General features: G+C 57.5%; 85 protein-coding genes, 1 tRNA gene and 3 pseudogenes (1 of these 89 only partly in view). 50 read left to right on the forward strand and 39 right to left on the reverse strand.

Translation table 11 applies throughout. The annotated features are described in order from the left end of the window. The 3 genes in view from M5R41_06565 to M5R41_06575 are tightly spaced (each overlapping or abutting the next) and all read right to left on the reverse strand, a layout consistent with a single transcriptional unit that may run on beyond the window. Positions 1–16, reverse strand: the start of a protein-coding gene (locus M5R41_06565; GenBank protein MCZ7556048.1) for an ATP-binding protein. It extends 866 nt beyond the left edge of the window; only the first 16 of its 882 coding nucleotides appear in the window; the start codon lies at positions 14–16; its stop codon lies off the left edge, out of view. Beyond that, positions 13–912: an ATP-binding protein gene (locus M5R41_06570; GenBank protein MCZ7556049.1), complete on the reverse strand. Its 900-nt coding sequence runs from the start codon at positions 910–912 to the stop codon at positions 13–15. Before M5R41_06570 ends, M5R41_06565 begins: the two co-directional genes overlap by 4 nt. Next, positions 909–1,406, reverse strand: coding sequence for a DUF134 domain-containing protein (locus tag M5R41_06575; GenBank protein ID MCZ7556050.1), 498 nt, complete (start codon positions 1,404–1,406; stop codon positions 909–911). The genes M5R41_06570 and M5R41_06575 overlap by 4 nt, the downstream gene beginning before the upstream one ends. 352 nt (positions 1,407–1,758) lie before the next feature. Here M5R41_06575 and M5R41_06580 point away from each other — a divergent pair. Next, positions 1,759–1,832 (forward strand) — tRNA-Pro (locus tag M5R41_06580). A gap of 526 nt (positions 1,833–2,358) precedes the next feature. On the opposite strand, the pseudogene M5R41_06585 reads toward M5R41_06580, so the two are convergent. Continuing rightward, a pseudogene (locus tag M5R41_06585) lies at positions 2,359–3,547 on the reverse strand (ATP-binding protein). A 148-nt stretch (positions 3,548–3,695) separates the two neighbouring features. Then, complete coding sequence (locus M5R41_06590) at positions 3,696–3,947, reverse strand: hypothetical protein (GenBank protein ID MCZ7556051.1); 252 nt, start codon at positions 3,945–3,947, stop codon at positions 3,696–3,698. 203 nt (positions 3,948–4,150) lie between these two features. Here M5R41_06590 and M5R41_06595 point away from each other — a divergent pair, with 203 nt between their 5' ends. From M5R41_06595 to M5R41_06610, 4 genes are all read left to right on the forward strand, one after another. Further along, positions 4,151–5,239 carry an MBL fold metallo-hydrolase gene (locus M5R41_06595; protein ID MCZ7556052.1) on the forward strand — a complete coding sequence of 363 codons (1,089 nt, stop codon included), beginning with the start codon at positions 4,151–4,153 and terminating at the stop codon, positions 5,237–5,239. A 262-nt stretch (positions 5,240–5,501) separates the two neighbouring features. After that, positions 5,502–5,795, forward strand: a complete 294-nt coding sequence (locus M5R41_06600; GenBank protein MCZ7556053.1) for a DUF4258 domain-containing protein — start codon at positions 5,502–5,504, stop codon at positions 5,793–5,795. Beyond that, complete coding sequence (locus M5R41_06605) at positions 5,779–6,066, forward strand: DUF2283 domain-containing protein (protein MCZ7556054.1); 288 nt, start codon at positions 5,779–5,781, stop codon at positions 6,064–6,066. The genes M5R41_06600 and M5R41_06605 overlap by 17 nt, the downstream gene beginning before the upstream one ends. A 150-nt stretch (positions 6,067–6,216) precedes the next feature. Continuing rightward, complete coding sequence (locus tag M5R41_06610) at positions 6,217–6,750, forward strand: MBL fold metallo-hydrolase (GenBank protein ID MCZ7556055.1); 534 nt, start codon at positions 6,217–6,219, stop codon at positions 6,748–6,750. A gap of 191 nt (positions 6,751–6,941) precedes the next feature. On the opposite strand, the gene M5R41_06615 is transcribed toward M5R41_06610, so the two are convergent. After that, complete coding sequence (locus tag M5R41_06615; protein ID MCZ7556056.1) at positions 6,942–7,865, reverse strand: oxidoreductase; 924 nt, start codon at positions 7,863–7,865, stop codon at positions 6,942–6,944. A gap of 193 nt (positions 7,866–8,058) precedes the next feature. After that, positions 8,059–10,287 (reverse strand): hypothetical protein, encoded by a 2,229-nt coding sequence (locus M5R41_06620; GenBank protein MCZ7556057.1) that lies wholly within the window; start codon positions 10,285–10,287, stop codon positions 8,059–8,061. Between the two features lie 267 nt (positions 10,288–10,554). Between M5R41_06620 and M5R41_06625 the strand changes: the two genes are divergently transcribed. Next, on the forward strand, positions 10,555–11,076 hold the full coding sequence (locus tag M5R41_06625) for a hypothetical protein (protein MCZ7556058.1): 522 nt from the start codon (positions 10,555–10,557) through the stop codon (positions 11,074–11,076). A 182-nt stretch (positions 11,077–11,258) separates the two neighbouring features. On the opposite strand, the gene M5R41_06630 is transcribed toward M5R41_06625, so the two are convergent. From M5R41_06630 to M5R41_06645, 4 genes are all read right to left on the reverse strand, one after another. Next, complete coding sequence (locus tag M5R41_06630; GenBank protein ID MCZ7556059.1) at positions 11,259–11,513, reverse strand: type II toxin-antitoxin system mRNA interferase toxin, RelE/StbE family; 255 nt, start codon at positions 11,511–11,513, stop codon at positions 11,259–11,261. Next, positions 11,503–11,721 (reverse strand): ribbon-helix-helix domain-containing protein, encoded by a 219-nt coding sequence (locus M5R41_06635; protein MCZ7556060.1) that lies wholly within the window; start codon positions 11,719–11,721, stop codon positions 11,503–11,505. The genes M5R41_06630 and M5R41_06635 overlap by 11 nt, the downstream gene beginning before the upstream one ends. A 165-nt stretch (positions 11,722–11,886) precedes the next feature. Continuing rightward, complete coding sequence (locus M5R41_06640; protein ID MCZ7556061.1) at positions 11,887–12,843, reverse strand: hypothetical protein; 957 nt, start codon at positions 12,841–12,843, stop codon at positions 11,887–11,889. A 122-nt stretch (positions 12,844–12,965) separates the two neighbouring features. After that, on the reverse strand, positions 12,966–14,114 hold the full coding sequence (locus tag M5R41_06645) for a hypothetical protein (protein ID MCZ7556062.1): 1,149 nt from the start codon (positions 14,112–14,114) through the stop codon (positions 12,966–12,968). A 376-nt stretch (positions 14,115–14,490) separates the two neighbouring features. Between M5R41_06645 and M5R41_06650 the strand changes: the two genes are divergently transcribed. After that, on the forward strand, positions 14,491–14,727 hold the full coding sequence (locus M5R41_06650) for a type II toxin-antitoxin system RelB/DinJ family antitoxin (GenBank protein ID MCZ7556063.1): 237 nt from the start codon (positions 14,491–14,493) through the stop codon (positions 14,725–14,727). Continuing rightward, on the forward strand, positions 14,717–15,070 hold the full coding sequence (locus tag M5R41_06655; protein ID MCZ7556064.1) for a type II toxin-antitoxin system PemK/MazF family toxin: 354 nt from the start codon (positions 14,717–14,719) through the stop codon (positions 15,068–15,070). Before M5R41_06650 ends, M5R41_06655 begins: the two co-directional genes overlap by 11 nt. Positions 15,071–15,145: 75 nt before the next feature. Here the strand turns inward: M5R41_06655 and M5R41_06660 are convergent, their stop codons facing one another. Continuing rightward, positions 15,146–15,517, reverse strand: a complete 372-nt coding sequence (locus tag M5R41_06660; GenBank protein ID MCZ7556065.1) for a GIY-YIG nuclease family protein — start codon at positions 15,515–15,517, stop codon at positions 15,146–15,148. A gap of 359 nt (positions 15,518–15,876) precedes the next feature. Between M5R41_06660 and M5R41_06665 the strand changes: the two genes are divergently transcribed. The 4 genes from M5R41_06665 to M5R41_06680 all read left to right on the forward strand — a co-directional run bounded on the left by M5R41_06665 (position 15,877) and on the right by M5R41_06680 (position 21,505). Then, the gene (locus M5R41_06665) at positions 15,877–17,340 is read left to right on the forward strand and encodes an SDR family oxidoreductase (GenBank protein ID MCZ7556066.1); all 1,464 of its coding nucleotides are present in this window, start codon (positions 15,877–15,879) and stop codon (positions 17,338–17,340) included. A gap of 646 nt (positions 17,341–17,986) precedes the next feature. Further along, positions 17,987–20,275 carry a glycosyltransferase family 4 protein gene (locus M5R41_06670; GenBank protein ID MCZ7556067.1) on the forward strand — a complete coding sequence of 763 codons (2,289 nt, stop codon included), beginning with the start codon at positions 17,987–17,989 and terminating at the stop codon, positions 20,273–20,275. Next, the gene (locus M5R41_06675) at positions 20,272–21,276 is read left to right on the forward strand and encodes a glycosidase (protein ID MCZ7556068.1); all 1,005 of its coding nucleotides are present in this window, start codon (positions 20,272–20,274) and stop codon (positions 21,274–21,276) included. Before M5R41_06670 ends, M5R41_06675 begins: the two co-directional genes overlap by 4 nt. A gap of 100 nt (positions 21,277–21,376) precedes the next feature. Beyond that, a complete protein-coding gene (locus M5R41_06680; GenBank protein MCZ7556069.1) occupies positions 21,377–21,505 on the forward strand; it encodes a hypothetical protein in 129 nt (42 codons plus the stop codon). Between the two features lie 276 nt (positions 21,506–21,781). On the opposite strand, the gene M5R41_06685 is transcribed toward M5R41_06680, so the two are convergent. Next, positions 21,782–26,323, reverse strand: a complete 4,542-nt coding sequence (locus M5R41_06685) for an AMP-binding protein (GenBank protein ID MCZ7556070.1) — start codon at positions 26,321–26,323, stop codon at positions 21,782–21,784. Positions 26,324–26,718: 395 nt separating this feature from the next. Here M5R41_06685 and M5R41_06690 point away from each other — a divergent pair, with 395 nt between their 5' ends. From M5R41_06690 to M5R41_06700, 3 genes are all read left to right on the forward strand, one after another. Continuing rightward, on the forward strand, positions 26,719–26,991 hold the full coding sequence (locus tag M5R41_06690; protein MCZ7556071.1) for a hypothetical protein: 273 nt from the start codon (positions 26,719–26,721) through the stop codon (positions 26,989–26,991). Positions 26,992–27,098: 107 nt separating this feature from the next. Continuing rightward, complete coding sequence (locus M5R41_06695) at positions 27,099–27,776, forward strand: hypothetical protein (protein ID MCZ7556072.1); 678 nt, start codon at positions 27,099–27,101, stop codon at positions 27,774–27,776. A gap of 216 nt (positions 27,777–27,992) precedes the next feature. Beyond that, positions 27,993–28,631: a leucine-rich repeat domain-containing protein gene (locus M5R41_06700; GenBank protein ID MCZ7556073.1), complete on the forward strand. Its 639-nt coding sequence runs from the start codon at positions 27,993–27,995 to the stop codon at positions 28,629–28,631. 197 nt (positions 28,632–28,828) lie between these two features. On the opposite strand, the gene M5R41_06705 is transcribed toward M5R41_06700, so the two are convergent. Continuing rightward, positions 28,829–29,104 carry a hypothetical protein gene (locus tag M5R41_06705; GenBank protein ID MCZ7556074.1) on the reverse strand — a complete coding sequence of 92 codons (276 nt, stop codon included), beginning with the start codon at positions 29,102–29,104 and terminating at the stop codon, positions 28,829–28,831. A 209-nt stretch (positions 29,105–29,313) separates the two neighbouring features. Between M5R41_06705 and M5R41_06710 the strand changes: the two genes are divergently transcribed. Next, entirely contained in the window at positions 29,314–29,883 is a 570-nt protein-coding gene (locus tag M5R41_06710) for a hypothetical protein (protein ID MCZ7556075.1), read from the forward strand. Between the two features lie 445 nt (positions 29,884–30,328). Beyond that, positions 30,329–31,774 (forward strand): T9SS type A sorting domain-containing protein, encoded by a 1,446-nt coding sequence (locus M5R41_06715; GenBank protein MCZ7556076.1) that lies wholly within the window; start codon positions 30,329–30,331, stop codon positions 31,772–31,774. A gap of 118 nt (positions 31,775–31,892) precedes the next feature. On the opposite strand, the gene M5R41_06720 is transcribed toward M5R41_06715, so the two are convergent. Further along, positions 31,893–32,273: an HsmA family protein gene (locus M5R41_06720; protein ID MCZ7556077.1), complete on the reverse strand. Its 381-nt coding sequence runs from the start codon at positions 32,271–32,273 to the stop codon at positions 31,893–31,895. A 334-nt stretch (positions 32,274–32,607) separates the two neighbouring features. Between M5R41_06720 and M5R41_06725 the strand changes: the two genes are divergently transcribed. The 9 genes from M5R41_06725 to M5R41_06765 all read left to right on the forward strand — a co-directional run bounded on the left by M5R41_06725 (position 32,608) and on the right by M5R41_06765 (position 44,055). After that, positions 32,608–32,970 carry a hypothetical protein gene (locus M5R41_06725; protein MCZ7556078.1) on the forward strand — a complete coding sequence of 121 codons (363 nt, stop codon included), beginning with the start codon at positions 32,608–32,610 and terminating at the stop codon, positions 32,968–32,970. Positions 32,971–33,381: 411 nt separating this feature from the next. Further along, entirely contained in the window at positions 33,382–35,487 is a 2,106-nt protein-coding gene (locus M5R41_06730; protein MCZ7556079.1) for a YCF48-related protein, read from the forward strand. Positions 35,488–35,689: 202 nt separating this feature from the next. Continuing rightward, on the forward strand, positions 35,690–37,810 hold the full coding sequence (locus tag M5R41_06735; protein ID MCZ7556080.1) for a YCF48-related protein: 2,121 nt from the start codon (positions 35,690–35,692) through the stop codon (positions 37,808–37,810). Between the two features lie 91 nt (positions 37,811–37,901). Further along, positions 37,902–40,016 carry a YCF48-related protein gene (locus tag M5R41_06740; protein MCZ7556081.1) on the forward strand — a complete coding sequence of 705 codons (2,115 nt, stop codon included), beginning with the start codon at positions 37,902–37,904 and terminating at the stop codon, positions 40,014–40,016. An 87-nt stretch (positions 40,017–40,103) separates the two neighbouring features. After that, positions 40,104–42,218, forward strand: coding sequence for a YCF48-related protein (locus M5R41_06745; GenBank protein MCZ7556082.1), 2,115 nt, complete (start codon positions 40,104–40,106; stop codon positions 42,216–42,218). Between the two features lie 167 nt (positions 42,219–42,385). Continuing rightward, positions 42,386–42,646 (forward strand): toxin HicA, encoded by a 261-nt coding sequence (locus tag M5R41_06750; protein ID MCZ7556083.1) that lies wholly within the window; start codon positions 42,386–42,388, stop codon positions 42,644–42,646. Then, positions 42,636–42,983 (forward strand): type II toxin-antitoxin system HicB family antitoxin, encoded by a 348-nt coding sequence (locus tag M5R41_06755; protein ID MCZ7556084.1) that lies wholly within the window; start codon positions 42,636–42,638, stop codon positions 42,981–42,983. The genes M5R41_06750 and M5R41_06755 overlap by 11 nt, the downstream gene beginning before the upstream one ends. Before the next feature lie 695 nt (positions 42,984–43,678). Continuing rightward, positions 43,679–43,843, forward strand: a complete 165-nt coding sequence (locus M5R41_06760) for a type II toxin-antitoxin system HicA family toxin (GenBank protein MCZ7556085.1) — start codon at positions 43,679–43,681, stop codon at positions 43,841–43,843. Continuing rightward, positions 43,840–44,055: a type II toxin-antitoxin system HicB family antitoxin gene (locus M5R41_06765; protein MCZ7556086.1), complete on the forward strand. Its 216-nt coding sequence runs from the start codon at positions 43,840–43,842 to the stop codon at positions 44,053–44,055. Before M5R41_06760 ends, M5R41_06765 begins: the two co-directional genes overlap by 4 nt. A gap of 432 nt (positions 44,056–44,487) precedes the next feature. Here M5R41_06765 and M5R41_06770 read toward each other — a convergent pair whose 3' ends face one another. The 5 genes from M5R41_06770 to M5R41_06790 all read right to left on the reverse strand — a co-directional run bounded on the left by M5R41_06770 (position 44,488) and on the right by M5R41_06790 (position 49,358). Further along, complete coding sequence (locus M5R41_06770) at positions 44,488–45,126, reverse strand: TetR family transcriptional regulator (GenBank protein MCZ7556087.1); 639 nt, start codon at positions 45,124–45,126, stop codon at positions 44,488–44,490. Positions 45,127–45,156: 30 nt separating this feature from the next. Then, entirely contained in the window at positions 45,157–46,272 is a 1,116-nt protein-coding gene (locus M5R41_06775) for a hypothetical protein (protein ID MCZ7556088.1), read from the reverse strand. Between the two features lie 162 nt (positions 46,273–46,434). Then, entirely contained in the window at positions 46,435–47,031 is a 597-nt protein-coding gene (locus M5R41_06780; GenBank protein ID MCZ7556089.1) for a mobile mystery protein B, read from the reverse strand. Further along, a complete protein-coding gene (locus M5R41_06785; protein ID MCZ7556090.1) occupies positions 47,016–47,486 on the reverse strand; it encodes a mobile mystery protein A in 471 nt (156 codons plus the stop codon). Before M5R41_06785 ends, M5R41_06780 begins: the two co-directional genes overlap by 16 nt. 711 nt (positions 47,487–48,197) lie before the next feature. Then, the gene (locus M5R41_06790; protein ID MCZ7556091.1) at positions 48,198–49,358 is read right to left on the reverse strand and encodes an ATP-binding protein; all 1,161 of its coding nucleotides are present in this window, start codon (positions 49,356–49,358) and stop codon (positions 48,198–48,200) included. Between the two features lie 634 nt (positions 49,359–49,992). Between M5R41_06790 and M5R41_06795 the strand changes: the two genes are divergently transcribed. The 15 genes and pseudogenes from M5R41_06795 to M5R41_06865 all read left to right on the forward strand — a co-directional run bounded on the left by M5R41_06795 (position 49,993) and on the right by M5R41_06865 (position 65,751). After that, the gene (locus M5R41_06795) at positions 49,993–50,604 is read left to right on the forward strand and encodes a hypothetical protein (protein MCZ7556092.1); all 612 of its coding nucleotides are present in this window, start codon (positions 49,993–49,995) and stop codon (positions 50,602–50,604) included. A 73-nt stretch (positions 50,605–50,677) separates the two neighbouring features. Next, positions 50,678–50,986: pseudogene (locus M5R41_06800) on the forward strand (transcriptional regulator). A 775-nt stretch (positions 50,987–51,761) separates the two neighbouring features. After that, on the forward strand, positions 51,762–52,046 hold the full coding sequence (locus M5R41_06805) for a hypothetical protein (GenBank protein ID MCZ7556093.1): 285 nt from the start codon (positions 51,762–51,764) through the stop codon (positions 52,044–52,046). A 273-nt stretch (positions 52,047–52,319) separates the two neighbouring features. Further along, positions 52,320–52,979, forward strand: coding sequence for a hypothetical protein (locus M5R41_06810; protein MCZ7556094.1), 660 nt, complete (start codon positions 52,320–52,322; stop codon positions 52,977–52,979). Between the two features lie 123 nt (positions 52,980–53,102). Beyond that, a complete protein-coding gene (locus tag M5R41_06815) occupies positions 53,103–54,335 on the forward strand; it encodes a hypothetical protein (GenBank protein MCZ7556095.1) in 1,233 nt (410 codons plus the stop codon). Then, entirely contained in the window at positions 54,332–55,675 is a 1,344-nt protein-coding gene (locus tag M5R41_06820; protein MCZ7556096.1) for a DUF4041 domain-containing protein, read from the forward strand. Before M5R41_06815 ends, M5R41_06820 begins: the two co-directional genes overlap by 4 nt. A 142-nt stretch (positions 55,676–55,817) precedes the next feature. Next, positions 55,818–56,789, forward strand: a complete 972-nt coding sequence (locus M5R41_06825) for a hypothetical protein (GenBank protein ID MCZ7556097.1) — start codon at positions 55,818–55,820, stop codon at positions 56,787–56,789. Positions 56,790–57,035: 246 nt separating this feature from the next. Further along, positions 57,036–57,812, forward strand: a complete 777-nt coding sequence (locus tag M5R41_06830; protein ID MCZ7556098.1) for a hypothetical protein — start codon at positions 57,036–57,038, stop codon at positions 57,810–57,812. Positions 57,813–58,408: 596 nt separating this feature from the next. After that, positions 58,409–59,062: an SAM-dependent methyltransferase gene (locus tag M5R41_06835; protein MCZ7556099.1), complete on the forward strand. Its 654-nt coding sequence runs from the start codon at positions 58,409–58,411 to the stop codon at positions 59,060–59,062. Further along, positions 59,059–59,259: a hypothetical protein gene (locus M5R41_06840; protein MCZ7556100.1), complete on the forward strand. Its 201-nt coding sequence runs from the start codon at positions 59,059–59,061 to the stop codon at positions 59,257–59,259. Before M5R41_06835 ends, M5R41_06840 begins: the two co-directional genes overlap by 4 nt. Next, a complete protein-coding gene (locus M5R41_06845) occupies positions 59,256–60,389 on the forward strand; it encodes a PDDEXK nuclease domain-containing protein (GenBank protein ID MCZ7556101.1) in 1,134 nt (377 codons plus the stop codon). Before M5R41_06840 ends, M5R41_06845 begins: the two co-directional genes overlap by 4 nt. 77 nt (positions 60,390–60,466) lie before the next feature. Next, a pseudogene (locus M5R41_06850) lies at positions 60,467–60,808 on the forward strand (SAM-dependent DNA methyltransferase). Next, positions 60,805–62,412, forward strand: a complete 1,608-nt coding sequence (locus M5R41_06855) for an Eco57I restriction-modification methylase domain-containing protein (GenBank protein ID MCZ7556102.1) — start codon at positions 60,805–60,807, stop codon at positions 62,410–62,412. Before M5R41_06850 ends, M5R41_06855 begins: the two are co-directional and overlap by 4 nt. After that, positions 62,405–64,945 (forward strand): GIY-YIG nuclease family protein, encoded by a 2,541-nt coding sequence (locus M5R41_06860; protein ID MCZ7556103.1) that lies wholly within the window; start codon positions 62,405–62,407, stop codon positions 64,943–64,945. The genes M5R41_06855 and M5R41_06860 overlap by 8 nt, the downstream gene beginning before the upstream one ends. A 77-nt stretch (positions 64,946–65,022) precedes the next feature. After that, entirely contained in the window at positions 65,023–65,751 is a 729-nt protein-coding gene (locus M5R41_06865) for a phage Gp37/Gp68 family protein (protein ID MCZ7556104.1), read from the forward strand. Positions 65,752–65,857: 106 nt separating this feature from the next. Here the strand turns inward: M5R41_06865 and glnA are convergent, their stop codons facing one another. Next, a complete protein-coding gene (gene glnA, locus M5R41_06870; protein ID MCZ7556105.1) occupies positions 65,858–67,228 on the reverse strand; it encodes a type I glutamate--ammonia ligase in 1,371 nt (456 codons plus the stop codon). Positions 67,229–70,529: 3,301 nt separating this feature from the next. Here glnA and M5R41_06875 point away from each other — a divergent pair. From M5R41_06875 to M5R41_06885, 3 genes are all read left to right on the forward strand, one after another. Further along, on the forward strand, positions 70,530–70,874 hold the full coding sequence (locus tag M5R41_06875) for a hypothetical protein (protein ID MCZ7556106.1): 345 nt from the start codon (positions 70,530–70,532) through the stop codon (positions 70,872–70,874). Between the two features lie 165 nt (positions 70,875–71,039). After that, positions 71,040–71,975 (forward strand): lipoyl synthase, encoded by a 936-nt coding sequence (lipA, locus tag M5R41_06880; protein MCZ7556107.1) that lies wholly within the window; start codon positions 71,040–71,042, stop codon positions 71,973–71,975. A gap of 1,361 nt (positions 71,976–73,336) precedes the next feature. Further along, positions 73,337–73,831 carry a C40 family peptidase gene (locus tag M5R41_06885; GenBank protein ID MCZ7556108.1) on the forward strand — a complete coding sequence of 165 codons (495 nt, stop codon included), beginning with the start codon at positions 73,337–73,339 and terminating at the stop codon, positions 73,829–73,831. A 662-nt stretch (positions 73,832–74,493) separates the two neighbouring features. Here M5R41_06885 and citF read toward each other — a convergent pair. Beyond that, positions 74,494–76,059, reverse strand: coding sequence for a citrate lyase subunit alpha (citF, locus tag M5R41_06890; protein MCZ7556109.1), 1,566 nt, complete (start codon positions 76,057–76,059; stop codon positions 74,494–74,496). Continuing rightward, positions 76,049–77,269 (reverse strand): aldolase/citrate lyase family protein, encoded by a 1,221-nt coding sequence (locus M5R41_06895; GenBank protein MCZ7556110.1) that lies wholly within the window; start codon positions 77,267–77,269, stop codon positions 76,049–76,051. The genes citF and M5R41_06895 overlap by 11 nt, the downstream gene beginning before the upstream one ends. Before the next feature lie 300 nt (positions 77,270–77,569). Between M5R41_06895 and M5R41_06900 the strand changes: the two genes are divergently transcribed. Together M5R41_06900 and M5R41_06905 are read left to right on the forward strand one after the other, a co-directional pair. Beyond that, on the forward strand, positions 77,570–80,506 hold the full coding sequence (locus M5R41_06900) for a hypothetical protein (GenBank protein MCZ7556111.1): 2,937 nt from the start codon (positions 77,570–77,572) through the stop codon (positions 80,504–80,506). A 58-nt stretch (positions 80,507–80,564) separates the two neighbouring features. Further along, the gene (locus M5R41_06905; protein MCZ7556112.1) at positions 80,565–81,029 is read left to right on the forward strand and encodes a universal stress protein; all 465 of its coding nucleotides are present in this window, start codon (positions 80,565–80,567) and stop codon (positions 81,027–81,029) included. A 9-nt stretch (positions 81,030–81,038) separates the two neighbouring features. On the opposite strand, the gene M5R41_06910 is transcribed toward M5R41_06905, so the two are convergent. Further along, complete coding sequence (locus M5R41_06910; GenBank protein ID MCZ7556113.1) at positions 81,039–81,401, reverse strand: hypothetical protein; 363 nt, start codon at positions 81,399–81,401, stop codon at positions 81,039–81,041. Between the two features lie 96 nt (positions 81,402–81,497). Between M5R41_06910 and M5R41_06915 the strand changes: the two genes are divergently transcribed. Both M5R41_06915 and M5R41_06920 read left to right on the forward strand, forming a co-directional pair. Next, positions 81,498–82,094: a sigma-70 family RNA polymerase sigma factor gene (locus M5R41_06915; GenBank protein MCZ7556114.1), complete on the forward strand. Its 597-nt coding sequence runs from the start codon at positions 81,498–81,500 to the stop codon at positions 82,092–82,094. After that, on the forward strand, positions 82,091–82,669 hold the full coding sequence (locus tag M5R41_06920; protein MCZ7556115.1) for a zf-HC2 domain-containing protein: 579 nt from the start codon (positions 82,091–82,093) through the stop codon (positions 82,667–82,669). Before M5R41_06915 ends, M5R41_06920 begins: the two co-directional genes overlap by 4 nt. Here the strand turns inward: M5R41_06920 and pbpC are convergent. After that, entirely contained in the window at positions 82,663–85,059 is a 2,397-nt protein-coding gene (gene pbpC / locus M5R41_06925) for a penicillin-binding protein 1C (GenBank protein MCZ7556116.1), read from the reverse strand. The genes M5R41_06920 and pbpC overlap by 7 nt on opposite strands. Then, the gene (locus M5R41_06930) at positions 84,989–90,388 is read right to left on the reverse strand and encodes an MG2 domain-containing protein (protein ID MCZ7556117.1); all 5,400 of its coding nucleotides are present in this window, start codon (positions 90,386–90,388) and stop codon (positions 84,989–84,991) included. The genes pbpC and M5R41_06930 overlap by 71 nt, the downstream gene beginning before the upstream one ends. Positions 90,389–90,719: 331 nt before the next feature. Between M5R41_06930 and M5R41_06935 the strand changes: the two genes are divergently transcribed. Both M5R41_06935 and M5R41_06940 read left to right on the forward strand, forming a co-directional pair. After that, a complete protein-coding gene (locus tag M5R41_06935) occupies positions 90,720–91,148 on the forward strand; it encodes a hypothetical protein (GenBank protein ID MCZ7556118.1) in 429 nt (142 codons plus the stop codon). Beyond that, positions 91,148–91,780 carry a cobalamin-dependent protein gene (locus tag M5R41_06940; GenBank protein ID MCZ7556119.1) on the forward strand — a complete coding sequence of 211 codons (633 nt, stop codon included), beginning with the start codon at positions 91,148–91,150 and terminating at the stop codon, positions 91,778–91,780. The genes M5R41_06935 and M5R41_06940 overlap by 1 nt, the downstream gene beginning before the upstream one ends. A gap of 300 nt (positions 91,781–92,080) precedes the next feature. Here M5R41_06940 and M5R41_06945 read toward each other — a convergent pair whose 3' ends face one another. The 13 genes from M5R41_06945 to M5R41_07005 form a co-directional block, all read right to left on the reverse strand. Beyond that, positions 92,081–92,323 (reverse strand): hypothetical protein, encoded by a 243-nt coding sequence (locus M5R41_06945; GenBank protein ID MCZ7556120.1) that lies wholly within the window; start codon positions 92,321–92,323, stop codon positions 92,081–92,083. 303 nt (positions 92,324–92,626) lie between these two features. Further along, the gene (locus tag M5R41_06950; GenBank protein ID MCZ7556121.1) at positions 92,627–93,811 is read right to left on the reverse strand and encodes an isocitrate/isopropylmalate family dehydrogenase; all 1,185 of its coding nucleotides are present in this window, start codon (positions 93,809–93,811) and stop codon (positions 92,627–92,629) included. A gap of 290 nt (positions 93,812–94,101) precedes the next feature. Next, complete coding sequence (locus M5R41_06955) at positions 94,102–94,812, reverse strand: NAD(P)H-binding protein (protein ID MCZ7556122.1); 711 nt, start codon at positions 94,810–94,812, stop codon at positions 94,102–94,104. Positions 94,813–95,084: 272 nt separating this feature from the next. Beyond that, positions 95,085–95,672 carry an OsmC family protein gene (locus M5R41_06960; protein MCZ7556123.1) on the reverse strand — a complete coding sequence of 196 codons (588 nt, stop codon included), beginning with the start codon at positions 95,670–95,672 and terminating at the stop codon, positions 95,085–95,087. Between the two features lie 885 nt (positions 95,673–96,557). Then, a complete protein-coding gene (locus M5R41_06965; protein ID MCZ7556124.1) occupies positions 96,558–98,495 on the reverse strand; it encodes a sigma 54-interacting transcriptional regulator in 1,938 nt (645 codons plus the stop codon). A 906-nt stretch (positions 98,496–99,401) separates the two neighbouring features. Continuing rightward, a complete protein-coding gene (locus M5R41_06970) occupies positions 99,402–100,055 on the reverse strand; it encodes a T9SS type A sorting domain-containing protein (GenBank protein ID MCZ7556125.1) in 654 nt (217 codons plus the stop codon). Between the two features lie 55 nt (positions 100,056–100,110). Next, positions 100,111–103,692 (reverse strand): hypothetical protein, encoded by a 3,582-nt coding sequence (locus M5R41_06975; protein ID MCZ7556126.1) that lies wholly within the window; start codon positions 103,690–103,692, stop codon positions 100,111–100,113. Between the two features lie 355 nt (positions 103,693–104,047). Next, the gene (locus tag M5R41_06980; GenBank protein MCZ7556127.1) at positions 104,048–104,734 is read right to left on the reverse strand and encodes a toxin-antitoxin system YwqK family antitoxin; all 687 of its coding nucleotides are present in this window, start codon (positions 104,732–104,734) and stop codon (positions 104,048–104,050) included. Between the two features lie 141 nt (positions 104,735–104,875). Further along, entirely contained in the window at positions 104,876–105,442 is a 567-nt protein-coding gene (locus M5R41_06985) for a hypothetical protein (GenBank protein MCZ7556128.1), read from the reverse strand. Between the two features lie 172 nt (positions 105,443–105,614). Then, positions 105,615–106,991, reverse strand: coding sequence for a T9SS C-terminal target domain-containing protein (locus M5R41_06990; GenBank protein ID MCZ7556129.1), 1,377 nt, complete (start codon positions 106,989–106,991; stop codon positions 105,615–105,617). A 134-nt stretch (positions 106,992–107,125) separates the two neighbouring features. Beyond that, positions 107,126–109,930: a TonB-dependent receptor gene (locus tag M5R41_06995; protein ID MCZ7556130.1), complete on the reverse strand. Its 2,805-nt coding sequence runs from the start codon at positions 109,928–109,930 to the stop codon at positions 107,126–107,128. 1,272 nt (positions 109,931–111,202) lie between these two features. Continuing rightward, the gene (locus M5R41_07000) at positions 111,203–112,495 is read right to left on the reverse strand and encodes an alkaline phosphatase (protein ID MCZ7556131.1); all 1,293 of its coding nucleotides are present in this window, start codon (positions 112,493–112,495) and stop codon (positions 111,203–111,205) included. Positions 112,496–112,924: 429 nt separating this feature from the next. Continuing rightward, positions 112,925–115,135 (reverse strand): hypothetical protein, encoded by a 2,211-nt coding sequence (locus M5R41_07005; GenBank protein MCZ7556132.1) that lies wholly within the window; start codon positions 115,133–115,135, stop codon positions 112,925–112,927. Positions 115,136–115,343: the final 208 nt, after the last annotated feature.

Below are 115,343 nucleotides of genomic sequence, written 5' to 3' on the forward strand. Positions count from 1 at the left end.
CCACGACGTTTCTCATGCGTGTACCTCTCCGAAGGCGCCCGTACGTTCCAGAATGTCGAGAAACAAAGGCGCCGACCACGGCACGGCGCGTGGAAGCAGCCATCCGTGGGCGCAGGCCCGCGCGATGTCCTCGCTCTGCGGAATACTCGCCAGCAGCGGAATGTTTTCCGCCCGGCAATAGCGCTGCACCGAATCGTCGTGCGGCACCGCTTTGTTGAGCACCACGGCAACCTGCTGCCGGAATTCGCGAAGGGTACGCACCGTGAGGTCCAGGTCGTGCAACCCGAAGGGGGTGGGTTCGGTCACCAGTATGGTACAATCCGCGCCGCGCACCGCTTCCACCGCGGCACAGCCGCACCCCGGAGGCGCGTCGATGACGGTGACATCCGCAGCCATTGCCGCAGCGGCCGAAGCGGCGGTATCGACAGGAGCGGAGAGCGTTCCCGCTCGCGACTTCACCTCGCGGATGAGCGCCGGCGCTTCCGTGGCTCCCACATCGAGCCGGCCGGTGAGCACGGTCAGCTGCCGGAGAGCGCGCTGTTCCACCACACCGATGCGCTTTGCATCGTCCACCACGGCGCCCATCGGACAGAGCACGACACAACCGCGACAGCTTTTACACAATTCCGGGAATACGACGACCTGATCGGGAAGCACCAGGAGCGCATGGAACGCACAGATCTTCTGACAGAGTCCGCAGTGATTGCAGAATTCTTCCTCGATCCGCGGCTGCATCACCGTCACTTCCCCGATTGTGGTACACGGTGCATCGAGGAAAAGATGGGCGTTGGGTTCCTCCACATCGAGATCGAGCAGCAGCGTCGGATGTTCACGCGCCAGCGTGACGGCGAGCGAAGTCGCCAACATCGTCTTCCCCACGCCGCCTTTTCCGCTCGCCACCGCTATGGTCATGCCCGCCTCCCTCTTCCCCGCCCCTGAGCGCCGATGGAAGTCGCGGCGCCGCGACGCCGACCATGCAGCACCACATGCGAGAGGTCCACCACGCGCCCGGAGCCGCACACCCGGCAGGAATTCTCCTGACTGTCCGTGCCCGCGCTTTCCTCGACTTCCTGCACGACTTCGTCGCCACAGTCCGTACAGCGTTGCAGCGATTGCACGAAATCGACGTCCCCCCCTTCGATGCGCAATTCGCGGCCTTCGATAATGCAGGCCGCCACTTTCGCGTGCGCCGCTTCGATCAACCGTGAGAACGTGGGACGCGAGATGCCCATGCGCGCGGCGGCGGCCAGATGGTCCATGCCTTCATGATCGGCGAGCCGTATGGCCTCGAACTCATCCACGGTAAGAATGACCTGTTGCAGCAGATGACGCGGCACGCCCATCGGCTTGAAGGTGAGGTAACGCGGCGGTAGCAGGATACGGCGAGGGATACGGGGACGTGGCACGAAATCTCCGGATTGTTTGCATTGTTGTCGCGCGGCTGCCGACTCGTCATCCACCGGCGAGAGAGGCTGTAGCATTTTCAGTGCAACAGGTCGGGATGACGTGTCGTTATGCACGTATGTTCATAACGACAACGGCAATATAATGCACATATGTTCATAATGCAAGAGCGTGCTCCATGTATCCGCGCCCTTGTTCGCACGTGCCTGTTCCATCGGGCGGACCTCAGGCGAAGCGCCGGATTCCGCGATGTCGCCCACGGCGTCAAGCACTTCGAGTGGAGCGCGAATGCGCGGCATATGGCGCGAGAAATCGCCTTGTCTCTCAACGATACGCACGCTATATTGATAGATTCGGGGTGTAGCGTAGCCCGGTATCGCGCCTGCTTTGGGAGCAGGAGGTCGTCGGTTCAAATCCGGCCACCCCGACGAAGTACTTGATTTACAACACCTTAGTAAAAATCACGGTACGTTTACGCGACGTTTATTGCAGCCCGCACCCTCACCCTGTGCGGGCTGTTGCTTTACCTTGTCATGGGTTTGCAGGGATTGTGGGGGTATTTTTTGCAGTTCGTCGGGTGCAGGGCGGGATTGTCGCAGTACCCGGGACATATTTCGTGAGGGCGCAATCAGCGTCAGGATTCGTCATACGAAAATTGATACGCAATCGGTGAGTTAGAACTATGAATATGGAGCGCATACCAGACCGAGGTCGTCTCGTCCTTTTTTGTGTTGTCCCCAGAACAATAAGCTGGGAGACTCAAAGCGGAGCTTCGCTCCCGGTACATGGGATCGCGGTTCATATCCTGAGCGGATCTACCAAGCCCGCTCATTGATCAAATCCATCAATATCCCGGTCATACCGGTATAGCCAAGGCGAAATAGTCTGATCATCCCATTGCGCATTGACGCATGCCCGGTTTTGTAAACGGTGCCCTACGCTACAATCCCTCGTTCATTTGGGTTGGAAATGTGGCATGGCCCGTCGCATGAATTCATCAAATAGCGGCACAGTAAATGCCATATCGCCATGCTCGGGGCTGTATATCATTCCTTTCTTAATAAGATTGGCGCGCACCGGCCCCAAAGTTGTGATCTTCGCACCCAGCGTGCCGGCGATATCAGCCGTGCGATACGGCCCGGCTCCAAGCTCGGCCATAGCACGCAGATAATCTTTCTCGCGTGGTGTCAGGCGGTCAAAGCGGACACGGAAGAAATTCTGATCCAACCGTTCCCTTACCGTGCCGCTTGCTTCCTGCGCGACCTGCAGGGTGATCGGAGAAGTCGTCGCATGATTCCACACCTGATACCCCCACTCTTGAATGAAATATGGATAACCTCTGGTCATATTGAGTATTTCTTTCAACGCGTCGACTTCAAACTCCACACCTTCGGCTTTCACCGGATCCTGTAACGCTTTGATGGCATCGACGTCGGACAATGCCCCGATTTCGGGAAAACTAAAAAGTCGCTCGGCATACGATTTTGACTCACCAGCCAGTCCAGGTAGAATCGGCAAGCCGGCACCGATCAGGACCACTGGCAGGCGTTGTTGCTGCATTCTATGCATCGCCATAATCAAAGCGCTCAATTCCGCTTTGGTGAAGTACTGGATTTCGTCTATCAGGACAGCCACCGCAACACCGCGTTCCTCTGCAGCCTCACCAACAGCCACAAATAGATTGGGAAGATCAACTTCCAGATCCCCACTGTCTGCCACTCCCCTTTCCGGGTCGATATCAATGCTGAATTCAAAGTCGCCATACGAGACTTTGATTGCTCCGAGAAAGCTCTTCAGCACCCCGATTCCCCGCCGCACCTTGTCACCCACGGCTTTGATCCGGTCAAGTTCCAACAGCAGTCGGCGCAGGTAGGGCGCGAGGAGTATAGCCAGACGCTTGTCTTCGTGAGCCTCGATCAGTATCGTGTGGAACTCCCTGTCCTTCGCGAGACGATCTATTTCAAGCAGTAAAACCGTCTTGCCTACCCCTCGCAATCCGGTCAACAGGATGCTCTTTTCCGGGCGCTTCAGTCTGATCCGACCTAGCAAGACCACGGCCTGCTCCAACACAGAGTCACGACCTGCCAACTCAGGCGGGGGGTGATCCCGCTCCCGGCGAAAATGGATTCCTGATTTTGTCCATGAGCGTTTTCTGGATTATAACAATTTATTCGTGATTATACGGTCTGGGCCGTATAAATTAATAAACTTCAAAAAACCATCCTCGTCCTTCCAGTGAGAATTATCAACACCGGGGCTTGCTTGAGTACGCGGGTCGTGTCCCTCGGTTGCTACAAGCTGGCCGGTGTAGTGCAGGTCACCATCAGCATGTTGACCCTGGTGATATGTTCGGGGGGGGGATCAAGCTGTCTACCGAACTCAAAGTCGGGCAAGCTCTCGTTCTTGATGGAAGCAGGAGGAGAGAAAGGAACTGATTTGACTGCCGCTGTGACGTACAGATTTGCCTCGCTCCACGTCGGCACAATGGTACTCAATTGCGGGAACGTGGTCACGTTGCCGTCGCTTATACAGATGCGTTTCATGTGCAAGAGTCGAAATTTAATTCCGGCCACCCCGACAGTGAAAGATCCAGTGATGGGCCTTTTTTCATTGCGGTTCTTGCGATGCCGGCGCCGAGCCGGGCATCATTCGCACGTCGCCGGTGTTAAGCATCATTGTGGCATCTGCGCGGACCGTGCGAATGGTTCTCCTCGATGCGTTTTCCGTGAATCTCTCAGGTACATTCATGCTGACCTTCGGAATTGTGATCACCATCATCGCGGGAGTTGTGACCTTCATGCATACAGTGGACGACTTTGGAGCCCCGCCTTCGCTGGAGGAGCTGAAGCGCTACGCGGGATCGGCGCAGTTGCGCAACGGCCGCTTCGCGAATCCGGGCGGCGCGGATGTGCAAATGGATCTCAACAAGGGTCTGCAGGCACTGCGGGAAATGCTGACCGCCAAGGATACACGCCCCTCGCAACCCCTTCCTACGGGCTTCGACGTGGAAAGCGATATCGCGGTACCCGGCTCCGGCGAATTCGCCGTCACCTGGTTCGGACACTCGGCGGTGTTGCTGGAGCTGGACGGCCGCCGCCTGCTCATCGATCCGATGCTCGGTCCCGCCGCCTCACCCGTTCCGATGTTTTTCGGCAAGCGCTTCGCTCTCGAGCAGCCGATCAACATCGACCGCATCCCGTCCGTAGACGCCGTGCTTATTTCCCACGATCATTATGACCATCTGGACAAATACAGCATACTCGCGCTGGCGTCGCGGGTGGGACATTTCTATGTACCTCTAGGCGTGGGCGCTCACCTGCTGCTGTGGGGTGTGCCGCAAGAGAAGATCACGGAAATGGACTGGTGGGATGAAGCCGAGGTCAAAGGTCTGCGCATCGCGGCAACGCCGGCGCAGCATTTTTCGGGACGTGGAATGACGGACCGCAACCGCACCTTATGGGTATCCTGGGTGATTCAGGGCGGCGCAAGCATCTACTTCAGCGGCGACAGCGGGTACGGAGAACATTTCGCCCGCATCGGCGAGCGCTATGGTCCCTTCGACTTCACGATGATGGAATGCGGGCAGTACAACGAAAAATGGCAACCCATACACTGCCTGCCCGAGGAGAGCGTACAGGCGCACCTGGATCTTCGCGGCGCGGTAATGATGCCCATTCATTGGGGCGCCTTTACGCTGGCGCCGCATCGCTGGACGGAGCCGCTTGAGCGCGTCCGTATCGCCGCGGCGACGCAGTCCGTGCGTCTGGCGGTGCCCATGATCGGCGAGCGATTCATTCCGTCGCGCGCCGTGCCGTTTTGGGATCCTGCGCGGTAATGTTGGCGAGTACACGGTTACGGAGCAATTAGATTGCTGAACTGTCGCATCACTCGCGCGGGTGATGCAACGGCATTTCGACTACCCGCTATTTGAACGAGTCAATGTAGAAGGTACGTCGACGTGTGTATCCCGTAGAAGAATACGGGTCCGCCCATATGGACAACAGACGAGGAGAGACGATTGTGTGTCAAGTAATGGAACACTAATGGGGCATTTCAGTGTGCCTTGTGAACCGAGGCAAGGATTCGTACGTTTGTGAATGGAAATGGAAATAGATGGAACCATTATTCGCTTCGAAGACGGCACTGAAATCAAGATCCATTCCCATGCCGCATCGAGAATGCGCGAACGGCGCATTTGTGCAGAAGAAGTCGCAGAGGTTTTCCTTTCTTTTCAGTCCAAATATCCAGATGCCGATCATCCGGACAGATTCAGCCTGATTGGTACGACAGTTGGCAATCGAGTCATCAGGCTTGTATTCAAGGAATCCAACCCGCTTCTTCTCATCACAGTAATCGACGTGAGAGGACAATACAATGAAACAACACACTAACTTCCCGGAATTCACCATCGATACAGAACTGAGCATCGCGTATCTACGTCTTTCAGACCGGCGCGTGGTCCGACAGGAAGTTCTCGAAGCCGAAACGGTGATTGCGGACATTGATGACAACGGCGGTATTGTTGGTGTGGAAATATTGAGTCTTACGCGGTTCAGCCGTCTTATGCACAACGCTGGGTATCGATTCCCGAAGCAATACAACGCGCAAATCCTCTCCGCAACCTTGCTTCCATTGTTGTGGCGTTCGCGCACAACAGCATGAAAAGGTCTGAACGAAGGAAGAGGTAGGTCGATCATCTAAGATGGGAGTATCATGGTGATTCAGTCACAAACCGCGTCATCCAACGCACCCATTAATCAAATAGCATATACACCTTTTCACATCTGCATCCCGTATCCGTAGCCGCTCGGGGTGGCCTCGCACCTGCTGCTGTGGGGTGTGCCGCAAGAGAAGATCACGGAAATGGACTGGTGGGATGAAGCCGAGGTCAAAGGTCTGCGCATCGCGGCAACGCCGGCGCAGCATTTTTCGGGACGTGGAATGACGGACCGCAACCGCACGCTGTGGGCGTCCTCGGTGATTCAGGGCGGAGGCGCGAGCATATACTTCAGCGGCGACAGCGGGTATGGGGAGCATTTCGCCCGCATCGGCGAGCGCTATGGTCCCTTCGATTTCACCATGATGGAATGCGGTCAGTATAACGAAAAATGGCAACCCATACACTGCCTGTCCGAGGAGAGCGTTCAGGCGCATCGGGATCTTCGCGGCGCGGTAATGATGCCCATTCACTGGGGCGCCTTTACGCTGGCGCCGCATCGCTGGACGGAGCCCGTGGAGCGCGTGCGCACTGCCGCTGCGGCACAATCCGTGCGTCTGGCGGTGCCCATGATCGGACAACGTTTTATTCCCGCGCACTCGCTGCCTGCCTGGGACCCGGCCCGATAACAGAGTTGCACACAATCGAAGCAGCGAGGATGTCGGCGAAAACAACTGCCTCGCCTCTTCCCTCTTCTCTCACGCGGGCATTCCGCCAAGCAGTGCCTGATGTTCCGACAATAATCTTTTGTTATTCCGGCAGAACACGAATGGGACAGGGTACCTCAACGCCACCCGGCCCCTGTCGTGGCGCAGCATCGTTATGCAGCGTGCTTGCCGCTTCTCGGATGCAACCTTGCGCCGGTGAGTTGCTCGGAAAGCGTCCATAATCGCTGTGCGCTGTCGGTATCCTTGGTGCGGCGCACGGGCTGTACGATCACCGGAGCGCCTTTGAGTTCGAACAGCTTTCCTGGGCCGTAATAGTCGCCCCCACGCACGTCCGGATCGGTCGCGGCACGGAGTGTGGGCAGCGTCGCCTCTTCCACGCTGTGCGCGATGGGCAGGCTGCTCGCGGCGAGAAGACGCGAATGACGCTGCAATTCCGTCATCGCCACGCCGGGGTGCGCTGCGACGGCGAGGGTGCTACTGCCCGTTTCCGCGAGGCGGCGTTGCAATTCGACGGTGAAGAGCAGGTTCGCGAATTTACTGTCCGCGTACGCCTGCAAGGCGCGGTATTTGCGGCGCTCCCAGTTGAGATCGTCGAGATCCGGTCGTCCAATTTTGTGCGCACCGCTGCTGATCGTGACCACCCTGGCTCCGGGAGCGGTATCGAGCAGGTCCAGCAACTGCATGGTAAGTGCAAAATGACCCAGATGATTCACACCGATCTGCAACTCGAAACCATCCGCGGTCCGCGTCAGAGGCGGTATCATCACACCCGCATTATTGATGAGCAGATCCAGTTTGTTCTGTGTCTGCCGAAGCTCATCGGCGGCGTCCCCGACGGAGCGGAGATCTGAGAGATCGAGATGCAGGAGCCGCGTCTCGGCGTCGGGCAGTTCCGCGCGAATACGGCGCTGCGCTTTCTCACCCTTAGCAAGATCGCGCACGCCCAGCAGTACGGTCGCGCCGCGGCGAGCGAGTTCACGTGCGGTGATAAAGCCGATACCTGCGCTGGCTCCGGTGACAACGGCAAGACGGCCCGAAAGGTGGGGGATATCCGAAAGGTTCCAGTCGTTACGCATGTGCAATCTCCTATTTACAGGTGCCTTGTGTACTATCATCTGTTCCATCGCGCTCTGCGATATGTCCGATTACAACACCATGCGCGCGGGGGTGAGTTCCTGGAAAGGCGACACGGAGGAGGATTGCAATTTTCCTCCCCTCGTTACGGCAAGGAGAGAACAATAACGATCAGCGCCGGAGAGTGCCGCGCCGTCACCGATCCGTCTTATCCAGTTCCTTCAGCTTTCGTTCGGCCCACTGAAGTATTTGCCGCTGCTCTTCCTCCGTGCCCGTGAGAAGACCATCCGGGAAAGCGAGCAGGGCGCGGAGGTGACGCCGGGCGTCCCCGACACGCGGCGGCTGGAGTTTGAGTTCCGTTTCGGCAAGATAGAATGCGAGCAATACGGTTTCGGGATTGCGGGTAAAGGAACGCTGCAAGACATCAATAGCCATTTCGTTCTCTCCGCCGACCACGAGCTGCGAAGCGAGACCGATGGCGATGGTGGGACTTTGATACAACGTCCGTGCTCCCGCTACGATCATTGAAAGCGGTATCTGCTCGGTTCCCTGCAGGACCAGATGCTCGAGCATGATGAACAGCGGATCACCCGCGACGCGCGGCCGCAGCCAGTCCAGATGATCGCGCGTCCAGGCGCTGGTGAAGCCGCTGCTTCCGACGCGGTGGTGTCCCTCCAGAATGATTTCGTAATACCGCTCCAGGAAATCCTGTTTATGACCCGCATATACGGTATCCACGCCACGGTCGTTCATGTCCTGCAAGGCTGCACGCAATCGTCCCGTCGCAAAATCAAATCCACGACGAACACGTGCAGGATCTGTGAGCTGCATGACGGTACTGAGATAGGCCGAGTAGTCCGAACGATATCCCACCATGTCGATCTTTTTCTCCACAGCCCACAGCACGCCGTCGGTGTCCTCGATGGTGCGATAGTGCTTGCGCAAATGCTCATAGCCGTTCAGGGCGAAATCGCCGGTGACATGCCTGTCGTCCAGCGCCATGACGTCGCGAAAACGCGCCACGGCGCTGTCCGTCGTGAGGTTGACGGCCAGCCAGGGCAGTACGGCGGCGAAGGCCGCTCCAGACGCGAGATAGAATCTGTATCGCAGCTCCGCAACCCGCGTATCGCGAAAGCCCGCCACCACGGTGAAGATCAACGTCAACGACCACAGCGCGTTCACATCCCAGTCGCGCGCCATGCCGAAACAGGTGTATCCCGCGAAGAGCAGCGCCGAAAACAAGGCAAGATTCACCGTGGCAATTAGCACTTCGGCATCCCGCAGCCGGTCGCGCCAGCAAATGGCGGGCAAGAGCAGCAACACCGGACCGCCGAGCAGCAGCACTTCATTGAGCACGTCGATCAGATGCCAGGACGACAACAGTGTGTAACGCTGCACAGCACCTTCCTGTCCGAAATCCGTCAGAGCCAGCAGTACGCGGCTGCCTTCGAAAGCCGCGCCGGACAGCAGGTATAACGCGATTCCCGCCGCAAAGAACACGCCCAGCAAGACCGCGATGTTGCGGGGAGTAAGCAAACGCCGTCCGCCTTCGCCGCCGTAGCGATGCACGATAAGCAGAAGCAGCGAGGGCAGCGCCAGCAGCGCCATCAGATGCAAGGCGCTCATCAGCACGAACAGTGCTACAGGCCAGAGGATGCCGATGCGTCCGCGCATGGCGAGCGCCAACGTGCTGAAATAGGCGAGGCCCGCCGTGAAGACCAGAGTGTAGTATTCCACATACCCGAAGAAAAAAAGCACCGCCGGCGTGAAGAGGAACAGAAACAGCAACGCGAAGCGCGCTTCCGCCGCGCGAAACAGAGCACGCGCCGCCGCGACGCTCACGCCGACATACAGCATGCCCGCCAGCACCCCGCTGATCCAGAATGCGGATTGTGAGTACACCGTGCTCTGACCGCTTTCGCTGACGAAGCGGTGTGCCACCGTCGCGAACAACGCCATGAGACGTCCCGTCAGCGGCGCCGAACCGTTCGAGTACAGCACGTCCTCCGCGAAAGTTGCGCCGTTCATGTAGCGGAAGATTTCCGCGAGATACACGGCGCCGTCGCCAAGGAAAAACGTCTCCATGCGCAAAAACCAGAACAGCGCTCCCCCGCCGACGACGGGCAGCAGCAGCCACAGCGCACGCGTGACCGGTGGCGCGTCGGCCCGCATGCTCTTCGCGGCGGCGAGAAATGCGGAGTAGAACATCGGCGTCGCCGCGAATATCCCGAGCGCGGCGAAGAGGACGGTGGTCCAGAGCGGCAGATACGCCAACGCGTGCAGACCCCAGACGCGTTCGTGCGGAATGAAAGCCGCTCCGATGCGCAGCAACGCGAGGAGGAGAAAAGGCCAGGCCAGCGTGAAGGAGGCCTCTCTCACCGGGGATGGCGCGGGAGGTACGTTCGATGGTTTCTGTTTGGACATGCGGAGCTACGATTGGTGACGATGGTGCCGGCACGAACGGTGCATTACGGATTTCAATGTAGGGAGAATCCGCTTCATCACCACAACCGCAACAGTATCGGTATGCGCATGCGCAGCGCGGAGTAATATTTCCGGCGCAGGGATGGGGCAAGTTCCTTCAAATCACCGCATGCGAACATGACGGAAACCGCAACCGATATCGCTGTGCGTTCATCTCCGGAATGATGAGGAGGTGTGTATATTACGGCATCACAGTCAGGATACACCATGCAATCCATCATTCAACGCAGCGACCGCACCCTGACCTGGACGCAGCCCAGAGCGCTGAAACAGGAGTATAATCTCCTGGACGAAGATACCCTTGTCGGGACTCTGCGCTTCCGCAGCAGCTTCGGCACGCTGGCCACAGGCGAAAGCGCCGACGGGAGCTGGACGTTCAAGCGCGTCGGTTTCTGGAAAACCCGCGTCAGCATTCGGGAGACGGGGAGCGATGCCGACATTGCTTCATTTGCCAACAACACCTGGAGCAACGGCGGCACGCTGGAATTCCCCGACGGACGCCGTTACAAGGCGGACTCGAATTTCTGGATGACGCGATACACATTCAGCACCGAACAGGATTTACCGCTCGTCGGCTTCGAGAAGATCGGCGGCATACTGCATCTCTCCTCGAATGTGACGGTACACGAAGCCGCCCGTCGCTTGACGGAACTCCCGGTCATGGTCATGCTGGGATGGTATCTCACCATCATGATGCATCAGGATTCGGCGGCGGCGGCGGCGGGATAACGGATACGTCCATCAGGCGCGAAGGAGGCTATTCCGCGCACACCTCGGTTCACAGGCGTAGTATCAAAGAATTCGGGCAGCGCTTGCCCCATTTTCGCATACCTCGCGACTGCAGTGGCTCTATAATGCTATGGGTACGTTCGTCGGAAAACGATGGCAGGTCCACGTTGGCCACACTGTGCTCATCGCCTGTAGACTTCGCTGCGATGAGCGATGCGCAGAATGATTATTTCGTCCGCTTTCAGGGCGTAAATAATTCTGTAGTCACCAATCCGGTATTTTCGCAGGCCGGCGAACTTTCCCTTCAGAACTGGATTCGAAGCCGCCTTATGAATCAGTTCCTGCTCAATCCTGTCGAGGATGCGCGAAATCTCCGGGATTGCCAATTTCCCGAGATCATGCCGCACGGATTGTTTGTACACGATGCTATACGCCAAGAGATGCTCTCAGCTCCTCGCCAGTGATAAGCGCGTCACCTGTATCGTGCAAACGGTCAAGTGCGATTTGCAGGTCGGCAAATTCCTCAATGTACGACTCCAGAGCCTTTTGTATAATGAAGGAGCGGGACCTCTCCGTTTCCCGGGCGATAGTCTCGAGTTGCTCGGCCAACGCCTGCGGTAGTCTTACAGAAATTGGTGTATTCAATTGTCACCTCTTGTCGCAGTTGTATGACAATGTAGTCACCATGCGTGTTCTATGCAACATCATTAGAACACGCGCCGCAGGAATGGCGTATCCATACTGCGAAGCGGCACTGTTGCTATCCGATAGCGCCGATGGTCGTCTGTTTCGTGATCACGCTCCCCGCAGTTACCCGATATGTATCGACACACCGAGCAGTGGCAGCACAAGCGGAATTTTTTTACCTGAAATCGTGATGTCGCCGTTGGGGACGACGATAAGCCCGAGGTCGAAGGCCGCCCTGCCGGAAAAATAGCGGAAGCCCAAGGTGTGCAAGGTGCCCGCTGTAAGCACGCTGGAGAGATGCTCGGTCATGAGTTTCCAGTTCGGCGAGAGCTGTGTTTCGTAACCGAGTCCGAGACCGACAAGCAGCCCCTCGTCGAAGCCCAGTCCGTACCCCCCCGCCATATCCGCGAAACCCATGCCGATGGTGAAGGCGCTCTCCTCCCCTCCGATGGTGGTGACGGCAAAGACGCCCGGCACGGTGACGCGGTCCCAGTTGGTCCTGCCGCCCAGCCGGAATTCCTGTCCCCAGAACAACAGCGCCCCGCCGACGGCGATGCTGGTGTTTTTGTCTTCATACAGCGCATTCTTGAGAATGAGGTAGGAATAGTAGGCCCGGTCACTTCCCGCGTCACTTTCGAAAATGTACACGCCTCCCGCGCTCAGCTGCAGTCCGGGAAGTACGCTGAGCGCCACATAGGGAATGTACGGCGCGGCCAGTCCCAGCGTGCCGCTCACAGCGGGAAGAGTGTTTCCGGTGGGAATCAGGAACAACGACGAAGACGCGGGGTCGCGGGACTTTTCGCTATCGGCACCGCGTACTTCCGTTGGTAACGGAGACAGCCGCGGCACGGCGGAGTGCGTTCCGAATCCCTCCGAAGAGCTTCGGTAACGCTCCGCGTCGGGATTGATTGAGGCGGGCGCGCTCCCAACATGCGTTCGCGCATCGTACGTGCGCAAATGCGGAATGCGCGTCGCCTGACCGTGCTCCGTCGGTTGCGCCGTGGCCGCGGCCGTGGACAGACAAAAGCCGACAATGCAAAAGACAACCGCACTGTACGAGGCACACAATGAAGTACGCATAGAACGCTCTCCGGAGGGTGAAACCGCGCCACCCCTTTTTGTATACGTGTCGTATAGGGTGTGACAGGTGGAGCGCATTTCCGCAGCTCCACCCGTTTCTTTTATCCTTCCGGCGGCGTGAATCACACCACCCAGAGACCGTCGCGCATAATGGTCTCGCTGCGGCCATCGGCGTAGGTCAGCACGGCCTCACGCACAACAATGTCCGGCTGCAGCGACGGTACGTACACGCGGTCGATGTGAATCACGTTTTTCGGATCGTTGAAGGATGCGGGCGACACGATGCCGCCGAAATGTTCGCTGCGTCCGAAGGCCACGTGCATGCCGAGTTTTTCGTCCATCAGCAGACTGCCGACGGCGGTGCAGCCGAATTCGCCGAGCACGCCGTGCCCGAGCTCCGCGATGTTGCCGTAGGCGGGTTCGGCGGCGAGCTTCGCGCGTTCGATGTCGCTCTGCTTGCCCTGCGTCAGCACTTCCACGGCGCGGTTTTCCGACACCTTGTACAACACGATTTCATTGCCGAACTGCACCGGCAGCGTGCCGCTGGTGAGACTGGCTTCGCCTTCGCGTTCGCCTTCGTAGGGAACGATGTAGGTCTCGCCGGAGGGAAGATTTCCGACAATCATATCCTGATGAAACATGCCGCTGCTCGGCGTCGCGGTGCGGTAGCGGAGGTCGCAGTCCAGTACGTATTCCGTTCCCTTCGCGTCGAACACCAGTTTCTCCGCCACCGCTTCGTCCAACCGCACTTTCAGACTCATGATGCGCTCGTGCACTTTACCGTAGTCGAGACTGAGCGAGGGCAGCATGTCGAGCTGGAAGCCGGGCATGGTGGTGCCGCGGAAGTTGTACTGTTTCGCGAGCATTTTGCAGGGCGCGGTGGCGGAGAATTCCGTCGGGGCGATGATGAGATCGGTGGCGGTCAACACGTCCGCGATCGGAACAGCGAGGCCTTCGGCGCGCAGCACGTCGGCGGTCAGTTCCGAAGGATTGCCGCCCCAGTGGTACAGCGTGTCGGGAAGATCGTTGTTGTTGCTCCCCACATTCGGGTAATAATAGATTTCCAGTCTGTCCAGCCCCATGTCATGCTTGAAGGCGATGGCGCGCATCCACCAGTTGTAGCCCATAACCCTGCGCTCGCGCCAATGCGTATTGTCGGGAACCGCATCGTCCGGGACATCGACGATAATGGTGAGTACGTGATCCGTTTCGCGGGGCTGGAACAAGGTCATGAACAATTGTTTCAATTCTTCGGTGGTGAGTTCATGCATAATGGCATCGGAGTCGTTGTGGAAAGTGCAGAGTGTTGAAAGATGCGAGAAATCGGCGGAAGGAGCAAGGGAGTGACGATTTACGATTTACGATTTACGAGTTGAGGATTGCGGATTGCGGAAATCGACCATTTCATCGATTCCGTAGGGGCACGGCGGGCCGTGACCGGCATTTTCGATTGGGGATTGCGGAATTCGGATTGAACAAAAACATCTTCGGAGTTCTATCCAGACATGCATCGACGATGTGAACAGTTTCGTAATGGTTATGGAGATATCCCCTGACGAAAGAGCAGCTGCTTTGGAGCCGCGTTTCCAGAAATTATTTCAGGGAGCCGCGCGTTGAATTTGTAGCACGATTTGACTACATTACGACATGAATACAAAAGAGACATACGTCAGGGCACGGGTTGACAGGCAGCTGAAATCCGACACCGAGCAGATATTGCGGGAACTGGGTCTGACCACAGCAGAGGCGATCCGCTTGCTCATGCACCAGATCAGACTGCAGCGGGGTCTCCCCTTCGACCTCAGGCTGAAGGAGGATAATACCGATATTTTGCTCCCGAATGCAATGAGGCAATCCGCAATCGATGCCGTATATGAAGACTGAAGCCGGGGAAGTGTATCTCGTGGACCTGGGTATGTCCGCGAAGGTCAGGCCTATGGTGGTGATTTCGCGACGAGACGACGACGCGCCGAGGGCATTGAGTATTTGCGCACCAATAACAACCTCCTTTCGTGGAAGTCGATACGAGATCGCGATCGGAAAGCCCACATTTCTCAATGAAGCAAGCTACGTAAATGTGCAGGGTCTACAAGCAATTCAACATCATGAATTGGGACGCCGCATCGGTCATTTGCCCGCATCCGCTCTGTTGTTGATTCGGGAGTGTCTTGCCTGGCTGTTCGAAATTGACAGCAGCAACAGCAGCGACGACCACGTGCTTCGTTGAGCCATCTCCAATCCATCGCCCTTCGAGCGTTCCGGTCTTAGCACCCGGACCGATCCGGACAGAGGCGGCCGATGATCACACCTGCCGAATCTTCTCGCCGGGGATGTTGTAGCCGCGGTCGCCGTATGGTTCGAGCTTTTCCAGCCAGATCTGTTCGAGGAGGGTGAGCTCGTCCTTAAGATCGAAATTCGGATCATCCGTCTCCGCGATGACTTCGAGAATTTCGAACTCGAACGCCGCCTCGCCGAAAATCTTCCAGTCCGCCTGCAAGGCGCTGTTGCGGTGCGAGCCGGTGAACAAACGGAATTTCTGTCCGTTCAACACACCGTCCAGATTCAAACTGCCGCCGATGTACACCTTCCCGTTTGCGGTGTTCCTTACCTGAAATATTCCCGACGGTTTTTTCCGCTCCTTGTACTCGCGGATGATGTCCTTTCTTGAAGTCATGTCTCGTGCCGCCTGTGTTATGACCGTGCAATAAATCAATTGAAGTGATTCCGCAGCCAATGGGAACAGAGTATCGCAGCAGCAGATCGCAACGGCAATATACGCAATGGGACGGTATTTTCATCCGGATAATATTATCATGAAAAAAAAATTCAGTCCTTGAGCAGACGGCGGCGACCGACAGCCGTGTTGTTCGGGAGAAGCTGCCCAGGCAATGAATCCTTCGGGGGACAGCAGTGCAGGAGTGCGGTACGCATGGATTCACGGCTCGTGGGAAGGAACGGTAAGCACCGTCCCCGCGGTTGTACCAGAACAATGTGTTCTCTCACTCCCGTCACGGCCTCCATTCGAACAATGCCATGAACAACTCCTCCCCTGCTGATGCACCAATCCTCGTGACCGGAGCGACCGGATATGTCGGCGGAAGGCTTGTCCCCCGCCTGCTCGAATCCGGCCGCCGCGTGCGCTGTATGGTTCGCGATCATGCCCGACTTCAGGGACGAGGGTGGCTTCAGGATGTGGAGGTGACGGAAGGCGATGTGTTCCGGCCGGAGACGCTCGCTACAGCGATGCAGGGAGTACGCACGGCGTACTACCTTATTCACAGCATGGGCGGAGGCACGGATTTCCACGACAAGGATCTGACAGCCGCGCGAAATTTCTCCGCTGCAGCCAGGGACGCCGGCGTCGAACGCATCATCTATCTGGGGGGGCTTGCCGGCGATGCGGATCGGCTCTCCGAACATCTTCAGTCAAGACAACAGACGGGCGAGGCGCTCCGCGAAGCCGGAGTACCCGTCACGGAGTTCCGTGCCGCCGTGATTGTCGGATCAGGAAGTCTTTCCTTCGAGATTATCCGCTACCTGACCGAACGCGTGCCCATTATGATCAGTCCCCGTTGGGTCTACACACGCACGCAACCCATCGGCATACGCGACGTGCTCGAGTATCTCGTCGCGGCGCTGGACGTTCCAGCAAGCGCCGGCCGCATCATCGAGATCGGCGGCGCGGACGTGATCACCTACGGCGAGATGATGATGACCTATGCCCGCGTGCGCGGTCTCCGCCGGATGATGTTGCCGGTGCCCGTACTCACTCCGCGCCTGTCGTCGTGGTGGGTGGATCTCGTTACACCGATTCCGGCGGTCATTGCGCGGCCTTTGATCGACGGACTGCGCAACGAGAATATCGTCCGGGATTTCAGCGCGCGGGAGCTGTTCCCGCACATCCTACCCGCAGACTACCGCACCTCGGTACAGCGCGCGCTCGCGCGTCTTCAGGCCAGCTCGATTGAAACCGCATGGAGCGATGCGCTGTGCAGCAGTGCCGGCGACAGAATGCCGCTAGTGCTCACGACGCACGAGGGGATGATTATCGAGCAACGACAGCGCCTTGTACATGCGACATCGGAGAAGGTGTTTCGCGTATTCACCGGGCTGGGCGGGAAGCGGGGATGGCTGTATATGAACTGGGCGTGGGTCGCCCGCGGCTTTACGGATCGCCTTATCGGCGGCGTCGGTTTGCGCCGCGGCCGGCGTGACCCCGAAGCGCTGCGGGCAGGCGACGCGCTCGATTTCTGGCGCGTGGAAGCTGTGGAACAGGACCACCTTTTGCGTCTGCGCGCGGAGATGATTGTTCCCGGAAAAGCATGGCTGCAATTCCGCATCCTGACAGACGATGAAGGCAGCACGCAACTCACACAGACGGCCTTTTTCGCATCAAAGGGACTGGCGGGATGGCTGTACTGGTATGCGCTGTATCCCATCCATGCCCTCATTTTCAGCGGAATGATCAGAAGCATTGCTGCGGAAGCAGAGCGATGATCCTTCGCCGCGGGTGATGTCGCAGATTCCTGCGGAGCAGCAGAGCGCAACGCCCGCTCAGAGCCGCGTCGCGACAATGCGTGACATATATTTTTTTATAAGGGATATTTTTCCATGATACATCCCTAATATTTTTGTATCTTACAGGGTCATTCATGGCAACGCATCCCGATATGATGTGAGCACCCCGGCGAAAACCAGGCAGATGTCAGCACGTGTTCGTTGATGCTTTGAGCAGCGTGCCTCCGGCCTAGCCCGCGCGGAAGCGCTGCATGCCCCATACAGCCGCACTGTTGAAAAGGAACACGCTGCTGCGCCATATCCCGTTCCGGGCACAAACGCATTGGAGTTGCGGGGTGCGGCCGACATACGCACTGTTCATGGTACGCCCGATACTCCGCAACCCCGCACGATTTCATTCCCGGCCATCATCCGACTCGGAACAGCACAGCTACCGACAGAACCCGGAATAGCGGAGCGGCCCGTCAAGTTTACGCCTGGAGCGCCCTGCGCAGCAAGGGCTGGAGGACGACCGGCTGAAACACCGATTTCCCGACCACCTTCTTGACAGAATCCCCGGAACCTCGCCGCTGTCATCACTCTGAACCAGCATTCCCGCCGTGCTAGGCGGTAAGGAGCACTTCTCATGAACAGTAGCGTGGGCACACCGACCCTCAACCGCATCGCCTTCGTCGGTAATTATCTGCCTCGTCTTTGCGGCATCGCCACGTTCACCACGCATATTTGCGAGGCCGTCGCGGGCACCTACCCCGACACAACATGCATTGCATTGCCGGTCAATGATACAGACGACGGCTACGCCTATCCGCCGCGTGTGCGATTTGAATTGAAAGAGAAAGACATCGATTCCTATCTGCGCGCCGCAGATTTTTTGAACATCAACAACGTCGATCTTGTCAGTCTGCAATTCGAATACGGGATATTCGGCGGGCGTACGGGCAGCCATGTGCTGTCGCTGTTGCGCGAATTACGCATGCCCATCGTGACAACCCTGCACACCATTCTGCGTGAACCGGACCATGATCAGCGGCGCGTGCTGTTGGAGGTCGCCGCCCTGTCGGATCGTCTGGTGGTCATGAGCGAGCGTGGCTCTGTGTTCCTGCAGGAGATTTACCAGGTCGCCTCGGAGAAAATCGACATTATCCCGCACGGCATCCCCGATGTGCCGTTCGTCGATCCGAGTTTCAACAAGGACCTCTTTGGAGTGGAGGGCAAAATCGTCCTGCTCAGTTTCGGCTTGCTGTCTGCGAACAAGGGCATCGAAACCGTCATCTCCGCACTGCCTGCTATCGTTGAACGTTATCCGAATGTCGTGTACCTCATTCTCGGTGCGACACATCCACACGTGGTTCTGAACGAAGGCGAGTCATACCGTTTGTCGCTGCAGTGGTTGGCGCAGGAGAAGGGTGTCGAGAGTAATGTGATTTTCTATAATCGTTTTGTCAGCCAGGAAGAGTTGATACAATTCATCGGGGCTGCTGATATTTACATCACACCGTACAATAACGAACAACAAATCGTTTCCGGAACACTCGCCTACACTGTGGGTGCAGGGAAAGCGGTGATATCCACGCCGTACTGGTACGCTGAGGAAATGCTCGCGGATGGACGGGGAGTGCTGACGCCGTTCCGCGACCCGGAAGCCATGGCCCGCGAGGTCATCGAGCTTCTGGATCACGAAGCGATACGGCATTCCATGCGCAAGCGTGCGTACATGTTTGGCCGCGCGATGATTTGGTCGGAAGTCGCCCATCGCTATATGGAAAGCTTTGACAGGGCGCGCTCGGAACGCCGACTCTTCGTTCCGCCCGGTTTCACGGCACGATCACTCGATCAGCACCCGGGTGAATTGCCTCCGCTCAAGCTGGACCATTTGCACCACATGACCGACGCAACCGGTATGCTGCAGCATGCGATATTCACGGTACCGAACTACAGCGAGGGATACACCACCGATGACAATGCGCGCGCCTTGATGGTCAGCGCTCTGCTCGAAGCGTTGGGGAACAGCGAGGCGCTGGAGATGGCATCACGCTATCTCGCATTTACCTGGTACGCCCTCAATACCGAGACAGGGCGCTTCCGCAATTTCATGGATTTCCAGCGCAACTGGCTCGAGGATGGGGGGTCCGACGACAGCCACGGCCGCGCCCTTTGGGCACTCGGCACTGTGCTGGGCAGGTCCAACACCGCGGCGCTGAAGAGCATGGCCGGGCATGTTTTCGAACGGGCGCTGCCGGCCATACTCGAAACCACGAGTCCGCGAGCATGGGCATTCGCTCTGCTGGGGATACATGAGTATGTTCAGCGTTTCGCTGGTGACCGCCGGGCCGGACAGGTGCGCGAGGAACTGGCCACACGTCTTATGACGCTGTACCAGCTCAACCGCGCCGATGACTGGATGTGGTTCGAGCCCGGCCTGACCTACTGCAACGCCGCGCTGCCGCACGCGCTCATTCTGTGCGGTCAATCGATTCCAAACGCCGAAATGACCAAGGCGGGACTCGAGTCGCTGACATGGCTGTCTGAAATACAGCACGCTGATACCGATACCCGGCATTTTGTGCCGATTGGCTCCAACGGTTTCCACACGCGCGGAGGCGAGCGTGCACGATTCGATCAGCAGCCGGTGGAGGCCCAGGCAATGGTGTCGGCCTGTCTGGAAGCATACCGGATCACCGGCAATACATACTGGCGCAAGGAAGCACGGCGGGCCTTCGAATGGTTCCTTGGCCGCAACGATCTGAATCTGCCAATATACGACCCGACCACCGGCGGCTGCCGCGATGGTCTGCATCCCGAGCGCGCCAATGAGAATCAGGGCGCCGAATCGACACTGGCATTTCTCCAGGCGTTGCTGGAGTTGCGCATAGCGGAAAATTCTCCGCAACCTCCTGAGGGCCAAACACTGTGAACACCAAGCATTCCTCTCTCTTCCATCGCAACGGAAACAATCCGATACTGACCGCCGCCGATTGGCCGTACCCCATCAACAGCGTATTCAATCCGGGCGCAACACTGCTGCAGGATGGCACAACATTGCTCTTGTGCCGCGTCGAGGACCGCCGCGGACTCTCGCACCTCTGCGCCGCTCGTTCCGCGAACGGTGTTGACGGCTGGATCATCGACGCGGAACCGACCATGCCCGCCGATCCCGAACGCTATCCCGAAGAACTGTGGGGCATAGAAGATCCGCGAATCACTTTCATTCCGGAACTGAGCAAATATGCTGTGGTCTACACGGCGTACGCCCGGGGCGGCCCGGGTGTTGCGCTGGCGTTTACCGAAGACTTCCACGTATTCGAGCGCTACGGCGTCATCATGTCGCCAGAGGATAAGGACGCGGCACTGCTGCCGCATCGCATCGGTGACAACTGGGCGCTTATCCACCGACCAGTGAGCTCACCGGGTGCGCATATCTGGATTTCCTACTCGGCCGATCTGCGGCATTGGGGAAGTCACAAGCTCATGCTTGAAGCGCGTCATGGAGGCTGGTGGGATGCGAACAAAATCGGCCTCTCTCCCCCGCCCATCGAGACTCCGCACGGCTGGCTGATGATGTACCATGGTGTGAAGCAAAACTCCGCCGGCTGCCAATACCGTCTCGGACTCGCATTGTTCGATCTTCAAACCCCCGAGCGTTGCCTCAAACGCGGCAGCGAGTGGGTCTTCCGTCCCGAAGAACCGTACGAGCAATTCGGCGACGTCGGCTATGTTGTCTTCCCCTGCGGCTACACCATCGCGCCCGACGGAGACACGGTCAACATGTACTATGGTGCGGCAGACAGCACCATCGCTCTGGCCACCGTCAGCATCCGCGAAATGCTCGATTGGCTGGATGCGCAGCCATGCGTGCCTGACAAACAACAGCATCTCGACTCGTCCTGGGATCGCAGTACCACAGGCATCGGTTAACAGGATCCGAATATTTACCGCGATACAGGAAGCACAACGACACACGGTCGGCGAAAGCCACTATACCATACGCTACTCCATTTTTCTACAAGGTACTACCATGAGCAAAGGCCAGAACACAAAAAAAAAGGGATCCAAAAAAGAACCCGCCAAGACCGCGAAAGAAAAGAAAGCCGCAAAACGCGACAAGAAAAACGAGAAGGACAATCCGCCTCTCGTCGTCAAGTAAGTGTATATTCTATCTTGACTTGTATCCGCGATGCCATTGACTTGCTTCCAGCGATAACGGACAAAGGCATGCTATACGCAGCAACCCGCGGATAGGACATCTCCATCGGTGGGGGTCACGGTGAACGTCGCCACGTTGGTCGGGCATGCATGCAATACACGACATTCCATTGGCAGGAACCTTGCTGTTCACTCCAACGGATGTCTGCATTGTATGTGTGTCCGGCCGTTATATGGTATCCTCATCATTGCAGCGCCGCGGGAACGATGAGGAGTCTCAGAGGGTCACTGTGTTCCCGGGCTGCGGAGCGACGGCCCGCCGGAGATCTCCATTGCCCGCATCGTCCGCGAATCCCATGCGGAGGCAGAATTTCCGCAGATAGTACGGAGCACGCAGCTGCAGAGCTCCCATGTCGGACGCCCGGCGACCGAGTTCGTCGATAATTGCCGCACCGAGTCCCTTGCCGCGCACTGCGGGATCGATGATGAGCAGCTCGACGGACAGCGATCCATCCGCCTCAAATGCATAGCCCGCTCCTCCTTCGATGCGGTGCCATTCGTCAACGAGCACGAGATATTGCATACCCTCGCCGATCACCACGGGAAACTGCTCGCGCAAAAACAGATCATAGAGCATGCCGATTTCCGCAGCGGTGACTGCGTCGCGGAGGATAAAGGTTTCGCCGGTGCGTCCGGGTATGCGACGCTGCAGCACCTGCACGCCCTCGACGGTCATGAGTGCATACCGGGAGGCGTCGGCGGAGGGTGAGACCATGCGCAGCAGCGCATGACGCTCGTCTTCGGCCTGCAAAGAATCCTGCAGCGCAGTCATTGCCGGCAAACGGGTCGGCGGTACGGCCGGGTAGCGATGCATATCATCGAGCAGTGAGTCGAAGGCGCGCAGCGTCTCGTCCCGCGCGTCGGCGAACGCCGTCCGCCTGTACAGCGTGTAGCGTCCGATCTCGCCGAGACGGCCAATGTCGAACAGGCGCGCGAGATCCCGCGTATAGCGTTCGCGCAGTGCGAACGGCGGTGTGGCATGCGACGAGTTCCACTCGCAGAAGCATGCCACGGCGGAGTCCAGGGAAAGCGGGGCTATCCATCCCGCGCGCATTGCATCGAGCCATCGGGACGCCGCGGAGCGCAAATCTTCATCAACTTCATTTCCTTCCGCCAGCATGGCCTCGATCATCGACATTCCTTCCGCGTCTCCCAGCGCCTCGCGCGCAGCTTCGCAAATCCAGACGGCATCGAGACTGCCACGCAACTCCGGTATATGCGCCGACGTCATTGCGTAAAAATGATGCCGCAGAGACTGCAAGAGCGACGCGGGACCGTCGCAGGGCTTCCATCCGTCGATGCTGTGAATCATCGCTCCGCCGCGTACGCATTCGTCCGGCACGGACACATTGGCGGGATGCGCCGCACCGGGAATAATCGAACCGCTGCTCTGTCGCCACGCCGTGATGAACGCCGCCATGCCGCGGACGAACAGCGATCGCAGTTTTCTCGTCGCTTCCGCAGGATGGTCGCGGCGCGAAGCGAGCCTGAGAATGTCGTCCCATACCGTCGTTCCGCGGACGTACTGCATCGACACCGCTCCCGCATCCGGCATGAAGCTTCCGAAACGCGGCAACACACGCGCGCCCGAAGCCGCTCCCGCAAGCGCAATAAACGCGTGCATGCTCCCGAGAACGTCCGGATCGGAGAATTCCGGATGCAGCAATATCTGCATCTGGTAATGCCGCCCGTCGCGCGTACTGATGCTTGCCAAGAAACGCGGAGCACCCCCGAAACCCGGAAGCATGGAAATCCACACTCCGTCCGCCGCCACGCGCTCACAGGAAAACGAAGGGATTTCATACAACATCAAGAGGCTGAGCGGCAGGAATGGCGTGGACGTGAACAGCGCTTCGAGACGCAGCCTGGAATCGTCGGGTATGCTCTGATCGTAGCGCAGCGCCGAGCGCAGACAGTCGCCGCTGCTCCCGCCCTGCAGCCAGGCGGCGTAGCGGGATACGTACTGCGCCTTGAGCCGCTGAAACAGAGTATCCGATCCGTATTGCCGTAACCCGCGTTCGAACTCATGCCGCATCCAGTGACAGAGTTCGGCACGGACTTCATAGACATACACCGGATCGGTTTCCGCAAGATGCGTGAGCAATTCGAGCACGGCTCTCACCACGACGGTCCCCTCCGGGCCGTCGAACACCTTCTCATCGCGATACCGCTGCAGCCTGGCTCGCAGCGCCGCGAGGCGTCCGTGACGGAGATCGCGTCCGGCGATGCCGCGAATGGATTCGCTGCTCAGAAACGGCAATCCCGATCGCACGAATTCGGCATACGCCGCGCTTTCCTCCGGCATGGGATCGTACAGCAGCAAAGCCGCGTAGGCGGAGCAGCGCACCCCGGCATCCGGATGCCACGCGAGCGACGCAAGTCTTGCCCGTATCACCCCGCCGAGATGCCTCCCGCCGTGGTCGAGCTCCACAGCAACGTCGTCGATCAGCGTCATGGCTGTGGCCGCATCGCCCAGCAGCACCGCCGAGAGCAGCGCATGTATGCGGTGCAGGCGGATGGATACACCTGACGGCGCCGCACCGCCGGATGCAGCGAGCGTCCGCGACGCACCGTTGGCGGAGGCGCGGACGGACATCCCTGCGGGAAGCGAAGCGTCCCATCCCTCGCGGCACGGAAACATCGCGACGAGGGCGGGGTTTGCAATCCATCCGAGCGGCTGCCGGCACAGCACACCGAGGTCCAGTACTCCTCCGGGGATGCAATATTCAAGATCGCCGACTATCCACGACTGTGCATCGCGTCCGCGGGCAACATTGAGCAACGTACCCTCCGCCCTGTTGCCGAGTCCGTCGCCGCCCGAAGTGATGTCGTGTTCCGTCACACCCAATTCCCGCAGCAGCCAGTGCGGGAGCCGCAGCGTCAGTCCATCGTGAACGAAGTCGAGGCTGCGCGACTTGTACAGCGAGGCAATGACGCCGGCGAAGGACCGAGCGACGGCGCCGCGGTTGAACGACCCCTTGGGAGTGAGTTCCCCCAGTTCCGCGTCGAAATCGCGGTCGAGCAATGCGTAGCGCACGATGCGCTCGAACGGAGCGAGCTGCGCGTTGACCGTGCGGATGATTTCGCGGATATACGCATCTCTTTCTTCCTCCGTATGCCCTGCGGAAAACAGGTGATGTGCGGTATCCGGAACGACAAGCAACACGTTGTACTCGCGGCCATCGCCGACGACGAACACCCGGCGGAAACCCGGAATGCCCCGAAGCCGCGTTTCAATGCCGAGCGGAGAAACCGTCTGCCCCCTGCTGTTCTTGTAAATGTCCTTCAGTCGGTCCACGATTTCGTAGTTTCCCGACGCATGCCGTACGAATACATCGCCGGTGGCAAACCACGGATGATCTCCGGGATGAGCCATCGGCAGATCGCCCCCCTCCCCAAGAATGCGCGCAACGTAGGGACCGCGGATAAGCAGCTCCCCTTCATCCGATATGCGGGCGTCCACGCAGGGCAGCGGCACACCGACCGTTCCCGCTTCATACGCGCCCGGGGGACTCATGAGTATGCCGCCCGTGGCCTCGGTCATGCCGAAGCCGCTGCACAGCTCCACGCCGAGGTCCTGGAAAAAGCGGAACACGTTCGCATCGAGGTGGCCGGCTGCCGACAAACCCCAGCGCAGAGATTGGCCGCATACCTCGCGAAAAGCATCCCGCGCTTCGCTGCCGCCGAGTCCGTTCATATTCGCGACCGCGGCATCGCGCAACTGCGACCAGCGCAGCGGAATTCCGATCAATCCCGTGGGCTGCACGGCGCGCAGACCCGAGAGCAGGGCCTCGCGGGAGCCGTCCTGCGCAAACACGTAGCGTCCGCGCCAGAACAGCATTCCCTGCAGTTCGAGGAAGCGGCCGAAGGTATGGAACAGCGGAAGATAGGCCAGCAGCGTTTCCCTTCGTCCGACCGAAGGCAGCGCAGCCGCGCGCGCGAAGCGCTTCGCGACCATGGCATGCTGCGAAAAACACACCGCCTTGGGCCTGCCCGTGGAACCCGACGTGAACATCACCGTCGCGGTGCTGAACGGATCGACGGGATGCTCCGGCAGCGGACGATGGCCGAACTCCGCGATGATATCGTCCAGCAGCAGAATGTCGCGATGTTTGTCCTCGATATCCTTTTGCGTGACGATGATGCTCGGAGGTCGCTTCATTGTGGCGGCGGCGGAGGCGAGCATGGTGAGGCGCTCCGGCGCATCGGTGACGGCGATGTTGATGCCGAGGCGTGCCATCATCCACGCCAGTTCCTGGACGTCGGTGTGCACACTCACCGGGGCCACGAGCATGCCGCGGCAGAGGCAGGCGAGATCGCACAGCGCCGTCTCGATACTGTTGGCGGCAAAAATGAGCACGCGCGGTGTGCTGTGCACAGCGTGAAGCGCCGAGGCGATGCGCCGTATCCGCTGGCGGGCTTCATCAAAGGTGAGCTTGCGGCCCTCAGCCAGCGACTCGAGATACACGGCGTCACCGCATTCTTCGGCCCTGTCCGCAAGCAAATCGCCCAGCGAATATCGCAGATGCGCAAGAAGAGCCACCGCATCGACCGCCCACTGATACCTGGTCGCAACATCGAGCGACTCGAGCACCTCCGGGCGCGCGCTCCAGCGGAGATAGTGCCTCCACACTGTGTCCGGGACAGCGGCTGCTCCCTGGGTTGCCAGAGTTTCATGCACCGCCGCTACCGCCCGGCGGTTGTGTTCGGGATCGTTGCTCTGCGATGCAAAAATCTCACTGTGTATCTTCACGGCCATGGTGGAGTGTGCTTTGGTATGGTCGATTGCTTAAAATCGTCTCACGAGGCAAAACCGCATCGCCCTGCGCTTCCTTCAGGTGCTGTAATCTACGAAATCCGGGAGCGGGTGCTAATGCTCCGGATACACCCTTCACGGGTGGGCACTGAAGCGAGGGATGTGCGCGAGGTCCGGTATGTAGGCAGCGTCCTCGCTTTTATTCATAGTATGCCCACCTCTTCGGGCTCGGGTACAAGCCATGAACGTACATCCTGCCCCGGAAGAGCGAGAGTTCAGCCACGTCCCTCACCACCAGACGCCTGCGCTAAAGGTACCGTCTTTTTACCCTGCGGTAATCTTGCATTTCATTTTTTTTTCTTTTCGATGCGGTACATTTATGCAATCAGGAGGAAGCTATGATCTCAACCTTGCCGGCGCACCCGTGCGAACCCGCGATGATCACGAGTTGGATTGATTATCAACGGATGTGTCCATCGGATCCCCGCGAATTGATCGCCCATGCTACAATTGACTCCGTGGTCGGGCAGTACGACAACAGCGCGGACTTCATCGAACCCGGTACGTGGAGCGCCTCACCGCTCGCGATATCGAGCAAACCGGTTGTGTCAGTTCTCGAGTCGGACAACTATCTACGGCCGAGCCGTCAACCAGAGCGAAGATCCGTATGACAACGAAACGTCAGCCATGGCAAGTTCTAAGGTCGTCTATCTATTACGCTAAACACCACGCCCGCACAACCCTGACTTATGCAAATATCCTGCCTAGAGGTTGAAGAATGATGCGATCTTATCTGATCGAACTGGATCTAATTCAGCATCTGCGCCTGATCAGATTGGCATTTTTGGGAGCTCTGCTCGTTTGTCCCGCATGCGGCGAAGGTCCTAACACCAGGCCGAATATTCCAACATTCTATCGTACACTCGATCATGTTCTCGCGGACTCTTCAACGCTCCGCCAACTCTACATGACTGAAATTGGAGACAGTCTGGATCCAAGAATCGGAGCTTTCAGTCAACTTGAGTATCTTGAAATAAGAAATAGTGATTTACAATACCTGCCCGATGAATTTGCGAAGCTCAAGAGGCTATGGACACTGAAGTTGATTCATAACAATTTCAAGAGCATTCCTCCACAGATTTTCGAACTATCCAGGTTGTCAGGATTGCTAATAGACGGAAACAAGATTGATTCCATTTCATTCGGACTTCAACGATTAACCAATCTCGATTTTCTCTCCCTGGATGATAACAGGTTACGGCATATCGCAATAGCAAACATCAATCCCCGTATGATGGTTTCAATGCATTTTTCAAGCAATCGACTTGATGACTTCCCCGCGGACAGTAGCGATTTTCCAAAGCTTCAATTTTTGGTGTTGGCTGGCAATCCTATTCCGGATTCAACTAGGAAAGCAATTCGACGCAGGCTCCCGAACGTTGAGGTATCATTTTAGCGGCTCAACCCTTTCATGATCTCGTACTGATTTGCTATGGCAAGCTGCCACCGGCTCAGGTTCTCTCGAGTAAGGCAGAGTCGCGCCCGACAGACAGCGACCGGTACCGGGAAGAGTTGAAGATGGCGAGAAATGTACAATGACGGTGTACATACGCCCTCCATGCAGCGGCGCTATACGGTTCAGTACTTTCTCAGGTGATAGAGGTAGAGAGGCATGAAGTTGACAAATAGAATTCTTCTGATCATCGTGCTCCTCTGCGGGATAGCGTGTGAAGAGGATGTCATAGACACCACGAATCCATACAGACCTTACTACAGTCTTGAAGAAGCGCTGAGGGATTCGTTGGCCGCAACCGACCTCATTCTCGAAAACATTGGGGATACCCTATCTCCTGAGGTTGGCAGGCTGAGAAACCTGCGTGGATTATTTATCAGACGCTCAAATATTCGATATTTACCCGAGGAGATAAAGTATCTACAATCTCTCACCATTCTCGTCCTCTCGAATAATCGGTTCGCGAGTGCTCCATATCAAATCAGGCAACTTGATAGGTTAGTGTCGTTGTGGATAGATCACAATGAGTTCACGAAATTTCCGTCCGAGGTTGCGCAGTCAAGCAGGCTCTCTGAAATCAATGTAAAATCTAATCATATTACAATTTTTCCGGAAAACCATCTGAACTTGCGGCAAGTGGAATTTCTGAATCTCGATTCCAACAGGATTTCGGTGATCAACGTGGACTCCCTCGAAGCACCTCATCTCAGGATACTATCACTGCGAGGGAACCCCATCCCTGCGAACATGAAGGAGCAACTCCGGCAGCGCTTGCCCGGAGTAGAACTACGGTTCTGAGCTGAGATTTTCTATCTCCCCACAACGTACGCACTATGAGTAATCCGGCGTCCGTTGTACTTCGCTTTCCTTTCCTTCATACTCAAATACGTAAGCCCGCTACCGCATCGACATACGGGAGGTACGCGCTCATCGCTTCACCTGACGTGTACTTGCATTCTCGACAACGAAGCATGATGTCCGGCATAGCCGCATTCTTAAACCCTGTCCGCAAGCAAATCGCCCAGCGAATATCGCAGATGCGCAAGAAGAGCCACCGCATCGGCCGCCCACTGATACCTGGTCGCTACATCGAGTGACCCGAGCACTTCCGGGTGCGTGCTCCAGCGGAGGTAGTGCCTCCACAGCTCGTCCGGTATCGCGATGGCTCCATCCGTTGCCAGAACTTCATGCGCCGCCGCTACCGCCCGGCGGTTGTGTTCGGGATCGTTGGCTACCTCCGTGAAAATTTCTGTATTTATCTTCAACGTCATATCTGCGCCTGTGAAGGATTGGTCGACGGGATGTTTCCGACGGTCGCGGTCGGGCTCATTGTCCATGCCAAACCGCGAGCACTTCAATCGATGCAATCCGGCGGCCATGTTTCTCCTCGGCCGGCTCTTGACATTCCGTCCGATTTTCGACATTTTCGGCAATTCATCGCAATTCATTTTCATTACATTATATCTGCGGAGGTACCGTCATGAAACGCATTCTGCTTGCAACGCTCGCGGGAGGAGTCATCATTTTCGTCTGGGGAGCCGTTTCGCACATGCTGCTCGGCGCGGGTATGCTCGGCGTGTCCGTCATGAGCAACGAAGATCCCGTGCTGGAAGCATTGAGCACGAATCTCCCCGAAGCGGGATTGTACATGTTTCCGGGCTGGGATCTGGAGGCTTCCGCTTTCGACGAACCGGACGAGGCCTGGATGAACAAGTATCGCGACGGTCCCGCCGGCATGCTCATCTACCGGCCCAAAGGTGGTGAAGTCATGCCTCCGTCCACGATGGTATCGGAATTCGTCAGCAATCTGCTCGCTGCGCTTCTCTTCACGTTGCTGGCTTCCGCGCTCGCGGGTTCGTATGGAAAACGCGTCGCCTTGCTGTCGCTGCTCGGGCTGTTCTCCTGGCTGTCGATCAGCGTGAGTTACTGGATCTGGTATCACTTCCCGCTGGCTTACATCGCCGGCGAGGGCATCGATGTCGTGTTCGCCTGCGTGCTCGCCGCGATCGCCATAGCGAAAATCGTGCCGGCGCCCGCTGCTAAAAACTAGCCTCGTCTACATCGGAGGTCAGACTCAGCGTTCTTGCATGGCAGAGAACTTCCACCCCTGCATCGCTGAAGTGTGCCCACCAGTCCGCCTCAGGCGGATACACCGGTCCATTTCGTAAGTGACATCATCGCACCAGTGCGTGCCAGCAAACCTTGTCATGCTGAGGGCTGCGACGGCACGGATATTGCTTAAAAATCCGATATCAGCAGAGCAGCGTCTCGAAGCATGATTCTTTCCGTAACGTAATCAGAGCCCCACTTCCATGAGATGTCATTAACAGGATTTTTTATCGGCGCGTACACTCAGGGTGACGATCCGTGCTGAACTCAGGATGAACACGGATACTTGCGCTCCCCAGTCTGGAGCGACGGTTACATCACCATGACATCTGCAATCGAATTTCTTCCTACATTAGCAGTACTTCAATATTGTGGAGAGCACTGTAATGAAGAAATGCGCATCTTTTCTGCTTTTTCTCATGACCACCACGTACTGCGCCAAAGCCCAGACAGCCTGGCCTCCGGCACCGTTTCTCCTCTCCACGCCTGCCGTACAAAATCCCACCCTCTTCCGCATGGATCACGTTGCCGGCTGCCCCGGCAACGGCCTGGAGCAGGACAAACTGCATCTGCAATGGCAGCGCTCGGTCTGGCTCCCGCCCTTCGAAGACAGAAACGACAGCACGGATACGGTGCGCTATGAAATCAATTTCATCGTCGAAAGTCACAGCGGCCCGGGTACGATCACCGTTCCCTTCCCCTCGGCCAACGGGGCTGTGGATTGGGACGACGTTCTGAGCGGCGATGAGCTGTACGAGCGATTGTTTCGTCCCCCTGTCCCGCATCCGGTGGAGCCGGATACCATAGTGATTCGCGTGCCGTGGTTTGTCCGGGCATGGAACAGCGTGGGTTCTACATACTCCGACACTGCCGGCATCACAATACGAAACAACCCCTTGCCAACACCCGCGCTGGTGATGTCGTACAACCGGCCGCCTTCCCCCTACCCACCAACAATGGTACAACCCCGGAACGGCGAAGTAGTCACCGGCATCAGTGCCGCCTCACCGCCTCTGCCCTTCCTCTGGTCTCCGTCTTATGATCGCAACATTGCGAAAGGTGAGACGAACGCTGTATTCAGGCCTTATAATCCCGTCACCCGGCAATGGGAGATCGATTATGATCAAACGGTCGATACGCTCAGCTATCAGTGGGTCGGCACCGTCGTCCACACCGCACCGCCGGGAAAAGGAGCACCGATCGGGACGGTGCTGGCACGACATACCCGAACGAGCACAGGTTTTCAGATGATGACGGCGGATTTTGATTTGCTCTTCGGGGGACTCACACCACCACCTACGGCGATGACCGCCGATACGGTGGTTCTTGATTATAACATCTTCGTCAAGGACTTCAATTACACTGATTTCACTTCACTTCTGGCACCGCGGGCTGAAGTCACGTTCCGCTACAGAGAAGACGGAACTCTGTACCCCGACACCTCGAAGTGGGTCCGCTCCGGCTGCAGGCCGCATGAACAGGTCAGCTCGGTGTACAGAATCACCCTGGTCAGGGACGGCATTGTCGGTGTGGAAGCAAACACCCCGTTGCCATCAGCGCCAACGTTGCGTGCGCTGTATCCGAATCCCGCGATCACCGGCTTCACCGTGGAGTATGCCTTGCCGGGAAGCTCAGCCGCAGCGCTTGAAGTGCTGGATATACTCGGACGCAGTGTCAAAACGCTGTCGCAAGCCGCACCCGGCGCGGGGACGCATCGGGCCGTGTGGGATGGCAACGACATGAGCGGACGACGCGCCGGGCCGGGCACCTACATACTGCGCCTCACATATGGCACCGAAGTGCTGACGCGCGCCGTTATCGTGCTGCGCTAGCAAGGATGACGCGGATCTGCACGGATGAAAACGCGGAAAGGGGACGCGGATTAAGGCGGATGGAGAGGACGCGGATGTACGCGGAAGAATCACTCGCAGGAGTATCGCAATTGCGTCGCTACCCCTTCATCCCGATATACATCCCGCCGAAATACGGGATCAACCAGACGAGCCACACGAACAGGCTGTAACGATGGAAGTTGCCGCGTGTCGTCTCGCTGCCGCGCAGGACTACAGCAGTGGCCCAGGATGCATGCAGCAGCATGAGCCAGAGGGCGATCTGTCCCGTCAGCGTGTGGGGCTCGAGGATATCGAACGGCCCTTGTGCGAGGGCGTGCATCGCAAGCGTTCCCGACACGTCGAACACAAAGCCCAGCCAGAATGCGGCGACATGCCAGGGCTTGAGATAGCGTGCGATGCGCTCTGCCCAGACGCCGAGCGAATAGAACAGCAGTGCGAGAGTAATGAGTGTGGCAGAGAGAGCGACGGTGACGTGCATGGCAACCTGCTGTGCTTCATTGGAAACGGTACGAGCACGCGGCCATCCGCGGCGGACTCGTGGAAACAACGAGCTTCGGCGCACCTGACTGATCAGACCGAAAAAGCACGCAATGTCCGAATAGCAATATACCACTCCGTCGGCGCCCGACCCATTCCCGCATCCCCGAATACGGATGAAGACGGAGCAACGAAAATACTCCATCGGTACACGAACATCATTGATATTCTCCGTCAGGGCGCGACAGATCCCTCAAAATTGCGTATCATTGTTGACCCGGTCCCACTACCGGACCACCTCATCAGAAACCAACGGCGTTGAGCCAGGAGTTCGTATGTATCGGTTTTATCGTTTGGACAAAGACGAACATGACAATGATGTCCTCACCCCCGTGGACACCTGCGCCATTCAGGGCGACCGTATTCCGGATATTCCGGTGAAATTCCAGAATGTCCTCTTTCATCTGGGTATTGGCCCGGACGATCGCATGTACGTTCGTCGCGAATATCTCTCCGGAGTACCGGATTCCATTATCACCGCGGTGGAGGAGTTTGTCAACAACGCTCCCGAGAAGCTCGCGTTACCGACCTACTTCTACTCACACATCCTTCTCAATGACGTCGAGCGCATACCGCATCTGCATCTCGTGTACTACGCAAAGAATGAAGAAACCGTCCGGGCTTTCCTGAACGGCTGATTCGACGCGGCTACCCCATGAAAGCAATTTCGTGCGCGCACGGGATTGCTTTTTCTTTTCAGGGACCGTCTGCTCCCCACTCCGCCCCTTCCGCAGTGCGGGCACGCCAACGCGCAGTACGGTCCATCTCGTCTGCTTCACTGATCCGACTTCTGGTATGCAGCCACGGTCGCCGGTACGGGGTCCGTGCTGGAGATGAATGTCCATCAGCATCTCCCTTGATACCCTCCTGACAGTATCCTTTTTCGGAATCCTTTTCAGAAATCCCGGTGATCTTGCGTGTACCATCATTTTTCGACACATTTGTCGTAGAATATCTTTTACCATCGCGGCCTGTACTATCGGACAGGCGCCGCAACGGTGCGCCAATGTGATGTCGTATACGGAAGCACTCATCCAGAAGGTATGAACATGAGCACAAACCGGTTATTTTTCGGCCTAACCGTTACTTTTCTTTTTATCGCTTCTTCCAGTGCCAACGCCCAGCACGGCTGGACCTGGCAAAATCCACGCCCTCAGGGGAATGCCCTGTACGACGTCACGCATCTCACGGGCAGCGAATGGCTGGCGTGCGGCGAGCATGGAAGCCTCATCCGCAGCAGCGACAACGGCGCAACATGGACGCCTCAATCCTTCGGCAGGCGAACCCGCATCCTCCGCATGCACTTTCCATACCCCGACCAGGGCTACCTGACCGTCGAAGGCAGTGTGTTCCACAGCAGCGATGGCGGCCGGACGTGGCTTGAGCAGATCAACACCGAATACACACTATGGGACATAGATTTCGCCGACGCGCAGCACGGAATAGCCGTCGGCAGCTTCGGCATCATACTGCACACGAGCGATGCCGGAGTGACGTGGAATTATCTTGACGCGGAAATACAAGACGATCTGCACGCCGTCGTGTACACCGACGCGGCCAACGCTGTGATCACCGGCGCCAATGGAATCCTCCTGCGGACGAGTACGGGCGGTCTCTCCTGGCAAAAAAGCACCATCGGCACCAATCGCAGAATCATGGATATCACCGCCATCCCCGGCGGTGGCGGCTCGCTGATCGCGGTGGGCGACAACGGGACGCTGCTGCGGTCCACCGACGGCGGAGAGAGCTGGACGAACGCCATACACAGCTCCACCAGCAACCTGACACGCGTACATTTCACCGATGGAAACAACGGCATCATAACCGGCGGTGGCGGAACACTTCTCCGTTCCGCGGACGGCGGAAAAAACTGGAGCAACGTCCTCCCGGGCGGAGGCGCCGATCTCCGCGGCATCGCCACGCATGGTATGACAGCGCTCATCGTCGCGGCGAACGGCACCGTGCTTCGCAGCAGCAATGGCGGCATGAACTGGGGCGGCGAGGGTCCGGTCACCATAAACCATCTGAAATGTCTGTCCTTTTCCGACGCTTCGACGGGCATCACGGCGGGGTTGGGCGTATCGCCTCTCTGGACGACAAACGGAGGGCAGGTCTGGAACAGGCAAGCCATTTCGAGCGGAAGCGATATTCTCGACATCTGCCTGATCGGCGGCACTGTCCATGCAGTCAGCAAAGGCGGCTACATCCTCCGTTCGCGGCTTGACGGAAGCGCGAACACCCGGCACACCGTCAACACTGCGATACAATTGCGGGGTGTGTCCTTTATCGACGCGAACAACGGTATCGTCGTCGGCACGAACGGCACCATCCTCCACACCGACGACGGCGGGGATACCTGGGTCAAGCGCACAAACGAACAGTATCTGCATCTCAATGATGTGCTGCTCATCGACACAGAGACCGCTTTGGCTGTCGGGGAGCGCGGCACCTGCATTCGCACATCCGACGGCGGCATCACCTGGTCGTACATGCTTGTCGGTGTGCAGGAAGAGTTGAAGTCCATCAGCTCCCTGACCGATGGCTATATCTCGATCGCCGGGACCCAGGGTCTCATCCTGCGCAGTGGTACACTGGGGATGAACTGGGATATTCAAAGGATTGAGACGCGACCCATGCTTAATGGCATCAGCTTCGGAAACGCCTCTGTCTGTGTAGCGGTCGGTGAGTTGGGCGCCCTGTTCGTCACCACCGACGGCGGGAGCACCTGGACGTCGCAGCCCGAAGTGACGCGTTACGGTCTGAACGCGGTTCAGATGCACGATGCGCGCAGCGGCACCATCGTCGGTAACAGCGGCATCATACTTCGCACCACCTCCGGTGGAGTCTCCTGGCTCGCGGACACGCGGAGAGCGCCCGCACAGGCCATGCTCGGCCGGCATTACCCGAATCCCGTGAGCGACCACGCCGTCATTCCGTTCACCCTGCACGAGGCGGGTCATACGACAGTCAGCGTACACGACATGCTGGGGCGGCGCGTCGCGCTCCTTCTCGATACATTTCTCGATTCGGGAGCACACAGCGCCCATTTCGATGCCGCGGCGCTGCCGGCCGGTATGTACATCTGTGTGTTACGCACGGCGCACGGAGCGGTGTCTTCCATGCTTCCGGTATTTGGCCCCGGCGCTGTCCGGTGAAGCCAATCGTCGCCTCACGACAGGTTCTTGTCCGCAACGAGGCGGCGAATAAGGAGCGGAATTTCTTCATTGACTTCTACGGGACATTCCCGTATTTTCCTGACTGAAGTTGCCTTTTTGCATCGCGCATGATCGCCTCCCGGACAGTCAGCGTATCGACTTGTCAGGCATGCGCGCCACAACCCGAGTGAGCGGAGTTTTCGTGCAATATCGCGTGGCGTGTGTTCTCCTGCTTTCTGTGTTTGTCATCGTCCTGCATGGCCGCTGCCATGCGCAAATCGGCTGGTACTGGCAGAATCCCTTCCCGCAGGGCAATCACCTTCAATCCGTTGCCTTTACCGATGCGCGTACCGGAACCGCCGTGGGCTGGTGGGGTACCATACTGCGCACCACCGACGGAGGACAGACCTGGGTCCCGCAGGCAGGCGATATCTATTCGCTCTATGGCGTGTGCTTTACCGACGCCACTACGGGTAGCGCCGTCGGTCAGCGCGGGACGATACTGCGCACCACGGACGGCGGCAATCAGTGGACGCTGCAACAAAGCGGCACCAGGGAATTACTGACGCGGGTGACCTTCCTCGATGCCAACATCGGAATTGCCGTGGGACGCGCGGGCGTCATTCTGCGCACAAGCAATGGCGGGAGTACCTGGACGCCACAGATCAGCGGCTACATTGTCGACCTCTGGGGTGTGGCGCTTGCTGACGCTGATAATGCGCTCGCGGTGGGGCTGGAGGGGATGATACTCCGGACCAGCGACGGCGGCGAGAGCTGGTGGCGCATCATGAGCGGTGTGTCTACCTCCCTCTATGGCATTGATCAAATAGATGCGAACACCTTCGTGGTCGTGGGAAACGACGGCGTCATACTCCGCAGCAGCGACGCGGGTCAGAACTGGATACGGCAGGGCGTCGGTGTCACGAACGAGCACCTCATCGCTGTCTCCTTCGCCGATGCGAACCACGGACTTGTCGTCGGACAGAACGGCACCATACTGCGCACCACCGATGCCGGTGCGCATTGGGTACAGCAAACGGTATGGCACCGGAAGCCGTTGTACGGCGTCACGCTCATCGATGCGCTCACCGGTGTGGCCGTCGGAGAGTCCGGCATCATCATGTACACCACCGACGGCGGAGTGTCGTGGACGGATCGCGCACCGGGCGAACGAGCGTCTTTCCACGGCATCGCCTTCTCGGATGCGGAACACGGCATAGCCGTCGGCGAGGCCGGAACGATTCTGCGCACCGCCGATGAAGGCGACACCTGGCGGCGCACCGTCGGTGTTTCGGAACAAACACTCTACGATATAACCTTCGTCGATGGCACTCAGGGAAGCACAGCGGTGGCGGTGGGCGCCGGCGGAAGTATATTGCGCAGCACCGACGGCGGCGAGCGTTGGGCGGCCATTGAAAGCGGCACTGCGAATGATCTCACCTCGGTCGCTTTCGTTCCGAACGGAGCGGGTATCGCTGTCGGGATGCGCGGCAGCATTCTGGCAACGAGCGATCAGGGCGAGACCTGGTTCGCGCGAAACAGCGGTACGACAACGGATCTCTACGGCGTGGATTTCGCGGATGAGGACCACTGCGTTGCGGTGGGCGTCAACGGAAGCATATTGCGCAGCACGGATGGCGGGCAAGCCTGGTCGCTGCAGAATTCCGGCACCATTGCCACACTATACGGCGTGGATTTCGTCGATGCGCAGCACGGCACCGCCGTCGCCTGGGATGGCGGGATACACCGAAGCAACGACGGCGGAGTCACCTGGCGCAGGCAATTCAGCGGACTGACATCCATTCTCGAAGATGTGGCTTTTATCGATGCGAACAACGGCTACGTGGTCGGCAGCGGAGGGACCATACTCCGCACGACGGACGGCGGCGCCTCGTGGTCGAAGCAGGACGTCGGGACCGCCAACTGGCTCAACGCAATCAGCGTCACAAGTTCACAGAAGGCCACCGTTGCCGGCTGGGGCGGGACCATACTCCACACCCGTAACGGAGGACTGACCAGCATCGCCGCGTCGGCAATCGCCACGAACGCCGCGCTCCTCGGCAATAATTACCCCAATCCCGTCAGCGCCTCCACCACCATCCCATTCTCTCTCACGTCACCGGAGCACGTGCGGCTCAGCATCTATGACATGCTCGGACGCGAAGTAGCGGTGTTGGTGAACGGACGGCTGGATGCGGGATTGCACAGTGCGTGTTTTAATGCTGCGGGTCTGCGGGCGGGGATGTATTTCTCTGTTCTGAGAAGCGGATCGGTGGTAGAGACCAGGAAGCTGCTGTTGACGAATACGAGCGCGGACTACTGAAGTTTTATTTTCCTGACGGGGAATGAATCACCCCGCTGAATTGTCTATCCTTGGTAACTGTGAACCTTGGTATTTGATGAGAGTTTGAACCATGATTAAACGAGCCGGACTGTCTTGCCTTTATGTCGCTATCCTTCTCCTCAACAGCAGCCTCCTCGAAGCGCAGTCCGGCTGGTTCTGGCAGAATCCGTTGCCGCAGGGGAATACTCTTTACGGAGTACATTTTGCTGATGAGCACATTGGATACGCTGTGGGGAACTACGGGAGTTTCTTACGTTCAACTGATGGTGGGGAGACATGGACACAGTTGAATACACCCACCAAACGGGATTTGCGCGATGTATTCTTTACCGATTCCATGAAGGGGACGATAGTCGGCGAGTTTGGAAGGATATTCAAAACAACTGATGGCGGTAACAATTGGGAAGATCGATCAATATCTACAACAAACGTTTTGTTGAACGTTGATTTTACAGATGAAAAGCACGGATGGATACTTGTAAGTAACAGCACCTTGCTCCGCACAGAGGATGGTGGGAATAACTGGGCTGGTTCCAGCTTGAGCAATTTTGGAAGCGTACTTGGAATGCACTTCACAGATCATGAGGTTGGGACTCTCGTTGGAGCAGGTGGATTGATAATCCATACGACCGACGGAGGAACCACCTGGCAAAATCAGGAAAGCGGGACGAAGCAGAGGCTCTATGATGTTTGCTTCCGAAATAGTGATTATGGGATCGCTGTAGGAGACGGTGGGACTATACTACGAACGACAAACGGCGGCGCAGTATGGACTAAACAAAGCACCACAACATATAATCGTCTTGAGTCTTTACAGTACTCTGATAGCCTCAATATCACAACTGTTGGTGACCACGGGTGCGTACTTCATTCCACAAATGGAGGAATCGAGTGGATGGAGGTATCAAGTGGCTTAGTCCAATGGCTATACGATCTTTGTTATGCTGACAATCAAATCGGCATTGCAGTCGGCGCGAATGGCTGTATAGTAAAAACTACGAACGGAGGGACAGATTGGGAAAAGCGATGGTCAGGACAATACGGGTTGATGACTGAAGTGGTCTTTACCGATCACAACCATGGGTACGTGACCTGCGGTGGGGGATGGACAATTCGAACCGAAGATGGCGGAGCAACGTGGATCGGGTATTTTCTTGGATCAATCTGGGATCAACAGCATGGGCTCTCTTTCTATGATCACAATCACGGCATTTCTGTAGGTCCTACAGGAAGAATTTTTACGACTACAAATGGAGGGGACTCTTGGAACAGACAATTAAGCTGGGTAACGGAACATCTCAACGGGATTTCTTACTCTGACTCAATGCACGCAACAGCAGTTGGTGAGCTGGGGAGAATTATTACAACATCAGATCGAGGGATCACGTGGTTACCGCAAAACAGCGGGTGTTCAGATTACCTTTCGGAGGTGTCGTTCTGTGATAGCGATCACGGCCATATCGTAGGATTTGAAGGTACCATCCTCTACACGTCAAACCGAGGATTGGATTGGATACGTCAAAATAGTGGCGTAACGAACGACCTCTGGGATATTACATGCAGAGACTCACTCTGTTGTACAGCTGTTGGGGCAAAAGGAATCATACTTAAGACCACCAACAGTGGGATGAGTTGGGAGGAGCAAGATAATCCAACCCGGTTCAATCTTTATGGCGTTGATTACGCAGATTCGTTATTTGGAGTCGCTGTAGGGGAATTTGGTGTCATCTTATGGACATTGGATGGAGGGAAGTGTTGGTTTATACAAGAAAGTCCCACTGATAAAATCCTTGTGGATGTAGATATGATTGACAGACAAACTGGAACCATAATCGGAGAGGGCGGCACCATCCTCCGCACCACCACCGGCGGCGTGACCTGGGTCGAAGATGAAAAGCCCTCCCCCTCCCTCCTCCACCTCGGCCAGAACTATCCCAATCCGGTCACCGCATCAACCACCATACCCTTCTCGCTCACCAATTCGGAGCATGTAAAACTGCGCGTTTACGACATGCTGGGACGTGAGGTGGCTGTGTTGATCGATGAGCGGCGCGAAGCTGGTGCGCACACTGTGCGTTTCGATGGCGCGGGATTGCGGGCGGGTGTGTATTTTTCTGTTCTGAAAATTGGATCGGTGATCGAGACACGGAAACTGATTCTGATGACCGCAAGCACGGCCTATTGAATACATTTTCGGGCGGAGAAAGTGATCCTCTCACCCGACAGCGGCAATGACCATACACATTTTCCAAACCAGTTGTGAGGATGAACCATGACCCGGTATGCTGCACCTTCTTGCCTGTTTCTCTTCGCGTTTCTTCTGATCAGCAGACCTTGTCAGGCCCAGTCCGGCTGGTTCTGGCAAAATCCGTTGCCGACGGGAAATGACCTTCTCGATGTGGCATTTTTCAGCGCGGAGACCGGCATCGCGGTGGGCGGACGAGGCACAATACTTCGTACCACCGATGCCGGCGCACAGTGGCTGTCGCAGTGGGTCGGCAACTCGCGGGATTTACGGGGTGTGGCATGCGCGACTCCGCTGATCGCCGTCGCTGTTGGCATAGATGGCATCATTCTCAGAACCACGGACGCCGGCGCGAGGTGGTCGGAGCAAAACACCAATACCGCCTACGCGCTCAACGCCGTCGCTTTCGCCGATGCGGCCACCGGTGTGGCCGTCGGCACATCCGGAACGATACTCCGCACGACGGACGGAGGACTCACCTGGACTCCGCGACAGGGAGGAGCAAACTCCTTCCTGCACGACGTCGTCTTCATTGACGGGGCGACGGGTTTCGCCGTGGGGCGTGATGGTATCGTTCTTCACACCACCGACGGCGGCGACACCTGGACTGCGCAGACACTGGCAAGCGGAAAGCACTTCCGCTCGGTGTCCTTTGCCGGCAGCACGCATGGGTGTATCGTCGGCGAGATGGGCGTCCTGTACCGCACGAGCGATGGTGGACAACAATGGAGCGCGGGCAGCACCGGCAGCACACAGTGGCTTCATGAAATTCTCCTGACCAGCGCGGATGCGGGTATCACCGTGGGAATGAACGGGACCCTTATCGCAACCACGGACGGCGGAGCGAACTGGGCCCGCTCCGATGTGATTCAGTGGTCATCGGGCACACATTCGATGGGTTTGCAATACAACGGCATCTGTCATGCCGGCAGCAACGATCTCTGCATCGTGGGCAATGCGGGCACCATTTTACGGAGCAGCAATGGCGGCGTCAACTGGATCGAGCAATCCATGGGCGTGCACAACCATTTCACCGGAATCGATTTCCACGGCAGAGACACCGGCCTTGGTCGTGGGGACATCATTCTCCGCACCACCGACGCGGGCGACCATTGGGTACGGCAGCAAACGGATACCAGCTTTCATGCGAACGCGGTGACACTGCTGAACAGCAGCATCGCGGTCGTCGTGGGAGACGACGGCCTGATCATCCGCAGTACGGACGCGGGCGTGACGTGGACGGAGCATCGCCGCGAAGCGGATATCGATCTCCACGGCGTCAGCTTCTGCGATGATGTGCACGGCATGGCAGTCGGGCGCAGCTCTACCGTTCTTCGCAGCAGCGACGGCGGTGTGCACTGGACAAGACTCTCCATGCCCGGACCAGCGGAGGATTATTTCAGCGTATCCTGCGCAAGTCCGCTCACCGCGTTCATCCACGGAGGTAGCACGGTGTTGCGCACGACGGATGGAGGCGCAAACTGGACGGACATTTCGCCTACGAAGCTGGCCCCGCTGTACTGTATGACCTTCGTCGACAGTCTCCATGGCTTCATCGCAGGGTACACGGTTCTTTACCGAAGCACCGACGGAGGAAACAGTTGGGAATCCGTCTCGCCGGTGGCGTTCATCGCTCCCGACGCCCTGTCGTTCACGGACAACCTGAACGGGCTGGCGGTCGGCTCCGTTGGTGAAATATCGCGCACCACCGACGGCGGCCGGACCTGGAAAAAGGAGGACAGCCGCACCACCTCCGGACTTACCTGTGTGTGTATGATAGATACGGAGACGGCGAGCACAGCCGGATGGTTCGGCACCATCCTCCGCACCACCACCGGCGGCGTGACCTGGGTCGAGGATGCAAAGCCTTCCCCAACCCTCCTCCACCTCGGCCAGAATTATCCTAATCCCGTCACGACCGTGACCACCATCCCTTTCTCTCTCACATCGCCGGAGCACGTGCGGCTCAGCATCTATGACATGCTCGGACGCGAGGTGGCTGTGTTGATCGATGAGCGGCGGGAGGCGGGGTCGCACAGTGTGCGTTTCGATGCTGCGGGACTGCGGGCGGGTGTGTATTTCTCTGTGTTGAGAAACAACAGAGGTACGGTGACGACAAAGATGGCCGTGGTGCCTCGCTGACAGCACACGGCGTAAGAGCAGCGGGCCGGACTGCCCAAATCAGTGTCCGGGGCACGTCATCAAGTCCCGGCATACCGGCTCGATTCACCCTTTGATAGCTGTCGTATCCCGATTCTGAGCACGTCTGAATATCTTGACTCATGATATCATTATTGGTATCTTTATACATGGGATCGTTGGAACATATTCTTGCCGCGATGCGGCGAAATCCGTGCGGTGTGCGCTTCCCGGAATTGAAGCACGTGTGCGACCATTACTTCGGAGCGCCCCGCGCTGCGGATGGCAGTCACAGAGTGTATCGGACTCCGTGGAAAGGAGACCCGAGAATCAACATCCAGAATGATAAAGGTTTTGCCAAGGCATATCAGGTGCGGCAAGTTCTGAAGGCAATAACGCGACTGGAGAAAGGTGACAGCGATGAAAAATGAAAAATACACGTACCGGGTGACCTGGTCCGAAGAAGACGGCGAGTACGTCGGACAGTGTCTCGAATTTCCGGCCTTGAGCTGGCTCGCCCGTACTCAGGAAGCTGCATTGAGAGGCATACGCGCTGTTGTGGCGGAGTCGGTGGACGACATGCTCGCCCAGGGCGAAGCTATTCCGGAACCGATTGCGACGCGAAGCTACAGCGGGCGCTTTCTCGTGCGCGTCCCTCCCGAAATCCATCGCATGCTTGTCATGGAAGCTGCGGAATCCGGAGTAAGCCTCAATCGCCTGGTAAGCGCACGACTGGGGAGATACAACCAGGGTACGGCCGATCGCTGAGCCGTCTCAATAACGGACACAAGACAGAGCTGCGTGCACATAAACAGCACGCTGTACATCGCTACTCCCTTGTCTGAAACGAAGCAGTGGCATATCGATCAATACGCAGCGCGATGTGCGCCGTCGGAATTCCGTGACGGCGCACCATCGGCCTGAAAATACGAGAGTGAATACGCGAACGGGTTGCTGATTATTATCATCCCATCCAATGCTGCTTACCGCGCCTTTGCGCCTTGGCGATACATTACCCATGCTCCGCGCCCCGGCTTTGAGAAGTCTTGCCGAATTCAGCGACATCAGACCCTGTGAAAATCCCGCCGCGTCTTTCCGCAATGGAAGGAGGAGAATACGTCGACAAGGCGCGAACAGGACTTTCTCCAGGTCCCCGGTGAATCCGCCGGCTTCGCCGTCTCTCCCCATCATAGAAAAACGGACTTCCCCATACCAAACCGGGAAATAGACCTTTGCGTCACTGCGAGGCTGCGTCTCTGCGTCAAGATTCGAGCGAAGAAACACGGGGGGAGGGGAATGAACGCAAAGACGCCCCTTCGACGGTGGCTGAGCGACGCCAAAACCACTTTCAAAGAGGCGACTCTGCGTTTATTTCCCCTCCCCTCTGCGCCTTTGATGCATAGGTTGAAGAGTATTCGGGAAAAGCCTACGTTGCGCTTACGAAAGTTCGCGAGATTGTGAAAATGATAGAGAAGGACGATTGGTACCGGGTGAGGACGAGAGGAAGTCATCACCAATACAAACACTCTGGCACAGCGGGCCTGGTCACGATTCCTGGAAATCCCGGTGAAGAAATGGCGATCGGCACCTACCTGAATGTCCTCAAACAAGCAGGAATGAAGCCATGAAAAAATATCTCATTGTCGTTGAAAAGACGGAATCAGGATACTCGGCGTTTGCTCCCGATATTCCAGGATGTGCTTCCACCGGCAAAACCAAAACGGAGGTTGAGAAAAACATACAGGCGGCAATAGCGTTTCATCTTGAAGGCTTGCGAGAAGAAGGTTTCGCTATTCCTGAGCCATCGAGCTATTCCTCCTACATCCAATTCGCCGCCTGACGCACATGTGCAAACGGGATTTCCGTTTATTCGTCTCCCTCCGGACCGATTGCCGCTCGGAGCACCCGATCGAAGCTCATGCTCACTCGGTGTCTTGATGATCGCAATCGCTGCCGCGTCCATGACAATCGTCCGCTTATCGCGCGGAAACTATGCGATGTTGGAAATATACCCCGCGTCGACAGTCCACGAGTACATCCTGTTGCGTCTCTGCGGACCACAGAACACACAGACTACACAGAAGCCGCTGAGAGGATGAATAGAGACCAAGAGGTCGCCTCCTACATTCCATCAGCGTTCATTTCTCCTCCCCATTCCCAGCTCCGCTGCATCTCGGCGTCTCCTGAGCGAGGTTTCGGCTTCGCGATCCCTGAGCGAAGTCGAAGGGCAACCACCGTCGAAGGGGCGTTCCCGCGATTTCTTCTTCGAGCGCTATGCAATATCCTTCGCGCTTTCCCCACGAAATGCTTTCTCCCCGATGATGTCGAGCAGCGAGGCGATCGCGTTTTCCAGACGCTTCCATCCCCGCTTGCCGGTGAGCGGAATGCCGTTGTACTCATCCACGGTCTGCGCGCGCAACGCGAGATAGTTGATGCCCGCCGAAAGCAGCGTGACCATGGCCCGCACATCCACGGAAGCATCGTCCACAGCGCGCTCGAACACCTTCGTAATGGCGGAGCCCTGCGCTTCCCGTCGCCGCGCAATCTCGTCCGTGACCGCATTACGTGTGCCAAGTTCCCAGCGAAACACCTCCAGCAGTTCCCGATTGCCCACCACCGACCGGAGTTGACCGATGAGCACGCGTTGCGCTATCCCGAGCACGGCGTCCCTGCTCCTGGCGTCGGAGCCCTCCCCTATCAGTTCCTGTAATCGGGAGAAATAATCCTGTCGCGCCACCCACGCCGCGAGCAGGCCGTTGATGTCGCCGAAGTAGCGGTAGATCAGCACTTTGTCCACACCGGCCTCGCGCGCCACGGAATTGATACCGACCGCGTCGATGCCGGCCTCCCGAACGATGGCGCCGACCGCGTCGATCAACAGCTGTTCCGTCTGTTCCCTGTCACGTTTCATGCAGCAGTTCTCCTTGTCGAGTTGATTGTCTCATGCCGGAATGGCGAAGTCCCGTACCGGCCGTCGGAGACTTACGGGTTCGGGGTACTTTTCAACATAGCCCACGCGCAGGAGAAAATGCAGTGCGTTTCCGCCCAAGGCCGTCGTAAGTTCGGACGACCAGGGTTCTTCCTCCAGCGGCTGACTCATCGGATGCACGGCGATACCGAGACGGCAGGCGCGCAGGGCGAGGCGCTCGAAGCGTCTGCCCGCATCGAGTGTGTCCGCGAGAGAATCGGGAGCGATTGCCGCGACGAGCAGCCAGCCGCCGCCCTGCCCGACCTGTTCCCGCACCATCGCATTACCCTTGCGGGCAAAAGACGGAGAAGTGACGGACTCTTTGGAAAAGAACGTCCGTACCACCAGACCACCGACACCCGTAATGTCCATACTCGCGGGCGTCAGGCCATCGCGACGGGCAGCGGCCTCGCGGTTGGACCAATGTATCCATTCCGAGAGCTCGCGCATGGCATCGCGCCTGGCATTCTGCTGCTCCGTGCTCGCCGCCACCGCCTCAGCGATACGCGCGGCATCGGGACTGCCCGCCGCGACGAAGCGCGCGCCATCGATACCGTCGAGCAGTGCGTGCACGTGCGCGGTGGTAAGCGCGGTATTCAGCAGTCCTTTGCGCACAGTACGCCGCGCGCGCAGCACAGCGTCGGGCATGCCGGGCTGCACGCTGTCTTTCGCGAGGTCGAGCAGCACCTTGCCGTCTGCGAGCGAGCCCCCGCACCGTGTGTGCAGACGCAGGCCGCGGTTGCGTGCCGCATTGTCGAGGTTTTCCAGAAATGCACCCAGGGATAGCCACATTTCCCTGCCATCCGGATCAACTACGGGCAGTCGCCGCCGGGCATCGGTTTCGAGTGACCAGTGACGCGCATCAGGATAGCGGATCAACCAGGGCTGCACGTTGTGACTGCTCGGCGCCAGGGACGCGAGCTCCAGCATCGCCAGAGCGACCGCGTCGAGGCCCGGGGGCGTATCGTTCTGAGAGGTCGTGGTGAAATCACCGCGCACGACGGACGCGCAGGCGGGAAAGAGAGATGCCGCGCCGGCCAAAGCGAGGAGACCGGTGCTGTGAACGAGAAAGGTGCGGCGGGTAGTCATGAGTTGCTCCTGAAGAAACTATTATGTCACCATACAGTGACAAATATATGTCACCGCTCGGTGACTGTCAAGAGGCATGACCTCGTTTTTTTTCCCAGACGTCCCGATCACGAAACCCAAATGCACAAGGCCGCCGCCGTGGGCGGCATGCGTGTCGGCAGCTCAGCTGCGGGCGAAACGCAGCAGTGGTTGAATGTCGCCGTTATCGGCGGCCCGCAGCGCGGCGATGTAGGCGGAGCGCGCGGCGCCGGTTTCGCGCAGTGTGCTGCTTCCCCAGGTAAACACACGTTCTCCGAGCACACGCGCGGCCAGAATATCCGCCATGAGACGCGCATGCCTGCCGTTACCATTGTGGAAGCAGTGAATAAAGACCAGGCGATGCTTGAAGCGCACGGCGATCTCGTCGGGCGGGTAGGTCCCGGCATTGACCCAGAACAGACAGTCGTCCAGCAGCAGCCGCAGTTCGACTCCGATCTGGTGCTTGTCTATGCCGATGTTCTTGTTCGTGCGCCGGAAGCTGCCCGCCCAACGCCACACATTGCCGAACATGCGCTGATGCAGATTCCGGACAAAGGACTCCGTGAGCACATCCTCCGCGCGGAAGCTTCGCGTGAACGTCCACTGCACGGCGGCTTCGATATTCTGCTGTTCGAATTCGTCGAGTTCGCCGCGTGTCGCGATGGTAGGGATGAGCAGCCCCTCCTTCTGATCTTCTTCCAGCGGAAGCATCGCGCTGAAGTGTCTTATCGCTGATCCCATAGGTACCTCGGCATTTCACGAATGAGTTCTTCCGTTTTCGCGCGCACGGCCGAGGCGATGCGTTCCTCCGACACTCCCTGCTCTTCGAGTTCCATACTGGTGGCGGTGCGTAGCACGATGCTGCGCGCCAGTGATTCCGCCTGCTTCGAAATCATGCGACCCAGCGACTGTTCTTTCGGGATGACGAAATACACCAGGTACAGATCCATGGCTTCCGCCGCTTCCCGCAGCCGTTTCAACGTGATGCTGCCCTCCGCTTCGCGGTCCTCCATTTCTTTCACGCTTTGCGGTGAGATGTCCATACGCACCGCGAGTTGCCGCAGCGACATGCCGAGCGCTCGTCGTATCGCGTGTATCCACCCCCTATCGGGCATGGGCGTCTGCAGGAGCGGACGCAGTCCCCCGAGTTTGCGGTCCAGTTGTTCCGCCGCCAGTTTTCGGTATTCTTTTTTCATCTTCCAAGCTCCTACCGCCGCCGAGGGCGTCGCTGCGTGACACACGGCAGTATTTTTCAGGTCATAGAATGAAACTCTGCACAGCATTATACGGTTTTACTTTGATTTATACAAGTATTTCATCAAGCTATGGGCTAAAATATCATCGCAGAGACGCGGGGGGAATAAAACGCAAAGGCGCACAGCTGCAGAGGCGCAGAGGAATTTATGTCGGGGTCTGTTGTCGCCGGATTTATTGGAAATTTCCTTTGGCTTGAGCGTGAAGGCCTTGAGGCGCAGGGGGAAGCACACGCAAAGGCGTAAAGCTGCAAAGGCGCAGAGGGAATATGAAAGGTGACCTCATGGTATCTATCCTTCATTTCTGCGATTTCTGTTTATTCTGCGTGTTCTGTGGTCCGCAGAGGCGCCTCTTCGACTACGCTCAGGAGCTGCAGAGGCGCAGAGGAATTTATGTCGGGGTCTGTTGTCGCCGGATTTATTGGAAATTTCCTTTGGCTTGAGCGTGAAGGCGTTGAGGCGCAGGGGGAAGCACACGCAAAGGCGCAAAGCTGCGGAGGCGCAGAGGGAATATGAAAGGTGACCTCATGGTCCCTCTCCTTCATTTCTGCGATTTCTGTTTATTCTGCGTGTTCTGTGGTCCGCAGAGACGCACCTTCGACTACGCTCAGGAACTGCGGAGGCGCAGAGGACCGAGCCGCGCCCCGGATCTGTTTATGTGAGCGGTTCGATATCTTGCAGAAGGCGGTTCGAGGCTACTGCGCGGATGTTTTCCGAGAGGGGAAAAGTGCCGTCACCGGAATGGATGACGTCGAGATGCTGCAACTTCAGATCCTTGAGGGCGATATGCATGGATCTTGTGGTTCCGGGCGCACTGCTTCTTTTAATTTCGAAACCTCTTCGCTGCCGTCCGCGGACCAACAGCAAATCCAGTTCGGCTCCTGCATGCGTTGCCCAGAAAAAACACTCGTCCGCTTCAGCGCCTGTATGCCGGATTATCTGATCGATGATGAAGCCTTCCCAGGACGTGCCGAGCACCGGGTGTACTTCGACATCCTCCCTGTTCCGGATTCCGAGCAGCGTGTGCAGCATCCCGCTGTCGGAGAGAAACACCTTTGGAGATTTGACTTGCCGCTTGGACAGGTTCTCATGCCATGGGCGGAGTTGGCTGACAACGAGAGCCGCGGTGAGCGTATCGAGATAGCCTCGTACCGTGGTATCCGCAACACCGAACGATCTGGCGAAGTCCGAAGAATTCCAGAGTTGTCCGTGCCGATGCGCAAGCATGGTCCAGAACCTGCGCAGCGTCTCGGCGGAGATGGTTACACCGAGCTGCGGAAGATCCCGTTCAAGAAACGTACGAATGAAGGCGCGCCGCCAGGCCACACTGTCTTCTTCCGATGCGGCGAGAAATGAACGTGGAAAGCCGCCGCGGAGCCACAACTGGTCCTGCATAGCAATGCCTGTGTCGGAAAGAGAGAAGCCCCTGAGCTCATGAAAGAAAACGCGGCCGGCAAGACTTTCCGAACCCTGGCGCAGCAGTTCGGGCGAGGCACTGCCCAGAACGAGGAAGCGCGTGGAGTTACCTGACCTGTCGGCAAGGACACGAAGCACCGAAAACAAATCCGGCATTCGCTGCACTTCATCAAGAATCACCAAACCGCTCAGGCCTTTCAGCGCCGGCATTGCTTCCCGCAGCCGTGCCAGATCTTCAGGATTTTCGAGGTCAAAATGTGTAACAGACTCATGCCCAAGCTCACCAACGCTCTGCGCCAGCGTCGTTTTTCCAACCTGCCTCGCGCCAACAATACCGACAACAGGAAATAACCTGAGTGCCCGCTTGACCGCTTCGATGTCTGTTGTTCTTTCTAACATATCACATTTTCCTTGAAATCTCGGTGCATGATGCTGATTTTTCAAGGAAAATATCTATTCGAACATTCAGTCGCAAATCAACAACGGACTACATGCAGACATTTTCCTTGAAATTCCTGCGTACTACACCGATTTTTCAAGGTAGGTGTCCAATCGAACCAGCAGGCGCAAGTCAGCTACGGACTTCGTCCACACCTTCCCGTTCAGCTTCGCTGGGGAATGAAACGCAAAGACGCCGAGGTGCGGAGGTGCAGGGGAATTGTTTTTGGCTTTGCTGCAAATGGATTTGAGGCGACGTTCTCGGCCAAGGGATGCCATCGTTATTTCCATTTCAGCCTCTACACGAATCATATACCGTGCAAGGCTCAGTACTTCGCGTATTCCGTTGCACCGTCGGTGAACTGCTTCCCCGTGTCGAAAGCTGGTTATTGGACAGTGATCGGGCGGGGCATGGACCGGAGTTGGAGAGTACAGTATCCGCAACACTTGCATTACTCACCGATGTCCCCTATACTTGTGGCATTCCCTCTGTACGGTGTACACACACGCAGCAGGTCATATCATGTTCAGGCGTATGCATCTCAGCGGCCTGTTGCCGCGCGTCAGCGGGGGGACTCTATTTCAAGGAGGACTCATGCCATTTACGAAACACATCGTCGTACTCGCCGGACTCGTTCTCGTCACTGCGTTTCTGGCATGCGAGAAACAGGGAAAATCCGAACTCGAGAAGGAGATGGATCTGGTGGTCAAAGCCGGAAAGGGGGAACTGAGTTCGGATGACAAGGAAATGTTACGGAAGGACGGTCACCCGCTTCTGATGCAGTTGAGCGACACGAACACCGCTACACTCATTGCGTTGTTTGCGAAGCTGCCGACGGAAGCTCACCGGACCCTGCTGGATAGCGGGTATCTCAAATGGAAATTCGCGCAGTTGGATCTCCAGCGACAGCAGGTGTGGAGGGATATCGTTCAGCTCAATATCGACATGGCGTCAAGGCAGGGAGCGACACCCAGTCCCCTTTTCTCGCAAGCAGCCCTGCAACACAGCGAAGTTGGCTTTGCCGTTATCGATATACCTGAGGCGCAAGCAAAGGTTATAAGCTGGTACATCCTCTGGACGGAAGGGCAACCAACCTGGGTTACCGTCGTTGGCGCGAAAGCTGCCGGAACACAACCGTACTTCTCTGCGCATCTGCGTCAGCTCCCGTTGCTCACAGAAAAACCGGAGAGCCGGTTGCCATCCTGAGTGCGCCCGCGATACCGCCAGGGCGTATGCTGATGTGTATCGAATGTGACATTGGAGAAAACGGAAATCGAAAATGGCTACGCGTACCCCAGGCCGCAAACGCGTCTCTTCGGGCGAGGCCCTCGGCAAGAAGCTGCTCCCATCCGTGCGCGAAATGAAGGCCTCGCAGGCCGCACGTGTCACGAACATCGAGTCCAATGGCGTTGTGCAGGCACGCCATAATACCGGCTTGTCTTAAGCGCAATTTGCGATGGCACTGAGCATTTCCATGCGTACGCTCCGGGAGTGGGAACAAGGTCGCCGCACCCCTTCCGGCCCCGCCCGGGCGCCTATCCGTATCCCAAATCGGCATCCCGAAGTCGTGCGTGCGGTACCGGTTTGACACAGTGCGACGCTGCCGGTCCACACCGGTGCGGGAAGGCCGCGCTTGCAGCGGGATACTGTGGAGCGATACTTCCGGAGACGGGCAGCGTATTAACCTACCTCTACTTCTCCACGGTTCCTGTGCGAGGTTTCGGCTTCGCGGCCCCTGAGCGTAGTCGAAGGGCAACCACCGTCGAAGGGGCGCCTTTGCGTTGACTCCCCCTCCCCTGTGTCTTTCCGATGAAAATATATTTTGTTCACCTCTTGACTATTAGCGATCATTCTCCGATTTTTGTGGAATACTAGGAAGCGCGGCGCAAGCCGGACCACAAAACAGTGGGAGGAAACCGAGAGAATCGCTACGATCCGTATTCCATCATTCTCATGACATCCCCCGCACGCCTCGCGATCATGCAAGCGTCTATGATCGCCGTGCGATGCGCCACCGCGACCTGAGCAGTGTTACCCTATGATCTCAACTCCACATCCGCACCGGCCATCACATGGGACCGAATTGGCGGAGCTTGGGCGGGGGGGCGGAAGTCGCACTCCTTGATACTTGGAAACACGGGGGGCCTCGTCGATTTCAAGTGTTAGCGAGAGTAAACCGTCTTGCTCCATATAACACGAAAGATCGAGCGCTGCTGAGATTGCTTGAGTCTGGAGAATAATCACGAGATGAAGCATTGTGAAAGCCATTTTCAGTGCAGGATAACCGGCGGTCAGATAGTAATCGATACTCCGGATTATCGGGACAACCATTCAATGACGGTCGACAAAAAAGGAGCATAGGCATGCGTATTTGTGACGCTATCAAGAACATGCAGACGCTGAGTTTCACTTACAATGGGTATAGACGTGTCGTTGAGCCGCATACGTATGGCACAGACACAAAAGGCCACGAAGCATTGCGCGCGTATCAGACAAGCGGTAGCAGCGAGTCTGGAGAACTTGGCTGGAAGCTCTTCCATGTCGGAGATATCCGCGGCTTATCCGTGCTGGAAGCCACCTTCCCGAAGCCTCGTCCCGGATACAAACGCGGAGATAAAGGCTTCTCCTCTATCCGCTGCCAGCTCTAACCGAACAGCATCCGCATAGTTTCGCTGGCGTTCAAGCTGATAGTTCAAAGCATTGGTAGACACTCTAGATTATTAAATTTTGTGAGCGGTTTGCAAATATTGAAGAATCAGCTTGACCAAATGAGCACGAAAAGTGAAACCATGGATATCGAAGCCGACGAAAAAGAAGCAATGGATTGCGGTAACTCAGGGAGCACGGGGTGTGGGGTGCTACTCGGACAGTATCCACCTGGGCTTTGTATGATAAGGAAACTAATAATTCATGTGTAATCTATGAAAAACGGAACCCCACACACAAAGCCAGAAGTTTTCATTCTGGAGTCATTAACACTCGATGACGAAGGCAAAGACCAGAAAGATGGGTTGATGCTATCACAGGCACTGCACCTTTATAACAAAAAGCCGAAGTATTTTTACTTTCGGACTGAGCGCGAGCTGATCAATCTGATCGCCTTATTCAAGGAATCCAACTATCGATACCTCCATCTTTCCTGCCACGGCTCTGCAGCATCGCTCAGCACTACTTTCGACGAACTTGACTATGGTAGCGTCGGACGAATACTAGGCGGCACACTCAACAACAAGAGATTATTCGTATCCGCCTGCGAGGCAGGCAACGACCTCTTCTCAGCAGCAATTTGCGGCAGCAACCCCGGCGTATACTCGGTCCTCGCGCCATCAACTGCCATCCACTTCAATCGAAGCGCGGCTTTTTGGTCCGCTTTCTATTTCCTCATGTTCGACTTCGACAGTACGTCCATGAAACGGAAGACACTGCGCAATCGCCTTTTAGCCACGGTAACACTTTTCGATGTTCAGCTTCATTTCACTTGGAATAGCGCACATGAGGGGAGATTTAAAAGTGAGTTGCTCGTGCCTGACATCACTAAATGGCCTGTGAGTGACAACGCTATGACAAAAACGTGCGTTTAGATAACGCATTTGAAAACACAAAGCGAAATCCGCACTTGGCTCACACACAGGACGTCCGGTTAGCGAAAGAGCCAGTGACTAATACATAAGTTTCATGCGAAAAAAACGAACTAGGAGTTAAGAATGGCAAAAGGTCGAAGTTTCCTCGCTGCAATGCAGCGACAAGCAGCAGCGAGCGCACGAGAGCACGCTCGCAATGTACGCGAAGCTGAACGAGCACAGAAGGCTCGAGAACGCTTGGCTGCACAGATGGCCCGGGCCAGCGCTGCGGATCAAAAACGGCTTGAAAAGGAAGCACGGGAGGAACACATTGCTGAAATGGAGGAAGAAGCTGAAATACGGAACTCGGAATTGGCAGAAGTATATGAGGCGATTGACTCGATGCTGAAGTCGACCTTGACTGTTGATCACGTTGTTGACATTCTCGCACTTCGCTCTAGTGCTGAACACCCAATGTTTGACCGGACTGATCTCGAGACACCGATTCCGTCACCAAAACCAATCCCTGACCCTTTGGAACCGATATTCACCCCGCCTGCACCGCCGTCGGGCTTGCTTAAAATGTTTGGCAAAAAAAAACATGAAACGGCGGTATCGGCGGCTGAAGTTGCTCATCAACAGGCGGTCATTCAATGGCGGCAAGACCTGATTCAGGCCGAAGCTTCAAGAAAGGCCGCAGAGGCGCGACACGCTGGACAGGAAGCAGCGCGCATCGAAGCACTTGGGGTAGAACGGGCCCGATACGAAGCAGAGTGCGCAGCGCGGGAACAAGCCGCGATCGATAGGAACAACGCACTCGAGACACTGCATGCAAATCTTGCGTATGGCACCAAAGATGCTGTCGAGGAATATCTTTCCATCGTATTTTCCAACACATTGTATCCCGAATACTTTCCTGTCGAGCACGATTTTGAATTTGACGGGACATCAGCGGAGCTGCGACTGCGAGTACTTGTACCGGGTCCGGACAAAGTGCCAACGACGAATGCGTACAAGTATATGAAGTCCTCAGACGAAATTACATCTACAACACTTTCACAGAAGGCTTGCAAAGACCGCTATGCTGGAGCTGTCCATCAGGTTGCTCTTCGATCATTATATGAAGTGTTTACAGCCGATCGTCGTGGTCTTATCAAAACAATTTCGTTGGAGGTAGGGACGGAAGCTATCGAACCGGCCACTGGTCTTGAAGCCTATATTCCGTTCGTAGCGGCAGGAGCGGAGAGAAGTGCATTTCTAGCTTTGGATCTCGCGAATGTCGTCCCCTCTGCGACTCTCAGTCACTTGGGCGCAGCCGTATCGAAGAACCCGTACGAACTCGTTGCTGCAGTTGTTTCAGGAGTCAGGCGCACATGACAGACGGCAATCCTATCTTCAACCCGCCACCCGGTTGGCCGAAACCACCTGATGGTTGGGTGCCGCCAAAGGGATGGAGCCCCGATCCTGCGTGGCCTGATCCACCTGAGGGATGGCAATTATGGCTGACCACAACCGTAAATTCCGAAGCTGATAGCCAGCATGATAACAGAAATCCTGCCGAAGTAGGACCGTCGTCGTCCGAAAATCCAGAAATCGACATTGACGAAAGGATCGCGCGACTAGAGGAGGAAAATCGCGGACTGCGAGCCCAGCTTGAGGCTTCAGCGACAACAATCGGCACTGTGGTATTGAATGACGAACAGATTCTGCAGGAAGCTGGAATCTACCGCTACCACCATCCTCTTGAAAACGCGACAGCCTATACCGCCCGCCTCGACGCTTTGGCCATTCGTGTCGCAGACCTTGTCCGTTCTGGTGGAGCGATAGTAATGTCAAACACATTCACGTTCGATAATTCGCTGGCAAAAGGTCAAAAGATGTCCAGCGATCTCGCGAAGCTGATGCTTCGTGCATACAATGCCGAGGTCGACAATAGTGTGCGTGCATTACGCTCCGGGAACGTAGTCACAGCCAAAAAGCGGGTAGATTCTTCGCGAGATGCGATCAAGAAGCTTGGCAGCATGATGCAGATGCATATTAGCGATGCGTTTCACGCTTTACGTATTGAAGAAATCGAGTTGACTTCTGACTATCTGATGAAGAAGCAGGAAGAACGTGAGGCTGCAATAGAAGAGCGCGCGCGTTTGCGTGAGGAGCGCAAGGTTGCTGCCGAATTAGAAGAGGAACGAGAAAAGCTCAACAAGGAGCGCAGTCACCTGTTGAACGCTCTCGCAGCTCTTCGGGCTAGTGGTACATCAGACGCGGACCTGGAACGGAAGCTCGAAGAAGTTGATGAGGCAATTCTCCAGAATGATTTCCGCGCTGCCAACATTAGAGCAGGATATGTCTATGTGATTTCGAATCGCGGTGCTTTCGGTCACGATGTGGTGAAGATCGGTCTTACTCGCAGGCTCGAGCCACTCGACCGAGTGAATGAACTTGGTGGGGCATCTGTTCCTTTTCGTTTCGATGTGCACTGCCTCTTCTTCTCCGAAGATGCCGTCACCCTCGAATCCGAACTGCACCGTCACTTTGCTGATAGGCGACTTAACTATGCGAACGACCGTAAGGAATTCTTCTTCGCCAGTCCTGCCGAAGTTCGCGACGTACTCGTCTCCAAGCTAGGCAATCTCCTCGAGTTTACGGAGAATCCCGAATCCACGGAGTATCTGCAAAGCGTAGGCTATTGGCCAGACATACATAAAGTGGCAGGTTGATGGAGAGCTTAGTGCTCGCCGTTTGTGAGTGGCACGCAGGGCCTTTGTTTAAAAAACGGATGGATCAAAGCTACGATTATAATCTCATAGTTCTGTCTGCGCGTGGGTTCGCGTAGGACGTTACATATTACAAGATAGGAAGATGAAAAAACCGCCTCCCCTTACCGAAGCGCAGAAACGCCGCCTTGGTCTGCTTGAGCCGCAGCTGCGCAACGCAGCGCGCACCGGCAATTTTACTGATGCCAAGATTCTTGCAGCGGAACTACAAAGCATACTACGGCCTACTGGTCATCACATGCGGCTTTTCCAGAGCAAGAACTGGCTTTTCGAGGCTGCTCTCGAAGCTGGAGAAGTGGTATTTGCTAGGCAGGGTTTCGAGGGAATCCGAAGCTCCGTACAACCAAAAACTCGTCTTTATCTTGAGGCAACTGCATTACTTGCCGTTTGCTATCTTAGAAGCGGTAACATCGAAGAAGCTAAACCTTTCATGGCCGAAGTTCTAGTAAATACCAATGTCATACAGTCTGATGTTCAACGGCGGGTTTTCAAACGTCGATTAATCGACCGATTCGATGAAGAGGCCGTCTTGGCATCTCTTCGAGACTGTGGAACTGAAGACCTCAGTCCAGAGGATCTAGAAGAGGAGGCAGGAAAAATTATTCAGACAAGAACAGAAGATGAGATGTTCCTAATGCTGGGGGAACGGACACCCGAGCATTCGGTTGATATCCTCCTCCGTATCAATGAGTTCGCGTTGAAACAACTACCAAAAGCAGACCTCAAGTTTCTGCCTGGGCCGAAAGAACGAACAGAACGTAGAGAGGTCGGAAAAATCGTTTTTGCTTCGTTTAAAAGAATTCTGTGGCGTTCTCTTTGCGATCCGGAGAGCGAAATATATCAAGCCTGGTTTAATCAAGGTATGTCTTTAGTCCTAAACAAAAAGTACATTGGCGGTGCGGTTGTTGCCACGTTCTCAGGTCTAGGGATTGGCCTCACTGCTCTTGCAGTCCCTGCTGTTGCACTTCTGATCAAGTTCGGTTTGGAGGTCTTCTGCGATGTTTACCACCCTGAGCCTTTGATGGAAGCGCGGACCGTGCGTAAGAACAAAAATTAAGCTGAGAGGTACTGCGCTTGGATAAATGAAATGGATAATAAACAACAATTTTGACAGCAGTGGTACTTATCTATGCTAACCGATAACCAGATATTATTGATTTTTGCTGCCATCGGTGCTCTTTCAGCAATCATTTCCATTATTAGGGCTTGCATAAAGATAGTACGATGGTTGTCGACGAATCGTGGCAACACTTCTATTTCCATAGAATATTGGCGATTATTTGGACCATCTGTTGTTAGAATCATGGAATTCTTTGAGCACGAACCAGAAATTATCGAACATTCTAATCCACACCTTAAAATAAGAATAAATAGCGAGGATGAGACAATCGAGCAAGACGTCTGGAAATCATATTGCTATTTGTCGCGAAAAAGAAAAGTTGTTGTGTGTGGAAGACTGCTTTGGCCGAAATATTCAGCAAATAGAAAAAAGGTACAGCGCTTAGATTATCTGGCGAAGCCTGAGGGCGATAGGGAGATTGTTAGATGGATAAACAATAACTACATTGATCCTGGTTTGGATATCGATATACCAGACCTCGGATTTGAGATATATACAAAACCTGATGATTACTCAAATGAAATCGGATTTTTATTCTTATGTCTAAAAAACGAAGGAAAGAGGAATCTTTTCAATTACTCTGTAACCTTCAAAGTGGCACGACTAGAGGCGAACGTACCTACTTTTGATGACCCTGGATGGCGACCATTCGAGAAACTACGTGAGATATTCAAGCAAAAAGGTTCCCCGGGAGATTATTTGACGACCGGCCAGATAGAATATGGCGAAACCGAAGAGTTCATAATTCCGACATGGGAACCTGGAGTCAGTTTCCTATTTCTGTTGTCAGTATACCGATCCGATCATGAAGGTTCTGAAAATGGCTACTTGGATGACGTCTATATACTCAATACAATCACAAGAAAGACATTTCTTGGAACTTCTTCAATTACAGTCAGACAGCCTTCAAGAGAAAGGGCTCTTCGCGAGAAAGTTCCATATGGATGGTTCCGGCAATAATTATGGCCTAACGTGCGCATTGAGATCATGCGACTAAATGCAGTGAAGCGCCTTTCAGACTTCGCAACCAATTCACAGACCGTTAGCTTTACCATTGGGCCATAGCCTCCGAGTTACCAAATCAAATCACCTTTGACCACTTTAGGTGCTTCGGCTCATGGCGCTGGCTGGGGAATCACCGAATGTTCCGGCCTCGACATATAGAAAAATACTGGCTGACGAAGCATGTTCAATCGGCGCGGGAACCGATAAGCCTTCATTGTAGGCGCAACGACTCTGGTGTGCCACGACCTTTGCTGAGCATTCGCCCAGGATCAGGATGCTGCGCCCCGAATCTCCCTACCTTCCGAAATCTTCGGGACACACTCTCATTAGGTCCTCACCGTCCCTCACCTCCCAATTCTGTCTTCGGCTCAAAAAGCGACCAAACAGCAACCTGTACCCCAACTCCTCCCATCTTTCTTCTCCATTCCCCATCCCTCCGTATATTGCATGCATGGCTGGCTCGCACCCCGCCTCACCACAGGAAGACGCACGTGACCCCAGCCCCCATCCCACAAATCCAAATCACAGCAACCTAAAATCTACCCCTCCCCATGAACTCCGTCAAGTCAAAACAGCGTGTGGCCGATCATGGCGAGGTGTTTACGCCGGCGTGGATGGTGGAGGCGATGCTGGATCTGGTGAAGGATGAGACGGAACGCATCGATTCGCGCTTTCTGGAGCCGGCGTGCGGGAGCGGAAACTTTTTGGTGCAAATTTTGCGACGCAAGCTGGCGGCGGTGGAACTGCGCTACGGAAAGTCGGACTTCGAGAAGCGGCAGTACGCACTGCTTGCGTTGATGTGCATCTACGGCATCGAGCTGCTGGAGGACAATATCGCGGAGTGCAGGGAAAATATGCTGGAAATCCTTGCGGAGTACCTGAATCTGGATGAAGCGGACGATGTCTATCGCGCCGCCTCTTTCGTGCTGTCGCAAAACCTCGTGCATGGCGATGCGCTGAAGATGTGCATGCACGACGGCGCGCCCATCGCATTTGCCGAGTGGGGCTATCTGGGCAAAGGAAAGTTCCAGCGACGGGACTTCCGCTTCTCGACGCTCACGCAATCGGCGGCGTTCAGCGCGGAGGATTCGCTCTTCGCGCATCTGGACAAGAGCGAGATTTTTGCACCGATACGAAGTTACCCGCCGATGACGGTGAGCGATCTGGCCGCGGCGCTCGGTGACTCTCCGAAGGAGGCCGTATGAGCACGAAAGCCGCCTTTTTCCGCATCCACTGTTCCGGCAACTCCGGCAGTCTGCGGTCGACTCTGCAAGGCTTTCGACCGGCAGGGCAGGCAGAGCAGCGACATGATGGCGTACGCTGCACTGCCAACGAACGGGTCCACAATAAGACCGACCTGGATCGCGTCTCCTCTCTCGTTATCTCGCTGGAGAGGCCATGAGCAAACGTTCTGATGTTTTCGACCGGATCGTCACCATCCTGGAACTCGCTCGTTCAGGAATTTCGCGAACCGTCAATACGACGCAGGTTGTTAGCAATTGGCTCGTGGGTCGGGAGCTTGTGGAGGAGGAACAACGCGGAAGGAAAAAGGCCGGTTATGGAGATGCCTTGCTCCGCTCCATTGCCGAACGGCTTCAGGCAGCGTTTGGAGGTGGCTACAGTCACACCAACCTCAAATTGTTCAGGCAGTTTTACCAAACCTATCCCAATCTGCTGGATGGCCCAATTGGTCACACACTGCGGGACCAATTTGATGCCGGAGCATCACATTCCGTCATTGGTGCCGCTACGCTTCCGCGGGAGGCTTCTGGAATTGGTCACACAGCGTGTGACCAATCGTGGATGCCGGGATTGCTTCACCAGAATCTTGCCTGGTCAGTTTACCGGCACCTTATCAAGATAGATTCCCAACACGCCCGCGCCTTTTACGAAATTGAGGCAATCAATAATTCCTGGACCGCCCGGGAGGTGGAACGCCAGATAAACAGTCTGCTTTTTGAGCGACTCGCGAAAAGCAAAGACAAGGCCGGTCTCATGAAACTCGCCACGAAGGGTCAGGAAATCGCCACCGCAGCCGACGTTTTCAAAGAACCGGTTGTTATCGAGTTCCTTGGGTTGCCGGAATCGCATCGGCTTGTGGAATCGGACCTGGAGCAAGCACTCATCAACAACCTGCAAGACTTCCTGCTGGAACTCGGCAAAGGCTTCGCATTCGTGTCACGACAGGAACGAATCACGTTGGATGGAGATCATTTCTACATCGACCTCGTTTTTTACCACACCATTCTGAAGTGCTTCGTTTTGATTGATCTCAAGGTGGGCAAGCTCACCCACGGTGATCTTGGTCAAATGCAGCTCTACGTTAATTATTTCAATCACGAACGCCGCACGGAAGGTGACAACACGACACTCGGGCTCATCCTTTGCACAGATAAAAACGAGGCTGTCGTGAAATATCTCCTCGGCCCGGGCCAACCGCAAAAGATCTTCACCAGTCGTTACAAGCTCCACCTCCCCACCGAGGCCGAACTGACTGCGGAACTACAACGCGAACTTAAAGAACTCCTCTAATGGCCACTCCCGAGCTTCGCAGCACGATTCCCGACACACTGATGCGGTTTCAGTCCTTGAGGGCCGTCGCCCATCATCTCCTCCCCGGGTACCTGAATCTGATCGAGGCGGATAATCTGTATCGCGCCGCCTCTTTCGTGCTGTCGCAAAACCTCGTGCATGGCGATGCGCTGAAGATGCGCACCGATGGCGGCGATCCGATTGCCTTTGCCGAGTGGGGCTATCTGGGCAAAGGAAAGTTCCAGCGACGGGACTTCCGCTTCTCGACGCTCACGCAATCGGCGGCGTTCAGCGCGGAGGATTCGCTCTTCGCGCATCTGGACAAGAGCGAGATTTTTGCACCGATACGAAGTTATCCGCCGATGACGGTGAGCGATCTGGCCGCGGCGCTCGGTGACACGCAGGAGGAGGCTGTATGAGCAAGCAAGCCGCCTTCGCGCTGCGCGGTCGCAATCCGGATGTGCTGACCTGCATCGCCAACCTCTCCAACGACGAGGTCTTTACACCGCCGGAGTTCGCGAATCGCATGCTGGATACGCTCGCCAATGCGTGGGCGGCGGCCAACAATGGCGCGGACATCTGGGCGGATCCTTCCGTGCGCTTCCTGGACCCCTGCACGAAATCGGGCGTGTTTCTGCGCGAGATCACCAGCCGCCTCAACAAGGGCCTGGCCGCGGCGATGCCCAAGCTCGAGCGGCGGGTGGATCATATTCTGACGAAACAGGTGTTCGGTATCGGCATCACGCATCTCACCAGCCTGCTCGCGCGGCGCAGCGTGTATTGCTCGAAGCATGCGAAGGGTGAGCACTCCATAGCCATATCCTTCACGAGCGATGCCGGCAATATCTGGTTCGAGCGTACCGAGCATACGTGGGTAGCCGACAAATGCACCTTTTGCAGCGCAAGCCGGAAGACGCTGGACCGGGGCGAGGATCTCGAATCCCACGCCTACGCGTTTATTCACAGCAACGACATCAAGTCTCGGATATCCGGGATGTTTGGAGACGATATGCAATTCGATGTGATCATTGGAAATCCGCCGTATCAGTTGGATGATGGTGGCTATGGGCAGAGCGCGGCGCCGATTTATCAGCTTTTCGTGGAAAAAGCTCTGGATCTCGATCCCCGGTATGCCGTTTTTGTCACGCCTTCGCGATGGATGGCCGGAGGGAAAGGCCTCGACAAATACCGGGCACGTATGCTTTCCGACAGACGCATGCGTAACATTGTGGACTTTCCAAAGCTCTATGAAGGCTTTCCCGGCGTGAAGATTCGAGGCGGTATCTCCTACTTTCTTTGGGATCGAGAGCATAACGGACCATGTGAAGTGCAGACGATTTGGGACGGCAAGCCAACAGGACCAGCGGTGCCCCGTTTCCTCGATGCGCACGATATTCTTGTTCGACGCAACGAGGCAGTGCCGATTTTGGAAAAGGTCAAGATGAAGGGTGAGCAGACACTGGATGATCGGGTTTCCAGCAGAAAACCCTTCGGTCTTGCGACAAATTTCAAAGGTAAGCAAACTAAGGCAGGATTGAAGCAACCCGTACAACTCTATGAGAACCAGCGTATCAGCTGGGTTGAGCGTAAAGCCATCCTCATTAATCCCGAATGGATCGACCAGTGGAAAGTGCTGATGACGGCTGTTCAAGGTACCAGCGCCGCGGTTGAAACAAAGTTTCTCAGCAGACCGATCATAGCGGGACCGGAAACCGCATGTACCGAAACCTACCTCGTTGCCGGCATCTTCGATACAGAGACGGAGGCAAAGCTGTACGCGCTCTATCTGCGTACTCGCTTCGTACGCTTCCTGGTGTCCCTTCGAAAATCCACGCAGCACGCCACGCGCGACGTCTATGCTTTCGTACCGGATTTACCCTTGAATCAGGAATGGACCGACGCGAAGCTCTACAAACGGTATAGGCTTTCAAAGGATGAAATTGCCTTTATTGAGTCGCAGGTCGCCGAACATGATCCCGAGCTTTTTGATGAGATCGAATCGGACGAAGGCAGCGATGAATAAACCCACCATCGAGGATATACTCGCTCCCAAACCGAAAGCCAAGCCGCGCATCTACGCGTATTCCATCGCTGATGCGGCGCACGAGGGTCTCCTTAAGGTGGGGCAGACTACGCGCGACGTGAAGCAGCGCGTCAAGGAGCAGCTCAAGACGGCCGCGATCAAGAACTACCGGATCGAGGTCGACGAGCCGGCGGAGCGCGACGATGGCACGATATTCAGCGATCACGAGGTGCGTGCGGCTCTGATGGATAAGGGCTTCGACCACGCGGAACTGGAGTGGATGCGCTGCACGGTCGAGGATGTTCGCACCGTGCTCACCGAATTGCGCACGGGCAAGCGCTTTAGCGGTACGCATCATCAGACCTTCGTAATGCGTCGCGAGCAGGTCGAGGCGGTGAACAAGACGCACGCGTATTTTCACTCCATCTGGAGCGAGGATATGCACGCCGTGCCGCGCTTTCTCTGGAATGCGAAAATGCGCTTCGGCAAAACCTTCACCACGTATCAACTCGCAAAAAAGCTCGGCGCCCGGCGCGTGCTGGTGGTCACCTTCAAACCCGCCGTGGAAGACGCGTGGCAGACCGACCTCGAAACCCATGTCGATTTCGATGGCTGGCAGTATCTCTCACGCAACTCCGCGAGCGATCCGACAAAAATTTCCGCCCGTAAACCGCTGGTGTATTTCGGCTCCTTCCAGGACTTGCTCGGCCGCGACGCGGCGGGGAATATCAAAGCCCGGCACGAGTGGCTCCGTACGGTGCGATGGGATCTCGTGGTTTTCGACGAGTATCATTTCGGTGCCTGGCGCGAGACGGCAAGGGAACTGTTCGAGGGCGAAGAGGAAGCAGTCGCGAAAAAGGAAACGAAGCTGGAATACGCTTCCGAACTCGACAACGTGAACGTGGATCTCGGCGTCCTCTCGGAAAAGGAGACCGACTTTCTCCCTATTACCACGAAGGCCTACTTGTATCTTTCCGGTACGCCGTTCCGTGCGCTGGCCACGGGCGAGTTCATCGAAGAACAGATATTCAACTGGACGTACACCGACGAGCAACGCGCGAAAGAGGAGTTCACGGCGAAGCATCCGGGCGACTGGAATCCTTACGCGGCACTGCCGCAAATGCGCCTGCTGACCTATCAGATGCCGGATGAACTGCTGGCCATCGCATCGGCAGGAGAATTCGACGAATTCGACCTCAATGCGTTTTTCGAAGCCTCGGGTACGGGAGCGCAGGCACGCTTCAAGCACAAACGCGACGTGCAGAAATGGCTGGACATCATTCGCGGCGGCTATACACCCACAACCGTCGATTTCCTGAAAACCGGCTCGCGGCCGCCCTTCCCCTACTCCGATGTTCGCCTGTTGCCCTATTTGCAGCATGCATTCTGGTTCCTGCCCAACGTCGCCGCCTGCCATGCGATGTACAATTTGCTACAGGAAAAGCATAATACTTTCTGGCGCGGCTACAATGTTGTCGTCGCGGCCGGGGCCGCCGCCGGGATCGGGCTCGACGCGTTGCCACCCGTGCGTAAAGCCATCGGTAGCGGCTTTGATACCAGCACCATCACGCTCTCCTGCGGTAAGCTTACCACAGGCGTCACCGTGCCGCAATGGTCGTCCATACTCATGCTGCGTAATCTCACATCACCCGAAACCTATTTTCAGGCCGCGTTCCGCGTGCAATCGCCATGGTCCATCAAGAATCCCGACGGCGATAATCCGAATGAAGAAGAGGTCCTGAAGCCGGGCTGCTTCGTCTTCGATTTTGCCCCCACGCGCGCGCTGCGTCAGTTATCGGAGTACGGCATCGGACTCGCTCCCCACGAACCAAACCCGGAAAACGCCGTCAGAGACCTTGTATCCTTCCTCCCCGTACTGGCCTACGACGGCGCGAACATGACGCAAATCGACGCGGGCGGCATTCTCGACATCGCGATGGCCGGCACCTCGGCGACGTTGCTCGCCCGCAAGTGGGAAAGCGCCCTGCTCGTGAACGTGGACAACGACACCCTGCGCAGAGTGCTCGAACATCCGGAGGCCATGGCCGCGATCGGGCGCATAGAGGGTTGGCGTTCCTTGGGCGACAACATCATCGAGACCATCATCAACAAGAGCGACAAAGTCAAGGAACTGAAAAACAAAGCCAAGAAACGGGCACTCACGGCGAAACAGCAGAAAGAGCTGACGGATGAGGAAAAAGAATACAAGACCAAGCGCAAGCTCGTACAGGAAAAGCTGATCAAATTCGCAACGCGGATACCCGCGTTCATGTACCTGACCGACTTCCGCGAAAACACCCTGCAGGACGTGATCACCAAGATCGAACCCGAACTATTTCTGACTGTTACAGGACTCACGGTGCAGGATTTTCATTTGCTCGTACAGTTGCGCGTATTCAACACCGAGCAAATGAATCAGGCCGTGTTCGCCTTCCGTCGCTACGAAGACGCTTCCCTGCGTTACACCGGCATCGAAAGCCATCCGGGCCTGACCCATTACGGACTGTACGACACCGTGGTTGCGAGGGAGTGAAGGGTGGCGGTGTAAGAGTGTGGTGAACACCAATTTTCGCCGGGATCCTCGCGAGCACGAAGATTAGACATACAGCTATGCCCACAAAATCCTCCATAGAATGGACCGAGTCCACCTGGAATCCGGTGACAGGCTGCAGCAAGATCAGTACGGGCTGCAAGCATTGCTACGCCGAGCGTATGGCGAAACGGCTTCATGCGATGGGGCAGGCGAATTACAGGAACGGCTTCGAGGTAACGCTGCATCGCCATGCTCTGGAATTGCCGCTGCGCCTGCGCAAGCCGCAGGTCATTTTCGTCAACTCCATGAGCGACTTGTTTCATGAGGATGTTCCGCCGGACTTCATTCTGGACGTGTTCGACGTCATGGCCAGAGCTTCGCAGCATACGTTTCAGGTATTGACGAAGCGTGCGGATCGTTTACGCGACATCTGTGATGTTCTGCCATGGCCCGAGAATGTCTGGATGGGGGTTTCGGTGGAGACGGCGCTCTACAAAAATCGTATCGATGCGCTGCGCAATGTCCCGGCGGCAGTTCGTTTTATCTCGCTGGAGCCACTGTTGGGTGATCTCGGCTCGCTCGATTTGCATCGAATCGATTGGGTTATCGTCGGTGGAGAGTCCGGCCCCGGCGCACGACCGATGAATGAAGAATGGGTACTGAACATCAAGGCGCAATGCGAAGCGCAGCAGGTGCCATTCTTCTTCAAGCAATGGGGCGGCGTGCGCAAGAAGCTACGCGGGCGGATGCTGCAGGGCCGGACCTGGGATGAAATGCCGGCACAACCTTTCAGAGTTGCAGTGTAGCAGAAAGAACTCCCAGTATTTAAAAACGCGCATCACCGATGCGCGTTTTTTGTTTTCTGTCATTCTATCCGGCAAAGACCGGAAAATCCGGTTTGTGCGAGTGCTGTCACCGATGAAAATACATCTTGTACTCGAACGGATGCGGCATGGTGGCGATGGCGTGGACCTCTTCGCGCTTGGTCTTGATCCATTGGCGGATGAGGGATTCGGGGAAGACGCCGCCGCGAAGGAGGAAGTCGCAGTCCTTTTCGAGGGCGTCGAGGGCCTCGGCAAGACTGCGCGGGAGGTAGTTCAGGCCGTCCTTCTCGAAGACGTTGCCGTCAATGGGACCAAAACCTTCGGCGCGGGGATCGATTTTGTTGACGATGCCGTCTATGCCCGCCATGAGCATGGCCGCGAGCATGAGATAAGGATTGGCCGTGGCGTCGGGCGGACGGTACTCGAGTCGGGTTTCCCTGGGATCGTACACATAGCGCGGGATGCGCACGCAGCTTGACCTGTTGGCCTGGCTGAAGGTGAGCGCTACCGGAGCCTCGAAACCGGGGACGAGCCGTTTGTATGAGTTCGTGGAAGGATTCGTAAAGGCGGCCAGGGCGTCCGCGTGCTTGAGCAGTCCGCCGATATAGTACAGACCGGTCTCGTTGAAATTCGCGTATTCACCCTGCTTGTAGAAGATATTTTCGCCGTTTTTCGTCAGGAACTGATGCACGTGCAAGCCGCTGCCCGCCTGCTGATACATGGGCTTGGGCATGAAGGTGACCTCGAGTCCCTGCTCGGCCGCCTGACTGAAGAGTATGTACTTGGCGAGGGTGATGTTGTCGGCGGATTTGAGCAGCGGTTCGAAGAGGAATTCGATTTCCTGCTGTCCGCGCTCACCCACTTCGTGGTGATGGTATTTGACGGGAATGCCGGCCTGTTCGAGCAGGCGGCAGGACTCGTCGCGGTAGTCGTCGTAAAGGTCGAAAGGATTGCAGGCGTGATAGGCGTTCTGGAAAAATTCCTCGTCGTGATTCACTTTGTAAAAGGACGAAGACGTACGGGTGTCGAATTCCACGCTGGAAAAAATGTAGTACTCGAGTTCGGGTCCCCAATGCGTCAGATCGGCGATGTCGAGGGATTGCAGCAGTGCTTCGGCCTGACGGGCGACCCAGCGCACGTCCTCGGGAAAGCGCGAGCGCTCCGCGTCGGTGAGGAAGACGTTCGTGAAACAGGTGAGCGTGGGGCGGTCGCGGAAGAGATCGATTTGCACGGTGGAGAGATCGGGCTTCTGCACCATATCGCTGCTCTCGACTTTGGCGAAGCCGAAGCTCGAACCGTCGAAACCCACGCCCTGCTCGCAGAGCAAATCGAGGGTGTTGTCGCGGACGGGCAGCGTGATGTGATGCAGTCGTCCGACGAGATCAATCGTTTTGAGGTCGATGAATTCGATGCTGTGTTCCCTGATCATCTGCTTGACGCGTTCGAGGTCGGCGGCCATAGGTTCTCCTGGCGATGTTGCGGTGCGTGTTCTCTCCCCGAAGACGAAAGTCCTCTAGGGACATTAAGCTACGAAACAGCGGAACAAAACTCAACTTGTGATTTTGGCGCGCCGCGGGAATCGGTGCGCGGATTGCGCGGATCGGGACGGATTCTCGCGGAAGCTTTTTTCGAGGTCATATTCGAAAGGATTTCGGTACGGAAGTCGAAAAATTTCCTCCGCGGAAATCCGTGTTCCATCCGTGAAATCCGTGTACCGATCGATTCGCGGCAGGGATCGGTGCGCGGATTGCGCGGATCGGGACGGATTCTCGCGGAAGCTTTTTTCGAGGTCATATTCGAAAGGATTTCGGTACGGAAGTCGAAAAATTTCCTCCGCGGAAATCCGTGTTCCATCCGTGAAATCCGTGTACCGATCGATTCGCGGCAGGGATCGGTGCGCGGATGACGCGGATCGGGGCGGATTCTCGCGGGAGCTTTTTCGATGTCGTACCCGAAAGGATTTCGGTGCGGGAGTCGAAAAATTTCCTCCGCGGAAATCCGTGTTCCATCCGTGAAATCCGTGTACTGATCTGTTCGCGGCAGGAATCGGTGCGCGGATTGCGCGGATCGGGACGGATTCTCGCGGAAGCTTTTTTCGAGGTCATATTCGAAAGGCTTTCGGTGCGGAAGTCGAAAAATTTCCTCCGCGGAAATCCGTGTTCGAGCCTTGAAATCCGTGTACTGATCTATTCGTGGCAGGAATCGCTACGCGGATGACGCGTATCGGGGCGGATTCTCGCGGGAGCTTTTTCGATGTCGTACCCGAAAGGTTTTCAGTGCGGGAGTCGAAAAATTTCCTCCGCGGAAATCCGTGTTCGAGCCTTGAAATCCGTGTACGGATCTGTTCGTGGCAGGAATCGGTGCGCGGATGACGCGTATCGGGGCGGATTCTCGCGGGAGCTTTTTCGATGTCGTACCCGAAAGGTTTTCGGTGCGGGAGTCGAAAAATTTCCTCCGCGGAAATCCGTGTTCCATCCGTGAAATCCGTGTACCGATCGATTCGCGGCAGGGATCGGTGCGCGGATGACGCGGATCGGGGCGGATTCTCGCGGGAGATTTTTTCGATGTCGTACCCGAAAGGTTTTCGGTGCGGGAGTCGAAAAATTTCCTCCGCGGAAATCCGTGTTCGAGCCTTGAAATCCGTGTACTGATCTATTCGTGGCAGGAATCGCTACGCGGATGACGCGTATCGGGGCGGATTCTCGCGGAAGCTTTTTTCGAGGTCATATTCGAAAGGCTTTCGGTGCGGAAGTCGAAAAATTTCCTCCGCGGAAATCCGTGTTCGAGCCTTGAAATCCGTGTACTGATCTATTCGTGGCAGGAATCGCTACGCGGATGACGCGTATCGGGGCGGATTCTCGCGGGAGCTTTTTCGATGTCGTACCCGAAAGGTTTTCAGTGCGGGAGTCGAAAAATTTCCTCCGCGGAAATCCGTGTTCCATCCGTGAAATCCGTGTACCGATCGATTCGCGGCAGGGATCGGTGCGCGGATGACGCGGATCGGGGCGGATTCTCGCGGGAGCTTTTTCGATGTCGTACCCGAAAGGATTTCGGTGCGGGAGTCGAAAAATTTCCTCCGCGGAAATCCGTGTTCCATCCGTGAAATCCGTGTACTGATCTGTTCGCGGCAGGAATCGGTGCGCGGATTGCGCGGATCGGGACGGATTCTCGCGGAAGCTTTTTTCGAGGTCATATTCGAAAGGATTTCGGTACGGAAGTCGAAAAATTTCCTCCGCGGAAATCCGTGTTCCATCCGTGAAATCCGTGTACTGATCTGTTCGTGGCAGGAATCGCTGCGCGGATGGCGCGGATCGGGGCGGATTCTCGCGGAAGCTTTTTTCGATGTCGTACCCGAAAGGTTTTCGGTGCGGGAGTCGAAAAATTTCCTCCGCGGAAATCCGTGTTCCATCCGTGAAATCCGTGTACTGATCTGTTCGCGGCAGGAATCGGTGCGCGGATGGCGCGTATCGGGGCGGATTCTCGCGGGAGATTTTTTCGATGTCGTACCCGAAAGGTTTTCGGTACGGAAGTCGAAAAATTTCCTCCGCGGAAATCCGTGTTCCATCCGTGAAATCCGTGTACGGATCTGTTCGTGGCTGGAATCGCTGCGCGGATGACGCGTATCGGGGCGGATTCTCGCGGAAGCTTTTTCGATGTCGTACCCGAAAGGTTTTCGGTACGGAGTCGAAAAATTTCCTCCGCGGAAATCCGTGTTCCATCCGTGAAATCCGTGTACGGATCTGTTCGTGGCAGGAATCGGGGCGCGGATGGCGCGGATCGGGGCGGATTCTCGCGGGAGCTTTTTCGATGTCGTACCCGAAAGGTTTTCGGTGCGGGAGTCGAAAAATTTCCTCCGCGGAAATCCGTGTTCCATCCGTGAAATCCGTGTACTGATCTGTTCGTGGCAGGAATCGGTGCGCGGATGGCGCGGATCGGGGCGGATTCTCGCGGCAGCCTTTTTCGATGTCGTACCCGAAAGGTTTTCGGTGCGGGAGTCGAAAAATTTCCTCCGCGGAAATCCGTGTTCGAGCCTTGAAATCCGTGTACTGATCTATTCGTGGCAGGAATCGCTGCGCGGATGACGCGTATCGGGGCGGATTCTCGCGGGAGCTTTTTCGATGTCGTACCCGAAAGGTTTTCGGTGCGGGAGTCGAAAAATTTCCTCCGCGGAAATCCGTGTTCCATCCGTGAAATCCGTGTACTGATCTGTTCGTGGCAGGAATCGGTGCGCGGATGACGCGTATCGGGGCGGATTCTCGCGGGAGATTTTTTCGATGTCGTACCCGAAAGGATTTCGGTGCGGGAGTCGAAAAATTTCCTCCGCGGAAATCCGTGTTCCATCCGTGAAATCCGTGTACTGATCTGTTCGTGGCAGGAATCGGTGCGCGGATGGCGCGGATCGGGGCGGATTCTCGCGGCAGCCTTTTTCGATGTCGTACCCGAAAGGTTTTCGGTGCGGGAGTCGAAAAATTTCCTCCGCGGAAATCCGTGTTCGAGCCTTGAAATCCGTGTACTGATCTATTCGTGGCTGGAATCGCTGCGCGGATGACGCGTACCGGGGCGGATTCTCGCGGAAGCTTTTTTCGATGTCGTACCCGAAAGGTTTTCGGTGCGGGAGTCGAAAAATTTCCTCCGCGGAAATCCGTGTTCGAGCCTTGAAATCCGTGTACGGATTCACAGGTTTCGTTTTTTGACTTGCGGATGATATTTTAATCCTGATTGGCATCACTGGCACACGTACCTCCAAACAGAAAGAGTTTATGCGCTCTTCCCCTCTTCGACATTTTGTTGTCGTCCTGGCCGCGAGCGTCGGGCTGTTCAGCGCGCTCATCGGCGTGGTGTTTCTCATCGCCGGAGCGCAGGCCTACATCGGTCCGGATTTTACGGACACGCCGCCTTTCGCGCAGTTGCTGTATGCCATCGGTTTTATCGGATTGCCTACCGGCACTTTGCTGATGCTCAAGGCCCGGCACAGTTTCAAGCTGGGTTTCGAGAAATACGGTCTCCCAGATCCTCCTATCCGATCCTTTTTCATGAGCGCACTCGGCGTGGTATGTCTGGTAGCGGCCATTTCCGCTTTCGTCATCGTGTGGCTGCTGTTCTGATAAGCCGCCAGCCGTCCTCCCCGCCCTCCTCTTCCCGTTCGCACATCGCAACACGGCGGAACCGCCACCGCGGGGTGCCCATCATGGTCACCGTACACGGCATGGATTCGTAAACGGCATAACTGTATTTTATGTGTTGAGCGTTTTTTTTCGATTGGATCAGAAATGGAAACAATAGAGATACAGCAAGCAGACGGTACAAAAGAACGCGTCCGGCGTCCGGACTGGCTGAAAGTGAAAGTGCCTCTGGGCACGAAATTTTCGGAGATCCGCCATCTCGTGGATGCACAGCGGCTCAACACGGTTTGCGAAGACGCGCGCTGCCCGAACATGGCCGAGTGCTGGAATCGCGGCACGGCTACGTTCATGATTCTGGGCGACGTCTGCACGCGCTCCTGCGGCTTCTGTTCGGTGAAAACCGGGCGTCCCTACGACCTCGACCTCGATGAGCCCCGCCGCGTGGCCGTAGCGGTGGCCGAGATGAAGCTTCGCCATGCAGTGATCACGTCCGTGAATCGCGACGAGTTGCCTGACGGCGGCGCCGGCATTTTCGCAGCCACCATTCGCGCTATTCGCAATCGCGTACCGGGCTGCAACATCGAAGTGCTGACGCCCGATTTCCAGGGCAAGGCTGCGGCGATACAGACGGTGATTGACGCGCGGCCCGACGTGTTCAATCACAACACCGAAACCGTACCGCGTCTGTACCGCCGTGTGCGTCCCCAAGCCAAATACCAGCGCTCGCTGGAGCTGTTGCGCATGTGCAAGGAGCAGGGACTGCGCACGAAAACCGGCATCATGCTGGGTCTCGGCGAGACCGACGATGAGATTCTGCAGGTCATGAAGGATCTCCGCACCGTACGCGTGGACATCATGACGCTCGGGCAATATTTGCAGCCGACGAAGGAACATCTGCCTGTAGAGCGCTATGTCACGCCGGCAGAGTTCGCCCGCTGGAAAAGCACAGGCCTGGAACTCGGCTTCGCGCATGTCGAGTCGGGTCCCCTGGTGCGGTCGAGTTACCATGCGGATGAACAAACCAATGACGATTGCCTGCCCGCCGAAGCATCACAGGATAATGGCACAATCGTCGGTACATGAGAGCGCAGGCGGGACGAGTGAGCTACGCGGATTGCGCGGATGAATACGGATTTACGCGGATAAGAATTTTTTCGGCTCCGGTACCGAAAATTTTTCGATTACGACCTCGGGAAAATTCCCCGCGATAATCCGCATCAATCCGTGTCAACCTCGTACCAATTCCAAGCGGAAACTCGTTCGTACGCGGATTGCGCGGATGAATACGGATTTGCGCGGATAAGAATTTTTTCGGCTCCGGTACCGAAAATTTTTCGATTACGACCTCGGGAAAATTCCCCGCGATAATCCGCATCAATCCGTGTCATCCTCGTACCAATTCCAAGCGGAAACTCGTTCGTACGCGGATTGCGCGGATGAATACGGATTTACGCGGATAAGAATTTTTTCGGCTCCGGTACCGAAAATTTTTCGATTACGACCTCGGGAAAATTCCCCGCGATAATCCGCATCAATCCGTGTCATCCGCGTACCAATTCCAAGCGGAAACTCGTTCGTACGCGGATTGCGCGGATGAATACGGATTTACGCGGATAAGAATTTTTCGGCTCCGGTACCGAAAATTTTTCGATTACGACCTCGGGAAAATTCCCCGCGATAATCCGCATCAATCCGTGTCATCCTCGTACCAATTCCAAGCGGAAACTCGTTCGTACGCGGATTGCGCGGATGAATACGGATTTGCGCGGATAAGAATTATTTCGGCTCCGGTACCGAAAATTTTTCGATTACGACCTCGGGAAAATTCCCCGCGATAATCCGCATCAATCCGTGTCATCCGCGTACCAATTCCAAGCGGAGCTCGTTCGTACGCGGATTGCGCGGATGAATACGGATTTACGCGGATAAGAATTTTTTCTGCTCCGGTACCGAAAATTTTTCGATTACGACCTCGGGAAAATTCCCCGCGATAATCCGCATCAATCCATGTCATCCGCGTACCAATTCCAAGCGGAAACTCGTTCGTACGCGGATTGCGCGGATGAATACGGATTTACGCGGATAAGAATTTTTTCGGCACCGGTACCGAAATTTTTTGGATTACGCCATCGGAAAAATTCCCCGCGATAATCCGCATCAATCCGTGCTATCCGCAGACCAATTCACCAGGGAAGCCTCCGCGATAATCCGCATCAATCCGTGCTATCCGCAGACCAATTCACCAGGGAAGCCTCCGCGATAATCAGCATCAATCCGTGGCATCTGCGGACCACCCCCCCATAAGAAACTCCCCGCGAAAATCCGTCGCGATTCGCGCTATCCATGCCCTGATCCAATCTTCGAAAACCTCCTCACGACTCCGCGTTAATTGAATTATCTGAGAATCTGCTTTATATTAACGTCGTAACGTATTATGTGACAACATGCTGTATCGGTTGCGACTGCTTTTCTTGCCTCTGGGATTCTCTTTGCTGCTGCTGGCATGCAGCGGCGGCGGAGAGGTAACGCGCGAGCTTCCGACGAGCGGCAGCGGGGTCAAGATCAGCAAGGCGCGTCAGTTATTGCTGGACGAGGCGCGGCGCTGGCTGGGTGTGCCCTACTCCTATGGCGGGACGACTAAGAGCGGTGTGGACTGTTCGGGACTGGTGTTCAATGTGTACGGCAAGTTCGGGGTGGAGTTGCCGCGCACGTCGAGGGATATGTTCGGCGAAGGCCGTGCGGTGAATCGCGGCAGCATGCTGCCGGGCGACCTGGTGTTTTTCACCAACGCCGCAGGGAAAGGCATTACACATGTCGGGATTTTCGTGGGCGGCGAGGATTTCATACACTCCTCCACCCAACGCGGCGTCATCACCTCATCGCTGCAGGACGTGTACTACCGCAAGTACTACGTCGGGGCAAGGAAGATCATCAAATAGATCGCCGCGAAAGATCAACTGCGTTCCGAAGGCTGTACGGCTCATCCATAGTCACACCTTATCAATTCTTTCGGACAAATCACGACGCAATGGGCGGATTCTTCTCTTTCTTCTCTTGAAGGAGTTGGTCCCGAATCGTTCGCCATGACAGGCACCGAGCTTGCCGGTGTCTGGGCGCAGGGTGACACACGAAAGTCATTCTGCGCGGAGCGAAGCGGTCCCCGGTCACCCTGCGCGAAGCGAAGCGAGTCGCAGGGTGACGGCGAATTCGCGCTGACCAACGTTTTTGCCTTCCAGCTCAGGACAGAGCGCAGCGCTCCGCTGTTTATGACATCTGGAGGACCCAACCTACATACACCCAGAAATCCGAACGCCGCACTTCTCCGCCAGAGGCGGACGCACCGCGTGGACCTTGTTCTTCGATCCCAAATTTTGCTGCGGTGCTTCGCTCAGTGTGACGGTACTTGTGAATGCACGAAGAAGCTGATGTCGGCCCACGAAATAGGCCGATGTATCCGCCTGAGGCGGACTGGTGGGCACACTCAGGGTGACGATGCTTCTTTTACATCGCCTCAAATGTCACACTCGATATTAACCGTCTCGCACCGCTGTTTACCGGACTCAGGGTGCCCGTAGTTGTACCGGATGCCTGCCGCCGATATCTACGGCATTCTCTCCACGCTCCGCACCATGTCGATGACGGTGCCGTCCACCCATTTGATGGCGGCGATGAATTGATCGGTGAAGGCGGGTTTGTCGGGAGCGCCACCACAGAGGGACTCGACTTCGGCCTTGATCTCTTCGATACGACGGATCGGCAAACCGGCGTTGCGCGTGGCGTCGATCAGGTCCCGGCGCAGCGGATTGATGGCGATACCACGCTCGGTGACAATCACGTCTATGAGCTCGCCTGGTCCGCAAAGCGTGGTCACCTGGTCCACGATCACCGGGATGCGGTCGCGGAAGCTCGGAATAGGTAGTATAGTGCATTTCGAGAACAGGCAATTCTGCCAGCCACCGATGCCGTGCAGCAGTCGCCCGTCGCTGTGCGATACCACATTGGCGTTGAACTGCACATCTACTTCCGTGGCGCCGAGCACGACAACATCCACCATCGACGCGACGTTGCCCTTGCCGTGATAATTGTAGCTCACGAAGGGATTGGTGTGAATGTGACGGGGATTGTCGCGCATGGACTGCACGCCCGCGAGATCGAAGGTCTGCCCGTCGAGAATGTAATCGGTCAGTCCTTCCTCGAGCATGTCCACGAGGTAGCGTGTGCTGCCGCCGCGGACGAAGCGCGCCTTGATCCGCCGTTCGCGCATCATGTCCCGCAGGAAAAGTGCGAAGGAAAGTGCGGTCCCCCCCGCCCCGGCCTGGAAGGAAAATCCGTCCTTCAGTATTCCGGCGGCGTCCACGAAGCGCGCGGTGAGTTCGGCGATGAGCAGGCGGTCGGGACTTTTGGTGATGTTGGTGGTGCCGCTGACGATTTTTTCCGGTTCACCGATTTTGTCCATCACCACGACGTAATCCACCAGATTGCCGTGGATCTGCCAGGGCACACAGGGGAAAGGGACGAGATTATCCGTTACGACGATGACCTTGTCCGCGTACTGCGCATCGGCGAGCGCGAAGCCGAGGCCGCCGCAGGCGGAGGGTCCCTGCACGCCGTTGCAATTGCCGAAGGGATCGGAGGTCGGCGCGGCGATCACGGCGATATCCACATGCACTTCCCCGTCCTGAATCGCCTGATAGCGTCCACCATGCGAGCGCAGCACTCCGAGACCGCGCATTCTGCCCGAGGAGGCGTAATCGCCGAGCGGACCGTTCAGCGAGCCCTCGATGTGATGAATGACACCGCTTTCAAGATGCCGTATTATGGGTTCGTGACAGGGGAAGGCGGCGGAGGGCACCCAGCGCAAATCCCTGGCGCCAAGGTCGGCGGCGGCGTCGAAGACCTGATTGGCCACGAGATCGCCGTTGCGGAAATGATGATGGCTGGAGATGGTCATGCCGTCGCGCAGGCCCGCGCGTTCCAGCGCTTCGCGCAGACTGCCGACGATTTTATTGCCGTCGGCGGGATAATCGGCACAGCTGGCGATGGGTGGCGCGTACTTGCGTCCCGCGGGATGATGCTTACCCACTCCGGCGTAGGGCGCGGATTCCACGCCGTTGATGTTGGTGAGGACTTCGCGTCCCGCGGCGTTTATAACGGTGTTACTGCTCATTGTTTTCCTCCTTCCAGTGTTCCGACAGCAGACCGGCTTTCACGGCGAGTTCTATGTTGCGCAGAGCGCGTTTGACGACGGGCGGATCTATCATTTTCGATCCCAGCGCGACGACACCCAGGCCCCGGCGTTGTGCGTCGTCGAAAGCGAGGACGATGTTCATTGCCTTGTCGAGATCTTTTTTCTCGGGTGCGAAGCCCTGATGCACCACGGGGATTTGCCGCGGATGGATGCATCCCTTGCCATCGAAGCCGAGGGACTTTGCCTCGCGTACGCTCGCGAGCAGTCCGTCCATATCGGACACATCGGAAAACACTGTGTCAATGGCCTGAATGCCGGCGGCGCGGGCGGCGTTGAGCACTGCCCCGCGCATCCAGAAACTTTCGCGTCCTTCGAGCGTGCGTTCGGCGCCGATGTCGGCGGTGTAATCCTCGAGCCCGATGGCCAGCGCGACGACGGATGGTGCGGCCGTCGCGATGTCGTAGGCGAACACCGCGCCCTTCGCGCTCTCGATAATGGGCATGAGAAACACCTCGTCGGCTATCGCATGTGCCGCACGCAGTTCCTCGATGCGGGCATGGACGATACGCAGATGCTGCGCGTCTTCCACCTTCGGAACGAGGATGAGATTGGGGCGCTGCGGGATGATCATGTTCAGGTCCGCCAGTCCGGCGTCGCCCTGATTGATGCGCACCATGCGCTCGGCACCCATGAAGTCTATTTCGCGCAGCGTATTGCGCACGAGTATGCGCGCGGCGTCTTTTTCGGCGGGAGCGACGGAATCCTCGAGATCGAGGATGACGCCGTCCGCGCCGTGAATACCCGCGTTGACGGCGAGTTTGGGATCGTTGCCTGGGAGATAGAGACGCGAGCGCCGGAAGCGGTCGCGCTGCGAGGGTACGATGATGCCTTCCCGATACGGGAGGAGATACTCCGCTGTCATGGCGGGATCGAGTCGTCGGATGGCGGTTTCGATGCGGGCGGCGAGAGTGTAGGGCAAGGCGCCGCTGTCGTCAATGGCCAGATGGGCGTCCGACAGGCCGTAGGAGGTCAGCATCTCGCCCGCCAGCGCGCGGATCGAGCGACCGTACAGCGCGGCAACTTTGCTTTTCAGCACGATGTCGCCCGGGCCGTCGTGCCGTTCAATAATCACAAGGCAATCCGAACGCACGTTCTTCCCGCTGCGTCCGGCTTCTGCTCTGCTGTTCATGATGAAATCCGGTTTCGGTGATGGTTGGTCGAAATGTCGCGCACCGTGCTGGTGGCAACATCTGTAAATATAGCGAGTTTTCGCGGGAGTAGAGACGTTGCAGCAACGTCTCTACGTGGTGGTTCTCTACGTGGTGGGGGTGGGTGTGACGATATTTGACTGATTTTTCATCCCAATTCCAGGTCACGCTCGAAATACACCGTAGCGGGATGTCATCGACGAATCGGACCTGCGCTACACAGCCGATTGACATTCCCCGCCATCCTTTGCACATTACAGCAGAACACATGGGTGAGAAAGATGATGCGTCGGATTCTGTACTTCGCGCTGTTGCCATTCCTTTCAATCGCGGAGTTGCATGCGCAGCTTCCATCGGCCACGGTAGCGGCGGGGAGCGATGCGCTGTTTACCTTCAGCAATGGTTACGGGGCTTTTTACTGCGGCCCGGTGAGCGGGGATAATGGCAACGGCTTTCATGGCGTCACGCAGAACAAGCGCAAGCTCTTCGAGCAGTACTGGATACTGCTGGGCGACATGGTGCTCGATCGCCGCACGGCGGAGTGCACGGTGTCGCCGGCGGGCATTCAGCGACGCTATCCGCTGTACAATACGGTGGAGGAGGTATTTTTCACGGATTCGCTGACCATGCTCGTCGTGGGTATCAGCACGGAATGGCGCGGCGAGGTGAAAATCTATCCGTCGCTGGCTCCGGACTTCGGCATCAGTGCCGGGGGTATCAGCGGCGGGACCTTCGTGATCGAATCTCACGCGCGGCTGACCATGCATGTGGACGGATTGACCGGAAGCTGGGGTCGGGCGCGTCCGCGTGACGTGGAGCGCCTCTCTTCTCCCCCGCCGGCAAATATCCCCGCCATGTACTGGGGTGAATGCACGGGCGAATTCGGCTTCACCTTCGAGTGGCTGCCGTTGGAGACCACCGCGCAGGTGAGAACTCCCGAGCAGTTGCACGGGCTGCTGCAGCGCAAGTCCTCACGAATCGAAGCACTGTTGGCCGAGGCGGCGATTTCCACCGGCGACGAACTGCTTGACGAAACCTTCGCCTGGCTTCTGGCCACGACGGACGCTCTGCTCGTGCGCGAAGCTCAGGCCGGCATCTGGGCGGGTCTGCCGTGGTTCGATGATTTCTGGGGCCGCGACACATTCATTTCCCTGCCCGGCGCGCTGCTTTCGACGGGACGTTTCGAAGACGCGCTGCGTGTAATCGAATCCTTCGCCGCCCGGATGGATACGGTGCGCGGCAGTCCCACCTACGGCCGTATACCCAATCGCGTGCAGCCGGGAGAGGTCATCTACAATACGGTGGACGGAACGCCGTGGATGCTGTACGCGCTGTGGCGGTATTACGAGCACAGCGGCGATGCCGACGCACTGAAGCGCCTCTTCCCCTTCGTGGTTGCCGCCGTGGAAGGCGCGCTGACGCGATGCGACGAACACGGCTTGCTGCGGCACGCGGACGCCGAGACGTGGATGGATGCCGTGGGCGGCCGCGGGCCCTGGTCGCCACGCGGAGATCGTGCGATCGAGATACAGATACTCTGGCTCGCGCAACTGCGCGCGTCGGCCCGTATTGCGCGCATCGCCGGACGCGATGATCTCGCCGATGCGTGGGAAGGCGTGCAGGCCATCCGTGTACAGCGCGCGTTGACGGAGCATTTTATTGATCCCGACAACAACGTACTCATCGACCACCTCAACAGCGATGGTTCGCCAGACAGACAAATACGTCCGAATTCGTTGTTCGCATTCACTCTCGGCCGCGAGGCGGGAACAGCGTTCTCAGAGGAAGCGGATGATTCCACTCTCCTGCGGATTTTCTCCGAGTGCGTGTATCCCTGGGGCGTTGCGTCGCTGTCCCTGCAGGATGAGAATTTCCATCCCTTTCACGAGGCACCGAAGCAATATCCGAAAGACGCGGCATATCACAACGGTACGATATGGACCTGGCTGAGTGGGCCTGCTATCGAGATTCTCTGCGCGCGTGGTTTGGCGGACAGCGCCTGGGTTCTGACACAAACCTTGCACCGTTTGGCGATGCACAGCGGAGCTATTGGTACGATTCCCGAATGTACGGACGCCTTTCCCCGCGACGGACAGCCCACACCGCGCTGGTCCGGAACGTTTTCTCAGGCCTGGAGCAATGCGGAATACCTGCGGACCATGCGCGAATGCTACCTGGGCGCGAGGGTACGCTACGACGGGCAGGCGGTCATCGAATTCCACCCCGCACTGCCGCGGGCACTGGAGCGGCTTTCCGCGTCGGTGCGCACCGCGGCAGGCGCTGTGCGCATTGCCGTGGAGCGCATGCAAAACGGCCGACTGCGCGCGTCTTTCGAATCCGGCGCGTCCGAGCCTGTACTCATTCGACCTCCCTCGCAAAAGCACAGTGGCAAGGCGAGATTCGCACAACAACTACTCCCCGCCGGGGGAAGCATCACGCTGGAGTTGCCGCCGATACAACCCGACGCCGCTTTTGCCCAAGCGTTCCGTTTCGCCCGGTCGGGAGATGCATCCGCATACGCCGTGATGAAAGTACCCGACCATCCGCTGCTGCGTGAAGCGGAGGTGACACGGCGCAACCACGACGCGGGATCGCTGTGTTCGGCGAAGGACCCCCTGCGCGACGACACCGGACCGACCGGCGGTTACCTCTACCCCGCCAACGCGCATTTCCGGCCCGGCATACTCGATATTGCCGGCATGGAGGTTGCAGCGGATAACGAACGCGTGTATTTCACGATTCGCATGCGTGCGCTTTCTCAGCCCGGCTGGCATCCCGAGTACGGTTTCCAGCTCACCATGCTCGCGATAGCGATAGACAGGAGACGCGACAGCGTTTCCGCGGCCGCGACGGAAATCGGGCACAACAGCGGCTACGTGCTGGGTGATGGTTCCGGATATACGCATCTCGTACTTGTGGGCGGCGGTATCGAGGTTCGCGGCGCCGACGGTGGTGTGCTCGCGGCGTACATCCCGGAAAGCAGCGCCGGGGCATTTGGCGATACCGCCAGCGGCGAGATTCGATTCGCGCTCCCCCTCACGCTCTTCGGCCCCGCCGACGCACCATGGCGCTTCACGTTGATCGCCGGTGCGCAGGATGATCACGGAGGCGGCGGCATCGGTGAGTTCCGGGCTGTGCTCCCAGACCGCACGGAGTGGAACGGCGGCGGAAGCACCCAAGCCGGCGTCAACTGGTACGACGAATTACGCTGCCCCTGACATCTGGGTTGGCGTCAACGATAGACTGTATCATCATCTCTGGAAGGAGGTCGTCATCATGTTGAGCATCAACCGCATTCTCGTCCCCATTGATTTCTCCGAGTACTCGAAGAAGGCGTTCCGCTACGCCGTCGAATTCGCGAGAACGTTTTCTGCCGAGATCGTGCTCGTATACGTCGTCGAGCCGGTCATCTATCCCGCGGATTTCAGCTTCGGACAGGTCGCACTTCCCTCCGTGGAAGTCGAGCTGCAGGCACGCGGCGAACAGCAGCTAACGCTGCTCATCGAGAAAGAGGTCCCGGACGACGTGCGCGCCCGCGCGGCGGTACGTTCGGGCAAACCCTTCGTGGAGATCATCCATGCCGCGAAGGAAGAGCAAGCCGACCTGATCATCATCGCGACACATGGACACAGCGGCATCGAGCATGTGTTGTTCGGGAGTACAGCGGAGAAAGTGGTTCGCAAATCCCCGTGTCCCGTGCTGTCCATACGCAGCGCCGACAGCGAATTCGTCATGCCCTAGGGGCAAGGGTCAACCGCCGTTCCGTTCCAGGCGGCTGACGATGAAGTAGTACAGAAGGAAGCCGACACCGCCGCCTGCGCAGATCAGTCCGATGATGATTTCCGGGCGATGTTCACGGCCCCAGGACGTGTCCTGCATCGGTATCGCGAGCAGCAGGCCGATGCCGATGAGAAATACGGCGAGACCGTACTTCAGTGCGCCGTAGCGGTTCGGTTTGCTCACCCCCCGGGTGTAGAGATATTTCAGGTCTTCGGTGACCATGCCGCGGTCGATGATGGCCATGCGTTCCTTGTGTTTCGTATCGAAAAACTTCCAGAGGATGAATGCGGCGCTGCCGAACATGATGATTGGTACAATAATGTCTTCGTCCATGATACACTCCGTTTTCGTGGTACTGCTCTTTTGACCACGATTTCCCGCACAGGGTTTCAGACTGAAACCCTGCGGAACGGAATGGAGTCCAAACACATGATGAGCAGAGCGCGACCGACCGATACCGATGACGCCATACTTGACCGTATCGCCGGCGGCGACCACGGTGCGTACGCCGTCTTGCTGCATCGGTATCGTGATCGCGTCATGAATCTCTGCTACCGCATGCTCGCGCAACGCGAAGATGCGGAAGAGGCGGCCTCCGACGCGTTCCTTCGCGCCTTCCGGGCGCTCCCGCGTTTCGAGAACCGCGCGCGTTTTTCCACCTGGCTGTACCGCATCACCCACAATGTGTGTCTCAGTCGTCTCGCGAAACGGAAGCGAGAACCGGCTTTCCTGCAGCTCGATGATGAGGCGGATGTCGTTCACGCTGATGATGATGCAGCCGGATCACTGGAGAATGCGGAGTTGACAGTGCGCATCGATGCGGCGCTGTCGTCCATGCGCCCGGAATACGCCGAGATACTGACGCTGTTTTACAGAGAAGATCAGGGCTACGATGAAATCGCCCTGATCACGAACCTTCCTCTGGGCACCGTCAAAAACCGTTTGCACCGTGCACGGCGCGAGCTTCAACGACGTATATTCGAAGACCGGTCATTTCAGAAATCTTCCAAAGCGGAACACGCATGACACACCCCGACTATGCCGTTCTTTTGCAGTACACCGACGGTGCGCTTGACGGTGATGCGCTCACGGAACTGCGCGCGCATCTCGCGTCCTGCACGCGCTGTGCCGCTGTGGTCCGCAGGGAACAGCACATTCAGAACGCGCTGATGACGATGGAGCGCAGCGCACCCCGGGACGATTTCGAACAGCGCGTGATGGCGCGTATCAATGCATCCCGCAACGCGACGCTGCAGGAACACGGCTGGCGCAAACGCTTCGTGCTGTCCGCCGTCGCCGTATGCACGACCGTCGGCATTGTGCTGATCGCTGCGGGACGAGGTGACAGCGCGCAAAGCGCACCGTCCGTGTTTGAAAAGATTTTCCATCGGCTGTCGGTGATAATCGGCGACAGCAATCCCCTGCGCGCCGATTGGGGGCAGATTCTTTCTTTCCTGCGGGACGATACCTTCGCCGTGCTCGCGGTGGTGATCTGCGTGTTCTTCCTTCTCGCGGGTGTGGACCGCTTCGTCCTGCAGCCGCTGATGCGGGAGCGTCTGAAATCCCGCGGCCATGTTGCGACGGGTACTCGGGATCAATAGTACTTCACGCGTATGGTGACTGCGCTACGTACCCCCATGTCATCGAGACAGATGATCCGATGGGTAGCGGCGATCGGCGTGAAGAACAGCTTCGCGCCGGGCGCGGTGTTGCCGAGCATATCCCCATCCACATACCAGTACAGCGTACGCACGCCGGGCGGTGCGGCCGCCTGCAGGCTGATCTGCTGTCCGCTCCCTTTTTCCACCAGATACTCGTAATCCGCCGAGGGCGAAAGAATCACCGGTCCTTCGCTCTGTCGGCTGGCGCTGCACTCGGGGTTATGGGGCGGTGGTACGGGAACGTGCACACGATTCTCCCGGAACCACAATGCCAGCGCCGGCTCGTACTCCGCATACCATGCCCGCACCGTATTCTCGCGCGGCTGGCATTGCGGACAGTAGTGCATGCTCCCTTCGGCGTTAATGCGATTCTCTTTCATGAGCGCGCAGCGTTCCTGTGTCGATACTCCTTTTATGGCGTAATCCCGTACGGTTGCGTCACAACGTTCGGAGGGGAGGAGACCGGTTTTCCCGCACACGTCACGCGAAAGCACCGAAGCGGGTCTCTTCAGCCACGGACGGCCGGAATCGTAGTCCACGGCATTGAAAAGATCCACCAGCAGCGGAACGGCGAGTTCCGCGCCGGACAGCGCGGGTGCCCCGCGGCCGTCGAAATTCCCCATCCAGACACCGATGGTATAGTGCGCGTTCCATCCCACCGCCCACGCATCGCGTTTCCCGTACGAGGTGCCGGTTTTCCAGGCGATTTTCGGCAGACGGGACGAGGTCAGTAATTCCTCGGGCAGATCGGGACGCTTCGCATCGGACAGAATATCCGACACCAGCCATGCTGCCGCCTCCGACATCACGGTTTGCGACTGCGCCTCATCGTCATCAGCGGCGTACCGTAGTGCCGCGATCTGTCCTCGCCGCGCGAAGGCACTTGCTGCGCGCACCAGCTCCTCCAGCGTTACGCCGCAGCCACCGAGAATCAGAGACAGCCCCAGTCTCTCGCGCTGCTTGTCCAACGAACGAAAACCCAGCGACGAAAGATAGTTCAGCAGCGACGGCACGCCTTGTGCGGCGAGCAGTCGCACGGCGGGGATGTTGAGCGACTGCAGAAGGGCTTCGCGAGCGGTGATCTGCCCCTTGTACGTCAGGTCGAAATTCTCCGGCATGTAGCCCCCGAAATCGGTGGGGATGTCCGCGAGTTGCAGCATCGGGGTAAGTGCGCCCTCATCGAACGCCATCGCGTACAGAAAGGGTTTCAGCGCGCTTCCCGGTGAACGCAGGGCGCGCACACCGTCCACCTGTCCCTGATGCGCGGCATCGGTAAAATCCGCCGAACCGCAATAGGCGGCGACACGCAGATCGTCATTGCGCACAATGAGCACCGCACCGTTGCCGACGCCGTCGGGCAGCACGCGGCGGACATGATTTCGGAGCATGGTTTCCGCTATGTCCTGAATCCCGCCGTCGATACTGCTGTACAGAATATCCGCAGTTCCCCGCTTTCGCAGAAACTGACACAGATGCGGCGCATTGGTGGGCATGGCATAGCGGAAGCCACCGAGAGCTTCGTCGCGCGCGCTTTCCAGCATGTCGGACGGGAACACGTCGTGAGCACCGAACCGCCGCACCCAACGATTTTTCTCGGCGGTCAGCGCCGCCGACGCACGATCCGGACGGAGGCGGTTCGGATCATTGGCCACCAGCGCGAGGGCGATACTCTGCGCAGGACTGAGTTTGTCGGGCGGCCGGTCGAAGTACACATACGACGCACTCGCGACACCTTCGACATTGCCACCCATGGGGAGCATACTGAGGTAGAATTCTAGAATGTCGCGCTTGGAGTACCGCGCCTCCAATTGCAGCGCACGCAGCGCCTCGCGCAGCTTTGCGGTGTAGCTGCGCTCCGCCGGCTCCAGCAGACGCGCAAGCTGCATGGTGATGGTGGACGCACCCGACACGCGTCTGCCCTGCACCAGATTGGTGTACAATGCCCGCAGCATCGCGACGGGATTGACGCCGGGATGGAAGAGGAAATATTTGTCTTCTTTCGTGATCACCGCCCGGATGAGTTCCGGTGTCACCCGGTCAAGCTCCGTCCGCAAACGCCACTTGTCGTCTCCGGTCAGGTAGGCGGTGAGCAACGAACCCCGCGCATCGAAAATCTGCGTGGAATATACCGGCAGTGGCGGTGGCGGCCAACTGCGATCGGCCAGCGCGAGCAATGCGAGCGCCGAAAGCGTAAGCAACAGCGGTGCGCGTCCGCGCAGGACGGCGCGGATACGGGCAGCGGGACCGGTCATTGCGGCATCACTGTTCGTAGCGCATCGGAGCCACCGCCGTCGTGACGGCGCCATGCGTGGAGTGATACGACGGATCATACATCGCTTCCGCCGAAACCGCCGGCAGCACGAAACTGCCCTGATTGACGACGCGGAGCAGGTAGATGAACTCCCGCGTGCCGCCGCCATCGAGCGATGTGAAAAGGATCATGCGGTCGTCGCGCACATCCATGGACTGCACCTGCATGGGATTCGGGACTTCCCAACCCAGGGCTGTAGACGGTTTGAGACGCGGATTTTCTATTTCACAGCCGGCGGGGACCATATCGGTGATCACGATGTTCTCGATCGACCGACCGCTTCCGCTGAGGCTGAGGCGGCAGACGACGAGCTGTCCCTGCCGCAGGGCCGCGAAGTCCAGCGGCTGTTTGCTGCGATAATCGAAGTAGCTGCGGCGGACGGCCATGTTCGCGTCCTGCTCCACGGCACCGCCGCTGCTGCGGACGCCTTCGGAGGTCCAGCTGTAATACACCGTCCCTTTGCCCTCGGCTTTGAGCGTAATGCGTCCGCCGCCGAGTTCCTTGTCCGTAATGCGGAGGTCTTTGTCCTTGTACTCGGCCTTTTTCTTGCCGTCCACATACACGCCCACGGTGAGCGAGGACGCTGCGGCCCGGCGCGCGGCTTTGCCGAGCGCCAGCATGGTGAACGCGGTTTCCTGCGTCGAGTACATCTGATCCATGCGGTCCGCCAGATAACGGATAATGATCGGGATTTGCTTGTTGGACGGATCATTGTCGAGCAGTATGCTGAGCATGAGGGCATTGGCGCGAATTTCGCTGTCGAAGCTGCCTCCGCTTTCACGCACCGGTTTGCTGCCGCTGAAACCCGAAGGCAGCAACTGATGCCAGGCGCTCCACTTGCCGGATTGCGCGAACGCGCCCGCGAGGAGATAACGCGAATCCGTCGTCAGCAGATGATTGCGGCCGCGGTAGTAATTCATGGTGGAAATGTCGCCGCGACCGGCGAGGGACAGCACGTACAGACCGTAGAGAATTTCCTTTCGTGCCTTCACTTCCGACGTACGGCCTCCACCGGAGTAATACGCGTAATTGAAGGTTTCCTTCTGCCGGGATTTGGTTGCTACGTAGCGCAGCAGACGCTGCAGTGCCTGATCCGACACGCGGTATTTCGCTTTGCGGGCTTCGAGAAGGAAGTGTGCGCTGTACACCGATCCCCACCAGTTGCCATCACCGCTGCCGGGCCAGTAACTGATCGAGCCGTCATAGATCTGCATGGATTCGATTTTCCGAATCGCCTCCTGTACATAGTACGAAGGCGCGCGCGTCTGGAAATGCTCCGGAGCAGCGAGCTTGAGTACCGACTCGAGGTACAGCTGCGGGAAGGCCTTGGATACGGTCTGCTCCAGACAGCCGTGCGGATAGCCGACCAATTGCCGCAGTTGTTTCGCGAAGCGTATCGCCGGGAAGCTGCTGATCAGCAGCTGCATGCTGCCGGTTCCTTTGAGAAATCCCTTCATCGCAGGCAGTTCCACCGCGCCAGCTTTGCTTAACACGCCGCTGCGACTCTCCACGGAGAACGGCGCGGCGGGTCGCACCGCGAGTTCATAACTGTCGCGCACCTGCGCGATACCCGAAGTGGTAAACTTCATCCTTGCGGCACCGGGAATGTCGCCCGCGCGCACGCGGAATTCCGCCTGCGCGGTTCCGTTTGCCGGCACCCGCACCTGCACCGACCCTTTGGACCGCAAGCGGAGCGCACCGGAGGTTTCGAGCTTCACCGTCGCGTTCCCGCTTTTCGATGTCGTGTTGATCACTGTTACGGGAATGACGAGTGAGTCGCCCGTCGAAAGCAGGCGCGGTATCTGAGGTTCCAGAATGAGATCGTCCGCGACTTTCATGGCCTTGCTGCCCGCGCCGAAGCGCTCGTTGCTGTAGGCCACGGCCATGAGCCGTACTTCGCCATTGAATTGCGGAATGGGCAGCGACACCTTCACCGTGCCGCTTCCGTCTGATTTCCGAATGCCACTCCAGTACGACAGCAGGGTGAAACGATTGACGCTGATGGGGTTGACGCGCTTTTTCAAGCCCTCCTCGAAGCCGCCGTCGCCGCCGGTCAGGGACGACGAACGCACAATTTCGGGCAAAAGGAACTTGTAGAGATCGTAGGGCTGCACCTGCAGCGCGCGCTTGGCGTACATGGTGTTGTACGGATCGGGGGTTACATAATCCTTGATCTGCAGAATGCCTTCGTCCACCGCCGCCAGAGTAACGTAAATATCGCGCTCAGGCGCTGTTTTGATGGTGATGGTTTGTGTCGTATTGGGTTTCACGCGCGCGGGAGCGTTGATGGTGACTGCAAGCCTGTTCTCGCGCTTTTGCGCGGCCATGGATGCAAAGCCGTGTCCGACAAGGAACGGGACATCGTTGGACGGCTGATGCTTGCGGAACAGCGTCGCGGTGATGTACACGTTCGGCATGTGTTCAGACTTCACCGGAAGGCGGTACTCGACAGAGCGGTTTTTCACATCGAGGTAATCATGCTGCATGACCCCGTTGCGCTCGACGGTCACAAGCAGCTTGCCATCGAAGGGACAGAGGAAGAGCACTTTCGCTGTTTCGCCCGGTCGGTACTGCTCCTTGTCGAATACGATATCCACCCTGCCCTCCTTGTCCACCTGGAACGACGACGCGGTAGACGTCCCCCAGCCATAGGCATAGAACTCGCTGTACACATACTCATCCTCTCCGGAACGCGAGACGCGCAGCTGATATTTGCCCGAGCGGCGCACACTGATCTGCACGGAGGTTGCGGCGTTCAGCGTCATGGAACGCTCCCATTCCAGGACTTCGCGTTGCTCAGAAGCGTAGAAATACCGGCCTGAATAGTCCTTTTTCAGCACCGTCTGCCATTCCATGCGCACGAGACGAACGTCGGTCCGGAATCCGCTCCGCGGCTTGTCGTTGCGATCCACGGCGACGAGACGGAAGGTCCCGGGCTTGTTTACCGACAGATACGTCCCGGGCGATTTTATGCCGAGGTACTCATTGTTCGGAAAAATGGTGACTTGGGCGGAGCGGTTGACGGTTCGTCCCGTCAGATCGAATACGCTGACATACATGGCGCCGTCCACAACCCCGGCACCCCGGAGATCCACCGGCACCGGATAGCTCATGCGCGTTTTTCCGTTCTCATCGAGCACACCATCCAGCATCGTGTTGTCTACGGGTGTGCTGCGCGCCGATGTGGAGGAGAAATCAAAGTCCCCGAAAGCTTTGCTCCGGAACGCCCGGTGGCGGAATTGCACATCGGCTTCATAGCGCAGATTGGCCGCGCGCGCGCCGAACAGGTACTCGGCATCAACGTCCACAGCGAAGACATCACCCGGCGAGAGTTGCTCCGCGGGAGTTTTAAGAGTGAGACGAATCTTGTCCGGAACCACATCCTCGACGCTGAATGTGTACGCACCCAGAAATTGCTCGCCGCCGGTGCTTAACTCGGCTCGGTACTCTCCGGTCTGCGCGTAGCTCGGGAGTTCAAACGCCTGCTCGAAGGAGCCCTGCCGGTTGAGGGTGAGCTTGAATTCGGTGAACGTCCTGCCCCGCGGCGTCAGGACCTTGAGCAGCACCGGTACGTCGGTGACAGGGAGCAGATCGTCGGTCCGGACGATGCCGGAAATGACGGCGCGCTCGCCCGGGCGATAGAGATCGCGGTCGCCGTAGAGGAAAGCGATATACGACTGCGAATACTGCCGCAGACCGCCGACATCGTAACGCGAGGTCTCAACCAGGGCGTCCCGGAGATCGAGAAAATTAAAATCGGCTTCCGTCACCGCCGTGACCATGCGGGGAGTGAAGTCCTCGATACTTCGGGCGACGTCGCGGAACACCACCGCGCCGCTGCCGTCGGTGACGCCGGAAAACAGCGTCTGGTTATTTGTCGACACGACGTTGATCTCCACACCCGACAAGGGTTGCGCGTCGTGGATGGAATTCGCGAAAACCATGATCTGGTCGCTGGAGACTCTGGCGACGAGTGCGATATCGCTCATGGCCACGATCTTCGAATCGGAAATCCATCGGTCCTCCGCCGAGCTGACGCGGACGACATAGATTCCTTTATGCTTCGATTTCAGCGCCCTGTCCAGATTGAAAACATGTTTCCCCAGCCAGTTGCGGTTGCTGTTCATGACAGCGGATTCCTTGTATAATTCCGTCCCCAACTCACCCACATAGTAGTCGGGATTGTACTCATACTCGGGATCCCACCAGCTGTTCTGCGATATGAAATGCAGCACATTATTCCGGAACACCTCATGCACTTCGATTTCCAGTTCATCAACGTTCACCGCGTGTATTTCGAGATTGCGGAGCCCGCTGCGCATGAGATAGCGCCCGCTGCGGTCGGCGAAATTGACTCCGGGCTGAATGTCCACAAAGGAAACCTGCTGGCTGTACTCATCCTGCAGGACGCCGCCGAACAATCCGGGGAGGCCTTTTCGCAGAGTCAGAGTTACGGACTGCTCATTTTCGAAAGCGCCTTCGATGCGGAGAATGTTATCGCTCGTGAAGAAGCGCAATGCCTGTTTCGGCTCGACGCTGATGAATTCCGCAGCCCGTTCCTCGTCTACGCTCTGCGTGGTCGCAACTTCAATCCAGCCCGTCGCACCGTCGTATCCCGCCACGACGCCGGTGACGGCGAGCTCGGTAATCGGCGGAAGATCGATCGTGAACTCGCGCGTGTCCGAGAGGGGCGAGCGACCGAGCGTGCTGACGAGACCTTCCCTGATGCGCAAGGTCACACGCTGCATTTTATCCTTCTGCTTCACGTCACCGATGGAGACGGCGATCACTTCGGACGCCTGCTCGGAGATGACGGTGGCATTGTTCACCGGTTCCCCGTCGCGCAGCACCTCGAGATGCGCACGGAGCCTGGCCGGCTCGACAGGATAGGTGAAATGGAGATTGGCCTGCATGCTCACGGTGTAGTATTGCCGCGGGATATGCGTCCAGAACAGATCCGCCTTGGTCACATCGAAGTCGGGAGTCCGGAACACCTTCTCTTCGAAATCACCGGACAGTTCCTTTGCGAAGAGTACGTTGTCCGTTACCTTCGCGGAGTATTCCTGCATCGGCTGCAGCGGCGCCTCCGGAGAGAAAATCAGCTTGCGCGACGACATCCACTTGAAGCGCCCCGGGATGGCCGGTTCGAACTGCACAAAATCATCGTCCAGCCACATCTGTTGCTTATCCGGCGGTGCGAGATCGTGTGAAAATTCGATCTCGATGGTGGTCAGCAGTGCGGCTTCCCCTTCGGGAGTGAAAGAAACGATCTCGACGGTGTTCGAATCGCAGCCGAATAGCAGGACCGCGAACAGACTGAGCGCACATGCGAAGCGAAGCTGCTTCATGGTTCATCTCCGGGGTGGGTGTGCGGATGGAATTCTCTCCGAGGAAAATACGGATTTTCCGTGAGACGCCCAGTTCCCGAAGCGCGTGTTGCGGAAGGACACCCTTGCCCGAAGGGAGAACCCCGCCGCACCGGTAATCCCCCGCAAGCGCTGAACGAGGTCACTGCTGAAGGAAGCGAAATGCACACAGTAGAAAGCCGCACAGTGTGCTGTGGCTGTGCAGGCGGATGCTCACTCGATTTTTCGCGTTTTTGCCTTGTTCGTGAAACTCTTTCTCCCCATCATAGTGTTTTGTTTTTTGTTCCCGTTCCACACAATTGGCCGGATCACTATGGAAGAAGTCATCGAACACGTGTCCTTCAACGGAATCGCTCCGGACGATCTGGAGGAATTTCACAGGCAGCAGGACAAGATCCTCGCCGCGGTGCTCGAGCGGCTGGCACGTTCTCAGGAGGCCGCCGCGGTATTCAAGGACGGTGAGCGTTTGCGCATTGCTCGCGAGAGCGCGCTTATATTTCTGGAAAACTTCCACGCCACTGCGCGCTATCGCATCCCGGCAGCGATACTGGAGTATCTGGACTGGTTGCGGGGATTTTTGCTCAGCAGAGGCTTCCCTCCCGCATTCCTGCCGTCCTTGCTGCATGCCTCCAAAATCGCCGCACATGCATTCATGGAGCATCACAACAGCGACGGCATTGCATCCGCACTCACCGCTCTGCAACACCGTGAGCAATCCCGCATCATAGGAGTACAAGCGTAATGAAAGACGAGCAACTCTCACTCTTCCTCGACTGCCTGCTTGCGGGTGATCGCCGGCGATGTTTCGCACTCGTCCAGGAATGGGAACAGCAGCACCTCCCCGATACGCAATTGTACAACGACATCATCATTCCCGCACTCAACAGTATCGGCAGCAACTGGGAGAACAACACCGACACCATCGTTACCGAGCATGTCGCTACGCAAATCGTCAAGCAGATCCTGGCGTACAAGGCCTTTGCCACCACGAACACGAAGAAGAACGGGAAGACAGCCATGATCGGCTGCGTACCGAACGAGCATCATGATGTGGCCTCCACCATGCTTGCGAATATGCTGGAGCGCGAAGGCTGGCGCGTGCTCAATTATGGAGCCTCTATTCCCAGATATGACCTTATTCAGGGGATAAATGCAGCCAAGCCGGATCTGCTCTGCCTCACCATGAAGTCCATCACCAGTCTCCCGGAGACCGAAGAATTGCTTCGCGACATACGCAAGGTGCTCCCCTCCCTCCCCATCATGCTGGGCGGCATTGCCATGCCCGGCGTGCGCGCCGTCCTCGCACCCTACGTCACCATGTTCGCCGGCTCATTGACGGAGGGCCTTGAACAGGCAAAAACACTAGGGAACTGACGACTGACGATTTACGACGTACGATTTACGATTTTCGATTTGGCGGATTAAGCTTACTCCGTGCGGTCAATCGGACGCTCGGAAAAAGTCGACGACTCGTCATGGCAGGGAAAAAAATGTGAGATGTACGACCTACGATTTACGACTTACGATATACGACTTACGATTTTCGATGTACGACGTGCGATGTGAGCAGTTTCCGACGGAACGATGTGGGGATCTGCATCTCGCAGTATGTATATCATACCGCCGGATCGTTTAACATTTAACCTTTAACGATTAACGATCCCCGAATTTCGCCTACGTATGGAAGAAGCGAAACGGGACATGATACACGAGGGCGGGGATGACGGAAAGAAGCATGGTCCAGAGGCACTCCTTCCATTTCATCTCGCCACGATGTCTCATCACGCTCACCAGTACCCAGGACATGCTTAACGAGTAAGGTACTATCGCCATGTTCAGCGTGGCATCCAGCGGCGGTCCCTGCACGAGAAAGTATGCGAGCAGCATCCCGGCGAAGCTCCCGAAAAACGCTGACATCGTTAAACACGTAGCATAAATCATCCGCTCGAAGTTCACGAAGGATGAGAGATCCTTGTCCGCAGCATCCATATAACCTCCTGAAATGGCATCGATGATTGTCCTGCCTTTTAATGACAAGGAGCATTGAACGCCGGACGCGCATGTCGTCTCCGCATGCCTGTCGTGCATGGCGAAGCGTCTGCCTCAACATGCCAGGGGATTCGGGAGCGTCTTCTGATCCAACACCAGTCGCACCCGATTTTCAATGCTCCTTGCTTGTTTATCGTCTATGGTCTATGACCGCGGGTAGGCACCGAGAGATCAACCGAGACGCGCGATGATGGCGTCGGTCATCTGTTGTGTGGTGGCCGCACCTTTGCTGAAGACGTCCGGGCCGCCCGCAAGCTTGAGCATATCATAGGTGCGAACCTTGCCATCGGAAATCACCCCGGCTACGGCGGATCTGATACGCGCCGCCTTGTCCGTCTCTCCGATGTGATCCAGCATCATGCAGGCGCTGAGCACCATGGCGATGGGATTGACGATGGAGGGATCGAGTTTTTCGTACTTGGGCGCGGAGCCGTGCGTGGGTTCGAACACCGCCACTTCGCGGCCGATGTTTGCGCTGCACGCAAAGCCGAGCCCGCCCACCAGACCGGCGAAACCGTCGGATACAATGTCGCCGAACATATTCCCGGCCACGATGACGCCGTAGTCTTCGGGATTCTTTGTCAGCCACATCATCTGCGCGTCAATGTTGGTGGACCACAGTTGAATGTCCGGGTACTGCTTCGCGATGATGGCGGCTTCGTTTTCCATCATGCCCGAGGTTTCGCGTATGACATTGGGCTTTTCGCAAATGGTGACGGATTTGTAGCCATAGGTTTTCGCGTACTCGAACGCGGCGGTGACGATGCGTCGGCAGGCGTTGCGCGTGAAAATGCGCGTAGAGACGGCGAGGTCCTCTCCGGGCACGTCCGCGAAGGCCTTGAAGCGCGGGTGGGTGTTGAGCGCGTCCCACACCTGCTGCGGCGGATCGGTCCACTCCACGCCGGCGTAAAGCCCTTCGGTGTTCTGCCGAAATATCACGACGTCCACGTCCGGTTCTTCGAAACCACCATCCGCCGCCTTGCGGATGAAGTTGAGGGGGTTGTTCGGGAAGGCCTTGCAGGGACGGATACAGATATCGAGATCGAAGTGTTGGCGCATGGTGACGATCGGGCTGTAGTACACGAAACCCTTGTCCCGGAGCTCCGGCGCGAGTTCCGCGGCGGCCTTGTTCTTGGGCTTGGAGGTGATGGCGCCGAAGAGACCGACCTTATGTTCCTCGAGCAGATCAATCGTGCGCTGAGGCAGCGGATTGCCTTCGCTGCACCAGAAATCCCATCCGATATCGCCGTTGACATACTCGGCGTCGAAGCCGACGGCGTCGAGCACGCGAATGGTTTCCGGAAGCACAACCTTACCGATTCCGTCACCGGGCATTGCGACAATGGTGCGTTTCATACAGAGGTCCTTGCAGAGTGAGCGTAGTTGGTCTGAAACTCCTTTCGGAGTGTCCTGCAAGATACGAAGCAGCGAGGGAAGAGCATAGAAAGCGCAAGGCGGGAAATCACTCCCGCCTGCGTCGTCCGCACTTGCGGATACCCGGATTCGTCACGGAACGTTCGCTCTGGGTCATCACGAAGTTTTTTGCGACCATCCCCGCGACACCGGTCCGGCGTTCCCCGATTACATGATGATGAACGCACTGTGCGACACGCACACCCTGGCACGACGGATACGAGGTTGAGCAGTCAGGAAGTCGCGTGCGCCGGTTCCGCGTGCTGTATCGCCGAAGCCGTGCGGCAGCCGACAATGGCGGGCGCTTCGTGTATGAGGGTGTCGTCCTCCAGCGCGTGCACCATGAACAGCGCGAAGTCGATGCGGCGCGTGCGATTGCTGGCGAGCACGGGATCGCCGACATGCCGGCTCCACACCGGAAGACCTTCGCTGCCGCCCTCCTCGAGATCGCTGCCGCGCACGACGGTCCAGCGCCTGTCGCTCGCGAAGATGCGACGGCACGCTTCCACCTGATCGTCTATTTCGGCGAAGCGGAGGACACGCGCAAGCATGGTGAAGAATTTCAGAAACGCTTTGAAGGAGCCCGAATAGCGGTCTTTCCCGTCCCGGGTGATATGCCAGCCGCAGGAGAATACGAGTCGTGCATCCTTTTCAGCGTAATCCAGCACCGCCTGTGCGGTGCCGGACGAGTACTGCCGCACGCCCCAGGGCACGAGCACGGTGAGCACCCCGTCACAACCCGCTACCGCGCGACGGATGACCTCGCGGTCGTCGGTCGCTCCCGGGATGATCTGCATTCTGTCGCTGAACTCCGCGAGCTTCGGCACGCTCTTCGCCCGGCATACGCCGACCACCTCGTAGCCGCGTTCGAGCGCGTGGCGTACCATGTATTTCCCCAGTTTCCCTGAAGCTCCGACGATGCAAATACGTTTTCCGTTCATCATATCTCCTTGTGTTTCATGCGCGGCATCCTTGTCGTCTCATCAATGGGAAACACGAACGCCATGTGGTTGTACTCTCGGTGTACGGACAAAGGGCAATCTTGTTTCCCTGATTCCTGCGGTGTTGCATCCGCATAGAAGATTATTCAGTTTGAATGTTTCCTCCCGGCAGCGATTTCAACAAAGGGTAACGGTTTCTCCGGAAACGCGCGATCCCTGACGCGACACCGTACGGGGTGCCGCATCAGGGATGCGCGGTCCGAAGATAGCGGTTATCAGCCCTGCATGATCATCATCGGTTCGCCGTTGCTTTCCATCATGACGGTGACCGGGACTTTGTTGGTGAAAATGTCGAACACCGGCGAGAAGGTGGGACCGAGCTTGAGCACTTCCATCAGTTCCTCCTCCGGCATGTCGCCTTTCACTTTGAAGGTCATGCGGACGCTTTCGTAGCCGCGGCGGATGTTCTCGTCCATGCCGAGCAGTCCATGAATGTCGAGATCACCCTCGAGAGTGGATTCCACGGATTCGAGCTTGATACCACGCGCGGCGGCGTGATACACCATGGCGGTGGTGACGCAGGATGCGAGAGCGGTGAGCGCGTACTCGACGGGATTGGCACCTTCGTCCGTGCTCAGGAGCACCGCCGGCTCGTCGGCCTTGAAGACGAAGGTGGTCTTATGTTTCTGCGGCTCACAGGCACCGTAGAAATCGCTGATGGTGGTCTGGTTCAAACCGCCCTGCACCCATTCGTTCTTGGCACGGAACTGGAAGCTGGCGATGGCGGGATTCTCGCGGATGACGTCCATGGTCATGGACAGATCGTCTACATTCACGCCGTTGATGATGGTTGGGTTCTGCATGATACACTCCTTGTGTATGTTGTGAGTAAAAATGGTTGTTGGGTGATATTCGATTTTCTCTACCCGACACAAAGAGCTACATGTACCGTGCCAAACTTGTCCTGGCCGGTTAACTCTTTTAACGACAATACTTTAGCGCCAGCTTACGCCGGAGGAGCAGACACGAAATTTCGTTATTCACGAAATGTCGTACGCGGGGATGACGAAATCTCGCAAGGTGCATTGTGTTCGACTGAATAATTTGCCGCGAGAGATCGGATCGCGATATCGAGTGTCTATTTTTTTGTGAATGGGAGCTTTTCGATGATATTCCCTTGCCGCACGGGCATCGAAGTCCATCGAACGCCCAAGTAAAATTCAGGGTGCGTATTCCGACGAAAGCGACCAGCCATTCCGATCAATGGCAAAATCTGGTCCGATAACTTCGGAACCAGTGGTCACTTTCGATCGGAATCGGTGGTCGCTTTCAATCGGAATCAGTGGTCGCTTTGGACCGGAATACACATTCAGGGAGGGGAATGAACGCAAAAACGCCTATTCGACTACGCTCGGTAGGCGCAAAGACTCTGAGAAAGAGTGACGCTGCCCACGATCCTGCTTTTTGCACCAGACAAGCAGTCCTGGTAACGCCCACTTTTGCAGCACATGTGGGTGGTTCATGAAACGCCCACTTTTGCAGCACATGTGGGAGCTTCATGGAACGCCCACTTTTGCAGCATATGTGGGAGCTTCATGGAGACGCCATTCCCTTCTCAGTGAGGGATCGCGGTGGTGAAGGCCGTGATAACGGGTACGGCAATGCGGACCGGACGGGCGCCCCTGCTCGCAAGGGGTCTGGGGTGTTGGCGGGAGATCGTGACTGCGGATAATAGCAGGTGGAGAGGGTCACTCCCTGCGTTTCGGCGGACGAATCCCGAGAGCCTTGACGCGTGAGGCGAGCGTGGTGGACGGGACGCCCAGCAGCGCGGCCGCACCGTCGTGTCCGGCGATTTTCCCGCCGGCATGTTCGAGCGCACGGAGGATGTTTTCCTTCTCGATCTGCTTGAGCTCGGCATAGTTGAGTATCACGGGATTCGCTGTCGCGGACTCGGTGTGCTCCGACGTGCTTCCCAGTCCGTTCGCCTCCGGAAATATGCGGGCGAAATTGAGGCGTCCCTCACGTGAAGTGATAACGGCGCGTTCGATGATATTCTGCAACTCGCGGATATTTCCGGGCCAATCATAGCTCCTGAGCAGTGCGACATCCTCGGGCGCGATGTCATCCACCGGGATTCCCATGCTCTGACTCGCTTTGCGTACGAAATGACCCGCGAGCATCGCTATATCGTCGCGTCTCTCACGCAGAGAGGGTACACGGATAGGAAACACGTTGAGCCGATAAAAGAGATCTTCGCGAAATCTTCCCTGGGCGACCTCATCGCGCAAGTCGCGGTTCGTGGCCGCGATGACTCTCACGTTCACATGCACGGTGTGCGCGCTGCCGACGGCTTCGACCTCTCCTTCCTGCAGAACGCGGAGCAGTTTGGCCTGCAGTTCGAGAGGCAACTCACCGATTTCATCGAGAAAAATGCTTCCCCCGTCTGCGAGCACAAAGCGTCCGTCGCGTTTCGCCGTGGCGCCGGTGAACGCGCCCTTCTCATGTCCGAACAGTTCGCTTTCGATCAGTGCGGCGGGGATGGCTGCGCAATTCAGTTTGATCAGGGGTCCGTCCTTCCGCTTGCTCGCGTTGTGAATGCCGCGTGCGATGAGTTCCTTCCCCGTGCCGGTTTCACCGAGCACGAGGACGGTAGCATCGGTTGCCGCGACCTGCCGCATTTGATGCAGCACCCGAAGCAGAGCCGGCGTCTCACCGATTATCTCGTCGAAGTTCTGCATCGCGCGCAGCTCCCCGCGCAGATACTCCGTTTCGGCGGTGAGCGCGTTGATACGTTTCTCCGCGTCGAGACGGTCCCGAATGTTTCTGAGGATCAGCACATGCAGCACGTGCTGCTTGCGCAGATGCCTCGAGAGTGTCGCTTCGGCCTGGCAGGAATTTCCATCCGCGAGCAGCAGTGTCAATCCTCCGGGGATCCAGAGCGACTGGCGACCATCGCGGGAGGTAGCGAAGGAGGTCATGAGCGCGTCGAGTTTCTCGCGGCTCTCATCGGAAAGAAGTGGTCGGATCGCGCGGCCGTGGAGGCCGCGATGCGCTGTCTGAAAGAGATGTTCGGCGGCGGGATTGGCCTGTGTTATGTTGCAGCGCCCGTCTATCTCGATGATCGCATCCATCGCCGCATCCAGCAGACTGTTGAGTTGCTGCTCCCGCTCGCGCAGTTGCGCTTCGGCGCGCAATCGTCGCAATTCGGCCGCCGCGCGCGCCGCGAAGATACGGAAGAGATCCGCATCATACTGCCGTTCGGGCATGGGTTTGTCGTTGAGGATGGCGAGGTGACCGAGAACGCTTCCGTCCACATCGAGCAAGGGAGCCCCCCGATAACTCACCGCGTGGAGTGGCGGCAGATCGGGATCGTCCGGAAAGAGCTCGATGACGCGATCCGGTACATGAAACACGTCGCGCTGCCGGATGACCGGTTCACAGGGCGTGCCGGCAACTTCGTACTCATAGTGCGGGACGAAGGAGCCGTCATGCCAGAAGGCCAGCGCGCGCAGCCGACGCGCTTCATCGAGATATTCCGTGACCCATGCGCCGCTGGTTCCGAGCGCCATTGCGAGGTTCCGTACAAGAACACGGAAAAAGTCCTCCCCCGTCTCTGCGGCGGTACCATGCACAAGCGCACGAAGAACGGCTTCGTCGCCATCGTGTCTCTGGTGAGTCTCATCCATACCGTTCATTTCTGCACACCTCCGGCATGTTTCCTTCGAAAGGGATATACGCCACCTGCACAGAGCAGGGATGCGCAATGCCACCCGGTCATGAAGTTACAGCAATCCGCTTCCGGCGGGCAGAGAATATCCCGACCGTCCGGCTGGGCCGATAGCATATACTCGTGGATTCGTGCTAAGATAAAAAAAACGGGTGCCACGCACAATCGAACGATGACAAGCGATCAGGCGAACATGAAAGAGTTGCATTGTCGTACGATACATCCCCGCATCGGGAGGTCGCCCTTCGGTGCCGCGAGACAGCGAGACACATGCATGCGGGCAAAGGCCAGTACGTTTTCACCGCACATCGTATTGTCGGATTTTGTACAATTCTCTGAATGCGGGGCACGTATCCCGGTACACCGTTCTTCCATATACGGATGCGACTTCAATCACCTGGTCGGCGGGAGACCATTGCAGGTGATTTCCGATCAGTTCCCGCGGTGTGACCATAGGTGGATCACCCGTGTTCAGAACACGAAACAGTGTGACGTGTCAGATGTCTTCATCCAGCGCACGTCGTTCTTGTACGCACGCGCAAGCGTCCGCCACACCCGAGCGTCGCTCACAAATAGAGATACCCATTCGTAAGGATCAAGAAGGAGGCGTGCCGCAGTTTCGGCAATCACCTCCTCATTGACTCCTTCCAGCGGATTGGGGCCGCGCAGGTTCGGGGTCAGAGACACGAGCCAGCGCACAATAGCGATTCCCGCGCGAGATGTCCGACACGATACGGGATTCTTTGTTGATAGTCATAGCAGCACCCCGCGCATAGTTGGGAGCTCCGGAACGATCGAAGTGTGCTGACGTTGCGTAAGCACCTTGCACGGGATGGACAAACTCTGCGGTTATCCGCCGGAAGCGCTATCTCAGAACCGTGAGTCGCCGGATTTCGGTCGCATCGGATGCGGTCAGCACATACAGATACACCCCGGCGGATAATCGAGCCGTTGGCAATTCGGCACTGTAGGATCCGGGAGAGTGATGCCTGTCGGCCAATACAGCGACAGTGCGACCGAACAGATCCAGCACGCGCACCGCCAGGTGACCCGCGCTGCCTGTGGTGTAATTGATGCGCACCGTGGCGCCCCGCGGTACCGGATTCGGGTAGCTCTGTTCGAGGACGATCGACGGGATTGGAAGTCCGGGTTCGTCCGCGGAGACAAGGCTCGGCCTGTGAAAGCCTGCGGCAGTCATGTCGAGATCCCCTGCCGAAGCCACCATGGTACCTGCGACTACAAGCAGGGAATCTATTAACGCCACACCGGATACATCCGCATGGCCAATCCCACGAGCGGGAAGAGTAAACTCGCGCCACACCGTTCCATCGGTGTCATAGGCGATGATGTGTATATTCGCTCGTCCGTCCGCGTCAACGCTGCTTCCCGCCAGGTACACGTATCCGTTTTCGTCCGAGGTCACGGAGAAGGGTATATCCAGCCCTTGCGCGTGCACGGTGCATACCGACATGAGCGCCAGGAACACGACGATTATAGGGAAATGATGTCTGTACGTCATTGCTGATCTCCTGAAATTTCGTCTCTGAACCGATTGTGTGATTGTAGCACGTGCGTCACGGATCGATGAACCAACCGGCCATCCACCAGTGATTGAAACGGATGGGAACCGTCGTACGGACTACGACCTGATGATACACAGTCCCCTGAGGCGCCTGCAATGCGACACTCGCCACAGGCGGACTTGATGGACCGACCTGGACGACGGTCTGTCCGATCACCAGGCCCTGGGCATCGAGACCATGAATGGCAACCTGTCCGCTCTGCGACGGATTCATGAGCATGAACTGCAGTTGCAAACCGCCGCTCCACCAGGTGGCGCCGGGAAATTGCGGGTGATCCGTCCCCGCGGGGTTGATTTTCAATCCACCGCTGACGATAATCACATCGTCGTTCTGTTTTTGGTACATAACGTCATTTCCGCCATTCTCATCGTATGTCAGGAATGAGACTTCCGCTTCCGCTTCCTGAGAATTCACATCCTGCGTCGGGCAGGCCTTGAGTTTCATGGGGATGCCGGGTGTGATAAAACCATCGGGGAGCGTGCTGAAGTAGATGAACCAGAAATGGATGTTGAAGCAAAAGACCCCTCCGTTTGCTGGAGTACCATCCGCTTCGGTTCCCGCCGTTCCGACACCTGTTCCGTCGCCAACGCCTCCCGCTGCACCCGGGCCTTTCCCGTCGCCTCCGGCGCCGGCGCTTCCTCCTTGCGCGGTATAAGTGCCCGGGACGCCGGGATTCTTTCCTTTTGTTCCAGGGTCGCCTCCTGTTGCGGTCGCGGATTTTCCGCTCCCACCGTCTCCACCGGGTACCGGCGGCGTACAACAGTTTGCTCCTTTGCCACCCTTACCTCCCGTAGCTTCGGCGTCGCCACCATCACCCGCCTTGTGCGAGCCGGCAGCGATCGGCCAGATATTGCCGGTTGCGCCGTTGCCTCCCTTGCCTCCTGTTGCGGTGGCGGTTCCACCATCGCCGCCTTTTCCTCCGGGACATGTGGGACAATCCGTACCGTTCGATGCGGTTGCCGTGGCCTTACCACCTTTGCCGCCGTTGCCGCCACCTTCGGTCGGGGCGCCAACGATGCCGGCACCGGGAAGTGTGAGAACGTAGCCGATACCTCCCATCTCACCGCCGGGGCCCGAAGTCGCGGTCGCATCGCAGCCGTTCGCGCATGGTCCCGGCGCCGCGTCGGCGGTGGCCGTTGCGTCGCCGCCCATGCCGCCATTGCCTCTGTTCAGGACAACACCGGCACCAAACACGACCGAGTTGCCTCCGACGAGTATGGATCCGCCCCTACCGCCCTTACTGGCCGATGCATCCGCGACGGCGGGGCACCCTGTCGCAACGACCGACGCTCCCTTGCCTCCATCCCCGGCGCTCAGCACAGTGCCGGCGGCAAAGGTAAGAGTACCATTCCGTGACGCGAAACTCAACGTACCGCCATTGCCGCCGACAACGGTTCCACCACCCGCGTCGGCGCCATTTGCGGCGTTCATATTGACGTTCACATCAATGTCGCCATCCCTTGCGACGCTGGTTGTCCCGCCCCGTCTTGCCTGAGCGGGACGATTGACACCGGCCCGTCCCGCGCGCGCGACCTGAGCCGAAGCGGCGTGCGCAGTCTCTGCTGTGACTCCGCCGGATCGAATTTCCTCAAGGGAAATCGGCGTCAGATCCGCGTCTTCGGTGAAGGTATCGGTGATCATGATATCGCCGTCGGAAATGATCGCCGGATCCGGTGAAGGAGATGAACCGATCTTCAATTCTCCGTCCGCCACGATACGGATATCCGGTGGATCGGCAGCGGGCGGTGTGCAAACGTTCGACATGCTTCCGTCCAGGGTGAACGATTCCGTCGTACGAAGCTCGATCACGGCACAGAGGCCGAGCACAACCCCGTCGATCCGGACCGCATCCACCGCGTGAATCACAACATTGCCGGAGAGAGTGAGAGTGGCCGATGACGCTACCGTGACCGTGGAATACCAGTACTCACCTCCGGGGAGCGTCAAATCCGCCTGCACATCGAGCGCGGGCGGTGTCACCGAAACGAGGTCGAGCTGTGCATCCGCTGAGTCCCCCGAAGCATCATGTACCCGCACCACAAGCGGCGATGTGCCGTCGTCAAGCGGAGTGCCGCTGATGCTGCCGTCTTCGGCAAAGGAAACACCGGGAGGAAGCGCGCCGCTCATCAACGACCAGCGATACGGGGGCGTTCCCCCCTCGGCTGTCAGTACTGTTGAATACGCCGTTCCCGGCGTGGCATCCGGTAAAGAACTTGTCACGACTCTGAGCGGCGGCAAATCGAGGTGTACGCTCGATTCGCGCGCATTCAAGTCCTCGTTCATCGAGAAATCAACCGCACGGACAACCACATAGTATGTTTCACCGGGAAGCAAGCCTCCTATCACGGCCTTGGTAGCGCCATGAATCACCGTTGTCGGCGTGGAAAAATTCTGTCCGCCTGAGCTTGTCGCGACATAGACATTGTAGCTCAGTTCATCGCGCATGGCGAGGTTATCCTGCGCGCTATGCCACACGACGGTGAGCTGCCCATCACCGGAAGCGAACGCCGTACTCGCACCGCGAAAAGACGGCGCGCTCTGATCACCCGCCGCACCTCCTGAAGGAGCGTGGATGCGTTGCCAGGCATCCGGTCCGCGCCGGTTGAGATACATGTTGAAGTCCCCACCGCCCGCGTCTATACGGGCGGCCAACAGCGGATTGTCATGCATGTCTGCGTTCACTGCTGTTGCCCTGTGTCGGCCGTCCGTTCCGGGCGTGTAAGCCTCGGAGTCGGTCATCGTTCCGGCGGCATTGTATTGCACGAACAGTACCTCCGACGACGCAGTGCCGGTTTCTGTCCAGCCTGCGCACAGTATTGTCCCCTGCGAATCGAACGCGACTTGTGAGAACACTTCGCTGTGCCCCGAACCGCCGTCGTAGATATTTGCCCAAGCCCGGGTACCGTCAGCGTTAAAACGGATGACGAACGCGTCGCCGTCACTTCCCCCGCCTGTACTCCCCGCCACCGCGGCATGCGAGCCTCCGGCGATGCTCATGGGCCAGGCGTTCCCATTTCCCGCGTAGGTATCCGACCACAGTTGGTCGGCGTCGTCGTCGAACGCCGTCACCACCGACACAACCGAAGCATCCGGCATGGTGGAAGCCGAGGCGACAAGGATGCTGCCGTTGGAGAGCACCGCCAGATCCACCGGAATATCGCTGGAGGTGGCCGAGGAGGTAAATACTTTCGACCATTGCAGCACACCCATTGGATCGTACTTGAGCAGTATGGCATGCCATCGCATATCGCTTTCAAAGACCGAGCCGAGCACATAGGTATTGCCGTTTCCATCCACGGCGATGGACGCCGCCTTTTCATCGCCCCCGGTGCCGTATTCTTCTTCCCAGATGGTAGCACCGGTGCGGTCGAGACACAGCGTGACAATATTCCAATCTCCCGCCGCGCCAAAAGTTGCGCCGGTGAGATACACGCGCTCATTCGCCGTCACCATGCGCGCGCATTCATCCGGCACGCCGGCAGCGCTGCCGTAACGCGCGGTCCATTCCTGGGCCGCAGCGAAACGAGTGCAGGTGACAAGCGACAGAATCATGAGTAGTAATCGAGTGTTCATACGACCTCCTGTCAATACGGGACATGACCGATGCGCCGCCATTGGTCAGTGACGACCGTACGACGATCGGGTGTTGTTGTAGTGCAAAAAGGAGCGTGTATAGGGAGGTGCGTCTGGCGATCCGTACATTCACACGGCGACGACTATCGACGAAAGATTATTTATCTCCTCGGAGAGGTTTTCCGTCGCGGGTGCTTCTTATCTGGTTGCGGGTATTTCGGCGCAAGCTACAAAACTCTTGCGTGTATGTCAAGTTTGTACACATTTTTTTCGTGTGCGGAATAATTCCCTTTCGAAGGGATGCGCACTCCCTCTCATCCGCTCGTCCCCTCAGAACCGGACCGCCCGCCTATGCTCACTTGGGATTCCCCTGCTCATCCCACTCCCGCGCCTTCCCCTGCCGCTGACCGTTGCTGTAGCGGATCTCGGATTTCTTTTTCCCGTTTTCATACCAGTCGATGCGCGTTCCGTGCACACGACCGTTGCTGTGCGGAATTTCCGTCTGTATCTGCCCGGAAGCGAACCAGCGGCGTGCGGTGCCGTGGATCACGCCATCCTTGAACGGTATTTCGGATTTCTTGTTGCCATTCTGATACCATTCCACCTGCGAGCCGTGCTCCTTGCCGTTGCGGTACAACGCTTCACTCCGCTTCTTCCCGTCGGGATACCATATCGTTTCCTTGCCGTGCGGGAGCCCGTTTGTATGCGGTGTCTCGAATTCCCTGGCGCCGGATTCGTACCAGCCGCGGGACGTGCCTTCAATCCTGCCCTTTTTGTACGTGACTTCGCTCATTTTCCCGCCGCCGCGAAAGTACGTCGTTGCAACGCCGTCCACTGTTCCGTTCACAAAGGTCAGCACGGAGTAAAACGCGGCCGAGTCCGGATGCGCGACGGGCTTCATGTCTTTGTCGAACAACAGCGTCCACCGTCCCTGCTGCCTCCCTTTCTCGTCGAGTTTGTTCGGGGATTGGGGAAATTGCGCGAAGGCAGCACCGTGCGGAACCAGAGTGATGAACAGCAGCATTACGATGACGACGAACACGGGAGCGACTCCGCGAAGCGAGTGAATGCCACAATGCGGGATCGTACAGAGGAGAGATTCAGCGGAAGGACAGATCATGGTGTAACACCCTTTCGTTGCGCCAGACACACATACCGAAAGATAACGGGAATCGGGAATTCCTCACTCCTTGTAACTCATCAATTTGTGCGTGCCGTTCAACTGCACGATAGAGCCCGCGTACGCGAGCTCAACGGACTTTCCCCGCTCGTCCAGCACGTCCACGCGCGTACCGCTCCACACCTCGAAGGATGCGTATTTCTCCACTCCTTCGACGAAGCGTAAGCGTGTGATCGAGTATCTGCGCCCGCCGAGGTCACGCAACATGCGCCTGAGTCCCTTGTCGCTTTTGATTGCGAGATTCCTCCAGGCAAAGCCTTCGGGGACGTTCATCGCCGGATCGCTCATGGGAAATTCCGGCCATAGCCAATGCTGAAATTCCTCTTCCGTCACCAACAGCGAAGCCAATGTCGCAGTGTCGCGCTCGGCGATGGCGCTGATATAGATGGAGAACAGCGAATCAACCGTCGGAAATACAGGCGAGAACTTCCTGGCGCGAACGGAGTCCGGCAGTTCGCCCTCGGACTTCTGATCGACCGTTGCGTCGTCCGCCGCGGCGTGCGTATTCTTTTCGCGCTGGCCGCAACTCGCCAGGAGAAGCACGGTGAGGAGAAGAAGAATGCGTTTCATACGAGCTGAGAATAATGTGGCCGTGCGCGTGAGAATGCGGATGCGTCGGCATCAGTACAAAATAGGGAAACAACGGAATAATCGTGAGGCCAGAGGCGGGGGCCCGCACCGTGTCCGGTAACGGTATCCCGCCCCTGGCCTCAGCGCCTGAGATCAGGGGACACGTTCGCGTTTAGTTCTTCGCGAAATTCGTCCAGCCACTCAACCAGTTCGTCGCACCATCGAAGGCGCCGACATACGGGGCGGCGGTAAAGAAGCCCTTGCTCATGGGATCCATTGTCGGATCGGCCGCACCGCTCAATGCAGGGCTACCCGCCTTCGGACGGGGATCAGGCGTGGTAAACACGATGCTGGTCAGCATGGGATCCGCTTCGCGGGTGTTCCACTCGGCGGGAATGCTCTGCACGGTCGTGCCGGAGCTGGTACGATGCGCGTAGCCGCCCTTTCCGCCGTGGAAAATCGAGTTCTTGATGTAGGATGCGCCGCTGGTCATGTGACCAATGGAGCCGCTGCCGTCCACCACGGCCGAGTAATTGCCGAAGTTGGTAACAAGCACGTTGGCAAATCGGGGTTGGCTGTTACGACGAATGTAGAGACCGTCGTTGTTGTCATCATTCGCCTTTTCCTTGCCCGTACCGATCACCGTCCAGTTGTAAATGAGCGGGCTGGTCAGCGTCTGTGTGCCGTCGTACGAGAGACCGTCGGCGCCGCTGGTCGGGGCGGTGGTCATGTTGCTGCTGCCGGAAGCGTCGTTGTCCATTTCGAGGCCGCGGTTCGCAAGATCGGGATCCTGCAGGGCAAGGAGGAATTGCAGCTTACCGGAGAAACCATAGTCCATGTCGAATGCATCGTCGTCGTTGCCGGAGCTGACAAGCCACTTGCCGTTCACGGTACCACCGAACCATTCGAAACCGTCATCGGCGATGAAATGTGTCTGCACATGCTCGATGATGGTGCCGGTGCCGACGCCGTTGAGCGTGAGGCCGTTGATTTCATTGTCCGGTGTAATCTTGGTGCCGCCGTACTCGATGCGCACGTAACGAAGAATACCGCTGTTGTCGTCGGCCTTTGCGCCGCCATAGGCGCCGGTGTTGCCTTCGCCGACGCCGGTGCCGCCCGGCCAGTTGGTGGGTGCCAGGCCATTGAGCACGATACCGCCCCAGTCGCCACGCTTGCGCTGGCCGGCGGGCTGGCTGGAAGTAAAGATGATCGGTTTGGACGCGGTGCCGTCGGCAATGATTTTACCGCTTGCCTGATTGCCGCTGCCACGCACGGTGATGAGCGCGCCCTTGGTGGCGAAATCACCTTCAATGCGCGTCCCGGCGGGAATGGTGAGCACGGCACCGGGCTGCACGAGCACAAAGCCCTTGAGCACGTAGACGCTGTCCGCATTCAGGGTGCGGCTGCCAAGAATGTTGCCTGCGAGTTCCGCGCGTGTGTCGGTGGGGTTGGGATTGATCGGGGTGCTGTCGTCGTCGTCGCTGCAACCACCGAAGATCAACGCACCGGCAAGAGTACCGAGCGCAAGAAAACGGGTGATGGAAGACATACAAAAAACTCCGGTAATGTAATAAATAGTGTGAGTGAACGATGCTGGTCCCGGGTACCGACGTCGCGGGAGGGGATGGGCATCAGCCCATCCGCACCCCGTACGACATCGTGTCCGAGAAGACAATTCTCATGTTACAGGCTGTAGGACAAGCCGAGGGAGAACGACCGGCCTATCGAATACCGCGAGGTCTCCAGGTCGCCCATGCGGAAGATGTAATCCTCATTCAGGAGGTTCTTCATGGCGAGCTTGACGCTGACGGTTTCCAGAACTTTCTGCGCTATGGTGAGATCGAGCTGATTGCGGGCCTGTTCGTACGTATCGTCATACCCGCTGGTGCCGATCTCGCGAATGCGTTCGCCGAGCAGATTGTAGAACAGCATCACGTTCGTGCCCGTCGGTGCGCTGTACCCGAGCGAAAGATTTACCACATACGGCGACATCCCTTCGAGCGGACGTTCGCTGTTGGCGAAGCCGGCGGCCGACAGGTAGTCGAGCCCCGGAATGGCGCGCACCGCGAAGTTCTCGTCCTTACGGAATTCGATGCGCGACTGCACCAGCGTGACATTCATCCCGACGTTGAAATTCTCGAGCAGGTCGTGAGCGAAGCCGAGATTCTTGCGCACCTCGAATTCGAGGCCGACATTCTCCGCGTCGTTCGCGTTGATGGGGATGACGAAGTTGTTGTTGGCGCTGGGATACAGCACTTTCTCGATAGGATCGTTGAACTGCTTGTAAAATGCGCTCACGGCGACGATTTCACCCGGATTGGGATACCATTCCCAGCGGACATCGTAATTCTGAATGTCCGTTTGTTTCAGCGCGGCGTTGCCGAAGGTGCTCGTACGATAATCGTCGAAGCGGAACGGCGCCAGCTCGCGGAATTCGGGACGGGCAATGGTCTTGCTGAACGCCGCGCGGAGATTCATGTTCGGTGTGACGGTGTAGACCAGATTCACCGCAGGCAGAATGTTCGCGTCTTTCAGGGAGGCATTCATATTTTCGGGAGACGTCACGCCGAAAGGATCGAAGGACGTGACTTCCGTAGCGATATTCTCGTAGCGGGCACCGGCGATCATACGGAGCCGGTCGGTCAGGGCGAGGTCAATCATGGCATACCCCGCGAAGGTGGCCTCGTCGGCATCGTAGGAATCATTGGCGGCGGTGGCATCGAGAAATTCGATATTGCCGGCGGCGACGTTTTCCGGTGTGAACAGTTCTTCGGGCGACAGATATTGCGATGCGCTGTTCACATTGCTGAACAAAAATCGGCGGGCGCTGAATTCGCGTGTGCGCACATCCGCCAGCGCTCCGACTTTAACGCGGCTGTTCTGACCCAAGGCGTTGACGGGAACAATCCAGTCCAGCCCGGCGCTGTAGCTCTGATCGTTGAGATCGGAGAAAAAGCGTCCGTTGCCGCTGCCGAAATTGTTGGGCAGGAAATAGCGGCCGGTGCTCTGCTCCAGCGCGTACACGGTTTCACGGTTGTCCGGTTCGTCGCGCTGTGCCGTGGCTATGGACGCGCGCCATTCCAGACGCGAATCGAGTGTGTTCTTCATCTGATGTTCGCCCGACAGCACGGAGGAGAAAATGGTGCGTCCCACGAACTGGAGACGGGACGAGCGATAGAAACCGGAAGATGATCCCTGCGCGCTGTAGCCGTCAATGAGGCGAGCCTCGTCGTCGGACGAGCGGTTGAAAATGGACTTGACGCTGATTTTATCGTTGTCGGAAAGACGCGTGCTGAGATTGAGCAGAGCGCCCCAGAGCACGGAGTTCGTTCCCTGGCGCACGGTGTAATCGTCCTTGAGCTGGGCGACACCGGTCGCGGGATCAATTTCCTGCGTCGGATAGCGCTCGCGTTTCTCGCGGTAGCTGGTTTCGGCGCTGTAGGACAGCGAGGCGAGATACCCCACCGGCAGCGAGCCGAGTGTGAACTGATCACCGATGGAGAAATTCACACCGAGATTCGGCGCGGCGGTACGGTTTTCCGGCGTCCACTGATTGTTGAACAGTCCCAGCAGTCCCGCGCTCTGTGCGGCGGTGGGACGGTTCGAAGGAGGCGTGGAGGGCACGGCCGAAGGCAACGAGCGCGTGCCATCGTCAAAGCCGAGGAAATCCGTCGCACCGCCCGTGTATCCGGGAATGGAAGCGGACGAGGTATTGGTGTTGAAACCCGTGGAAATACCCGCGTTCATCGTGAACGCCGTGGGAAATTCCCGTGTATTGATTTTTACCAGACCGCCGGAGAAATTTCCGGGTTGATCGGGGGTAAAGGTTTTCGCGGTAATAAGATTCTGAATCATATTCGAAGGAAAAAGGTCGAACGGCACCACCTTTTTCTCGGGTTCGGGACTGGGAATAGACACGTCGTTGAGCTGTGTGTTGCTGTAACGCTCGCCGAGTCCGCGCACGTAGGTGTATTTTCCGCCGACGACGGACACACCGGTGACGCGCTTGACGGCATCGGCTGCATCGGAGTCGGGAGAGCGTTTGATCTGTTCTTCACTGATGGCGTCGCTCACGCCGGCAGCTTTTTTCTGCAACGCCAGCAGCGCGGCCTCGGAATTGCGCACGGCTGCAGCTTCCACCACAACCTCTTCCATTTCAAAAGTCTCGGACTCGAGCGAGACGTTGATCGTCGTCGGCTTGCCGGCGACCAATTCCACTCCGCGGACCAATTTCTTCGTATAGGAAACGTAGGAAATCTGCAGATCATACTTCCCGGCCGACAGGTCCCGTATCAGGTACACTCCATCGAGATCGGTGGTTGCGCCTTTGCTTTTACCGACGAGCAGCACGTTGGCGCCGATGAGGGGCTCTCCCGTCGCGGCATCCACGACCTTACCGGAGACGCTTGCGTTCTGGGAGAGCGCGAGAGAGGGGAAAAACAGGACCAGAGCGACGAACAGTCGCCGCCATTTGATGAACTTGAGCATGGTATGTCTTCTCGGACATGAATGAAACATGCTTCAAATTATCCCCGCCGTGTTAGGGGTTTATTAGCGATGCGTTTGTTTTCGGTGTGAAATGCGGCGGGGAGGGTGAAGGGTGAATCGTTAAGCGTTAAACGTGAAACGTTAATCGTGAAACGTGAAACGTGAAACGTTAATCGTGAAACGTTAATCGTGAAACGTTAATCGTGAAACGTTAATCGTGAAACGTGAAACGTTAATCGTGAAACGTGACACGAGACGCCAAGCCCGAAGGGCGACACCTCCTGTACCCCCCAACGGCAGCTGGGGGCCGCACGCCACTCCTGCCGATCCCAAGCCCGAAGGGCGACACTTGGAGAGGTAAAGGGTGAAGGGTGAAGAGCCCGAAGGGCGACACTTCCACCAACCCCACACGTGAGTGTGGGGGGGCACACGCGACAGCAGCCACGACCTCCCAAGCTCAGCCTAGGCTGACGACACCTCCTGTACCCCCCCAACGGCAGTTGGGGACCGCACGGCACTCCTGCCGATCCCAAGCCCGAAGGGCGACACTTGGAGAGGTAAAGGGTGAAGGGTGAAGGGTGAAGGGTGAAGGGTGAAGAGCCCGAAGGGCGACACTTCCACCAACCCCACACGTGAGTGTGGGGGGGCACACGCGACAGCAGCCAAGACCTCCCAAGCTCAGCCTAGGCTGACGACACCTCCTGTACCCCCCCAACGGCAGTTGGGAGCCGCACGCCACTCCTGCCGATCCCAATCCCGAAGGGCGACACTTGGAGAGGTAAAGGGTGAAGGGTGAAGAGCCCGAAGGGCGACACTTCCACCAACCCCACACGTGAGTGTGGGGGGGCACACGCGACAGCAGCCACGACCTCCCAAGCTCAGCCCAGGCTGACGACACTTCCTCTAACCCCCAACGGCAGCTGGGGGCCGCACGTCACTCCTGCCGATCTCAAACCCGAAGGGCGACACTTGGAGAGGTAAAGGGTGAAGGGTGAAGGGTGAAGAGCCCGAAGGGCGACACTTCCACCAACCCCACACGTGAGTGTGGGGGGCACACGCGACAGCAGCCACGACCTCCCAAGCTCAGCCTAGGCTGACGACACCTCCTTTACCCCCCAACGGCAGCTGGGGGCCGCACGCGACAAGCACCCAACGCGCCAAGCCCGAACAGCGGATGCAGTCCATTGTGCGGGCATCCGAAACGTACTCGCGTGCTCTCCGCTCTCTGCTCTCCGCTCTCCGCTCTCCGCTCTCCGCTCCCGCTCTCCCCGCTCACTCTTTCCCGAACAGCGTCCGGTACATCAAACGATAGATTTCGGTGTTGTCCACCGATGCGGGGAGGTGTTCCGCATTCAGGCCATGCGCGCGCGCGACAATGGCGCCCATGACGTCTTCTTCGCACGCCCAGGCGATGCCGAAGCGCAGGCGTGTGCCGAAAGCATCGGGAGCGGCGGTGAACGGAAGCGTCGCGGTCCCGCCCATGCCATCCAAAGGTGATCCGTTGTCCGTCACTGTCGGAAGTGGCGCATCAAATTCCTCCGCTGCCCGAACGCTGTACACTTCCATGCCCCCGGCGTCGCTGTCAGCCGCCGTCAGCAGCAGCGTCTCAGGGTGTCGTGCGATGTACTCCAAGGCCACCCCGATTGCCTCATTTGCACGCGACAGCGCGGTCAGGGCGCCGATTGCATTGTTGTCGTTGGCGAAGTTGTCGGATCCTTCCTCTTCGACGACGAGTATAAACTGTTTCCCCATTTTCTGAAATATGTTCAATGTCGCGGCGGTCATTTCCGCGACCGTGGGCGCGTCTGGTTGATACAGCGGGAGTCCCTTTGCTTTCAACTCCTCCTCGCTCATATCGTTGAAGGTGTGCTTCGCCGCGAACACGCCGAGGAGCTTCTCTACCCCGTCGGGAAGAGCGAGTAATTCGTCGCGGGTGAAGATCACGGTGTAGCCGGCGGCCCGCGCTTCTTCGATCAGGTTACGGCCATCTTTCCGCACTCCTTCTCCGCCATGACGCCCGCGCTGTCCGGCGGGAAGAAGCAGATTCTCGCCTCCGCCCATGATGACATCCACGCCACCGGCAAGGAGCTTTGCGGTGATGGTGTCGGTGGAAGCCCTGTCGAAAGCGCCGGCAACGAACACCGCGGTGCCGGGCTCCGCGAGGTGACCGCTGTTGATCAGTCCCGTAACGATACCGCGTTCTATCGCTTCGGTCATGATGCTCACTGTTCTTCCCGTCGGCGTCGTCACAGGTTTCTCCGGAACATGCCCGAAGGTGTCGTAATCCACTTTCACCCCGAAGGCGTGCGTCGTCGCGCCCGCATGCGAGGTGCTTCCGGCGGAATTGCGCTGATGCCCGCGGTACAAACCCAGACGCTCCATGCGATCCCAGTGCAGCATGCCGTCGGGACCCTGCTCCAGCAGCCGCAGCGCTCCCCACATGGAAGCGCCGCTGCCGTCCGGATGAATGAATATGACATTGCCGGTGAGCGCCTGCTGGGCGATTCCCTTACCGCCGATGATCGCGATGAGCGCAAAAAAGCAGAGGACAAAAGATGTTCGCACGAGAGCACTTCCGGCTGGTGATACAGTACATGGAAGATACTGATGTCGCTTCTTCCGCCGGAAGGTTCGGATGTTAGAATTGTATAAGAAATCCGGAAGGAAGCAGAGAGCGAAGAGCAGAGAGCACGGCCGCGGGAGAGTGCTCCCATCGTGCAGACACCGCACGTCGGGAGGAAAGTGGAAAGCGTAGAGCAGAGAGCACGGCCGCGGGAGAGTGCTCCCATCGTGCAGACACCGCACGTCGGGAGGAAAGTGGAAAGCGTAGAGCAGAGAGCACGGCCGCGGGAACCCGCGAGTCGTCCAAGCACCTCAGTTCAGCAAGTGCGCGGGTACAGGAGCAAACAAGAGCCAATCACCCGATGTAGTTCATTGTGCAGACATCCGAAACGCAGCAGCGTGCTCTCCGCTCTCCGCACTCACCCGCTCCTTTCAGGGAAACAACCCGAGTTGCGTGAGTATGTCCGTGGCCTTTTGCGCTTCGCGTGAATTGGGTGCGACGCGACGACACTCCGCGAGCATGAGAACGGCTTCGTCCTTTCTGTTCAATTCCTCAAAGAGGATCTGCGCCAGCTCGATGTACAGTATCGGGAACGTACGATCGTCCCGCTGCATGGACAGTCGGTAGAATTTCGCCGCATACTCGAATTCCCGCGCCTGATTGTGCAGACGCGCGGCGGCGAGCAGCAGCGCGGCATCCTGTGTCTGTTCGTCAATGGATTGCCGGGCGGCGGCGGCTACCTCGTGCGGCGGCAGGCCCGGCGTGCTGAACGTCAACAGAAGGGCTTCTTCCTTCCACTGCGGAATATGAGGACGGTATTTCTCCAAGTACTCCGCCGCCAGTTCGGCCTCTCCAGACTGGAAGCCATAGAGCAGCGCCTTGGAAGCGTTCTCGCGCAGGATCTGTGCGTCCAGTGCGGCGACGCTGTTGGCGGGGGCCGGTGCGGTATACTCGCGCAGGTACTGCCCGAACAGCCAGTGGAAATCCTTGCGCCGCAGCTCCGCATCCGTGTTTTCAACGGCAAGCGTCGAGTATTTCGTGTATGTGGTGATTTTCTGTACGCCGGTAGCGGCCATCTCTTTCAAAATGTCGCGCTGCCGGTCGCGGTCGCGCACGGAGTGATAAAACTTCCGCAGATTCTCCAGTCCGGTGTAGGTGTTCAGCGGGAGCAGCATGTCGCGGTCGCGCTGCAGAGCGTCTTCAAGCCGCGCCGCGGACGCCTCCTCGTCGAGATTGACGCGGAACCAGGTGTACACACTGCCGAAAGACGTGAGCAGCAACGCGGCCAGGAGTACAGGTAGCGAGATGGATTTCAGCGCGTGCGCGTCGAGCAACAGGAGAATGGTGAAAAACAACAGGCCGAGCAGCGGGATGGTCATCAGATCCCAGTCGCGCAGCAGCCCGAAGGTGGTGTTGCCGAAGAGCAAAAGCGTCAGCGCTGCGGCGGCCGCGGTGGCGCCGAAAAGCAGCGCGGGCGATTTCCAGCGCTGACTGCGACGGAATACGATACCCATCACCGGAAGCAGCACGACGAGCACTCCACCATTGAGCAACAACAGGTTCACTATGTCGAGAATATGCGCAAACGAAAACACGGTGTAGCTCTGCGTCCCCTGCACCATGCCGCGTTCAACCAACTCGGAGGGAAGTAACGAGAGCAGGTAGGGATTGTACCCCGCGATTCCGCCCGCGACATACAGCACGATAACCGCGGCCGGGGCCAGCAGACTCAATATCAGCGCGGCGCGCGTGAGCGGAAGTGCGCCACCCTCGCCCCGGTAACGCCAATGAAGCAGCAGAAGCCAGGCCGGAATGAACACCGCCGCCGATGCCCCGAACAGTATGGCTGCGAGCAGGAACAGGCCGGGCATGATCACCGAAGATCTTTTACGCAACGCCCTTATAGACGCGAGGAAGAACAGTACCGTGAAGGAATAACTGAGCGCGTACAGCTCGATGTAACCGAAAAACATCAGCGATGCCGCGCTGAGCAGCGCCGTGGAAACCAGCAGCACGGCAACCGACCGACGTTCGTGCATGCTGAACAGAAAGGCGCCGACAAGCACGATCACCAGGCCACCCAATCCGAGAACCAGGAAAGGCCAGCGCACATTCTCCGGCTGATAGCTGACCGACAACCAGTGGATGAGCTGTCCCGTCAACCACGATGTCGGTTTGATCAAGGCCGTCTGATACCCGGCGTCCGCCGTGATACGGAAAATCTCCGTGGCGTAATACGCACCGTCCCCCAGAAAGGCCCAGGCCACTTGCTGATACCATGCGAGTGCGAGCAAACCGGCGAGCAGCAGCAACCCGGTGACGAGGCGCGGCCATGCGGCACCCCACGCGGTGCCTCCCGAGATCAGACGCATAAGCGCCATGCGCACCGGCGGCACGAGCAGCACGAGCGGCAGGCTGAGCACGGCGACGACGTCCCAGCTCAACGGGAGATACGCCGCATAATCCAGTCCCCAGAGCCGCATTGATCCGCCACCAATCAACGTGGCGAGCCCACGAAGCAGCACGAACACGGCGACCGTCGCGAGCAGGATGTGATCCGTGCGTGACAGGGTGAGGTTTTCGGGTTCCATGCGGCGTTTCTCGCTTGCCGCGGCGCTTTTATTCTCTTTCGGTTTGGCCATAAGGACTGCCTGCGGTGTATGCTCGGGATGTGCAAAATGTCGGTTCTGAACAATTCGTAAGTTATTGCCGCGATGCATGAGAGACAAATTGCATGGCCGGGGACGCGTGATGGTGGTTGCGCACGGCGGCGAGGGTAGTCCCCTCCCATGACATCGAGGGTGTAGTGCGCGAAAAGACAGCCAACCTCGTCACCTTCCGTCATATTAG

The sequence above is a fragment of the Bacteroidia bacterium genome (genome assembly GCA_027493955.1).
Lineage (GTDB): Bacteria > Bacteroidota > Ignavibacteria > SZUA-365 > SZUA-365 > JAOSJT01.

What these genes read in the sequence shown, in the direction of transcription:
- M5R41_06570 (MCZ7556049.1), bottom strand. Translation starts at nt 912, where the DNA reads ATGACCATAGCGGTGGCGAGCGGAAAAGGCGGCGTGGGGAAGACGATG.
- M5R41_06590 (MCZ7556051.1), bottom strand. Translation starts at nt 3,947, where the DNA reads ATGAAACGCATCTGTATAAGCGACGGCAACGTGACCACGTTCCCGCAA.
- M5R41_06595 (MCZ7556052.1), top strand. Translation starts at nt 4,151, where the DNA reads ATGCTGACCTTCGGAATTGTGATCACCATCATCGCGGGAGTTGTGACC.
- M5R41_06600 (MCZ7556053.1), top strand. Translation starts at nt 5,502, where the DNA reads ATGGAAATGGAAATAGATGGAACCATTATTCGCTTCGAAGACGGCACT.
- M5R41_06605 (MCZ7556054.1), top strand. Translation starts at nt 5,779, where the DNA reads ATGAAACAACACACTAACTTCCCGGAATTCACCATCGATACAGAACTG.
- M5R41_06615 (MCZ7556056.1), bottom strand. Translation starts at nt 7,865, where the DNA reads ATGCGTAACGACTGGAACCTTTCGGATATCCCCCACCTTTCGGGCCGT.
- M5R41_06620 (MCZ7556057.1), bottom strand. Translation starts at nt 10,287, where the DNA reads ATGTCCAAACAGAAACCATCGAACGTACCTCCCGCGCCATCCCCGGTG.
- M5R41_06625 (MCZ7556058.1), top strand. Translation starts at nt 10,555, where the DNA reads ATGCAATCCATCATTCAACGCAGCGACCGCACCCTGACCTGGACGCAG.
- M5R41_06640 (MCZ7556061.1), bottom strand. Translation starts at nt 12,843, where the DNA reads ATGCGTACTTCATTGTGTGCCTCGTACAGTGCGGTTGTCTTTTGCATT.
- M5R41_06645 (MCZ7556062.1), bottom strand. Translation starts at nt 14,114, where the DNA reads ATGCATGAACTCACCACCGAAGAATTGAAACAATTGTTCATGACCTTG.
- M5R41_06650 (MCZ7556063.1), top strand. Translation starts at nt 14,491, where the DNA reads ATGAATACAAAAGAGACATACGTCAGGGCACGGGTTGACAGGCAGCTG.
- M5R41_06655 (MCZ7556064.1), top strand. Translation starts at nt 14,717, where the DNA reads ATGAAGACTGAAGCCGGGGAAGTGTATCTCGTGGACCTGGGTATGTCC.
- M5R41_06660 (MCZ7556065.1), bottom strand. Translation starts at nt 15,517, where the DNA reads ATGACTTCAAGAAAGGACATCATCCGCGAGTACAAGGAGCGGAAAAAA.
- M5R41_06665 (MCZ7556066.1), top strand. Translation starts at nt 15,877, where the DNA reads ATGAACAACTCCTCCCCTGCTGATGCACCAATCCTCGTGACCGGAGCG.
- M5R41_06670 (MCZ7556067.1), top strand. Translation starts at nt 17,987, where the DNA reads ATGAACAGTAGCGTGGGCACACCGACCCTCAACCGCATCGCCTTCGTC.
- M5R41_06680 (MCZ7556069.1), top strand. Translation starts at nt 21,377, where the DNA reads ATGAGCAAAGGCCAGAACACAAAAAAAAAGGGATCCAAAAAAGAACCC.
- M5R41_06685 (MCZ7556070.1), bottom strand. Translation starts at nt 26,323, where the DNA reads ATGGCCGTGAAGATACACAGTGAGATTTTTGCATCGCAGAGCAACGAT.
- M5R41_06690 (MCZ7556071.1), top strand. Translation starts at nt 26,719, where the DNA reads ATGATCTCAACCTTGCCGGCGCACCCGTGCGAACCCGCGATGATCACG.
- M5R41_06695 (MCZ7556072.1), top strand. Translation starts at nt 27,099, where the DNA reads ATGATGCGATCTTATCTGATCGAACTGGATCTAATTCAGCATCTGCGC.
- M5R41_06700 (MCZ7556073.1), top strand. Translation starts at nt 27,993, where the DNA reads ATGAAGTTGACAAATAGAATTCTTCTGATCATCGTGCTCCTCTGCGGG.
- M5R41_06705 (MCZ7556074.1), bottom strand. Translation starts at nt 29,104, where the DNA reads ATGACGTTGAAGATAAATACAGAAATTTTCACGGAGGTAGCCAACGAT.
- M5R41_06710 (MCZ7556075.1), top strand. Translation starts at nt 29,314, where the DNA reads ATGAAACGCATTCTGCTTGCAACGCTCGCGGGAGGAGTCATCATTTTC.
- M5R41_06715 (MCZ7556076.1), top strand. Translation starts at nt 30,329, where the DNA reads ATGAAGAAATGCGCATCTTTTCTGCTTTTTCTCATGACCACCACGTAC.
- M5R41_06720 (MCZ7556077.1), bottom strand. Translation starts at nt 32,273, where the DNA reads ATGCACGTCACCGTCGCTCTCTCTGCCACACTCATTACTCTCGCACTG.
- M5R41_06725 (MCZ7556078.1), top strand. Translation starts at nt 32,608, where the DNA reads ATGTATCGGTTTTATCGTTTGGACAAAGACGAACATGACAATGATGTC.
- M5R41_06730 (MCZ7556079.1), top strand. Translation starts at nt 33,382, where the DNA reads ATGAGCACAAACCGGTTATTTTTCGGCCTAACCGTTACTTTTCTTTTT.
- M5R41_06740 (MCZ7556081.1), top strand. Translation starts at nt 37,902, where the DNA reads ATGATTAAACGAGCCGGACTGTCTTGCCTTTATGTCGCTATCCTTCTC.
- M5R41_06745 (MCZ7556082.1), top strand. Translation starts at nt 40,104, where the DNA reads ATGACCCGGTATGCTGCACCTTCTTGCCTGTTTCTCTTCGCGTTTCTT.
- M5R41_06750 (MCZ7556083.1), top strand. Translation starts at nt 42,386, where the DNA reads ATGGGATCGTTGGAACATATTCTTGCCGCGATGCGGCGAAATCCGTGC.
- M5R41_06755 (MCZ7556084.1), top strand. Translation starts at nt 42,636, where the DNA reads ATGAAAAATGAAAAATACACGTACCGGGTGACCTGGTCCGAAGAAGAC.
- M5R41_06760 (MCZ7556085.1), top strand. Translation starts at nt 43,679, where the DNA reads ATGATAGAGAAGGACGATTGGTACCGGGTGAGGACGAGAGGAAGTCAT.
- M5R41_06765 (MCZ7556086.1), top strand. Translation starts at nt 43,840, where the DNA reads ATGAAAAAATATCTCATTGTCGTTGAAAAGACGGAATCAGGATACTCG.
- M5R41_06770 (MCZ7556087.1), bottom strand. Translation starts at nt 45,126, where the DNA reads ATGAAACGTGACAGGGAACAGACGGAACAGCTGTTGATCGACGCGGTC.
- M5R41_06775 (MCZ7556088.1), bottom strand. Translation starts at nt 46,272, where the DNA reads ATGACTACCCGCCGCACCTTTCTCGTTCACAGCACCGGTCTCCTCGCT.
- M5R41_06780 (MCZ7556089.1), bottom strand. Translation starts at nt 47,031, where the DNA reads ATGGGATCAGCGATAAGACACTTCAGCGCGATGCTTCCGCTGGAAGAA.
- M5R41_06785 (MCZ7556090.1), bottom strand. Translation starts at nt 47,486, where the DNA reads ATGAAAAAAGAATACCGAAAACTGGCGGCGGAACAACTGGACCGCAAA.
- M5R41_06790 (MCZ7556091.1), bottom strand. Translation starts at nt 49,358, where the DNA reads ATGTTAGAAAGAACAACAGACATCGAAGCGGTCAAGCGGGCACTCAGG.
- M5R41_06795 (MCZ7556092.1), top strand. Translation starts at nt 49,993, where the DNA reads ATGCCATTTACGAAACACATCGTCGTACTCGCCGGACTCGTTCTCGTC.
- M5R41_06805 (MCZ7556093.1), top strand. Translation starts at nt 51,762, where the DNA reads ATGCGTATTTGTGACGCTATCAAGAACATGCAGACGCTGAGTTTCACT.
- M5R41_06810 (MCZ7556094.1), top strand. Translation starts at nt 52,320, where the DNA reads ATGAAAAACGGAACCCCACACACAAAGCCAGAAGTTTTCATTCTGGAG.
- M5R41_06815 (MCZ7556095.1), top strand. Translation starts at nt 53,103, where the DNA reads ATGGCAAAAGGTCGAAGTTTCCTCGCTGCAATGCAGCGACAAGCAGCA.
- M5R41_06820 (MCZ7556096.1), top strand. Translation starts at nt 54,332, where the DNA reads ATGACAGACGGCAATCCTATCTTCAACCCGCCACCCGGTTGGCCGAAA.
- M5R41_06825 (MCZ7556097.1), top strand. Translation starts at nt 55,818, where the DNA reads ATGAAAAAACCGCCTCCCCTTACCGAAGCGCAGAAACGCCGCCTTGGT.
- M5R41_06830 (MCZ7556098.1), top strand. Translation starts at nt 57,036, where the DNA reads ATGGAATTCTTTGAGCACGAACCAGAAATTATCGAACATTCTAATCCA.
- M5R41_06835 (MCZ7556099.1), top strand. Translation starts at nt 58,409, where the DNA reads ATGAACTCCGTCAAGTCAAAACAGCGTGTGGCCGATCATGGCGAGGTG.
- M5R41_06840 (MCZ7556100.1), top strand. Translation starts at nt 59,059, where the DNA reads ATGAGCACGAAAGCCGCCTTTTTCCGCATCCACTGTTCCGGCAACTCC.
- M5R41_06845 (MCZ7556101.1), top strand. Translation starts at nt 59,256, where the DNA reads ATGAGCAAACGTTCTGATGTTTTCGACCGGATCGTCACCATCCTGGAA.
- M5R41_06855 (MCZ7556102.1), top strand. Translation starts at nt 60,805, where the DNA reads ATGAGCAAGCAAGCCGCCTTCGCGCTGCGCGGTCGCAATCCGGATGTG.
- M5R41_06860 (MCZ7556103.1), top strand. Translation starts at nt 62,405, where the DNA reads ATGAATAAACCCACCATCGAGGATATACTCGCTCCCAAACCGAAAGCC.
- M5R41_06865 (MCZ7556104.1), top strand. Translation starts at nt 65,023, where the DNA reads ATGCCCACAAAATCCTCCATAGAATGGACCGAGTCCACCTGGAATCCG.
- glnA (MCZ7556105.1), bottom strand. Translation starts at nt 67,228, where the DNA reads ATGGCCGCCGACCTCGAACGCGTCAAGCAGATGATCAGGGAACACAGC.
- M5R41_06875 (MCZ7556106.1), top strand. Translation starts at nt 70,530, where the DNA reads ATGCGCTCTTCCCCTCTTCGACATTTTGTTGTCGTCCTGGCCGCGAGC.
- lipA (MCZ7556107.1), top strand. Translation starts at nt 71,040, where the DNA reads ATGGAAACAATAGAGATACAGCAAGCAGACGGTACAAAAGAACGCGTC.
- M5R41_06885 (MCZ7556108.1), top strand. Translation starts at nt 73,337, where the DNA reads ATGCTGTATCGGTTGCGACTGCTTTTCTTGCCTCTGGGATTCTCTTTG.
- citF (MCZ7556109.1), bottom strand. Translation starts at nt 76,059, where the DNA reads ATGAGCAGTAACACCGTTATAAACGCCGCGGGACGCGAAGTCCTCACC.
- M5R41_06895 (MCZ7556110.1), bottom strand. Translation starts at nt 77,269, where the DNA reads ATGAACAGCAGAGCAGAAGCCGGACGCAGCGGGAAGAACGTGCGTTCG.
- M5R41_06900 (MCZ7556111.1), top strand. Translation starts at nt 77,570, where the DNA reads ATGATGCGTCGGATTCTGTACTTCGCGCTGTTGCCATTCCTTTCAATC.
- M5R41_06905 (MCZ7556112.1), top strand. Translation starts at nt 80,565, where the DNA reads ATGTTGAGCATCAACCGCATTCTCGTCCCCATTGATTTCTCCGAGTAC.
- M5R41_06910 (MCZ7556113.1), bottom strand. Translation starts at nt 81,401, where the DNA reads ATGGACGAAGACATTATTGTACCAATCATCATGTTCGGCAGCGCCGCA.
- M5R41_06915 (MCZ7556114.1), top strand. Translation starts at nt 81,498, where the DNA reads ATGATGAGCAGAGCGCGACCGACCGATACCGATGACGCCATACTTGAC.
- M5R41_06920 (MCZ7556115.1), top strand. Translation starts at nt 82,091, where the DNA reads ATGACACACCCCGACTATGCCGTTCTTTTGCAGTACACCGACGGTGCG.
- pbpC (MCZ7556116.1), bottom strand. Translation starts at nt 85,059, where the DNA reads ATGATCCGTCGTATCACTCCACGCATGGCGCCGTCACGACGGCGGTGG.
- M5R41_06930 (MCZ7556117.1), bottom strand. Translation starts at nt 90,388, where the DNA reads ATGAAGCAGCTTCGCTTCGCATGTGCGCTCAGTCTGTTCGCGGTCCTG.
- M5R41_06935 (MCZ7556118.1), top strand. Translation starts at nt 90,720, where the DNA reads ATGGAAGAAGTCATCGAACACGTGTCCTTCAACGGAATCGCTCCGGAC.
- M5R41_06940 (MCZ7556119.1), top strand. Translation starts at nt 91,148, where the DNA reads ATGAAAGACGAGCAACTCTCACTCTTCCTCGACTGCCTGCTTGCGGGT.
- M5R41_06945 (MCZ7556120.1), bottom strand. Translation starts at nt 92,323, where the DNA reads ATGTCAGCGTTTTTCGGGAGCTTCGCCGGGATGCTGCTCGCATACTTT.
- M5R41_06950 (MCZ7556121.1), bottom strand. Translation starts at nt 93,811, where the DNA reads ATGAAACGCACCATTGTCGCAATGCCCGGTGACGGAATCGGTAAGGTT.
- M5R41_06955 (MCZ7556122.1), bottom strand. Translation starts at nt 94,812, where the DNA reads ATGATGAACGGAAAACGTATTTGCATCGTCGGAGCTTCAGGGAAACTG.
- M5R41_06960 (MCZ7556123.1), bottom strand. Translation starts at nt 95,672, where the DNA reads ATGCAGAACCCAACCATCATCAACGGCGTGAATGTAGACGATCTGTCC.
- M5R41_06965 (MCZ7556124.1), bottom strand. Translation starts at nt 98,495, where the DNA reads ATGGATGAGACTCACCAGAGACACGATGGCGACGAAGCCGTTCTTCGT.
- M5R41_06970 (MCZ7556125.1), bottom strand. Translation starts at nt 100,055, where the DNA reads ATGACGTACAGACATCATTTCCCTATAATCGTCGTGTTCCTGGCGCTC.
- M5R41_06975 (MCZ7556126.1), bottom strand. Translation starts at nt 103,692, where the DNA reads ATGAACACTCGATTACTACTCATGATTCTGTCGCTTGTCACCTGCACT.
- M5R41_06985 (MCZ7556128.1), bottom strand. Translation starts at nt 105,442, where the DNA reads ATGAAACGCATTCTTCTTCTCCTCACCGTGCTTCTCCTGGCGAGTTGC.
- M5R41_06990 (MCZ7556129.1), bottom strand. Translation starts at nt 106,991, where the DNA reads ATGTCTTCCATCACCCGTTTTCTTGCGCTCGGTACTCTTGCCGGTGCG.
- M5R41_06995 (MCZ7556130.1), bottom strand. Translation starts at nt 109,930, where the DNA reads ATGCTCAAGTTCATCAAATGGCGGCGACTGTTCGTCGCTCTGGTCCTG.
- M5R41_07005 (MCZ7556132.1), bottom strand. Translation starts at nt 115,135, where the DNA reads ATGGCCAAACCGAAAGAGAATAAAAGCGCCGCGGCAAGCGAGAAACGC.